General features: G+C 43.5%; 84 protein-coding genes, 1 rRNA gene, 2 pseudogenes and 2 riboswitches. Of the genes and pseudogenes, 43 read left to right on the top strand and 44 right to left on the bottom strand.

Features of this window, described 5'->3' with window-relative positions:
- Positions 1-315: 315 nt before the first annotated feature.
- From I2I13_RS16605 to I2I13_RS16630, 6 genes are all read right to left on the bottom strand, one after another.
- Positions 316-1,098, bottom strand: a complete 783-nt coding sequence (locus tag I2I13_RS16605) for a porin family protein (RefSeq protein ID WP_195650025.1) — start codon at positions 1,096-1,098, stop codon at positions 316-318.
- Positions 1,099-1,120: 22 nt separating this feature from the next.
- Positions 1,121-2,287: a PCMD domain-containing protein gene (locus I2I13_RS16610; RefSeq protein ID WP_195650026.1), complete on the bottom strand. Its 1,167-nt coding sequence runs from the start codon at positions 2,285-2,287 to the stop codon at positions 1,121-1,123.
- Between the two features lie 172 nt (positions 2,288-2,459).
- Positions 2,460-3,920, bottom strand: coding sequence for a catalase (locus I2I13_RS16615; RefSeq protein WP_074707835.1), 1,461 nt, complete (start codon positions 3,918-3,920; stop codon positions 2,460-2,462).
- A gap of 262 nt (positions 3,921-4,182) precedes the next feature.
- Positions 4,183-5,517, bottom strand: coding sequence for an NADP-specific glutamate dehydrogenase (locus tag I2I13_RS16620; RefSeq protein WP_074707838.1), 1,335 nt, complete (start codon positions 5,515-5,517; stop codon positions 4,183-4,185).
- A gap of 247 nt (positions 5,518-5,764) precedes the next feature.
- The gene (locus I2I13_RS16625; protein ID WP_004297674.1) at positions 5,765-5,941 is read right to left on the bottom strand and encodes a hypothetical protein; all 177 of its coding nucleotides are present in this window, start codon (positions 5,939-5,941) and stop codon (positions 5,765-5,767) included.
- Positions 5,938-8,229 carry an NADP-dependent malic enzyme gene (locus tag I2I13_RS16630; RefSeq protein ID WP_074707841.1) on the bottom strand — a complete coding sequence of 764 codons (2,292 nt, stop codon included), beginning with the start codon at positions 8,227-8,229 and terminating at the stop codon, positions 5,938-5,940. Before I2I13_RS16630 ends, I2I13_RS16625 begins: the two co-directional genes overlap by 4 nt.
- Before the next feature lie 269 nt (positions 8,230-8,498).
- Between I2I13_RS16630 and I2I13_RS16635 the strand changes: the two genes are divergently transcribed.
- From I2I13_RS16635 to I2I13_RS16680, 10 genes are all read left to right on the top strand, one after another.
- On the top strand, positions 8,499-9,065 hold the full coding sequence (locus I2I13_RS16635; RefSeq protein WP_074707844.1) for an RNA polymerase sigma factor: 567 nt from the start codon (positions 8,499-8,501) through the stop codon (positions 9,063-9,065).
- A 97-nt stretch (positions 9,066-9,162) separates the two neighbouring features.
- On the top strand, positions 9,163-10,158 hold the full coding sequence (locus I2I13_RS16640; protein ID WP_195650027.1) for a FecR family protein: 996 nt from the start codon (positions 9,163-9,165) through the stop codon (positions 10,156-10,158).
- Between the two features lie 225 nt (positions 10,159-10,383).
- Positions 10,384-13,626 (top strand): TonB-dependent receptor, encoded by a 3,243-nt coding sequence (locus I2I13_RS16645; protein ID WP_195650028.1) that lies wholly within the window; start codon positions 10,384-10,386, stop codon positions 13,624-13,626.
- An 11-nt stretch (positions 13,627-13,637) separates the two neighbouring features.
- Positions 13,638-15,113, top strand: coding sequence for a RagB/SusD family nutrient uptake outer membrane protein (locus tag I2I13_RS16650; RefSeq protein ID WP_195650029.1), 1,476 nt, complete (start codon positions 13,638-13,640; stop codon positions 15,111-15,113).
- A gap of 33 nt (positions 15,114-15,146) precedes the next feature.
- Positions 15,147-16,529 carry a DUF5016 domain-containing protein gene (locus tag I2I13_RS16655; protein ID WP_195650030.1) on the top strand — a complete coding sequence of 461 codons (1,383 nt, stop codon included), beginning with the start codon at positions 15,147-15,149 and terminating at the stop codon, positions 16,527-16,529.
- Positions 16,530-16,566: 37 nt separating this feature from the next.
- Entirely contained in the window at positions 16,567-19,077 is a 2,511-nt protein-coding gene (locus I2I13_RS16660) for a family 20 glycosylhydrolase (RefSeq protein WP_195650031.1), read from the top strand.
- Positions 19,078-19,097: 20 nt separating this feature from the next.
- Positions 19,098-20,726, top strand: coding sequence for a beta-N-acetylhexosaminidase (locus I2I13_RS16665; protein ID WP_195650032.1), 1,629 nt, complete (start codon positions 19,098-19,100; stop codon positions 20,724-20,726).
- 21 nt (positions 20,727-20,747) lie between these two features.
- A complete protein-coding gene (locus tag I2I13_RS16670; RefSeq protein WP_148365086.1) occupies positions 20,748-21,863 on the top strand; it encodes an acyltransferase family protein in 1,116 nt (371 codons plus the stop codon).
- Between the two features lie 574 nt (positions 21,864-22,437).
- A complete protein-coding gene (locus I2I13_RS16675; protein WP_195650033.1) occupies positions 22,438-23,217 on the top strand; it encodes a hypothetical protein in 780 nt (259 codons plus the stop codon).
- Between the two features lie 103 nt (positions 23,218-23,320).
- Complete coding sequence (locus tag I2I13_RS16680; protein WP_195650034.1) at positions 23,321-24,529, top strand: multidrug effflux MFS transporter; 1,209 nt, start codon at positions 23,321-23,323, stop codon at positions 24,527-24,529.
- Between the two features lie 121 nt (positions 24,530-24,650).
- On the opposite strand, the gene I2I13_RS16685 is transcribed toward I2I13_RS16680, so the two are convergent.
- The 5 genes and pseudogenes from I2I13_RS16685 to I2I13_RS16705 all read right to left on the bottom strand — a co-directional run bounded on the left by I2I13_RS16685 (position 24,651) and on the right by I2I13_RS16705 (position 29,902).
- A complete protein-coding gene (locus I2I13_RS16685) occupies positions 24,651-26,087 on the bottom strand; it encodes a calcineurin-like phosphoesterase family protein (RefSeq protein WP_195650035.1) in 1,437 nt (478 codons plus the stop codon).
- A 3-nt stretch (positions 26,088-26,090) separates the two neighbouring features.
- Positions 26,091-26,273 (bottom strand): annotated as a pseudogene (locus tag I2I13_RS16690) (hypothetical protein); the annotation flags it as partial.
- 157 nt (positions 26,274-26,430) lie between these two features.
- Positions 26,431-28,143, bottom strand: coding sequence for a hypothetical protein (locus I2I13_RS16695; protein WP_195650036.1), 1,713 nt, complete (start codon positions 28,141-28,143; stop codon positions 26,431-26,433).
- A gap of 28 nt (positions 28,144-28,171) precedes the next feature.
- Positions 28,172-28,861: pseudogene (locus tag I2I13_RS16700) on the bottom strand (carboxypeptidase-like regulatory domain-containing protein); the annotation flags it as partial.
- Between the two features lie 192 nt (positions 28,862-29,053).
- A complete protein-coding gene (locus I2I13_RS16705) occupies positions 29,054-29,902 on the bottom strand; it encodes an AraC family transcriptional regulator (RefSeq protein WP_148365078.1) in 849 nt (282 codons plus the stop codon).
- Positions 29,903-30,059: 157 nt separating this feature from the next.
- Here I2I13_RS16705 and I2I13_RS16710 point away from each other — a divergent pair, with 157 nt between their 5' ends.
- From I2I13_RS16710 to I2I13_RS16725, 4 genes are all read left to right on the top strand, one after another.
- Positions 30,060-31,268 (top strand): efflux RND transporter periplasmic adaptor subunit, encoded by a 1,209-nt coding sequence (locus I2I13_RS16710; RefSeq protein WP_195650037.1) that lies wholly within the window; start codon positions 30,060-30,062, stop codon positions 31,266-31,268.
- Positions 31,269-31,286: 18 nt separating this feature from the next.
- Positions 31,287-34,484, top strand: a complete 3,198-nt coding sequence (locus tag I2I13_RS16715) for an efflux RND transporter permease subunit (RefSeq protein ID WP_195650038.1) — start codon at positions 31,287-31,289, stop codon at positions 34,482-34,484.
- A 173-nt stretch (positions 34,485-34,657) separates the two neighbouring features.
- Positions 34,658-36,022, top strand: coding sequence for a TolC family protein (locus I2I13_RS16720; protein WP_148365075.1), 1,365 nt, complete (start codon positions 34,658-34,660; stop codon positions 36,020-36,022).
- Between the two features lie 10 nt (positions 36,023-36,032).
- Positions 36,033-36,641, top strand: coding sequence for a TetR/AcrR family transcriptional regulator (locus tag I2I13_RS16725; RefSeq protein ID WP_148365074.1), 609 nt, complete (start codon positions 36,033-36,035; stop codon positions 36,639-36,641).
- Positions 36,642-36,743: 102 nt separating this feature from the next.
- Here I2I13_RS16725 and I2I13_RS16730 read toward each other — a convergent pair whose 3' ends face one another.
- Together I2I13_RS16730 and I2I13_RS16735 are read right to left on the bottom strand one after the other, a co-directional pair.
- Positions 36,744-37,619, bottom strand: coding sequence for an Rpn family recombination-promoting nuclease/putative transposase (locus I2I13_RS16730; RefSeq protein ID WP_195650039.1), 876 nt, complete (start codon positions 37,617-37,619; stop codon positions 36,744-36,746).
- Positions 37,620-38,458: 839 nt separating this feature from the next.
- Positions 38,459-38,755: a DUF4248 domain-containing protein gene (locus I2I13_RS16735; protein ID WP_229128663.1), complete on the bottom strand. Its 297-nt coding sequence runs from the start codon at positions 38,753-38,755 to the stop codon at positions 38,459-38,461.
- Between the two features lie 203 nt (positions 38,756-38,958).
- Here I2I13_RS16735 and I2I13_RS16740 point away from each other — a divergent pair, with 203 nt between their 5' ends.
- The 3 genes from I2I13_RS16740 (at position 38,959) to I2I13_RS16750 (ending at position 43,233) form a co-directional block, all read left to right on the top strand.
- On the top strand, positions 38,959-39,903 hold the full coding sequence (locus I2I13_RS16740; protein WP_195650040.1) for a site-specific integrase: 945 nt from the start codon (positions 38,959-38,961) through the stop codon (positions 39,901-39,903).
- Positions 39,904-40,252: 349 nt separating this feature from the next.
- Positions 40,253-42,376, top strand: a complete 2,124-nt coding sequence (locus I2I13_RS16745) for an Ig-like domain-containing protein (RefSeq protein WP_195650041.1) — start codon at positions 40,253-40,255, stop codon at positions 42,374-42,376.
- Positions 42,377-42,576: 200 nt separating this feature from the next.
- Positions 42,577-43,233: a hypothetical protein gene (locus tag I2I13_RS16750; RefSeq protein WP_195650042.1), complete on the top strand. Its 657-nt coding sequence runs from the start codon at positions 42,577-42,579 to the stop codon at positions 43,231-43,233.
- A 24-nt stretch (positions 43,234-43,257) separates the two neighbouring features.
- Here the strand turns inward: I2I13_RS16750 and I2I13_RS16755 are convergent, their stop codons facing one another.
- Positions 43,258-43,521, bottom strand: a complete 264-nt coding sequence (locus I2I13_RS16755; protein ID WP_195650043.1) for a hypothetical protein — start codon at positions 43,519-43,521, stop codon at positions 43,258-43,260.
- Positions 43,522-43,710: 189 nt separating this feature from the next.
- Positions 43,711-43,905: riboswitch (cobalamin riboswitch) on the top strand.
- Between the two features lie 42 nt (positions 43,906-43,947).
- Here I2I13_RS16755 and I2I13_RS16760 point away from each other — a divergent pair.
- The 3 genes from I2I13_RS16760 to I2I13_RS16770 all read left to right on the top strand — a co-directional run bounded on the left by I2I13_RS16760 (position 43,948) and on the right by I2I13_RS16770 (position 48,395).
- The gene (locus I2I13_RS16760) at positions 43,948-46,341 is read left to right on the top strand and encodes an anaerobic ribonucleoside triphosphate reductase (RefSeq protein WP_148365064.1); all 2,394 of its coding nucleotides are present in this window, start codon (positions 43,948-43,950) and stop codon (positions 46,339-46,341) included.
- Positions 46,342-46,418: 77 nt separating this feature from the next.
- The gene (gene nrdG / locus I2I13_RS16765) at positions 46,419-46,877 is read left to right on the top strand and encodes an anaerobic ribonucleoside-triphosphate reductase activating protein (RefSeq protein WP_148365063.1); all 459 of its coding nucleotides are present in this window, start codon (positions 46,419-46,421) and stop codon (positions 46,875-46,877) included.
- Positions 46,878-46,991: 114 nt separating this feature from the next.
- Positions 46,992-48,395 (top strand): MFS transporter, encoded by a 1,404-nt coding sequence (locus tag I2I13_RS16770; protein WP_148365062.1) that lies wholly within the window; start codon positions 46,992-46,994, stop codon positions 48,393-48,395.
- Between the two features lie 101 nt (positions 48,396-48,496).
- Here the strand turns inward: I2I13_RS16770 and I2I13_RS16775 are convergent, their stop codons facing one another.
- The 3 genes from I2I13_RS16775 to I2I13_RS16785 all read right to left on the bottom strand — a co-directional run bounded on the left by I2I13_RS16775 (position 48,497) and on the right by I2I13_RS16785 (position 51,818).
- Positions 48,497-49,585, bottom strand: a complete 1,089-nt coding sequence (locus tag I2I13_RS16775; protein WP_148365061.1) for a 2-aminoethylphosphonate--pyruvate transaminase — start codon at positions 49,583-49,585, stop codon at positions 48,497-48,499.
- 72 nt (positions 49,586-49,657) lie between these two features.
- Positions 49,658-50,443, bottom strand: a complete 786-nt coding sequence (phnX, locus tag I2I13_RS16780) for a phosphonoacetaldehyde hydrolase (RefSeq protein ID WP_195650044.1) — start codon at positions 50,441-50,443, stop codon at positions 49,658-49,660.
- A 37-nt stretch (positions 50,444-50,480) separates the two neighbouring features.
- Complete coding sequence (locus tag I2I13_RS16785; RefSeq protein WP_195650045.1) at positions 50,481-51,818, bottom strand: DUF5690 family protein; 1,338 nt, start codon at positions 51,816-51,818, stop codon at positions 50,481-50,483.
- 188 nt (positions 51,819-52,006) lie between these two features.
- Here I2I13_RS16785 and I2I13_RS16790 point away from each other — a divergent pair, with 188 nt between their 5' ends.
- Entirely contained in the window at positions 52,007-52,888 is an 882-nt protein-coding gene (locus I2I13_RS16790) for a hypothetical protein (RefSeq protein WP_148365058.1), read from the top strand.
- A gap of 171 nt (positions 52,889-53,059) precedes the next feature.
- Here the strand turns inward: I2I13_RS16790 and rseP are convergent, their stop codons facing one another.
- The 7 genes from rseP to tsaB all read right to left on the bottom strand — a co-directional run bounded on the left by rseP (position 53,060) and on the right by tsaB (position 59,970).
- Positions 53,060-54,415: an RIP metalloprotease RseP gene (gene rseP, locus I2I13_RS16795; protein ID WP_148365057.1), complete on the bottom strand. Its 1,356-nt coding sequence runs from the start codon at positions 54,413-54,415 to the stop codon at positions 53,060-53,062.
- 129 nt (positions 54,416-54,544) lie between these two features.
- A complete protein-coding gene (locus I2I13_RS16800; RefSeq protein WP_148365056.1) occupies positions 54,545-55,714 on the bottom strand; it encodes a 1-deoxy-D-xylulose-5-phosphate reductoisomerase in 1,170 nt (389 codons plus the stop codon).
- A gap of 14 nt (positions 55,715-55,728) precedes the next feature.
- Positions 55,729-56,589, bottom strand: a complete 861-nt coding sequence (locus I2I13_RS16805; RefSeq protein WP_004317001.1) for a M23 family metallopeptidase — start codon at positions 56,587-56,589, stop codon at positions 55,729-55,731.
- Positions 56,590-56,664: 75 nt separating this feature from the next.
- Positions 56,665-57,207 (bottom strand): ribosome maturation factor RimM, encoded by a 543-nt coding sequence (gene rimM / locus I2I13_RS16810; protein ID WP_122136998.1) that lies wholly within the window; start codon positions 57,205-57,207, stop codon positions 56,665-56,667.
- Positions 57,204-58,508 carry a UDP-N-acetylglucosamine 1-carboxyvinyltransferase gene (gene murA, locus I2I13_RS16815; protein WP_004306881.1) on the bottom strand — a complete coding sequence of 435 codons (1,305 nt, stop codon included), beginning with the start codon at positions 58,506-58,508 and terminating at the stop codon, positions 57,204-57,206. The genes rimM and murA overlap by 4 nt, the downstream gene beginning before the upstream one ends.
- Before the next feature lie 124 nt (positions 58,509-58,632).
- Positions 58,633-59,244: a DUF4290 domain-containing protein gene (locus I2I13_RS16820; RefSeq protein ID WP_148365055.1), complete on the bottom strand. Its 612-nt coding sequence runs from the start codon at positions 59,242-59,244 to the stop codon at positions 58,633-58,635.
- Positions 59,245-59,280: 36 nt separating this feature from the next.
- On the bottom strand, positions 59,281-59,970 hold the full coding sequence (gene tsaB / locus I2I13_RS16825) for a tRNA (adenosine(37)-N6)-threonylcarbamoyltransferase complex dimerization subunit type 1 TsaB (protein ID WP_148365054.1): 690 nt from the start codon (positions 59,968-59,970) through the stop codon (positions 59,281-59,283).
- An 89-nt stretch (positions 59,971-60,059) separates the two neighbouring features.
- Here tsaB and I2I13_RS16830 point away from each other — a divergent pair, with 89 nt between their 5' ends.
- The 3 genes from I2I13_RS16830 to nadD are packed head-to-tail and all read left to right on the top strand — an operon-like array spanning position 60,060 to position 62,205.
- Positions 60,060-60,941 (top strand): YicC/YloC family endoribonuclease, encoded by an 882-nt coding sequence (locus tag I2I13_RS16830; RefSeq protein ID WP_148365053.1) that lies wholly within the window; start codon positions 60,060-60,062, stop codon positions 60,939-60,941.
- 43 nt (positions 60,942-60,984) lie between these two features.
- Positions 60,985-61,551 (top strand): guanylate kinase, encoded by a 567-nt coding sequence (gene gmk, locus I2I13_RS16835; RefSeq protein ID WP_148365052.1) that lies wholly within the window; start codon positions 60,985-60,987, stop codon positions 61,549-61,551.
- Between the two features lie 27 nt (positions 61,552-61,578).
- Positions 61,579-62,205, top strand: coding sequence for a nicotinate (nicotinamide) nucleotide adenylyltransferase (gene nadD / locus I2I13_RS16840; RefSeq protein WP_195650046.1), 627 nt, complete (start codon positions 61,579-61,581; stop codon positions 62,203-62,205).
- Here the strand turns inward: nadD and I2I13_RS16845 are convergent.
- The gene (locus I2I13_RS16845; protein WP_148365050.1) at positions 62,140-63,201 is read right to left on the bottom strand and encodes a metallophosphoesterase; all 1,062 of its coding nucleotides are present in this window, start codon (positions 63,199-63,201) and stop codon (positions 62,140-62,142) included. The genes nadD and I2I13_RS16845 overlap by 66 nt on opposite strands.
- Before the next feature lie 88 nt (positions 63,202-63,289).
- Here I2I13_RS16845 and I2I13_RS16850 point away from each other — a divergent pair, with 88 nt between their 5' ends.
- Positions 63,290-64,183, top strand: coding sequence for a 1,4-dihydroxy-2-naphthoate polyprenyltransferase (locus tag I2I13_RS16850; protein WP_195650047.1), 894 nt, complete (start codon positions 63,290-63,292; stop codon positions 64,181-64,183).
- Between the two features lie 90 nt (positions 64,184-64,273).
- On the opposite strand, the gene rfbB is transcribed toward I2I13_RS16850, so the two are convergent.
- The 3 genes from rfbB to I2I13_RS16865 form a co-directional block, all read right to left on the bottom strand.
- The gene (rfbB, locus tag I2I13_RS16855) at positions 64,274-65,413 is read right to left on the bottom strand and encodes a dTDP-glucose 4,6-dehydratase (protein ID WP_148365049.1); all 1,140 of its coding nucleotides are present in this window, start codon (positions 65,411-65,413) and stop codon (positions 64,274-64,276) included.
- 21 nt (positions 65,414-65,434) lie between these two features.
- Positions 65,435-66,304, bottom strand: a complete 870-nt coding sequence (gene rfbA, locus I2I13_RS16860) for a glucose-1-phosphate thymidylyltransferase RfbA (protein ID WP_074559082.1) — start codon at positions 66,302-66,304, stop codon at positions 65,435-65,437.
- Positions 66,305-66,456: 152 nt separating this feature from the next.
- Positions 66,457-66,954 (bottom strand): metallophosphoesterase, encoded by a 498-nt coding sequence (locus I2I13_RS16865; protein ID WP_148365048.1) that lies wholly within the window; start codon positions 66,952-66,954, stop codon positions 66,457-66,459.
- 55 nt (positions 66,955-67,009) lie between these two features.
- On the opposite strand from I2I13_RS16865, the gene ppk1 reads away from it, so the two are divergent.
- The 3 genes from ppk1 (at position 67,010) to imm9 (ending at position 72,537) form a co-directional block, all read left to right on the top strand.
- On the top strand, positions 67,010-69,187 hold the full coding sequence (gene ppk1 / locus I2I13_RS16870; RefSeq protein WP_195650048.1) for a polyphosphate kinase 1: 2,178 nt from the start codon (positions 67,010-67,012) through the stop codon (positions 69,185-69,187).
- A gap of 358 nt (positions 69,188-69,545) precedes the next feature.
- A complete protein-coding gene (locus tag I2I13_RS16875) occupies positions 69,546-71,795 on the top strand; it encodes an inorganic phosphate transporter (RefSeq protein ID WP_148365046.1) in 2,250 nt (749 codons plus the stop codon).
- A gap of 235 nt (positions 71,796-72,030) precedes the next feature.
- The gene (imm9, locus tag I2I13_RS16880; RefSeq protein ID WP_148365045.1) at positions 72,031-72,537 is read left to right on the top strand and encodes an Imm9 family immunity protein; all 507 of its coding nucleotides are present in this window, start codon (positions 72,031-72,033) and stop codon (positions 72,535-72,537) included.
- Between the two features lie 123 nt (positions 72,538-72,660).
- On the opposite strand, the gene I2I13_RS16885 is transcribed toward imm9, so the two are convergent.
- Entirely contained in the window at positions 72,661-74,136 is a 1,476-nt protein-coding gene (locus I2I13_RS16885) for a beta-glycosidase (RefSeq protein ID WP_195650049.1), read from the bottom strand.
- 89 nt (positions 74,137-74,225) lie between these two features.
- Positions 74,226-76,679, bottom strand: coding sequence for a glycoside hydrolase family 2 TIM barrel-domain containing protein (locus I2I13_RS16890; protein ID WP_195650050.1), 2,454 nt, complete (start codon positions 76,677-76,679; stop codon positions 74,226-74,228).
- A gap of 356 nt (positions 76,680-77,035) precedes the next feature.
- Here I2I13_RS16890 and I2I13_RS16895 point away from each other — a divergent pair, with 356 nt between their 5' ends.
- From I2I13_RS16895 to I2I13_RS16915, 5 genes are all read left to right on the top strand, one after another.
- A complete protein-coding gene (locus tag I2I13_RS16895; protein WP_148365042.1) occupies positions 77,036-77,662 on the top strand; it encodes an HU family DNA-binding protein in 627 nt (208 codons plus the stop codon).
- A 116-nt stretch (positions 77,663-77,778) separates the two neighbouring features.
- The gene (locus I2I13_RS16900; RefSeq protein ID WP_148365041.1) at positions 77,779-78,717 is read left to right on the top strand and encodes a site-specific integrase; all 939 of its coding nucleotides are present in this window, start codon (positions 77,779-77,781) and stop codon (positions 78,715-78,717) included.
- 403 nt (positions 78,718-79,120) lie between these two features.
- Positions 79,121-81,691 carry a hypothetical protein gene (locus tag I2I13_RS16905; protein ID WP_195650051.1) on the top strand — a complete coding sequence of 857 codons (2,571 nt, stop codon included), beginning with the start codon at positions 79,121-79,123 and terminating at the stop codon, positions 81,689-81,691.
- Between the two features lie 26 nt (positions 81,692-81,717).
- Positions 81,718-82,584 carry a BT1926 family outer membrane beta-barrel protein gene (locus I2I13_RS16910; RefSeq protein WP_148365039.1) on the top strand — a complete coding sequence of 289 codons (867 nt, stop codon included), beginning with the start codon at positions 81,718-81,720 and terminating at the stop codon, positions 82,582-82,584.
- A gap of 84 nt (positions 82,585-82,668) precedes the next feature.
- A complete protein-coding gene (locus tag I2I13_RS16915; protein ID WP_148365038.1) occupies positions 82,669-83,211 on the top strand; it encodes a DUF4369 domain-containing protein in 543 nt (180 codons plus the stop codon).
- 211 nt (positions 83,212-83,422) lie between these two features.
- On the opposite strand, the gene I2I13_RS16920 is transcribed toward I2I13_RS16915, so the two are convergent.
- Positions 83,423-87,349 carry a response regulator gene (locus I2I13_RS16920; RefSeq protein ID WP_229128665.1) on the bottom strand — a complete coding sequence of 1,309 codons (3,927 nt, stop codon included), beginning with the start codon at positions 87,347-87,349 and terminating at the stop codon, positions 83,423-83,425.
- Positions 87,350-87,441: 92 nt separating this feature from the next.
- Between I2I13_RS16920 and I2I13_RS16925 the strand changes: the two genes are divergently transcribed.
- On the top strand, positions 87,442-88,362 hold the full coding sequence (locus I2I13_RS16925; protein ID WP_195650053.1) for a hypothetical protein: 921 nt from the start codon (positions 87,442-87,444) through the stop codon (positions 88,360-88,362).
- 110 nt (positions 88,363-88,472) lie between these two features.
- On the opposite strand, the gene I2I13_RS16930 is transcribed toward I2I13_RS16925, so the two are convergent.
- Positions 88,473-89,753, bottom strand: coding sequence for an O-acetylhomoserine aminocarboxypropyltransferase/cysteine synthase family protein (locus tag I2I13_RS16930; RefSeq protein ID WP_004306892.1), 1,281 nt, complete (start codon positions 89,751-89,753; stop codon positions 88,473-88,475).
- A 129-nt stretch (positions 89,754-89,882) separates the two neighbouring features.
- Here I2I13_RS16930 and I2I13_RS16935 point away from each other — a divergent pair, with 129 nt between their 5' ends.
- Positions 89,883-90,923 (top strand): N-acetylmuramoyl-L-alanine amidase, encoded by a 1,041-nt coding sequence (locus tag I2I13_RS16935; RefSeq protein WP_195650054.1) that lies wholly within the window; start codon positions 89,883-89,885, stop codon positions 90,921-90,923.
- A 612-nt stretch (positions 90,924-91,535) separates the two neighbouring features.
- On the opposite strand, the gene I2I13_RS16940 is transcribed toward I2I13_RS16935, so the two are convergent.
- The 3 genes from I2I13_RS16940 to accC are packed head-to-tail and all read right to left on the bottom strand — an operon-like array spanning position 91,536 to position 95,137.
- On the bottom strand, positions 91,536-93,071 hold the full coding sequence (locus I2I13_RS16940; protein ID WP_195650055.1) for an acyl-CoA carboxylase subunit beta: 1,536 nt from the start codon (positions 93,069-93,071) through the stop codon (positions 91,536-91,538).
- Positions 93,072-93,090: 19 nt separating this feature from the next.
- Complete coding sequence (locus I2I13_RS16945) at positions 93,091-93,600, bottom strand: acetyl-CoA carboxylase biotin carboxyl carrier protein subunit (RefSeq protein ID WP_008650400.1); 510 nt, start codon at positions 93,598-93,600, stop codon at positions 93,091-93,093.
- 22 nt (positions 93,601-93,622) lie between these two features.
- Positions 93,623-95,137 (bottom strand): acetyl-CoA carboxylase biotin carboxylase subunit, encoded by a 1,515-nt coding sequence (gene accC, locus I2I13_RS16950; RefSeq protein ID WP_148365031.1) that lies wholly within the window; start codon positions 95,135-95,137, stop codon positions 93,623-93,625.
- A 131-nt stretch (positions 95,138-95,268) separates the two neighbouring features.
- Positions 95,269-95,473, bottom strand: a riboswitch (cobalamin riboswitch).
- Between the two features lie 169 nt (positions 95,474-95,642).
- Between accC and I2I13_RS16955 the strand changes: the two genes are divergently transcribed.
- The 3 genes from I2I13_RS16955 (at position 95,643) to I2I13_RS16965 (ending at position 96,855) form a co-directional block, all read left to right on the top strand.
- Positions 95,643-95,966 carry a co-chaperone YbbN gene (locus I2I13_RS16955; RefSeq protein WP_148365030.1) on the top strand — a complete coding sequence of 108 codons (324 nt, stop codon included), beginning with the start codon at positions 95,643-95,645 and terminating at the stop codon, positions 95,964-95,966.
- Positions 95,967-96,215: 249 nt separating this feature from the next.
- Positions 96,216-96,533 (top strand): type II toxin-antitoxin system RelE/ParE family toxin, encoded by a 318-nt coding sequence (locus I2I13_RS16960; protein WP_007766544.1) that lies wholly within the window; start codon positions 96,216-96,218, stop codon positions 96,531-96,533.
- Between the two features lie 7 nt (positions 96,534-96,540).
- Positions 96,541-96,855 (top strand): HigA family addiction module antitoxin, encoded by a 315-nt coding sequence (locus I2I13_RS16965; RefSeq protein WP_148365029.1) that lies wholly within the window; start codon positions 96,541-96,543, stop codon positions 96,853-96,855.
- Between the two features lies 1 nt (position 96,856).
- Here the strand turns inward: I2I13_RS16965 and pncB are convergent, their stop codons facing one another.
- From pncB to I2I13_RS17000, 7 genes are all read right to left on the bottom strand, one after another.
- Complete coding sequence (pncB, locus tag I2I13_RS16970; protein ID WP_195650056.1) at positions 96,857-98,023, bottom strand: nicotinate phosphoribosyltransferase; 1,167 nt, start codon at positions 98,021-98,023, stop codon at positions 96,857-96,859.
- Between the two features lie 169 nt (positions 98,024-98,192).
- Entirely contained in the window at positions 98,193-98,723 is a 531-nt protein-coding gene (locus I2I13_RS16975) for a hypothetical protein (RefSeq protein ID WP_004306897.1), read from the bottom strand.
- Positions 98,724-98,767: 44 nt separating this feature from the next.
- Positions 98,768-99,493, bottom strand: a complete 726-nt coding sequence (locus tag I2I13_RS16980) for a hypothetical protein (protein WP_195650057.1) — start codon at positions 99,491-99,493, stop codon at positions 98,768-98,770.
- 4 nt (positions 99,494-99,497) lie between these two features.
- The gene (locus I2I13_RS16985) at positions 99,498-100,103 is read right to left on the bottom strand and encodes a TetR/AcrR family transcriptional regulator (protein WP_195650058.1); all 606 of its coding nucleotides are present in this window, start codon (positions 100,101-100,103) and stop codon (positions 99,498-99,500) included.
- Between the two features lie 136 nt (positions 100,104-100,239).
- Positions 100,240-101,019, bottom strand: coding sequence for an SDR family NAD(P)-dependent oxidoreductase (locus tag I2I13_RS16990; protein ID WP_195650059.1), 780 nt, complete (start codon positions 101,017-101,019; stop codon positions 100,240-100,242).
- A gap of 372 nt (positions 101,020-101,391) precedes the next feature.
- Entirely contained in the window at positions 101,392-102,330 is a 939-nt protein-coding gene (locus tag I2I13_RS16995) for a DUF1848 domain-containing protein (protein WP_074559087.1), read from the bottom strand.
- Between the two features lie 311 nt (positions 102,331-102,641).
- Positions 102,642-102,968 carry a cupin domain-containing protein gene (locus tag I2I13_RS17000; protein WP_195650060.1) on the bottom strand — a complete coding sequence of 109 codons (327 nt, stop codon included), beginning with the start codon at positions 102,966-102,968 and terminating at the stop codon, positions 102,642-102,644.
- Positions 102,969-103,090: 122 nt separating this feature from the next.
- On the opposite strand from I2I13_RS17000, the gene I2I13_RS17005 reads away from it, so the two are divergent.
- The 3 genes from I2I13_RS17005 to I2I13_RS17015 all read left to right on the top strand — a co-directional run bounded on the left by I2I13_RS17005 (position 103,091) and on the right by I2I13_RS17015 (position 105,384).
- Positions 103,091-103,960, top strand: a complete 870-nt coding sequence (locus I2I13_RS17005) for a hypothetical protein (protein ID WP_148365024.1) — start codon at positions 103,091-103,093, stop codon at positions 103,958-103,960.
- A gap of 154 nt (positions 103,961-104,114) precedes the next feature.
- Positions 104,115-104,918 carry a helix-turn-helix domain-containing protein gene (locus I2I13_RS17010; RefSeq protein WP_195650061.1) on the top strand — a complete coding sequence of 268 codons (804 nt, stop codon included), beginning with the start codon at positions 104,115-104,117 and terminating at the stop codon, positions 104,916-104,918.
- A gap of 94 nt (positions 104,919-105,012) precedes the next feature.
- Positions 105,013-105,384 (top strand): VOC family protein, encoded by a 372-nt coding sequence (locus tag I2I13_RS17015; RefSeq protein WP_004296844.1) that lies wholly within the window; start codon positions 105,013-105,015, stop codon positions 105,382-105,384.
- Between the two features lie 64 nt (positions 105,385-105,448).
- Here the strand turns inward: I2I13_RS17015 and I2I13_RS17020 are convergent, their stop codons facing one another.
- On the bottom strand, positions 105,449-106,306 hold the full coding sequence (locus I2I13_RS17020; RefSeq protein WP_148365022.1) for a GyrI-like domain-containing protein: 858 nt from the start codon (positions 106,304-106,306) through the stop codon (positions 105,449-105,451).
- Between the two features lie 311 nt (positions 106,307-106,617).
- On the opposite strand from I2I13_RS17020, the gene I2I13_RS17025 reads away from it, so the two are divergent.
- Positions 106,618-106,842 (top strand): winged helix-turn-helix domain-containing protein, encoded by a 225-nt coding sequence (locus I2I13_RS17025; RefSeq protein ID WP_004296847.1) that lies wholly within the window; start codon positions 106,618-106,620, stop codon positions 106,840-106,842.
- Between the two features lie 262 nt (positions 106,843-107,104).
- Here the strand turns inward: I2I13_RS17025 and I2I13_RS17030 are convergent, their stop codons facing one another.
- Positions 107,105-108,214, bottom strand: coding sequence for an AAA family ATPase (locus I2I13_RS17030; RefSeq protein ID WP_195650062.1), 1,110 nt, complete (start codon positions 108,212-108,214; stop codon positions 107,105-107,107).
- A gap of 1,776 nt (positions 108,215-109,990) precedes the next feature.
- On the opposite strand from I2I13_RS17030, the gene I2I13_RS17035 reads away from it, so the two are divergent.
- Positions 109,991-110,055: ribosomal RNA gene (locus I2I13_RS17035) — 16S ribosomal RNA — on the top strand; the annotation flags it as partial.

Consider the following 110,055-nt stretch of genomic DNA (forward strand, 5'->3'; position numbering starts at 1 on the left):
AGATACAACGATAGATGGCTGCTTACCAGGAAAGGAGATACAGCCATTTTTTATAGTGTACTTTATCGGATGCTTACAGATAAAAACATTATTGGTTATAAATAACTGACAGTATATAGCAATAATTCTCTTATTATTCTGGGAATATATCTGTCTGTATATTAATCAGGTCTTAATTTGTAGTATATGTCAATGATGATTTCTTTTATTTGAATTTGTAAAGTTATGATTGACTATAAAATAAAGAAATAAGGATTATCTCTTTCTTGATATTGAAAGTGATAATCCTTATTTCTTTATAGATGATCTATTTCATTAGAACGAATATCCAAATCCCACATTTAAATAGATGGGGTACATAGCAAATGAGATTGTTTTAAAGTCTCTATTAAAAATATCATTTAATCCCCATGTTAAATCTGCATGTACATTTAAATGTTTGTAAGCCTTCCATTCTCCTCCTACCTGTAGTCCCCATTGGAACTTGCGTAAATCATTAGAGAAGTCATAAGTTGCGATATTATCCCCTGTAAAGTTTACTCGATCGCCTGTTGCATCCGGAGAACGAAGATGCCCTTCATAAACATGTCCTGAAAAATCTCCTTCCATCATGTATGACAGATAAGGGCCTGCAACCAGTTTCCAACGATCGCAAATTCTATAGTTAGCTAAGATGGGTACTGTCAAAAGGGACATTTTTACTTTAGTTTTAACTCCTCCTGTCCAAAGCCCTTCTACTTTTCCACCTATGTCATTGAATATTTCCATCCCATAATTTTTTACTAAAGCTTCGGTAGTCATATTTTTATTATCAAGGCGTATTCCTAAACTAATTCCCCATTTCTTTTGGATATCTATCCATTTAGTAACGTTACCTTCAAGAGTAATAGCTAGTCCGGGAGAATAGCTCTCAATACTTCTAATTTCTTTGGGAAGAGGTAGGGGAGAAGTTCCACCAATGTTTATTCCTGCCTTGAATTTATAGTCTAATCCATGTAGTGAGGACCATATCAAGGCTTTATGCTCGGATGATTGTGCATTGATTTGGCTGATACTACAAATGATCATAACAATACTAGCCAATATATGTTTTTTCATATATAAATTACTTTTTGAGTTATTATTTATTATTTTCTTCACATTGAATAGTCACTTCGTCTACCCACAAAGTGCTTCCTACTGAACCTTTGAACTCCGCTCCATTTATACTGGAAGAGAATACAATTGCTAATTTATACTTCCCTTCTGTAAGGGATGATTCGTTTATTGTTTTTTTGTATTCAAAAGGTAAATCGAACTGTTTCCATTCACTAGTTGTTTCTGTTGACGGAATTCTTGCAATAGCTGTTATTTTATTAGAAGTTAAGGAATTGTAGCCGTCTAAGAAATCCTCGTCATTGTCTGCTTCATATAAAACTGCATATATATCACCTTTATCTTTTCCTTTCATCGATTCGTCTATTATAGGTTGTCGATCTTTATCAGTTCCCGAAATATAAACAGTTCCAGGTGTATATTTATAATGTCCTTTTAATGATATTGGACGTTTGAAGAAGGGAAATCCAAATTTAGTAGCAGCTTTTGCATCACTGAGTGCATCCTTTACTATGAAGGTACCAATAAAAAGGTTACCTGCTGCGATTGGCATTTTAGCTGTTGCTCCGAAGTTACCTGTGCTTTTCGTTTCTAGTTTTACCCCTTTACCTCTGTATCCTTCTGTTTGTAAAGTAGGATAGTCAAGAGGGGATTTTGCCATACCAGTAAGTTTGAAGCCTGGATTTCCGCTTGCCCATTGAAGCATTTCCGCTTGCTGTAAATTGAATTCATAGAATTCATGATAGTAAGAGCTTCCTTCCACTAAACTTTCGAAGTGATACTCCGTAGGAAGCTCTGATTTGATTGCAGTAATAGCATAAATTGCTTCTGTTGTACCACTTTCAGAGGTAACTTTGAATTTACGTTGGTATTGTTCTAATGTTTGTTCGGAAGTAATGGGAATCTGTGACGTAGAAAAGTCATATTTTGGCGGAGCATCGTTTATCATTGCATCGATAGATTCTATACTAGCTCCATCTGGTAATGTGAAATTGATTTCTAGCGCAGATAAATCTGTGGATTTAGATACGTAGATAGAAACAGTTTTACTATTAGGATTAATAGAGGCTAATTGGATATTGCTGCCGCTGCATCCGTCTATAGCTGCTTCAACATTTAGAGCTTCATCCTGAATGCAGGAAGCAACTGCCAGACATAATATCGTTCCGGCGAATAATTTTTTTAGTTTCATCAGTCTGTTATAAATATTAATGGGTTATACAGGGGACAAAGATAGTTAAAAGAGTTGAATGGCTATTTCAGAAGAATGTTAAAAGAAAATTCGAGATTGACGGCAATACTATACAAAAGAGACTGTCTTAAAAATATAAGACAGTCTCTTTATCAGTAAAATATCTTTTTCTTTATTCTTTCAAAGCCTCTTGCAAATCAATTCCCAGCGCTTTGGCAACACCTGTTCCGTATGCAGGATCAGCCTTATAACAGTTGCGCACATGACGTTGTTTGATAAACAATTCGGAGTCTCCCATGGCACGAGCTGTGTTTTCGAACAATAATTGTTGTTCTTCAGCCGGCATCAATCGGAATAAGTCACCCGGTTGGCTATAATAATCATCGTCATATTCCCGTTCGTTGTAGTTGTAAACTTCACCGGTAACTTTGAGTGGCGGTTCTTTCATGTCAGGAGAATCCTGCCATTCACCGTAACTGTTCGGTTCATATCCTTTGGTAGCACCGTAATTACCATCTACGCGCATAGCACCGTCACGATGATAGGCGTGGAAAGGACAACGAGGTTTGTTGACCGGAATTTGTTCTGCATTCACTCCTAGACGATAACGCTGTGCGTCGCCATAAGAGAATAAACGACCTTGTAACATTTTGTCGGGAGACAGACCAATACCGTCTACAATATTCATCGGGTTGAAGGCAGCTTGTTCCACTTCAGCAAAATAATTTTCAGGGTTACGGTTCAGTTCAAGGATGCCGACATCTTGTAGGGGGAAATCTTTGTGAGGCCACACTTTAGTCAGGTCAAACGGGTTGATGCGGTAGTTGTCCGCTTCTTCCTCCGTCATTAACTGAATTTGGAATAGCCATTTTGGATAATCCCCTTTCTCGATACTCTCGAAAAGGTCGCGTTGATGAGATTCACGGTCTTTGGCAACAATTGCTTCTGCTTCCTGATCTGTTAGGTTCTTGATGCCTTGCAAAGTACGAAGATGGAATTTAACCCAGATACGTTGATTTTCTGCATTGATAAAACTATAGGTGTGACTGCCGAAACCGTGCATGTGGCGATATGAATAAGGAATACCGCGAGGACTCATAGTAATGGTAACCTGATGCAGAGCTTCAGGCAAAAGTGTCCAGAAATCCCAGTTGCTGTTCGGGCTACGCATATTCGTTTTCGGATCCCGTTTGATGGCATGGTTCAGATCCGGAAACTTAAGCGGATCACGTAAGAAGAATACAGGAGTGTTGTTGCCCACCAAATCCCAGTTACCTTCTTCCGTATAAAATTTCATGGCGAAACCTCGGATGTCACGTTCTGCATCAGCAGCTCCACGCTCTCCGGCTACAGTAGAGAAGCGGACAAAACATTCTGTTTGCTTTCCGACTTTACTGAAAATTGCTGCACGGGTATATTGGGTAATGTCATGAGTAACGGTAAAAGTACCGTAAGCTCCCGAACCTTTAGCGTGCATACGTCTTTCCGGAATAACTTCACGATCAAAATGGGCAAGCTTTTCAATAAGCCAGGGGTCTTGTAACATTACAGGTCCGCGTTGACCTGCAGTTTGCGAATTCTGATTGTCGGCGATGGGACGCCCGTTCGCTGCAGTAAGTTTTTTCTTTTCCATAAAATAGATTCTTTTTAGTCGGAAGTAAAGTATAAACAAACCGTAGTTTTTCATTCTTTTATTCCGGAGTTTATAATATATAACAAAGATAGGCTTCTTTTGCTCGCTTGTCAAACAGATAATTTCTATCTAAAGATAGAGAATAACTATGAATTGTGTACGTATTGCCTGTTATTTATTTTTCTACATAAAAAAACTCCCGCACTTCCTTTCGGAAGACGGGAGTTTTTAAATAAACTATAGCTTATATCTCTTTTGCTGATTATACGATACCTTGTGCCATCATTGCTTTAGCAACCTTCATGAATCCGGCTACGTTAGCACCCTTCACATAGTTTACGTATCCGTCAGCTTCTGTACCGTACTGAACGCAAGCTTCGTGGATATTCTTCATGATACTCTTCAGTTTTTCGTCTACTTCTTCAGCACTCCAACTTAATTTGATAGAGTTTTGAGTCATCTCAAGACCTGATACTGATACACCACCGGCGTTAGCAGCTTTACCCGGAGCATAAAGGATTTTTGCATCCTGGAATACTTTGATAGCTTCCGGAGTAGAAGGCATGTTGGCACCTTCAGATACTGCGATACAGCCGTTTGCTACCAACTGACGGGCGTGGTCACCGTTCAATTCATTTTGAGTAGCAGAAGGAAGAGCAATATCACATTTCTCACCCCAAGGTTTAGCTCCTTCTACATATTTACAACCATATTTTTCTGCATATTCACGGATACGGCCACGATACAGATTCTTCAGTTCCATGATGTAATCCAGTTTTTCACGGTCGATACCGTCCGGGTCGTAGATATAACCGTCAGAGTCAGAGCAAGTAACTACTTTGCCACCTAGTTCGATTACTTTTTCGATTGTATATTGAGCAACGTTACCAGAACCAGAAACCAGACAAACTTTACCTTTCAAGTCAGTGCCTTTTCTCTTTAGCATTTCCATCAGGAAGTAGATATTACCATAACCGGTAGCTTCCGGACGAATCAGTGAACCGCCGAATTCGCGGCCTTTACCTGTGAATGTTCCGGTAAATTCATGAGCCAGTTTCTTATACATACCGAACATGAAACCTACTTCGCGGCCACCAACACCGATATCACCGGCAGGAACGTCAGTTTCAGGACCGATGTGACGCCACAGTTCCAGCATGAATGCCTGTACGAAACGCATTACTTCGGCATTTGACTTTCCACGAGGAGAGAAGTCGGAACCACCTTTACCACCACCCATTGGCAGAGTAGTCAGCGAGTTTTTGAATGTTTGTTCAAAGGCAAGGAATTTCAAGATAGAAAGGTTCACAGATGCGTGGAAACGGATACCGCCTTTGTAAGGGCCGATTGCGTTGTTATGCTGAACACGGTAACCCATATTGGTTTGAATATTACCTTTATCGTCCATCCAAGTCACGCGGAACTGGAATACTCTATCAGGAATACACAAACGTTCGATCAAGTTTACTTTATCAAACTCCGGATGTTTGTTGTATTCTTCTTCAATCGTAGAAAGTACTTCTTCTACTGCTTGATGATATTCCGGTTCATTGGGAAATCTTCTTTTCAGATCGTCTAATACCTTTGCTGCATTCATAATCTTTTTTTTCTTTAATTGGTTGATATAAATAAAGTGCTAATTTGACAATTTGCTAATATACCGTTTGACTATGTGCTTTTGTGCTATATAGCAGATTTGCACATCTGCATATGGGTACATCGGATATTTATTTTCGGTTGCAAAAGTAAAGATAAAAATTGAACTGGCAAACATTTTATAAAGAAAAATGCGATAAAACATCAAATTTGATATTTTATCGCATTAAAAGTAGGAAAAAAGATATTTATTTGTTCTTTTTGATCGACTTATAGACAGGAATAAATACTAATGCTGCCGAAATGCCAAGCATTACTACTGTCATCCCGTCAATTCGTTCGGCTTTTGTCAGAACTAGATAGCAAAGCGCCAACCAAAGCAGGCTGATGCAAACTATTTGTGATTTGGATAACGGACGTTTCATTTACCTGCTCTTTTCTTTTTGTCAACGATGGCGTCGATCACGGCTACAGCTGTGATATTGACAATGTCGCGGACGGAGCTTTCGAAATCGGTGAAATGAATAGGTTTGTTCAATCCCATCTGGATAGGGCCGATGAATTCCGTATCCGGATCCATTGCTTGCAATAGCTTGTAACCGGCGTTTGCTGAACTCAAATTCGGGAAAATCAATGTATTTACATCTTTGCCTTTCAGGCGGGTAAACGGATATTTGGTATCACGCAATTCGCGGTTCATGGCAAAGTTAACCTGCATTTCACCGTCGATAGCCAGTTCCGGATATTCTTCCTGCATATGGGCAACAGCTTCGTGCACTTTTACAGGGCTACCTGCGGTATCAGCACCGAAGTTGGAGTATGACAACATGGAAATAACCGGCGTGTGATTGAAGAAACGAACTGTTTTATCAGACAGTTTAGCGATGTCAATCAATGTTTCCGTATCCGGGTGGCGGTTAATCAGTGTGTCTGCCAGGAAGTAAGTACCTTTCTTGGAGTTCAGGATATGCATTGTTCCGAAGTGTTTGAAGCCCGGTTGGATGCCGATTACTTCTTTGGCCACTTTGATCGTATTGCTATATCTTGTATAAAGTCCGGTGATGAAAGCATCCGCATCTCCGGTTTCCACCATCATCATACCGAAGTAGTTGCGTTCGAACATCTTATCGTTGGCTTCTTCATAGGTAAAGCCTTCGCGTGCACGTTTTTCTGCAAGAATACGTGAGTAACGTTCGCGGCGTTCCGATTCGTCCGGGTGACGGAGATTGACGATTTCAATACCTTCCAGACTAAGATCCATTTCTTCTGCCAGTTTTCCGATAGCTTCGTCGTTTCCTAATAAGATAGGATGGCAGATACCTTCGGCTTTCGCTTCAACGGCAGCTTTCAGCATATTCGGATGGATACCTTCGGCAAATACGACACGTTGCGGTGAACGACGGGCTGTATCATATAGTTGGCGAGTCAGTTTGGACTCATAACCCATCAATTCGCGCAGATGAACACAATAAGCATCCCAGTCTTTGATTTCAGTGCGAGCCACTCCGCTTTCCATAGCAGCTTTTGCCACTGCACAGGAAACTTCAGTGATGAGGCGTGGATCTACCGGTTTCGGGATAAAGTATTCCGCACCGAAAGAGAGGTTGTTCACGTGGTATGCCGCATTGACTACATCGGGTACCGGCTGTTTTGCCAGGTTAGCGATAGCGTGTACGGCTGCAATCTTCATTTCTTCGTTGATAGCTTTAGCGTGAGTATCCAAAGCGCCGCGGAAGATATACGGGAAACCGATTACATTATTAATCTGGTTCGGATAGTCGGAACGTCCGGTAGCCATCAGTACGTCAGGACGTGCTGCCATGGCGTCTTCGTAAGAGATTTCCGGTGTCGGGTTAGCCAATGCGAACACGATCGGCATCGGAGCCATGCTGCGCACCATATCCTGGCTTAACACGTTTCCTTTCGACAGGCCGAGGAATACATCTGCACCTTTGATGGCTTCTTCCAGCGTGTGAATATCCGTGCGGTCGGTTGCAAAAAATCTTTTCTGTTCGTTCAGATCCGTGCGCGCTTTGCTGATAACACCTTTACTATCCAGCATGACGATGTTTTCGAGACGTGCTCCCAGTGACACATACAATTTAGTACAAGATACGGCAGATGCACCTGCACCGTTCACAACGATTTTTACATCTTCGATTTTCTTTCCGGCCACTTGCAGGGCATTCACCAAACCGGCACTGGAGATAATAGCAGTACCATGCTGGTCGTCGTGCATGACAGGAATATCCAGTTCTTCTTTCAGGCGACGTTCGATTTCAAAACATTCAGGAGCTTTGATGTCTTCCAGGTTGATACCTCCGAAAGTAGGAGCAATAGCTTTTACTGCAGCAATGAATTTCTCCGGATCTTTTTCATCCACTTCGATGTCGAAAACGTCGATACCCGCGTAAATTTTGAAAAGCAGACCTTTACCTTCCATTACAGGTTTACCGCTCAATGCACCTATATCACCCAGTCCGAGTACGGCTGTACCGTTGGAAATAACAGCCACCAGATTACCTTTAGCCGTATATTTATACGCATCCTGCGGATTCTTCTCTATTTCGAGACAAGGTTCTGCTACACCGGGAGAATATGCGAGTGATAAGTCGGTTTGTGTACTGTAAGGTTTGGTAGGCACTACCTCAATCTTACCGGGTTTGCCCTGTGAATGATAGAGCAAAGCGGCTTCTTTCGTTATTTTAGCCATGGTATTTATGAAATTTGTTAATAAGTTATCATTTGACCGCAAATGTAGGAATAAAAGTTCGAAATTGTAGCTGTTGATTAATAATTTCTATTAATTTTATAGCAAAATGGCTGAATTTATGATATGATATGTCAAGGATGTGTTTTTGTATTCTATTCCCTTTTAAATGCTATGATATTGATTTATTGAAATTTTAACAAGTGCTTTGGTTGTCGGTTTTAGTTATTTCGCTATTTTTGAATCGATATATGATTTAACCTTATTTTATAATGATTACCACCCAGCAACTCCAATTGTTGAAAGAAGGAAATAAAAATGCTTTTGAAGCATTGTATCGTGGATACAGTGCTCGCATTTACAATTTTGTCCTTTCTATGGTGAGCAATGCCGGGGTGGCGAAAGATATCACACAAGATATTTTTCTCCATATCTGGGAGAAGCGGCTTAATATCAATCTGGAAGGTAACTTTGACGGCTATCTTTTTAAAATATCCCAAAATATGGTATATCATTATGTGAGACGCGAACTTCTGCTTCAAAATTATGTAGACAAGCTTTCGGATGAGTCATCTGACGAATCCGTAGAGATAGACGAAGAACTGGATTATTTGTTTTTGGAAGAATATATCCTGAAACTTTTAGAAGAATTGCCTCCAGCACGCCGGGAAGTTTTTATGCTTTACTGGAAATCAGGGTTGAACTATCGTGAGATAGCCGACCAGTTGAATATCTCGGAAAAGACTGTTGCCACACAGGTGCACCGTTCTTTGGATTTCTTGCGTGACAAATTGGGAATAATTGCTTTTTCAGTCTCTCTCTTCTTACACGATATCTAATGTGAAAGCTTTAATAAAAGTTAATATCCGAATTATTTCGATTTCTCTGTAGTCCTTTTCTGTCTCTCAAGACTAGTATAAATAGAACAGGAAAATTATGGAGCAACACGATTACATAGTACTATTGGAAAAATTCTTCAAGAAGGAGGCCTCTTCTGAAGAAAGAAGGATACTTATTGAATGGATTCGTAAACCGGGAATTCGTGATGAGTTTAATCTGCTTTGCGAGCAAATGTGGAAAGAAGCAGCCGTCGAAATCGATAGGACAGTGGAAGAAGAAATGTGGAACCATCTGCAGAGGAATTTGGATGAATCCAAGATACTGTCTCCGAAGAAACGGCGCTGGCAACCTATTATATATAAGGTGGCAGCCACCATCTTATTACCGGTTTGTTTAGGACTGGCCGCTTACTTTGGGGTAGAACATATGAATAAGGTGTCACAGGACCCTTTCATGGTGGCAGTCGATTATGGACAGAAAGCGAATCTGACTTTGCCTGATGGAACGAAAGTCTGGTTAAATTCGGCCACTCATCTTTCTTATGATGCGGAGTACAACAAATCCGACCGGAAAATCTATTTGGATGGAGAAGCCTATTTCGAAGTGGCGAAAAACAAAGAAAAACGTTTTATCGTCTGCTGCAATGATCTGGAGATAGAAGCGTTGGGAACTACCTTTGATGTGAAAGGTTATCGTGACGATCATTCTGTCACGACACTGCTGGCAGAAGGAAGCGTCAAGGTTTCTAATAAAACGGATGCTACCTTGTTGAAACCCGGAGAAAAGGTAGAATACCATAAGAACAAGCAGACATTTACTAAATCGGCAATCTCGGATATGCGTGAAATCGACTTTTGGCGGAACAATATGTTGATTTTTAATTCATCATCTTTAGCGGAGATCGCGACTACGCTGGAGCGGATGTACGGAGTGAAAGTCGTGTTTGACTCCGAAAAACTGAAGAACGTGCCATTTTCCGGAACCATCCGGAATAGCAGCTTGCATAATGTATTTTATATTATAAGCCTTACTTATCCTTTAACCTATGAGTTAGAAGGAGATACGGTGAGAATAGGAAGTAGTATTAACTAAAAAAGACGATTTATGGAAGACACCTCATAAAAAACAAAGAGGGTAGAATTATGTAGCAGCATAATTCCACCCCGAAATCAAATACGGTTTATACATGATAGTAAAAAAGAGTTTTTCCTTATACGGATAAGGGAAAGGGAATCCTTTTTGCTTCACGATTTTACAAAGATAATAAAAAGTCTAATTTTCAGACTTATATTTTAAAGAATTTAAAGCTAATTACTAATGAGAAAACAATTACATATCATATTCAGGCTTGTTATGTTTAGTTGTATCTTGCTGTTTGTGTCTCAAGAGGTAAGTGCGCAGATCACTTTCTCTGTGAAGAATCAGACGATACGTCAGACGATACGAGTGATTGAAAAGAAGGCCGATTACAGCTTCTTTTATACAGATAAGCTTCCCGGATTGGACCGAAAAATTTCATTGACAGTGAGCAATGAAAGTATTGATACGGTTTTAGAAAAAGTTTTCAAAGGATCATCTATTAGTTATAAAATAGAATCGGGTAAGCAAGTGGTGCTTACTCTGAAGAGTGAACAGAACGCCCCTCAGAAAGGCGATAAGAAAACAATCACAGGTGTTGTTGCCGACCGGAGGGGAGAACCTTTGATTGGTGTCACGGTGAGAGTGGAAGGAGAGAATATTGGAACTGCTACCGATATAGACGGTCGTTTTTCTTTGGAAGCTCCTGTGGGGGCAAAGGTCAATTTCTCCTATATCGGTTATGTTTCCCAGTCTCATACGGTCAATAAGCAGAATGTATATAATGTGTCATTGAGTGAAGATTCGCAGGTACTGGAAGAGGTAGTCGTGGTGGGATATGGTTCTATGAGACGGAAAGATATCACTACTGCGGTATCTGTCGTTTCCACGGCAGACATTGAAGAACGTCCGATCATGACAGCTGCACAGGCTATTCAGGGAAAAGCGGCCGGCATTCAAGTCGTGCAGCCGTCGGGTATGCCGGGTTCCGGAGTAACGATCCGGGTGAGAGGAGCCACTTCGGTACAGGCGTCTAATGAACCGCTGTATGTGGTGGACGGTTTGCCGTCAGATGATATATCGAATATCAGTCCGAATGATATTGAAAGTATGCAAATTCTGAAAGATGCCTCATCGGCTGCTATTTACGGAGCACGTGCGGCAAACGGAGTAGTGTTGATTACGACTAAAAGAGGAAAGATCGGTGCACCACAAGTGAAAATGAGTGCTTATGTAGGTTTCTCTAAATTAGGAAAAAAAATAGATGCGTTGAATACGGAGCAATATAAAGACTTGATGAAAGACTTGAAAGCTGTTTCGGATGTTGCCCCCAACATCCCCGAAAGTGAAACGCGCTATGTGGACTGGACTGATTTATTCTTCGGTACGGGTGTCAATCAAAACTACCAGTTGTCTGTGGCAAATGGAACCGAGAAACTGCAATATTTTGTTTCCGGAGGTTATTCCGATGAACAGGGTATCGTGGAGAAAGCACACTTCAACCGGTATAATTTCCGTGCAAACTTGGATAGCGAGCAGACCAAATGGTTAAAAATGGCACTCAATTTTGCATATTCGCATACAGGCGGACAATGGGTGAACGAAAGCCGCAGTTCTTTGCGTGCCGGTTCCATCTTGTCCGTTGTGAATACTCCTCCGTTTATGCAGAAGTGGAATCCGTATGATCCGAACGAATATGACGAACAGGCTTACGGTGCACGCATCTTGAATCCGCTGGCTGCCAATGCGGCAGACAGTAACACGAATACAGATCATATAAATGGCTCACTCGGCTTCACGGTTGACATACTCAAAGGACTGAAGTTTAAAACGACTTTCGGCATTGAACTGACCAATGAACATTGGGACTACTATCTGGACCCGATTTCAACTTCGGACGGACGGGGTACAAAAGGACGTGTGGAAGAGAGTTTCTCACGAAACTTCGAATGGCTTTTTGAAAACTTACTGACTTATGATTGTTCATTCAACAAACATAACTTTTCCATTTTGGGAGGAGCTACTCAGCAGCGTGCACAATATAACGGTTCGTGGATGGCAGGTTTCGACCTGGCAGAGTCTTATCCCGATATTCATTCCATCAGTGCCGCCAACCAGTTGGATAAGGATGCTTGCGGTTCTTCTGCTTCCGCATGGACGCTGGCCTCTTTTCTGGGTCGTGTAGCCTACAATTACGACAGCCGTTATTTGCTGACGGTTAACTTCCGTGCAGACGGTTCTTCCCGTTTTGCTCCGGGACATCGTTGGGGTACTTTCCCTTCTGTTTCCGCAGGCTGGAGAATTTCAGGTGAAAAGTTCATGCAACCTTTACAGGACATTGTTACCGACCTGAAACTACGTGCCGGATGGGGTATGAACGGTAACCAGGGCGGTTTTGGAAACTACGCTTACATGGCTTCTATGAGCGTCAGTAAACTGCCCGTTTCGGAGGGAAACTTATATCCGGGGCTTGCCATTAAACCCGGTTCGGCAGCCAATAAAGAACTGACCTGGGAAAAAACAAGCCAATGGAATCTGGGACTTGACCTGACCATGTTTGATTCCCGCTTATCCTTCTCGGTAGATGCTTACTACAAGAAGACCACCGATTTGCTATTGACAGTCAGCCTGCCGGAGAATGTAGTGCCGAGCAGTGTGACAAGAAATGACGGTGAGATGGTGAATAAAGGTATGGAGTTCACTCTCTCTTCCCAGAATTTTAAAGGTAACTTCCAGTGGAATACCGATTTCAATATATCTTTCAACCGGAATAAGCTGACGAAGCTCGGCTTGAATAAAGTCTATTATTATGCTGAAATGTACGAATCCAAGGAGAAAGCCGTCATCCTGAAAGAAGGGCTTCCGTTGGGAACATTCTTTGGTTACATATCAGAAGGTGTTGATCCGGAAACCGGAGATATTATCTATCGTGACTTGAATGGTAACGGTTTTATCGATCCGGAAGATCGTACCACTTTGGGAAATGCCCAGCCTAAGTTTATTTACGGTATGACGAATACATTCTCGTATGCCGGTTTCGACCTGTCTATATTTTTGCAGGGAAGTCAGGGCAATAAGATTTTTAACGCGTCGCGTATTGATATGGAAGGCATGACAGACTTTAGAAACCAGTCGGTTCGTGTGTTGGATCGTTGGAAACGACCGGGTATGATTACCAATGTCCCCCGCGTTGGTAATACAGAGAATAATCATAACTCCTCCCGTTTTGTAGAAGATGGATCTTATCTGCGCCTGAAAACAGTCACTTTATCCTATAGTTTTCCTAAGAGATGGTTGAATAAGATACATCTGTCCAGATTGCAGGCTTACGTCACCGGACAGAATCTCTTCACACTGACAAAATACAAAGGATACGATCCTGAAGTAAATGCTTTTGGCGGAGACTCCGTTGCTCAAGGAGTGGACTATGGTACTTATCCTCAATCGAGGGCGGTAATTTTTGGTTTGAATGTTGAATTTTAATAGCTGCGAAAATGAAAAACATAATAAAGTTAGCGTATGTCGTACTCTGTACATTAGTCGTTTCATGCAGTAGTTTCTTGGATGAGAAACCGCAATCGGATTTTATGCAGGAAGGTACCGGAACGGAAGATCAGGAGTCTAAATATGGAAGTCTGGCAGATGCACAGGCCGAGTTGCAGGGTGCGTATGAGAGTTTTAAAGCAGATATATTCCAGTCGGAAAATTATACCATTGGAGATGTGCAGTCCGATAATTGTTATATCGGCGGAGACGGTGTGGCCGAACAGGAGTTTGATTTGTTGAAACTGACCTCTACCAATTATAAAGTAGAACTGGTCTGGTCGCAGTATTATTCGATGGCCGGTACCGCCACCAGTGTGATTGAAAATACGAAGATGATGGACCCTGCCTCTACCGTAGCAGAAGAACGTAATCGTGTCATTGCAGAAGCCAAGTTCTTGCGAGCATGGGCGTATTTTGATATTGTCCGTTTATGGGGTGATGCTCCGATGGTGCTGGATTTGATTCCAACCATTACAGCCGAAAATCTCGATAAATGGTATCCGGTGATGTATCCGGAACGTTCTGCTGCAGATAAGATATATGACCAGATTCTGGACGACCTGAATGAAGAAAATACCATTCGTTATCTGGTAAGCAAGAATAAAGGTATTTTCCAGGCAACCAAGGGAGCAGCCTATGCTTTACGTGCCAAAGTGCTCGCAACGAGAGGGGAGAAATCAACACGCGACTATACCAAAGTGGTTGAGGCTTGCGACAAAGTAATAGCAGAAGGCTATACGCTGGTCGGCAATTTTGACGAGTTGTGGCAACCCGACAAGAAATTTTCTTCAGAAAGCATCTTCGAAGTCTATTACACCTCCGATGCTCCGAATTGGGCTTACTGGGTATTGCTGAAAGAAGATGACGGATCAGTAACCTGGCGACGTTATTGTACGCCTACTCATGATCTGGTTGCTAAATTCGACAAAGAGAAAGATACCCGTTATGCATCCAGTATTCTTTGGAAATCGGTGCCTTATGATACCTATTGGTCAGCAGACAGTTACCCGTTGTCTTATAAAATTCGCGAGAAGACTTCCAATATCATTTTGATGCGGTTGGCAGACATACTGCTGTTGAAAGCCGAAGCATTGGTAGAGTTGGACCGCACCCCGGAAGCCATCCGGATTGTGAACAGCATTAGAGAACGTGCCGGTTTTGCTCCTTCTTCTTTAGATGAAAATATGGGGCAGGCCAGAGGACGCCTGGCGGTAGAGAACGAACGCCAATTAGAACTGTATATGGAAGGTCAGCGCTGGTTCGACTTGGTGCGTAATAATCGTTTGTTGGAAGTGATGCAGAAACATAAAGACAAAGACGGCAGATTGCTGTTTGCAGGTTTGCAGGCTTTCCGGCAGTTGTGGCCGATTCCTCAAGGAGAGAAAGATAAGAACACCAATCTGACTCAAAATGAAGGTTATTAATGAAAAGAGGAACGTAAAACTTTAAAAGAAAAAATGATGAAACACAATAATCTGTTTTTATGGCTGCTGGGGCTGACTGTTTGTTGGCTGGCTTCATGCAGCGAAGAAGAGGGCCGGGTGACGTATCCATATTCGTGTCCCGAAATATCGGAATTGCAATTCTCGACTACCGATCAGACACCTGCTGCCGATTCCCTTTACTTTTCTGTGAAGATTCACGACCCGCAGACTCCTTTGTCTACGCTGGAAGTGAAATTAATGACAGGTGAGATTTTGGTCAGTTCGCAGTCGATCCGTACGAAAGGCACTGATGTCTCGATTGTTGAAAAAGGGATTTATATCCCGTTTGAAGCCGGGCTTGAAGAGAATCAGGAAGCGAAGGTGATCTTGACAGCCATCAATGTGGAAGGTAGTGAAGTCACTCAAACATTTGATTTCCATATAACCCGTCCGCAGATTCCCGAAGTGCTTTATCTTCACTATAACGGCGAGGTGGTAGAAATGAACCGAAGTGAGGACAATCCTTACCTGTACCTCACGGAAGTTTCCGGTTCGGAGGAGGGTTATCCGATGGAACTATCCGGAAAGATCTCTACCGCAGCGTCATTGGATGATGCAAAACTGATTTGGGGAGCTGCCGAAGCAAGCAATACAGCAGTCCTTATTGAAGCGTCGGGACCTAGCTTTGCTTTTGATTACCGGGATTGGTTTGTCGAACAGATCACTTTCAATGTGATGACTTTTGAACTGGGAGTAGTCGGCTACCAAAAGAACCTGAAAATTAAAGAAACCGAGTTGATAGCCAGTGAGGGATTTTTCCGTGCACAGATTAGCTTTACGCAAGGTGAAGAGTTTGAAATGAGCGGGTTTGAAGATGTGGAACACGCTTACAACCGCGACTTCTTTAGTTATAATCCGGACAATGGCAAGTTTACCTTCCTGCGCAAATCGGGAACTTGGGAGATCTATTATTCTTCTAAATACAATTATATCTGGGTGGCACGGATGGGTGATACGGCTCCCACTTGCTTCTGGCTGGTAGGACACGGATTTACTTGTGCACCTGTCTGGAATGAGGCATATAATAGTGGCGGCTGGAATTTGGAAGATATATCACAGTTAGGATATATTGTGCCAATCGGTGAACAGAAGTACCAGACCACCGTGTATTTGAGTAACACTCATGAATGGGAATCCTTCGAAATCGAAATTTACAGCGATTTGCAATGGAATAAAAATCAAGGTATGCTGCTGCAAGAAGGTTCTTTGTCCGGTGACACGGATGGAATCGAACTGTCTGCTTCCAATGGAATAACAAGTGGAAACGGTTTCGTTCCCGGTTATTATCGCCTGACTTTCGACGTCTCGCAGGGAGTAGGCAAAGAAACTTTGTACATCGAACGATTGAGTGATTAATGCCTAAAAGAATGATATATAGAAAACAGGAAAGCCTATGAGAAATATGCTATATGCAATATGGGGAAGTCTGTGCCTTCTGCTGGTCATTTCCGGCTGTAAATTGACTGACGCGATGAAAGCCCCCGTGTCATTGACCTGGGAGATGGGAGCTGCCGAAGTGCAGCCCGGCTACTATGAGAATTCATTTGTCCTGAAGAACATATCGGATGCTCCTTTAGGAAAGGATTGGATCATCTATTATTCGCAGCTACCTCGTGAGATTCTGCAGGAAGAGTCTGCTTCGGTCAAAGTGGAAGTGGTGAATGCGAACTTCTTCCGGATGTATCCGGCAGAAAATTTCCAACCATTGGCTCCGGGAGATTCGCTGACCGTGACATTCTGTTGTACCAACGGATTGAAAAAGCTGTCACATGCTCCTGAAGGCACTTACTGGGTGAGCCAGTCAGGCGGCAAGCAAGGTACTCCCTTGCCTGTCGGACTGACCATCCGACCGCTGCAAGGAATGGAGACAGAAGACTGGTATCCCGCGCCGGATAAGGTATACGCTTCGAATTTGGCGTTGGAGACTACAGCCCAGTTGCAGCAAACTGATATTTTCCCGTCAGTGAAAGAAGCGTTTCCGGCTACCGGCAAAGAGGGTTTTATTATAGAAAATAAAGTAAAACTGACTTTCCATCCCGATTTTGCCAACGAAGCAGGATTATTGAAAGAAAAGCTGGCAACCATCCACGGTCTGGAAGTCGTTTCCGAAGCACCGGTAACGGTTCATCTGGATTATTTGCCGGAACGGGGAACAGCAGTGAACGATGAATATTATCGGATTGATACGGGAAACGGGCTGATAAATATTTCAGCTTCCACTTCACATGGCATTTTCAATGGGACGCAAACCTTGCTCTCCCTGTTGAAAGGTCAGGAAAAGCCGTTTCGTTTGGAAGCTCTCTCCATCCGTGATTATCCCGACTTGCCGTATCGCGGGCAAATGCTGGATATTGCCAGGAACTTTACGACTGTTGAACATCTGAAAAAGCTGGTAGATGTAATATCTTCTTATAAACTGAACGTACTGCATTTCCATTTTTCGGATGACGAAGGCTGGCGTCTGGAGATTCCCGGCCTGGAAGAATTGACCTCGGTCGGCGCACGCCGGGGACATACCACGGATGAACTGGAATGTTTATATCCGGGCTACGATGGCAACTATGATCCGTCTGCAGCTACCTCCGGCAACGGATATTACACCCGTGAAGAATTTATCGATTTACTGCGTTATGCAGCTCAAAGGCATGTACGTGTGATTCCGGAGATTGAGTCTCCGGGTCATGCCCGTGCAGCAATCGTGTCCATGAAAGCGCGCTATCATAAATTTATGAATACTGCCCCCGAAAAGGCCGACGAATATTTATTAAGTGACGTACAAGACACTTCCCGCTATGTTTCCGCGCAGTCTTATACGGATAATGTCATGAATGTAGCATTGCCTTCTACATACCGGTTTATGGAAAAAGTGATTCGTGAGTTGATAGCCATGTATGAGGAAGCGGAGGTACCTTTGACTACGATTCATTTAGGTGGTGATGAAGTACCCGAAGGAGCCTGGATGGGTTCTCCTGTCTGCCGGGCATTTATGGATGAACACGGGATGACAAGTGCCCACGAACTGTCTGAATACTATATTACGAAGATGGCAGACTATCTGCAACAACATCATTTGCAATTTAGCGGCTGGCAGGAAGTAGCGTTGGGACATCCGGAAACAACCGATCGGCATTTGAATCAACTTGCAGCAGGAGTGTATTGTTGGAATACGGTTCCTGAATGGGAAGCGGATGAAATACCTTACCAGATAGCCAACAAAGGATATCCGGTGATTCTCTGCAACGTGAACAATTTCTATCTGGATTTGGCCTATGACGCTCATCCTGACGAAAGAGGTCTCTCGTGGGCGGGATATGTCGACGAGTCCAAAGGTTTCTCCATGCTTCCATATAGCATTTATCGTTCTTCACGTACCGATATGGCAGGCAATCCGGTCGATCCGGACATCGCGGGAAAGGGAAAAACGACTTTGACCGCTTTCGGAAAGGAACATATCCAGGGAGTGCAGGCACAATTATTTGCTGAAACCATCCGTGATTTTGAAGGGGTGGAATATTACACCTTCCCTAAAATCCTCGGATTGGTGGAACGCGGTTGGAACGCTTTTCCCGCCTGGAGCACTTTGGCAGGAGAGAAAGAACGTCAGGCTTACAATAAAGAACTGGGCCTGTTCTACTCCAAAGTGAGTGAGAAAGAAATGCCTCACTGGGCGTCCCGAAGTATCAATTTCCGTTTACCTCATCCCGGACTTTGCATCAAAGAAGGGCAACTCCACGCCAGTACCCCTATCCGGGGAGGCGAAATACGCTATACGACCGATGGCACGGAACCGACCCTTCATTCGGAACTTTGGAAAGCTCCCGTAGCCTGTGATGCTTCCGTTGTGAAAGCGAAACTGTTTTATTTAAATAAAGAGAGTGTGACAAGCACTCTCAAAGTAGATTAATCCACAAAAGTAGATAAGTTATGAACTATGATAAAATAAAAAGAACCGGAATATTATTCTTGTTGGGAATAGGTGCGATCACATCGTTGTCGTGCAATGATAATGATAACGGCGGCTATCCGGAGCGAGTGCCCACCCGCCTGTCAGTGATGCCTTTGCCGGAAAGAGTCGATTATAAAGAATCGGTTGTCTCTCTTCCGCAGAATGTGACTGTCAGCCAGAACATTCCGGCTTCCACGTCGCAACTGCTGAAATCCACCCTGGAAGAGAAACTTTCTCTTTCCGTCAGTGATGCCTCCAACGATCGTGCCTTTATCCGTGTGAAACAGGAATCGGATCTGGCAAAAGAGGCTTACCGGCTCACTGTTACCAAAGAGGGAGCCTGCATTTATTATTCAACGGAAACCGGACTTCTCTGGGGAATCCAGACATTGAGACAGGCGCTCGAACAAGCAAACTTCTTCACTTCCGGAAGTGCTAAATATCTTCCGATGGTCGATATAAAAGATGCTCCCAAATATGATTGGCGCGGATTTCATATCGATGTAGTCCGCCACATGTTTACGGTTGATTATCTGAAAAAGGTGATAGACTGTTTGTCGTTCTACAAGATAAACAAGCTCCACTTGCATCTGACAGACGATCAGGGCTGGCGCATTGAAGTGAAAAAATACCCGTTGCTGACGCAGGAAGGCAGCTGGCGCGACTTCGACGAATATGACAAGAGATGCGTAGAACTTTCCCAACAGGATTATAACTATGAGATAGATCCCCGTTTCGTGAGAAATGGTTCTCAATATGGTGGTCATTATACGCAGGAAGAGATGAAAGGTTTGGTAAGTTATGCGTTGGAAAGAGGTATCGATATTGTCCCTGAAATTGACATGCCAGGTCATTTCTCGGCGGCTATCAAAGTCTATCCCGAGTTGTCGTGCACGGGAGAAGCCGGATGGGGAGAAGAATTCTCTTATCCTATCTGTCCCTCTCGTCTGGAGAACTATCAGTTTGTGCAGTCCATCATTGATGAGATGGTCGAGATTTTCCCTTCGGAATATTTCCATATCGGAGCAGATGAAGTGGAGAAAGATAACTGGGAACAGTGTGAAGTCTGTCAGCGATTGATGCAGCAGGAAGGTTATCAGAAAGTGGATGAACTGCAAAACCGTTTTGTGAAGATCATGACGAGCTATGTGAAGGGTAAAGGCAAGAAAGTGATGGGATGGGACGATGCTTTTCTTGAAAAAGAACCGCAGGATTTGATTTATACGTATTGGCGTGACTGGCTGCCCGATCAGCCGGGAAAGATTACCCAGAAAGGTTATCCGATTATATTCATGGAATGGTCCCGTTTCTATTTGAGCGCAACGCCTTCGGACGAAGGATTAAGCTCTTTGTATAACTTCGAGTTCGAACCCCAGTTTCCCGGCATCGTGAAGCAAAATGTATTAGGCTTCCAAGCTTGTGTATGGACGGAGATGATTCCTAATGAGCGGAAGTTTGGTCAGCACGTGTTTCCCTCTCTTCAAGCATTTTCGGAGTTGGCGTGGGGAAGTAGCCGTAATTGGATTGACTTTACCAATCGCCTGAAATGGCATGTTAAATGGTTGAATGCAAATGGATTCTATTTCACCAAACCGGGATTTCTTTAATCCCGGTACATTAAGAACAATATGAAATCAGAACGTTTACTTTCATTAGATGTACTTCGGGGAATCACCATTGTCGGAATGATTTTGGTAAACAACCCCGGAACATGGGAATCCATTTACGTACCCTTGCGACATGCCGAATGGAACGGACTGACTCCGACAGATTTGGTTTTCCCGTTCTTCATGTTTATAATGGGCGTTTCCATGAGCTTTGCCTTATCCCGATTCGATCATCATTTCAGCCGTAGTTTCATCACCAAACTGGTACGGCGCACGGTGATCTTGTTTTTGTTGGGGCTTTTTCTGTCCTGGTTCTCGTTGGTGTGCGCAGGGGTAGAACAACCTTTTTCGCACATACGTATTCTGGGAGTGTTGCAGCGGTTGGCATTGGCTTATTTCTTTGGTTCCTTGCTGATTGTGGGTGTTCGGCGTCCGGCAAATCTGGCATGGATCTCCGGGATCATTCTGGCAGGCTATTCCATCTTGCTGGCTTTGGGACACGGATTTGAACTTTCCGAACAGAATATTATTGCCGTTACAGACCGCACCTTATTCGGAGAAGCCCATTTGTATCGGGAGTGGTTGCCGAACGGCGGGCGTATCTTTTTTGATCCGGAAGGCCTGTTGAGTACCTTGCCGTGCATTGCGCAAGTGATTATCGGTTATTTCTGCGGAAATATTTTGCGGGACAAGACTGAAATCCATCACCGGCTGTTGCAGATCTCCATACTGGGTATTGCTCTTTTGTTTGCAGGATGGTTGTTGAGTTACGGCTGCCCGTTGAATAAGAAAGTATGGAGTCCGACTTTTGTTCTGGTGACTTGTGGCTTTGCCTCTTTGTTTCTTGTGTTTCTCACTTGGCTGATTGATATTCGTAAAAAGCAGAAATGGGGATATCCTTTCCATGTTTTTGGTACGAATCCATTGTTTATTTATATAGTGGCCGGTGTGTTAGCTACTTTGTTGGAGGTAATTACGGTTGGGGAGAGTAGCTTGCAGGAGAAGATTTACACTTTCATTTGGAGCGTTCTTCCCGATGCTCATCTGGCCTCTCTGATTTACGGCCTTCTGTTTATCGGATTCAATTATCTAATTGTATGGGTGCTGTACAAAAAGCAAATTTTTATAAAGATATAAGAGGTCGGTGACAGGTTTGAAAAAGTAGAGTTTATGCCGGATAGCTACGACAGTTTGTTTTCGTAGCCGGATGGCATAAACTCTATTGATATCTTTTTGCTCATAAAGTGAAAAGAAATTTAATTAATAGTAGAAGTTAGAATTTTCTGTAGTGAAAATAGGATTATCAACTTTGCACTGCTACACCCCAACTATGGAAATCATCCATTTTGTTCTTGTAACAAATGTCCTTTTGATAATATCTTGGTTTCATCTTGATACCTGTTTTCTATTCGAATAAGGGCAATGATGTACTCGGATTGTCGGAAATATGTACAATATTCAGGTCGGAGATGTACTTGTTATGATGAATTCAACCGAAGCTTTTAATGGATAAAATGGAAGTACATAATAGTCTCTTTTTAGCTAGGTATTTCTTTCTTTTTTAAAATTTAACTTTTTGTTATTTGCTTGCATTTCAATGTTTTAGTGCTTGTATGTACACTTGCTTATAACCAATATCCCCCTTGCCTGAATCATCGTTTTTTTGTATATTTATTGCCGGATTAATACGTAAACAATAAATGTATTGTATATGGAGAATATAAAAAAAATGGTACATGCACTGCTGGAAACAACCGGTAGTCATGCTCCCTTGTTGCAGCAGATTAATGAGGCGTTATTAAAGGATTATCAACTCAACATCAGTAGTGGGTTGCAGATTCTGCCCAAAGAAGTTGAAATCTACTATGTGAACCGGAAAGCAAAGCATCCTTATGTTGATTCGAATATGCACTGCATGCTTGATCCGAAAACAGATGCGGAAATATGGCAGATGCAATCCGGACGTTTCGGACAACTCTATTTTCATCGGAAAGGGTTGGGAGGAGTAGATGTGTGCTTGTCGGATAGCGATCATTTTGCTTTGTGTTGTACCATTAAAGCCGCTGAAATCAATGGCGAAGAGTGTTGGAGTCCGTTGAAAGTGCGTAATGTCATTCTTGAAAAAATCTGTGCGGAAGAAGGAATGTTGCCGGATGTACAGAACAAACAGAAGATAATGGACCGGATGAATGAGAAGAGGTCACTTTCCGTCCTTGCACCCCGCGAATATCCGATTACGGGGTATGTATATCATTTGCACCGCAGAGGACTGCGCCGGAGAGACCGGAACGTGTTGTTGCCTTTGCGCTCATTTGTCGATCTGTGGAATAAAAAACTGCTTATGGGTAATGTACAGAAACTAAATCTCTATATGAACGCTCATCCGCAGGCGAATATTCTGGAAGTGTTGCGTGAACACAACTTCCGTTATATTCCATTTGAAGTAAAGATACGGTATAACATGGATCGTAAGGTGAAGCTATACGACTAAATAAGAAAAATTGTTCTGAAAAGTTCCTTTTTTGTTCTGATTAAGCCTATAAGTAAATAAAAGAAAACCGATACCTTTGCAGTCGAATTTTAATCAATAGTGTATGACTGCAATAATAAATAAGGAGAACTCAAAGGTGTTTTTGCTGATTTTACTCGGTATGTTGTCAGCGTTCGGACCTTTTGTAACGGATATGTATTTGCCTAGTCTGCCAGCAATGGCAGACTATTTTTCTACCCACTCGTCGATGGTGCAACTGGGGCTTACCACCAGCATGATAGGGCTGGCATTGGGACAAATCTTTTTCGGACCATTGAGTGATAAATATGGCAGGCGTCCGTTGTTGCTCGTCTCGATGATACTGTTCATCGTGTCTACGGTATTCTGTCTTTTTGCGCCGGACATTTATTCGTTTATCACATTGAGGTTGATACAGGGAATCGGAGGGGCAGGAGGTATTGTCATATCCCGTTCGGTGGCTACGGATAAGTTTTCGGGGAAGGAACTGGCCAAGATGCTGGCCGTGATCGGTGCGATTAATGGAGTGGCTCCCGTGGCAGCTCCGGTAGTCGGAGGGCTGGTGACCGGTACGATCGGGTGGAAAGGGATTTTTGTGATATTGCTGTTTATTGGCGTACTGCTGTGGATAGGCTGCATCCGTTTTAAAGAATCACTTCCCGTAGAGAAACGCTCGAAGACGGGAATCGTTTCTACTTTCCGTAACTTCGGTGCAATCGTTCATAACCCCCGTTACATGCTCTATGTTCTGCAACTGGCGTTTGCACAAGGCATCCTCTTTGCTTACATAGCTTCCTCACCTTTTATTGTGCAACAACATTACGGATTTTCCCCCTTTGCATTTAGTATCTGCTTCGCGGTGAATGCGGTAGCTATCGGGGTGGCAGCAGCTATCTCCGTGAAATTCCGCCAACCTGAAACTGGGACGCTGACCGGATGCATCGGTATGTTGTGCCTGTCCGTCTGTGTGATGATTGCCTTGTATAACGGATGCGGCTTCTGGACCTATGAACTGCTGATGTTTGCATTACTTTTCACAATGGGACTGACCTTTACTTCCTCCACTACCTTGGCGATGGATAGCGAACGCCGTTACGCCGGAGCAGCTTCCGCCCTGTTGGGAGCACTCTGTTTTGCTTCCGGAGGTATTGTTTCTCCGTTGGTCGGCTTGGGAAATATCCTTGTATCTACCGGAGTTACATTTGTGGTCTGCGCCATCTGTTCCCTGCTTTGTGCACTATGGGCGATGAGGAAAGTACCGATGAAAGTAGCAATGTACCGGATTTTCCGTTAAAGTGAGATTGTTTCAAAAATAAAAGTCATGAGGAAGTTAAAGCTTAAACTCCCTCATGACTTTTATAATTTACTACCAGTATAATTATAATTACTACCAGTATAAACAGACCGTAATAAAACTAGAGTTTTATCTCTTCTGTAAATATTTCCCCGAAACGGTTCTTAACTACCACCTTGACAGATTTTGCATCTTTGGAAGGCTGTGCACGGAAAAGATGGCGTGTGTGATAACCCGTTTTCTTTCCCTTTACCATATTGATATAATCCTGATCCTCATCGTCAAAAGCTTGCATTGCACCTTTCAACACTCCATCCTCGTACCAGTTTACCGTATACGTCCAGTCCCAATCCCAGATATTGGCTACCACGTAGTCTTTCTGGCTTTCAAACTCTCCCGGTTGGTAAAGCCGGAACTGATAGTCGGGAGAACACCCCGTTGCTTTGTAACGCCATTTCACATCATCACCTTTCACTTGTACCACCAGATAACCGTTCGGTGCTCCGCAACGATTCACGTGTCCTGCCCACCATGCGCCGCAGGCGGCTCCGATATTATGTTCGTAAATGGTAGGGGCGGGCAACTGATTTTCATAAAAGTGCGTGTGTCCGGAGAAAATATGTACTTGGTAAGGCCTCAACAGTTGGAAAAGCGCATTGGCGTTGCGCGCATTTCCCCCCGCAGATACCGTGTTATTAGCTACCGGAGCGTGAACGTTCAGGAACACGATATTTCCTTTGGGCACATAACTTAAATCCTTTCTCAACCAGTCCAAATCTTCCGGCGTGAAGCGTTCCGTGTATTTCTTGTTGCCGTCGTAGTCAATATCTTTCATTGCTATCACATGAACTTTACCGATATTGAATGAATAGTTGGCCGGGCCGAATGACTGATAATAATTCTGTTCCCCATAACCATCTGCCGGATGATCCGTCTGCGTCATGGATTTGTAGAGCAGGTTGAAGTCGTGGTTTCCCATCAGTTGGAACATCGTCATTCCCAAATTGGATACCGCTTGACGGTAAGGAGTGTACAGGTTCATGGCATCCCACACCAGATCCCCCAGTCCCATGCCGATGATTTCGAAGTTCTTTAGTGAGTCGGCAGTCTGTTTCAGGTCGGGCACTGTTTCCGTGCGGAAGCGGTCCAGTTGCTTTTCGTTTCTCACTTGCGGGTCGGAAATGGCGATGTAGACAAATTCATCCACCGGCTTCTGTCGTTTAGTTAGTACGAAGTCACATTGGTTCTCGCTTTTCCCGGCATCCAGATATTGATAGAAACCATCGGCTACCCCCTCTTTGGAAGGAAGCTCATACGCTGCCGGAGTGGAGATATAAACCATCGGATAACGTGCCGGGTCAGTGTTCAGAACATAATTTCCTTGCGCATCAGTCGTTTTGAAATGTGCTCCGTCCGTCACCACTACACCGCTGACGGGTTTACCTGTATTATCTTTCACACTACCTTTCACCACAGTCTGACCAAAGGCGGCAACAGTGTTCAGCTGGAAAAGCAAGACCGCTGCAAACAGCGTATTTCTAAAATTGATCTTTTTCATTGCTTATAACTTTCTTAAAGTAACCTGATTGAATAATGCGATAATTTCTTCCGGTTCATTTGCCGACTTGAGAGCCTCTTCAAAAGACTTGCTGTTATCATCGAAACACATCACATTGGCGCAATCCAGGATATGACCCATATTGAATGTAGCAACTTCCCGGCTCACCTCTTCTTTCTTCAATGCTGATGTGGTCGTTGAAGTATTCTTTGATAACCATTGGGTAGATCGATGTGATTTTTTGTTCCATTGTGTAGGGTGACTTGCAACATATCACTGGGAGGCAAGGCGTGTTCCATCCTTTCAGTAAGTAGGCAAAGAACTCGGAATTTATTTCATGTTTTTATTTTTTAGGCTTTAAAATTAGATGGTAATCTTTTTCTAAATTATAGTCGTTATAATTAGGCTTTAAATCATTAGGCATTGACTCTAACTCTTTAGAAGTGCGATTTTCCTTTAATTTGAATGTTTTTATTATATGAGAAACTGGCGCACCATTTTTAGGCTGTATTTTGATGAAAAAACGTACACAAACATCTCCGGCATATTTGTTAAAATTAGCCCAATCTGTATTCCAGTGGTCAGTATAAACTCCCTCTTCCCAATAAGTGTATTTTTCATTATTATACGATGTCTTTAAAGATCTACATAAGGTCTCTTTATTGTAATATAAAACAATTTCTTGATTTATTACATGTATATCTGCAATCGCCTTTACTTCTGGATTAAATTCTAAGTAAGGTGAATAATCTTTACTTGTATCAAAGACAATGCGATGAACTTCATTAATATAATCACCATATTCTGGATCAAGTCCTTGATATTCATAGTATTGTTCGTAAGATTTTATTTCTGGTTTTCCTTTAAAATTCACGACTCCTAGTATTTTATTATATAATGGAACATAACCTGTTGCATTTATAACATTTTCTGTTCCTGGTAACCAAAATGAAATTGGCATTGAAGGAAATGCTCCGCTATTTGTGCTTGTACCTGACAAGGAAATTGTAGTCATCAATTGATAATTTACCGGAGGATTTATTTCTTTATTGCTGCTTCCACCCACAATTCCACTAACAAATCCAACAATAAGTCCTGGTAGACCAGACGTAGATCCCTTTAATGCAGAACTCACTCCATTATATAACGCATTAAAGATCCCATTTTTTAGCCCTAACTTATTATTTGATTGTCCCTCTTTGGCATCTGATATTTTGTTCCTCTCTAAAGAATTTAGTCCAATTCCAGCCAAAACTCCAGTTCCTATTGATTTTAATTCATCAGATTGTAATATATTTCCCATTTTATTTGAATGATCTACAGCTCCTTGACCTAGAATAGCATCAAGCTTTCCTTCCATTTTTCCATCTAAGTATATTTTAGAAACACTATAGTAGTTCAAAAACCAATTAAATCGTATTTCATTATAAGGAATAGAAGAAAGATTTTGATCATAAGCCAATTCATATTCCATCATATACCATCTGTTAGTAGCTAATGGCATTGAACCATCAATAGGGGCGGGCTGTAGTTGTACATAGCTTTTTTGATTTTTTGCCACTGCATCTAGTACTGGCTGTCCTAAAAAGTTTAAAATAGATGTTTCCCTGGCAGAAACAACAGAGATACCATTTTGTATGTAAGAAGAAGTTGCAACGAAAGGTGTTGTTATATATAAATATATTCTCATTGTACCTCGATACTTATTATACAATACAAAGAAAGGATTATTCACTACACTAGAAGTCTCTGAACTAAAAGCATTATAAAGCATCTCCCATCCATCAAAAGATTTATAATCATTAAGTATATCTGTTTCATAGAATGAAGATAAACTCCCTGCTCCAATCCAAGGAACTGGTATTCGTGCATATCCTGCAGGAGTCGGCATCCAATCGGCTTTTTCCCAATCGAAATCGGGCGTTACCACTGAACGAGTAGTCGACGAAGGTGTAAGATTCCAGTCAGTTTTACTGTCATCAGAACATGAAGTCATCGTCAGGCAATATCCTATTATTAAAAATAACAATCGAAATAATCTTTTTTTTGCGTTCATAATTTAAACATTTTAATTATACATATGATACTTGGATGCTTTCGATATCATCCGGATTGATGTCGGAGAATCCGTTACCATAGTCCACGGAAAGTTCGCTGTTTGAACCTGCACCGTAGGCAACACCCGGATTGGTCATCGGACTACTCATCGGTACACCGTCCACTACCACCAATGCGTCATTTCCGTTCTGGTTCAGCGAGACGTCCCCCCGCAGCGAGATACGGCTCGAATTGAGCGGGCCACCGGAAGAGATAACACTCAATCCGGCTACCTTCCCGTTCAGTGCCGTCGACCAGTTGGTGGGCAGGGCGCTCGTAATCATATCCCCTTTCACGGTTTCCGTGGCATATCCCAATCCTTTTTCTTCACGTTTAATCCCCAAGGCAGTCACCACCACATCATTCAGTTGTTGCGACTCTTCTGCCAGTTTAACATTCATCGTGTTGCCTGCATAGTTCTTCTGTAGCGTTTTATATCCTACATAACTGAATACAAGCAAATCCTTTTGAGTCAATGTTTTTTTAGTCTTCAGGGAGTAGTTTCCATCAATGTCGGTCACCGTGCCGTCTGTCGAATTTTTCACAGCTACGGTAGCCCCGATTAACGGTTCTCCATCTTCACTCGTTATTTTTCCTTTCACTGTTGTCTGTGCGTATACAGAGCCACAGCACAAGAGCCCAATCGACAGAGAAAGCAGCCATTTGTTTCTTTTCATAATCTTTTACCTTGCTTCTTTAAATTTATTAAATGCAATAAAGTTATTCACACCAGTGTTTTGTTTCACGGTGCAAAGGAATACAAGGCAGATTAAGATAGTATTACAGATCTGTTAACAATCTGTGTTGTGTCGTAAACACTAATTAAAGAATCCGAGTTTGATGATATAAGAGGATGTTGCGGGAGATTATTACATGGAATACTTACTCTGATATTCCTTCGGCGACATCCCCTCGTGCCGCTTGAAGTACCTCCCCAAATACGACTGGTCGGGAAAACCAAGTTGGTCGGCTATCTCCTGAATGGTCAGTTCGGTGGATTGGAGCAATACTTTGATTTCGAGGATGGCAAAGTCGTCAATAATCTTTTTGGCGGAGTCGCGCGTCACGCTTTTGCAGATACCTGTCAGGTATTTGGTGGAGATGCACAGTTTGTTGGCATAGAAAGTCACTTCTCGTTGAGAAATGCAGTTTTCGTGTACCAGTGCGATGAAATTCTTGAAGATTTCATCCTGCCGGCTTCCTCCTTCAATTTCCTGACGGTCGAAGTGGCGGTAGCACTTATCATAGATATTCAGCATAAACGATTGGAGGTGATTTTTGGCAATCTGGTTACGGAAGCGGTTTTCACGGTCGTTGTATATGACCATTGCGGCATGTATCAAGCTGTTGATGGCTCCGGTATTTTCTTCCGGTAGTTTATAGCATGGTTTTTCTTTCATGAACCGGAAGAAAATCGGTTCGAACCGCAGGCAGGCTTCGCGAAACATTTCTTTGGGAAATCCGAAGAAAGAAGCAGTGAAATCGCTGCTGCTGCCGTTGATACGGATAATCGTTCCCGGCAAAAGCACGATTTGAGTATTTTCTACTATTTCATAGTCCTTCAAGTCGATCGTGACATGGGCCCACCCGCTTCTGCAAAAATAGATGGCACCCCCTTCCAGTTTCCACAGGCGATGCATAATTGGCGACAGGTTTTCGTCCATTCCGGCAACGAACGGTTCACGGAGGATGGCTAGGTTAGAGTTTTTTTGTTCCATTGTTCTTCTTATTTTGGGTACAAAAATAGGACTTTTTCACTAAATATCGGTTTTAATGTTCCAAAAATGAACAAAACTGAATACACTATGTCCAGTTTTCAATGAAGAAAACAGTCTACCTTTGCCGCGTTCAAAAATATTTAATAGGTAACAGAAAATGAGTAAAAAGGTATGTAAAGTGAAGCAAGGGCTATTGTTGCTCTGCTGTGTGGTAGTTGCTACGGGCTGTAAACAAGCTCCTCCGGCACAAATGGAAACAGAATACGAAGTGATGACCGTTTCTCCGGTCGACCGGATGATTTCGAGCACCTACTCGGCGACCATCCGCGGACGTCAGGATATTGATATTTATCCCCAGGTAAGTGGTACGCTGACTAAAGTCTGCGTGACGGAAGGCCAGCGCGTAAAGAACGGACAGACATTGTTCATCATCGACCAAGTGCCGTATGAAGCTGCTTTGCAGACGGCAGTGGCAAACGTTGAATCAGCCAAAGCCTCTCTGGCTACGGCGCAACTGACGTATGACAGTAAAGAGGAACTGTATAAAGAGAATGTAGTTTCCTCTTTCGATTTGAGTACGGCAAAAAACTCCCTGTTGGCTGCCAAAGCACAGTTGGCACAGGCCAAGGCGCAGGAAGTGAGCGCCCGCAATAATCTTTCTTATACGGTTGTGAAAAGTCCGGCCGACGGAGTGGTAGGCACGTTGCCTTACCGTGTAGGAGCTTTGGTAAGTTCCGCTCTTGCCCAGCCGTTGACTACCGTTTCCGACAATTCGGATATGTACGTCTACTTCTCCATGACGGAAAACCAATTACTGGGACTGATCCGTCAATATGGTTCTAAAGAGGAAGCACTGAAAAATATGCCTGCTATCGACCTGCAACTGAATGATAAATCAGCCTATTCCGAACGGGGACAGATTGAATCTATCAGTGGAGTGATCGACCGTTCGACGGGTACGGTCAGCCTACGTGCAGTTTTCCCGAACAAGGAAGGGTTATTGCATAGCGGTGGTGCGGGGAACGTGATTGTTCCTGTTCAAAAAACAGGTGCACTGACCATTCCACAGGCTGCCACTTTCGAAATACAAGATAAGAGATATGTGTATAAAGTAGTGGACGGCAAGGCGCAATCGAGTCAGGTACAAGTGACCCGCATCAATGGCGGCCGTGAATTTATTGTAGATGAAGGGTTGGCGCCGGGAGATGTGATTGTAGCAGAAGGAGTAGGTTTACTTCGTGAAGGCACTCCTATCAAGGCAAAGACGGCATCATCAGCTTCGGCAGCACAAGCAGATGCAGCACAGGCAGATGCAGCACAAGCAGACCAGGCTTCATCATCTCCGGTAACTACTACTGAAAATTAAACCAAGGAGGAATCATTCATGAATTTAAGAACCTTTATTGAACGCCCCGTATTATCGGCAGTCATCTCTATCACGATTGTCGTAGTGGGTATCATCGGGCTGTTCACTCTGCCCGTTGAGCAGTATCCTGATATTGCTCCGCCTACCATTATGGTGAGTACCACCTATTATGGCGCCAGTGCGGAAACATTGCAGAAGAGTGTTATTGCGCCTTTGGAAGAGGCGATCAACGGAGTGGAAGACATGACCTACATGACTTCTTCCGCCACCAATGCCGGTTCGGTGAGCATCACCGTCTATTTTAAGCAGGGCACAGACCCCGATATGGCGGCTGTCAATGTGCAGAACCGTGTATCGCGCGCTACGGGGCAGCTTCCGGCGGAGGTAACCCAAGTCGGTGTGACCACTTCCAAGCGTCAGACGAGTATTTTGCAGATGTTCTCCCTGTCCAGTCCGGACGAGAGTTACGACGAGAACTTCCTGTCCAACTATATCAGCATCAACCTGAAACCTCAAATCCTTCGTATCTCCGGTGTGGGCGATATGATGATTATGGGCGGTGAATATAGTATGCGTGTTTGGATGAAGCCGGATGTGATGGCGCAGTATAAACTGATTCCGTCTGATATTACCGGTGTGCTTGCCGAGCAGAATATCGAATCGGCTACCGGTTCGTTCGGTGAGAACTCCAATGAAACGTATCAGTATACGATGAAATACAAGGGACGTTTGATTACTCCTGAAGAATTCGGGGATATCGTTATCCGTTCTACCGATAATGGTGAGGTTTTGAAACTGAAGGATATTGCCGATATACAACTGGGACAGGACAGCTATGCTTACCATGGTGGTATGGATGGTCATCCGGGTATATCCTGCATGGTGTTCCAGACTGCGGGTTCCAATGCGACCGAAGTAAACCGGAACATTGACAAATTTCTCGACGAGGCGCGCAAGGAGCTTCCGAAAGGAGTGGAACTGACGCAGATGATGAGCTCCAACGACTTCCTGTTCGCTTCCATTCATGAGGTAGTGAAGACATTGATTGAGGCTATCATATTGGTTATCCTTGTGGTGTACGTCTTTTTGCAGGACTTTCGTTCTACGTTGATTCCGCTGGTTGGAATTGTAGTTTCGCTGGTGGGCACGTTTGCTTTCATGGCGATAGCCGGATTCAGTATCAACCTATTGACTTTGTTTGCGTTGGTGCTCGTTATCGGTACGGTGGTGGATGATGCCATTATTGTCGTCGAGGCGGTGCAGGCGCGGTTCGATGTGGGCTATAGGTCATCGTATATGGCAAGTATCGACGCTATGAAAGGAATCAGTAATGCCGTTGTCACCTCTTCGCTGGTGTTTATGGCGGTGTTTATTCCGGTGTCCTTCATGGGCGGCACTTCCGGTACGTTTTATACGCAGTTCGGTCTGACGATGGCGGTTGCGGTGGGTATTTCCGCAGTCAATGCGTTGACTTTGAGTCCGGCTTTGTGTGCACTGCTGCTGAAACCTTATATTAATGAAGACGGAACGCAGAAGAACAACTTTGCGGCACGTTTCCGTAAGGCTTTCAATTCGGCTTTCGATGTGATGGTGGATAAATATAAGACGATTGTATTGTTCTTTATCAAGCGCAGATGGCTGACATGGTCTTTGCTGGCTTGTTCCGTAGTGTTGCTTGTGTTCCTGATGAATACCACAAAGACCAGTCTGGTACCCGACGAGGATCAAGGGGTTGTTTTTGTTAATGTGAGTACGGCGGCAGGCAGTTCGCTGGCAACAACGAATGAAGTGATGGGGCGTATTGAAAAACGCTTGATGGAAATACCTCAACTGAAACACGTGCAGAAAGTGGCGGGTTACGGATTGCTGGCAGGACAGGGTAGTTCGTTCGGTATGTTGATTCTCAAATTGAAACCGTGGGACGAACGTCCGGAGGATGAGGACAATGTGCAGTCGGTGATCGGTCAGGTATATGCGCGTACGGCTGATATAAAGGATGCCAGTGTGTTCGCCATCTCTCCGGGTATGATTCCGGGATACGGTATGGGTAATGCACTCGAACTTCATATGCAGGATAAGATGGGCGGTGATGTGAAAGAGTTCTTCACCACTACCCAACAATATTTGGGAGCCTTGAATCAGCGGCCTGAAATCTCGATGGCTTATTCGACATTCGACGTGCGCTATCCGCAGTGGACGGTAGAGGTGGATGCAGCTAAATGTAAGCGTGCAGGCATCACGCCCGATGCTGTGTTGAGTACGCTGTCCGGTTATTACGGTGGGCAGTATGTGTCCAATTTCAACCGCTTCTCTAAAGTGTACCGTGTCATGATTCAGGCCGATCCGGTGTTCCGTTTGGACGAAACTTCGCTCGATAATGCTTTTGTGCGTATGTCGAATGGAGAGATGGCACCGTTGAGCCAGTTCGTTACGCTGACCCGTAGCTACGGTGCGGAATCGTTGAGCCGTTTCAATATGTACAACTCCATTGCGGTAAATGCGATGCCGGCCGACGGATATAGTACGGGAGACGCCATCAAGGCTGTGCAGGAAACTGCCGAACAGTCTCTTCCGAAAGGTTACGGCTATGATTACGGAGGTATCACCCGTGAGGAAAACCAGCAGAGCGGTACGACGATCATTATTTTCGGTATCTGCTTCCTGATGATTTACCTTATTTTGAGTGCGCTCTACGAGAGCTTCATTATTCCGTTCGCTGTTCTTTTGAGTGTGCCTTGCGGATTGATGGGTAGCTTCCTTTTCGCCCGGATGTTCGGACTGGAGAATAATATTTATCTGCAGACAGGTTTGATTATGTTGATCGGTCTGCTGGCGAAGACGGCTATTTTGCTGACGGAATATGCTGCTGAACGTCGTAAAGCAGGCATGGGGCTGATTGCTTCTGCGGTCAGTGCGGCTAAAGCCCGTCTGCGTCCGATTTTGATGACGGCGTTGACGATGATTTTCGGTCTGTTCCCGCTGATGATGTCAAGTGGAGTAGGAGCCAACGGTAACCGTTCATTGGGTACGGGTGTAGTAGGCGGTATGACCATCGGTACACTGGCGTTGCTCTTCATCGTGCCTACTTTGTTTATCGCTTTCCAGTGGTTGCAGGAACGTTTGCGTCCCGTGCAGAGCAGGCCGACGCATGACTGGCAGATTGAAGAAGAAATCAAAGTGAGCGAGGAAGAAAAATCTAAAGCTGGAAAAGGATAACTAATAATTAAAGGCTTTAGGCACGGATTACACGGATTACACAGTTTTGGCTGCGCAATCTTTTAAAACCGTGTAATCCGCGTAATCCGTGCCTAATTAAAATAAGAACGCATTATCCGTGCCTAATTAAAATAAAACCGAAATAATCCGTTCCTGAATTAAAATAAGAACCAATGAGAAAAATAATCATTCTGTCCGCAGCAACGCTTATATTGAGCAGTTGCGGTATCTACAATAAATACAAACCGGTATCGGAAGTTCCCGAAGGACTTTACGGCAGCGGGTCCGTTGCTGCCGCCGATACGGCAAACTTCGGCAACCTCTCGTGGCGGGAGGTCTTTACCGACCCTTATCTGCAGAATTTGGTGGACTCGGCACTCTTGCGCAACACCGATATGCAGACTGCCCATTTGCGTGTGAAAGAAGCGGAAGCCACGCTGCTGACGTCCAAACTGTCTTATCTGCCTTCTTTGTTTCTTTCGCCGGAAGGAGCTGCCAGCAGCTTCGACCGTGGAAAGGCTACACAAACTTATTCGCTGCCCGTGACTGCTTCGTGGGAACTGGATATTTTTGGAAAGGTGACAACAGCGAAGCGTCGCGCGAAAGCTGCCTACGAACAGAGCAAGGAATATGAACAGGCTGTCAAGACGCAGTTGGTAGCATCTGTTGCCAACACGTATTACACGTTGTTGATGCTCGATTCGCAGTATGAGATAGCTGTGGCTACCGAAGCTGCCTGGAAAGAAAGTGTGAATGCCACCCGTGCCATGAAAAAGGCCGGGATGGTGAATGAAGCGGGACTGGCGCAGACGGAGGCTACCTACTTCAATATATGTACCACCGTGCTCGACCTGAAAGAGCAAATCAATCAGGCGGAAAACTCACTGGCACTTTTACTGGCAGAAACTCCCCACAAAATACAGCGCGGCAAACTGGGAAATCAGCAGTTGCCGGAAAACTTCTCCGTGGGTGTTCCCTTGCAGATGCTTGCCAACCGTCCTGATGTGCGTAGCGCAGAATTTTCGTTGGCACAGGCTTTCTATACAACGAATGCCGCCCGTGCCGCTTTCTATCCTTCCATCACGTTGAGCGGCAGTGCAGGATGGACCAACAGTGGCGGGAGCATGATTGTCAACCCGGGTAAGTTTCTGGCCTCTGCCGTGGCTTCCCTGACGCAGCCTTTGTTTAATAAAGGAGTGAATATCGCCCAACTGAAAATAGCGAAAGCCCAACAGGAGGAAGCCCGCCTTAGTTTCGAACAGGCCTTGCTGAATGCCGGCGTGGAAGTGAACGAGGCACTGGTGCAGTACCAGACTGCCCGCGAGAAAGCCGACTACTACAACAAACAGGTGGCTTCCCTGCAAACGGCAGCCAAGAGCACAAGCCTCTTGATGAAACATGGCAACACCACTTATCTGGAAGTACTGACCGCCCAACAGACATTGCTCAATGCACAACTGTCGCAAGTGGCGAACCGCTTTACCGAAATCCAGGGCGTGATCACTTTGTATCAGGCATTGGGTGGCGGCCGTATGTAGGGAGGTATGTATGAATCCAGAAACACTGCGTTGCCGGATACTCGACTACACCAAACGGGAAATGTACCTGCATGGTGCCGACGGGTTGACGATGGATGATATAGCCAGGGGAATGAAGATGTCGAAGCGGACGCTTTACAAGCTCTTTCCCAGCAAAACGAGTCTGTTCCGTATCTGTCTTTCTGATTTTGCCAAAGGAATCAGAAGCCGGATCGAGCAACAACAGATACGGATGGACAGCTCGTGTATGGAGGCGCTTTTCATCACAGTGGACGGCTATCTCACCCTGCTTCATTCGTTGGGGAAAAAGTTGTTGCTCGATATTGCCGCCGACAGGGAATACCGTGCTGCTTTCGAGCGGGAGGAGGCTTTCTGGTTGCAGCAGTTGATTGATGTCTTGACGCATTGCAGGATTTGCGGTTATCTGCTTCCCGGAGTCGATCCCGACCGCTTTGCACCGGATTTGCAGGAGGTCATCTACCAGAGCAGTTTGCAAGGTACTCCGTACCTGGTGCAGCGTATGTTGAACTATACGCTTCTGCGGGGGCTTTTTAAGATGGACGGCATCCGTTATATTGACGAACACCTGAAACCTGATAATTTGAATGTTTGTGTATGAAGAGAAAGAGGTGGGCTACCCTGTAAAGGGAGCTCACCTCTTTTATTTTCTTCGTTCGTAAACGGTTGGTTGGTAAATAGTGCCTTTATGAATCCGATTACTTTATAATCCTTCGATTATGCTTAAAGGTAAATCGGTACATTCGGCGATAGATTGGTTGTCTATCCCTTTGGCTTTCATGTTCCGGGCTATTTTCAACTGGGTTTCTTGTGCACCTTTTTGTTCAGCTGCATCCATTGTCACCAAATAATCTCGGTACACTTTGACGCTATTGTCGTATCGCTCCCTGTCTTCCGGAGACATAGAAGCCACATCAGCGATATCTTCCAATTTCTCGAAGACAGCTTTTCGTGCCTTGAACGGCATGCGTTTTAAAGTTTCCATATTATTTAATATATAAATCCAACGTTCAAAATTCGTTTCGCATTCCTCTTCGTTTTTGTTGAAGAGAGGGAGGGCGATAAAGATTTCCCGGAATTTATCCGAGAAGAGTTCTCCTGTTTCCCTGTCACTTAGAATAACATCCGTGCGGAGTTTTATGTTCTTGTCGATAATGAAATTCATCAAGAAAACTCCGTATACGGCTTTTATTTCAAACTTCCATTCATTGCCTACCCTTCCTTGATTGACGATGGCACGCGATAAATAATAAATCGAGCGTTCTTTGAAGTTGCTTTGCATACGGTTCTGCATTTCAACGATGATTTTTTCGCCTGTGTCCGTGGTGCAATATACATCATAGATAATACCTCGTCCTTCCGGATAGAGCGGCAATTGCTCATTATTCAAAAACTGTAAGTCCGTTATCACTCGTTCACCTTCGAGCAGGTCGTTCAGAAATTCGATTAGTAAATCCTTAGACACTTCTCTGCCGAATATTAGTTTGAATCCGTAGTCGGTGAACGGATTGATAAATTTACTCATTGTTTTGGGTCGCTTCTTTTTATGTTTTGCAAAGAGACGTTTCTCTTTATACATAAAAAAGAGGCTTTTTCTTCGTACTACAAAGGTACGATAATTCTTGGTTTTCCATCCCTTTTGCAGTAAAAATAAAAAGGTTCCCCATTTTTTTATTTGTTACTCCTGTTCTTCGTTTAGTGTTTTTCTGCGCTGATAGCGTTCCACTAAAACGTTCATAATTGAAAAAGATTAAGATTTGAACAATCATGTTTTCTGTTCTTATGACATCATGAATCTGTAAAGTGTGAAAGATAGAGTTTGACTTTTTCTTATTTGTGTATATGATAAATTGAAATAAAAACAGAAAAATATTCAAGATATTATTATCATGAAATATTGTGAAAACGTATGTCGAAGTTTGTCTATAATCGTTTCCGATCATTTGTTGTGGATTTACATTTTGCATATTTGTTCCTTTTTGAAATTTTCAACAAAAATACTCCATGAACCGGAAGTTTCCCAAACTATCGATTCTTTTCGGTCGAGTTTGGTTCTAAACAGTCACGTAAGTACATTAATAACTTTTTTGGGGAGTGTCTGGATAAGCAGAAAGAATTAGAGACAGAAAGAAACAAAAATAAAAAACAGAGGCTCCGTTTGCTTGAAACGGAGCCTCTGAATGTATCAAACGGAGGCTCTTCCGCACGGGTTTAGAGCCTCCATTTAGAGGATAAAAAAGCGTCTTTTTCCTGAACGCATTGCGAAACACTTTTGAGAAGCAGATAACTCGCTATGTGGTAGATGGTTACACCCACTTTGAAAAGACCCCTTGAAACACTATCCTGAATTATTATAAATATATAAATAATAAACTATATATATTAAAATATATAGTTCGATTTTCCTATTTTTGAAGATTAATGTTTCATTTCTTCGGGTCCGTTCGGATAGACGATTGCCATCACAATTTTGGGAGGCCCCCAACACTGAACGATGATCTCCTGCATCTTCGGAGTCAGGTAGGTGGTGTGTTCGGTGTAGCCGGCAGCTTGCAGCTCGGCAGTGAGTGACAGATTCTGGTCAATCTTTTCACGCATTCTTCTTCTGGACGCGGTAACGCCCGAAGGACACGGAAAGTACTCCATCGCAAATTGCGAGAATGGCTTGAAACCATTGATGATGTAGATTTCCGTAACTGTTTTGTCTTCTTTCATTATAAAAAAATTAAATTGTATATCAAACCTGTTTTGTCGGTTTAATTTCCCGCAAAAGTATGAAAAGGAATTGATTTACAACTATAAAATAAATTGATTTTTTAGGACGTAAATTATGCGTGTCAAAATCTATTTGTAGTTTTGTTTTATCGAATAAATTCGACTGTTCAAACAGTAAATAATAATTATTAAAAAAAAAGTTGATGAAGAAAGAAGATTTGGTTTCGTTTATGAAAGAAATCGCTGCCGAGTTGCAGCGAAGGGGGAATTTAGGGACTGCCCATGTGTACCGGAGCAGCTTGAATGCAATCCGCACCTTTCTGGGTTCGGACAAAATGCAGTTCCGGCAACTGACGCCCGAATGGTTGAAGCGTTTCGAAAACAGTCTGCGGGAACGTGGATGCAGTTGGAACACGGTGTCTACTTATCTGCGCACCTTGCGGGCGGTCTATAATCGTGCGGTCAGCCAACGGAAAGCGGCATATGTGCCTCATTTGTTCCGTTCGGTTTACACGGGTACGCGGGCGGATCGTCAGCGGGCATTGGATAATGAGGACATGAAGAAAGTGTTCACCCGTTTGGCGACACAATCGGCTGCAACTACCGCCATGCGCACCGCACAGGATTGGTTTATCCTGATGTTCCTGCTCCGCGGATTGCCGTTCGTCGATCTGGCTTATCTACGCAAGAGTGATTTGAAGGAGAATGTTATCACGTATCGACGCAGAAAGACAGGCCGCACATTGTCCGTGACACTGACAACGGAAGCGATGTTTCTGTTGCAGCGGTATATGAATCGGGATGTCGCTTCTCCCTATCTGTTTCCCATCCTGCGGAGTGGTGAGGGAACGGAAGAGGCATACTGGGAATATCAGTTGGCATTGCGGGGATTCAATCACCAGTTGGCTTTATTGGGTGAACTGTTGGGAATCAAAGGCAGGCTAAGTTCTTACGCTGCACGCCATACGTGGGCTACGACTGCTTATTATTGCGAAATCCATCCGGGAGTGATCTCCGAAGCGATGGGACATTCGTCTATCACGGTAACAGAAACCTACCTGAAGCCATTCCACAGCAAGAAGATAGATGATGCGAACAGGAGGATTATTGATTTCGTAGAGCAGTCGATAGGGAAAGCAATTGCTTGACAAATAGGACGTTACTTTGTAGGTAACGGGATTTTGAATATGCAGCAAAAGTATGCATATTTATTAAAATACGCAAACAGAAACAAACATTATTTCTAATAAATAGTTTCAAAAGGGAAATAACACAAGCAAAACATATCACTTCTTTGCATTAGAGCTTCATCGACATCTAAAATTTGCAAAAGACATTCTCCCCCTACCATTCTCCTGAAAAGCAGGGGCGGAGAGTTTGATTACTATTTTTTATTTTCCATGTATCATTAACCTTTCAACAGGCGTAAACAAAGGTTTTTCCGTTACCTACAAAGTAACGGGACATACTCAAATTATTAACTAAAGCAACAAAACAATGAAGAAATTCAGACATTACGCCTTACTGCTGGTTACGGCAATGACAGTATTTGGTTGTTCAAAAGACTATGACGACACCGAATTAAAGCAGGACATTAGCGATCTTCAGTCAAGAGTGGAAAAGTTGGAAACATGGTGCACCACCGTCAACTCGCAAATCAGCGCTTTGCAAGGATTGGTCACCGCGTTGGAGGCGAAAGACTATGTGACAGGCGTTTCACCCGTGATCAATGGTTACACTATCACTTTCTCCAAGAGCGACGCTATCACCATCTACAACGGCAAGGACGGAGCCAAAGGAGCGGACGGTGTGACTCCTGTGATCGGAGTAGACCAATTCGAAGGAGAGTATTACTGGACGGTAAAGATAGGTACCGCTGCCGCCACTTGGATGCTCGACGCCGATGGCAAGAAGATTCGCACCACTGGCGATAAAGGTGCGGACGGAAGCGCAGGTATAAACGGTCAGTCTCCCGTATTGAGCGTAGCTACCGACACCGACGGCAAAGTTTATTGGAAAGTAAACGGAGAATGGTTGCTGAACAGCGGAAAGAAAGTACAAGCCACAGGTGATAAAGGCGACAAGGGTGAAACAGGTTCAGCAGGTGCTGCCGGAGCAGACGGTGCACAAGGCGATGCCGTATTTGCCGCAGACGGTGTAACGGTAGACAAAACCAAAGGCACGGTAACCTTTACCCTTGCAGGTGAAGACGGTGAAACATTTACCCTGCCAATGGCAAGCGAAATGAAGATATTTAAAGAGTTTACTGACTGTATGGTGCGCCCAGCGATGAAGACTCTAACACTTGATTTGAACTTGAAACAGGACGAATACACAGCTATTAAAGCTGAACTCACCAGCAGTAAAGGCATGACGACAGCTATCGTAAAAGCCACTCGTGCCGCAGCCGGTAGTCCGTGGGGTGTAACACTCAAAGAGCCAACATTCAATGCTGATAAGTCGATTAAAGAGAACGCCGTAGTTACCTTCGACTTCCCTGCCGATGTAGCCGAAGACGAATTTGCCCTACTGAAAGTAGCAGTAATTGATACCAAAGGGCAGGAGCATGCTGCTACACGTATCATCGTATATAGTACGAAAGTAGCTGTGGAAAGTGTAACACTTAATCAGGTCACAATTGATGTCAATGTAGGTGACGAAGCGAATTTAATAGCTACCGTCACACCTGCTGACGCTACTACTCAAACTCTAAAGTGGGAAAGTAGTGATGATGAGATTGTAACCGTAGATGCAGCTGGAAAAGTGACAGGGGTTAAGGCTGGTTCTGCAACTATCACTGTTACTTCTACAGCCGATGCTACTAAGACTGCTACTTGCGCCGTGACCGTGAAGAGCGTTGCCGTGACAGGTGTTACGCTTGAGGGAGACAAAACCATAGCCATAGGTGAAACGCTAAAGCTCACTGCTACTATTGCCCCTGCCAATGCTACGAACAAAAAAATCACATGGAACAGCAGTAACCCGGAGATTGCTTCTGTTGGCACTGATGGTACAATAGAAGGTAAAGCCGCAGGTGAAACAACCGTTACTGTAACTACCGAAGATGGAAGTAAAACTGCTACTTGCAAAGTGGAAGTAACGAGCATACCTTTAAAGGCTTATAATGTCGGAGATTATTATCCTGATGCGGACGATTCAAGCACAGCTATAGGTGTAGTATTTCAAACTACTAATGGAGGCGTTCATGGTAAAGTCATATCATTGGATGAGACTACCGCACAGTGGAGTACGGTGAATCACTATTTCACAGCAAATAATTATAATGATGGTGCTGCAAATACCAAGATAATAATGGAACAAGCAGAGGCTGCTACGAAATATCCTGCCGCTGCATGGTGTGTAGCCAAAGGTACAGGATGGTATTTGCCCGCTGAAGGTGAATTGAGGGAATTTGGTAAAATTTGGGATGCGAATGCAACAACTTATAATACGAAATTTACCAATGCAGGTGGAACAGCCATAAATTTAAATTCGTTTGAGAATTACTATTGGACTTCCAGTACTAATTCTGGCAGAGATTCAGCTGTTACTTTCAAAGGTGGAAGTATGGCAACTTCTGAAAAAGAGAATTACAAAGTGCGTGCTTGCTATGCTTATTAACTTTTATTCAGTCAATAGCGCCAACAAGTTAAGTAAAATATAATATCCAGCAAGCTGAAACCTAATTGAGTTTCAGCTTGCTTTGTTTAAAACCTTTATAACTTTAGTAAATGAAGCATCAGAAACAATTAATCCGGATAATCAGCCTAAATCCAATTAGAATATCCTACTTTTGTACACTGAACTAAATAAGGAATAAAATGAGGACAAAAGACTGGAAAGCAATAAATAATGCCAAAGTGCTGGTAGTGGGTGAAGACTCTAATTTACAATGGTCGGAGAGTGTGCCTGAATATGTAATGTTTGCCGATTACTACTTCCGTGGCTTTCCCGAAGATCATGGTGAACGCAGCCGTAATGTAGAGGCGCGCAACCTTTTTAATTATATCACCAAACTAACGGGTAACCAGATGACTCCCGAAGATTTCTATATCACCAATCTGTGCAATGATAACTTGGAACCTGCCCCCAAAGGAAAGAGGGTTTTCATACCCGAAGATAAAGCTCTGAAAGGAATTGAACACATCGAATGGATTTTATCACAGAATCCCACCATCGAATATGTGTTTGCCATGTCGCTGCAAACCAATTACTGGCTTCAGAAAGGCGGATTCTACGAAGGCAGTGCCGAGTTTCTATCAGCTGCCGAACCCCGGCGCACAGGAACCGAAAACTATCAGCCCTTTTACCAACCGGTAGACGGCAAGGCATTTATCCAAGTCTGTGGCAATTGCTACGATGCCAAAAACTTTCCGGTGAAAGTGATTCCCATCCTTCCTGCTAAAGATTTTCCTTTATCCGAGCAGAACATGGAGCGATACGGGGAAGCTTGCAAAAAGGTGAGTGGTTATTTTTAATAAAGGAGGAGACGGGAATACATATTATAAATAAGGTGTTCTCTTCTTCTTTCCATATTCAGCTTTTTTGTCTCTTATTTTCCTTTCCTCTCTTTCCTTTTTCCTCTCTTTCCCCTTTTTTCTATTCTCTCTCTCTTTTCTATTTTGTTCCTGTTTACCTTTTCTTTTTTTCGTATTCCGAAAATCCTTTTCCGGAAACATAGTGAAAAAGAAAAAATCAGTAGTAATTTTTAAAAGGCAGAAATATTTCTTTGATTTTGTATAGAACAAAAGAAAATAATTTCCCACTTTTGTAGCTGCAATAGGGGATAGGTGTCCTGTGAGATGTCTGTTTTCCGGAAAAAAGATGAATGAAAACAGAATACTTCTTGCGTTAAAATCAGAAAAAAGTTTTCCGTTTTGGAAAACTTTCTATATCAGCGAGAAAGAAAAGTTTCCCAAAATTTAATGTTAAAAGCTAACCAAGCTATTAGATAATCTTCTATCTTTGTATCCGGTTTCGGAGCTAAAAGAGGTTTAGTCAATGAGGGAACGCTGTGTAAATCGGCGACAGTACCCGCTGCTGTAATTCTCTAAGAATCCGCACAATATGCCACTGCATCGACATCGGTGTGGGAAGGTGTTGCGAGGGAGAGATAAGTCAGAAGACCTGCCGGAATTTTTTAATTTTCAATTTTCAATTTTTAATTTAATAAGCTTTCGGGAGTTAAAGTTATGAACTACGCGGAAATTTGTATCATCAAACGTGATGGTAAAAGAGAAGATTTCTCTATCAGTAAGATTAAGAATGCAATCAGTAAGGCATTCAGTGCAACCGGTTTTCAGGATGAGCAGCAGTTGGTGGCTGACATCACTATGAACGTAATCAGTCAGTTTACAACTCCTACTATTACCGTAGAAGAGATTCAGGATTTAGTAGAAAAGTCGTTGATGAAAGTACGCCCGGAAGTAGCGAAGAAATATATTATTTATCGCGAATGGCGGAATACGGAGCGCGATAAGAAAACCCAGATGAAGCAAGTGATGGACGGCATCGTTGCTATCGACAAGAACGATGTCAACTTGAGCAATGCCAACATGAGCAGTCACACGCCTGCCGGCCAGATGATGACGTTCGCTTCCGAAGTAACCAAAGATTATACGTATAAATACTTGTTGCCGAAACGTTTTGCCGAAGCACACCAGTTGGGAGATATTCACATCCACGACTTGGACTATTATCCGACAAAGACGACAACCTGTATCCAATATGATATGGACGACCTCTTTGAACGCGGTTTCCGCACAAAGAACGGCAGTATCCGTACCCCGCAAAGCATCCAGAGTTATGCTACGCTGGCTACCATTATCTTCCAGACGAACCAGAATGAGCAACACGGCGGACAGGCAATTCCTGCTTTCGATTTCTTCATGGCAAAAGGTGTGGCCAAATCTTTCCGCAAGCATCTGGCATCGTTCATCAATTTCTATGTCGCCATGGAAAACGGACATCAGGCCGATGAGAAATCCATTCGCACATTGATTAAAGAATATCTTCCGTCTATCAAGTCCACCGAAGCCGAACGCGAAACATTGCGCATCGCTTTAGTGGCTTTACAAATCATTATAGACAAGGAACACCTTGCCCGTATCGTTGAGAAAGCTTATCAGCAGACCCGCAAAGATACCCATCAGGCAATGGAAGGATTTATCCACAACCTCAACACGATGCATTCACGTGGCGGTAATCAGGTGGTATTCAGCTCCATCAACTACGGTACGGACACTTCTGCCGAAGGTCGCATGGTGATCGAAGAATTGCTGAAAGCTACCATTGAAGGATTGGGCACAAGAGGCGAAGTGCCTGTATTTCCGATCCAGATTTTCAAGGTGAAAGACGGAGTTTCTTACTCGGAGAAAGACTTTGAGAAAGCAATGAAAGCGGAAAACATCGAAGAGGCAATGACCGACCGTTACGAAGCTCCCAACTTCGACTTGCTGTTGAAGGCTTGCCAGACTACGGCGAAAGCGCTGTTCCCTAACTTCATGTTCCTCGACGCACCTTTCAACCAAAACGAGAAATGGAAAGCGGACGATCCGAAACGTTACATCTACGAATTGGCGACGATGGGTTGCCGTACCCGTGTTTTTGAAAACGTGGCAGGAGAAAAATCTTCTTTAGGCCGTGGCAATCTTTCATTCACTACGCTGAATATGCCGAGACTGGCTATCGAAGCCCGCATCAAGGCGGAAAACCTGATAGAGGATGAACGCAACAAGGATGCCATTGAACAGAAGGCAAAAGAAATTTTCATCGAATCCGTACATACTATGTCGGTTCTTGTAGCCGATCAGCTTTACGAGCGTTATCAGTATCAGCGTACGGCCCTGGCACGTCAGTTCCCGTTCATGATGGGAAATAATGTGTGGAAAGGCGGCGGGGATTTGAACCCGAACGAACAGGTGGGTGACGCATTGCGCAGCGGTACGCTGGGGATCGGATTTATCGGCGGACACAATGCGATGGTGGCTCTCTACGGCCAAGGTCACGGACACAACCAGAAAGCATGGGACACGTTGTATGAAGCTGTGATGGAAATGAATAAAGTGGTAAACGAATATAAAGAGAAATATAACCTGAACTACTCCGTTCTGGCTACTCCTGCCGAAGGACTTTCGGGACGCTTCACTAAAATGGATCGTCGGAAATATGGAAAAATCCCCGGAGTGACAGACCGCGACTATTATGTCAACTCTTTCCACGTAGACGTGAAAGAACCGATCAGCATCGTTGAGAAAATCAAGTGTGAAGCTCCGTTCCACGCCATTACGCGCGGCGGACATATCACGTATGTAGAGCTGGACGGTGAAGCACAGAAGAATGTACGTGCCATCGCCAAGATTGTGAAAGTGATGCACGACGAGGGGATCGGCTACGGCTCTATCAACCACCCGGTAGATACTTGCCATAACTGTGGTTACAAGGGGGTTATCTTCGATAAATGTCCGGTGTGCCAGAGTGAAAGCATCCTTCGTATGCGCCGTATAACCGGTTACCTGACAGGCGATTTAAGTTCTTGGAACTCTGCCAAGCGGGCAGAAGAACAAGACCGCGTAAAACACCTGTAAGGAGTTGAAAATGGCCTCACTAATAGGCTTCTATCTTTAATTTTTTAATTTTCAACTTTCAATTTTCAATTTAAGAAGTGAATTTATTAGGAACTTATCCTGAAACGATTGTTGATGGTGAAGGCATCCGGTACTCTATTTATCTTGCCGGATGTTCCCATCACTGTCCCGGTTGCCACAACCCGGAGAGCTGGAATCCGGGGGCGGGGGAAGAACTGACGGAAGAAAAAATACAGTCCATCATCCGTGAAATCAAGGCAAATCCTTTGCTGGACGGTGTTACTTTTTCCGGTGGCGATCCGTTCTTCCGTCCGGAGGAGTTTCTGCCTTTACTGAAACGGGTGAAAGAGGAGACGGGGATGAATGTGTGGTGCTATACAGGATATAGCTACGAAGAAATCAAGGCACACCCCCGCTTGAGCGCTGCCCTTGATTATATAGACGTATTGGTGGACGGACGCTTCGAGCAGGCTCTTTTCTCTCCGTATCTGGAATTCAGGGGAAGCAGCAATCAACGGATCTTGAAACTGAAATAAACTGCACTAAAAAAACTTATTTTTCAAAGGAAACAAAAACACCTCTGTCATTGTTTTGTTTACCTTTACAAATCCCTCCGGGAGGAACGACTACACTTACAAGAATAAGTTTTTATGGTACAATCAATAAATCCAACTCAAAAAATAGAGGAAACCGACGGATTGCCGATGCCTAAACGGATTTGGGCAGTGGTGTCCGTCGGATTCGCTCTTTGTATGTCGGTATTGGATATTAACATCGTCAATATCGTACTACCCACGCTTTCGCATGATTTTGGGACTTCTCCCGCAGTAACAACCTGGATTATCAACGGCTATCAGTTGGCCATCGTCATATCGCTATTGTCTTTTTCCGCTTTAGGTGAAATCATCGGTTACCGGAAAGTCTTTCTTTCGGGTATCGGGCTGTTTTGCATCACTTCATTGATCTGTGCCTTGTCCGATTCGTTTTGGACGCTAACCGTCGCCCGTATTTTTCAGGGGTTCAGTGCTTCTGCCATCACCAGCGTGAATACGGCACAGCTACGTTATATCTATCCGAAGAGCCAGATTGGGCGGGGAATGGGGATTAATGCGATGGTTGTTGCCATATCGGCTGCCGCCGGACCTTCTGTGGCGAGCGGTATTCTTTCTATTGCCAGCTGGCACTGGTTATTTGCTATTAATGTTCCGTTGGGACTTACCGCATTGTTTCTCGGCATCAAACATCTGCCAAGGCAGGAGGAACGTTCGAAACGCAAGTTTGATTATATCAGCGCCATAGCGAATGCGGTAACCTTCGGTCTGCTTATATATACGCTGGACGGATTCGCCCATCACGAGGAAATGGATTTTCTTTTCATCCAACTGGTTGTATTGGCAGTAGTCGGCACGTACTATGTGCGCCGACAACTGGCGCAGACTACCCCGTTACTACCACTCGACCTGTTACGGATTCCGATTTTCCGGTTGTCCATCCTGACTTCCATTTGTTCCTTTATCGCTCAAATGTCGGCAATGGTTTCCCTGCCCTTTTTCCTGCAGAACACTTTAGGACACAGTGAGGTGATGACCGGACTTTTGCTTACTCCGTGGCCGTTGGCTACGTTGGTCACGGCTCCATTGGCAGGGTATCTCGTGGAGCGTATTCACCCCGGTATCTTGGGAAGTATCGGGATGGCTCTGTTTGCCATCGGACTTTTCTCGCTTTCCAGCCTGACTGCCGAATCATCTGATATAAGTATTATCCTGCGTTTGATGTTATGCGGTGCGGGCTTCGGATTGTTTCAGACGCCGAACAATAGCACGATTATCTCTTCCGCTCCTACGCAGCGTTCGGGAGGGGCCAGTGGGATGCTGGGAATGGCCCGCCTGTTGGGGCAGACCACCGGAACAACATTGGTTGCATTGCTTTTCAGCTTTGTCACTCATAGCCGGAGCACAGCTGTTTGCCTGATGGTGGGGAGTGGATTTGCCGTTGTGGCAGCCATCGTCAGTAGCTTGAGGCTATCGCAGCCTTCCACCCTGAAAAGAAAATAATGAAGTCCTGAAAGAGGATTAAGTCTTTCAGAACTTCGCAGGAACATCATACAACATATTAGTAAGTAATCATTCAAGATGAACTTGAAAGATTTGACTTTCTAGTATTTCGTTTCCCGTATGACTTCTACCAGACGGCGGAAGTCTTCCGGATGCACATCACCGATGTTGCCGATACGGAAGGTATCTGCTTTTGAAATCTTTCCCGGGTAAATCACGAATCCTTTATTTTTCAGTGCATAATAGAATGTTTTGAAGTCGAATCCTTCATGCGGATAAAGGAAAGAAGTGATGATAGGCGACTGGATGTCATCTTCGAGTAATGTTGTGAATCCGAGTGCACGCATACCTTCCACCAAAATACGGTGATTTTCGCAGTAACGTTGGTAACGTGCTTCTACGCCTCCTTCTTCAATCAATTCCGTCAGGGCTTGTTTGAAAGCACGGACAACATGTGTCGGTGAAGTGAAGCGCCATTTTCCGTGTCCCTTTTCCATTGTTTCCCATTGGTCGTAGATGTCCAGAGAAAGAGAGCGTGCCACTCCTTTGCAATGGTTTAATTCCGAACGGCGGGCGATGATGAATCCGAATCCCGGTACACCCTGAATACACTTGTTGGAACTGCTGATCAGGAAGTCGATACCGAGTTCGTTTACATCTAAGGGGATACCTCCGAAGCTGCTCATACAGTCTACAATCAGCTTTTTACCGTGCATCTTGACGATGTGGGATAGTTCTTTGATCGGATTCAGGATACCGGTCGTTGTTTCGCAATGAACGAAAGCGACATGTGTGATATCGGAATTATTGCTAAGATAATCATCTACATATTCAACTGATACCTGCTCTGTTTCTTCAAAAGCCAGCATGTCGTAGTCGAGGTGGTAATATTCTGCAATGTTGCCCATACGGTCGCCATAGGCTCCGTTGCTACAAATCAGGAGTTTGTCTTTCGGGGTGATGGTGGCGCCCAAAACGGCTTCCACGCAATAGGTTCCGCTTCCCTGTAAAAGGATGGAGGTGTATTCTTCCGGTTTTTTAGTGGCGATGTTAACCAGGTCTTTGCGGAGTTCCTGAACGATGCCGAGGTTGTAGTCTTCGTCCCACGTACACCAGTCGGTCATCATGGCTTCTTTTACTGTTTCAGAGGTGGTTAGAGGTCCGGGAGTTAATAACAAATATGGTTTCATAATGATGTTTTCTTTAGAAATGAATAAATAAATGATTTTGATCTTTCTGATTGTTGGATGCGGGCGTGAATGTTAGTTGCCGGCGTTGATCGTTTCAATCAGTGCGGGAAGTTCTTCGATAGTGCGTATCATGTAAGAAGCTCCTGCGGCAAGCATGCGCTCTTTGACGTCTGCGATGCGGGCTTCGAGTTCGGAGGCAGGCATTGATTTTGTCTCTGCTTCGGTAAGTGCCATCTCATTGCTGCCGAGAATCACGCCTACACTATACACTTTCGCGTTCACTCCTTCGCGGATATCGGCAATCGTGTCGCCTACTTTTATAACGGTGTCGAGGCTGGGAACTGCTAATTTCGTCAGGTTCTCAAAAATCATGTAAGGAGCGGGACGTCCGGCGGGAAGCAGGTTGGGAGTGGCGCAATAATCCACGTGGTATCCTTTTGCCTGTGCGGCGGGGAGGACTACATCCATCATTTCGCGGGTATAGCCGGTGGTCGATCCTATTTTAATACCTGCGGCACGTAACTTCTCCAAAGTCGGGATTACTCCCGGAATAGGGTCTGTGTAGTTTTCGAGAGAGGCGAAGAGATGCTTCTCGAAAAGGCGGTTCAGTTCTACCACGTCTTCTTCCGTCCAGGCGCGTTGGTAACGGGCGGTAAACTGTTCGTTCACGTCAGACATGGAAAGTAGTTCGCGGATGTGTTGAATCTTGGGTAGTCCCATTGGTTTGCGGGTCTGTACAACATCGATCACCAGTCCTTTTTCGGCGAATGCTTCGATAAAAGCAGCTACGGGGGCAAAACATCCATAGTCAACGGCTGTACCAGCCCAGTCCATAATAATACATTCAATCTTTTTCATTCTTGTTTCTATATAATATTGGTTTATTCGTCGGAAATTAATAAGAAGCGAGGGAGGGGACGGGGCAGGATTCGTTCCCGCGTATTTCACCCTGTTTCCCTTTTCTGTATTTTTGTGTCAGATAAATCATTGCTAAGGTAAATGCGAAGGTGCAGACGATTCCTACTGTCCCTGCCATTGTATTGTAGAACTCCAGCCAGTTCAAATCCGGGTTGAAACATTCTTTCACTACCAATACCACCACTGTGCCTGTGTAGCCGATAGAGTCGACCATCGCTATGAAGAAACCTACATTTCCCTTGATGCGGAAACAGGCGATGAAGCGGTCGAAGAAAATGGTTTGAAAGCTCAAGTAGGAAAAATAGAGGCAGAGGCTCTGGATAAATAACCAAACGAGCGGAGAAAGTTGCAGGGTGTGATAGTTGAATGCTACAGTACTAAGTGTGATTGCTCCGGCAATGACAAGGGTTAATAGGACGGAAAGTACTTTGATATGGCTTTTTATTACTGCCAGAGTGGCGAAAATGGCCAGGATAATCAGTGTGACCACGCCGTCCACTTTGGCGAATACCCACGGGGAAAGTCCGGCGGCATTGACGTCTATGATTTTCACCAGAAAGTCTTCCTTGACATCTTGTAAAACGGTGAGAAAGAGGTTGGCGAAGAAAAGTAGTGTCAATACGGGAGCAAAGCTGCGGAACAGGTTCCAACGTTGTTGCTTGTCGAGGGTGACACGTTCCACACGCAGCGCTTTGTCTTCGGCAGTCGGTTTGGGCAGGTGATCGAGGATATAGCCCAGTCCTGCCAGCAGGGGCAATGCTACCGCACCGATCAGTGCAGGCATCCAGAACTCACTGACGTGCAGGGTGTCGACAACGAAAAGTCCGATGGATTTGGCTGTGCCGCTACTGACTGCGATACTGAGTCCGAAGAGGGAAGCGAGCAGATCCGTCACCCGGCGTCCTTCGAGGAAACTGAAGATGACTCCCCACATACAGCCAAGTGACAGTCCGTTGAAGAACAACGCCAACACATTGAACGGGCGGGGCAGGCATCCGAAAAGAACCAAAGAGAGTTCGGCCACTAAAATAGAAACAAGAATGAATTTCAGGCGGCCTTCTCTCTTCAGTTCGGAAATAAGTTTGATCCCGATAAACTTGGATACCATATATCCGAATATCTGGATGATGCTGGTGGCTATCTTATAGTCCATTCCAAATAGTTCCATGCCGTCGAATGTGGCGGCGGTGAACGGTTTGCGTAGTGCGTAGACTAATGAATAGGACAGCAGTGCCGCTCCTCCCGCATAAAGGATAAAGAGTAAATCGGAAAGTTTCTTTTGGGCCGAAGGCGACAGTTTTTCTTTGAAATTCATAATGCTATTTTTTTTGTTTCCGGTGCAAAAGTAGGGTGCCGGAACGAGTGAAAAAATGAATTTCAATGAATCATATTGTATATATGTGCCTTTCTGTGTACTGAAATATTAATGTAATATTCATGCAATACAAACATAATACTTTAGTCATTCCTTTGCAACGGAATCAATTAACAGACCGAAAAATCATGGACGAACTTACGGATATTTATAAAAGAATAGAGTACCTGCGCAACAACGGGGTGAAGATGAAAGAAATTGCCGACCGGGTGGATATGGCTCCGAGTGTGTTGTCTGCTTTGTATTCGAGTGTGCTTCCCGCTTATATCGACTTATTGAAAACACGTACACCGGACGAGGCGCTGGATGAGGCTTTGGCGCTGGTGAATAATGTTTCCAAGAAACGCTTATTAAATAATGTGGGATCGGTGAGGCTGTTGCTTCAGGAGATGGAACCGGACGTGCAGAGCGAGGCGGAGAGTGGCAACTCTTTTATCAAGTTGCTGGGGAAGGAGGCGAAGGAGTCTGTGCAGGAGGTGTATAATTATAGCGGTATGTATCTTAGTTACAGTTTGTCGTCTTCTACGGATAGCCTGAAGATCGAGCCGTACATGATTGGTGCTTCCGAGAATAATGAGTATGTGAAAGTGGGGATGATTAATGCGTATAAGTCGGTGCATTGGGGGAGCGGGATTATCAGTAATCATCAGAACTCTTACCTGATGTTCAACGAAAGGGATTTGCCACAGTTTGCGCTGGTGACTATTTACCTGCAACTTCCGCATTATGAGTTTCCGAATATGCTGAAAGGGCTTTATCTCTGTCTGGACTACAATCATAATCCGATTGCGCGTCGTATTGTGTTGGTGAAACAGTCGGATAGTACGGATGTTAATCAGTTTCTGGAGATGGAAGGGTGTCTGGTTCCGCGGGCGGAATTGACTCCGGAATTGGAGGTGTACTATAATTATACGTGTCAGGAGGGGGATTATATCAAAACGTGCACGGTACCTTCACCTAAGTTGGATGAGACGGATTTGGAGAGAGAGAAGAAGATGTTGAAGATTTAAAGACAAACAACAATAAAAAAAGAGCTGTCAAAACATCTGCATTGATATAATTTAGGCACGGATTACACAGATTTCGCGGTCTTTTTTAAACTAAAACCGTGTAATCTGTGTAATCCGTGCCTAAATTATATTCCTCTTATTCTTTGTGTATACTTTCTATTGTTGCGCTCACTAGAAGAAGAATCGCAAAATATCATTGAAGTTAGCCCATATCAACAGACCGAAGAGTAGAATCATACCGGTCATCTGGGCGTATTCCATAAACTTGTCGCTCGGTTTGCGGCGTGCTATCATCTCGTAGAAGAGGAAGAGCACGTGTCCACCGTCTAATGCGGGGATAGGGAGGATGTTCATGAAAGCCAGAATGATGGAAAGGAAGGCCGTCATATACCAGAACTGATGCCAGTCCCAGGTAGCGGGGAAGATGCTGCCGATCGTTCCGAAGCCGCCCAACTGTTTGGCTCCTTCTTTCGAGAAGAGGTATTTCATGTTTCCTACATAGCCTTTCAGGGTTTTCACACCGAGGGAGACACCTGCGGGGAAGGATTCAAAGAAAGCATATTCTTTTTTTACCATAGGGAGCAGACGGTCTGTGACGAGACAGGCGGTTACACCCATCAGGTAGGCGGAGTCTACACGCATACTTAGTGTGTCTGTTGCGCCGTTACGCACATAAGTCAGCGTGATTAGGCGCGGATCTATGCTGTCTTTGAGCAGGGTTGCTTCGTTTTTCTTACGTTCTGCCATCGCTTCTTTAAAGTCGGAGAAAGAGATGGGGGTTCCGTTCAGGGCGATGATGCTGTCACCTGCCTGGATTCCTGCTTGTGCGGCAGGAGAGTTCACCATTACGCTGTCTATAACGTACGGGAAACGGTAAGAGGCGAAACGGACGCTGTCTGCCAGAAGGCGTTGCATCAGGTCTTCCGGGATATAGACGGAGGCTTTTGCTCCGTTACGGATGACGCTTACTTCGCGTGCATCGGCAATCTGGCTCAACATGTCGCCGTCATAACGTTCGAAAGGAACACCGTCGGCAGAAAGGAGGATATCACCGTCCTGGAAACCTACCGCTTTGGCGGTCTCGTTGAATTCCATACCCAGAGGAGCTTCCTGTACCTTTATATACTGGTCGCCCCATGCAAAAAGAATCATGGAGTAGATGAACAGTGCCAACAGGAAGTTGAACAGTACGCCACCCACCATGATTAGCAGACGTTGCCACGCCGGCTTGGAGCGGAACTCCCACGGTTGTTCGGGTTGTTTCATCTGCTCGGTATCCATCGACTCATCAATCATACCGGCTATCTTGACATAACCGCCCAATGGCAACCAACCTACTGCATACTCTGTGTCACTTTTCTTGGGTTTGAACTTAAAAAGGGTGAACCAAGGGTCAAAAAATAGGCAGAATTTTTCTACACGCACCTTAAACAAACGGGCAAAAAGAAAATGCCCGCCTTCATGAATGATAACGAGCAAGGATAAGCTCATAATCAATTGCAGGGCACGAATCAAAAATGTTTCCATATAGTCTATTTACAGTTTAAAGCCTTCAACGAATTCTCTACCGAAGAGAGGATATAAAGGCTATTTTCAATTTATATTAATACTAATCAATTTCTTTATTTTCTTTGTTCATCAATGGGATGAAGCGGATTATATCAGACTGGCTGCTATTTTCCTTGCTTCCGCATCCGTAGCTACATAATCATCGTATGTCGGATTGGCGATGAAGGTAGCCCGTTCCATTGTTTTCTCTATCACGTCGCTCATGCCGAGGAAGCTGATGCCGTCTTTCAGGAAAGAGGCTACCACTACTTCATTGGCAGCATTGACGATACAGGGCATATTCCCTCCGCGATACATCGCTTCGTAGGCGAGTGCCAGGTTGCGGAACCGTTTCGTATCGGGTTGCTCAAACGTCAGGTTCGTGCATTGGGAGAAATCGAGCCTGTCGAAAGAAGAGCTGATACGGTCGGGGTAAGAGAATGCGTACTGGATGGGCAGGCGCATATCTGGCATCCCAAGTTGTGCCTTGACAGCTCCGTCTTCAAACTGCACCATCGAGTGAATGACTGATTGCGGATGTACCACCACTTCGATCTGGCTGGGCTGCACACCGAACAACCATTTAGCTTCGATCACTTCAAAACCTTTATTCATCATGGAAGCGGAGTCGATTGTTATTTTTGCTCCCATTTCCCAGTTGGGGTGTTTCAAGGCTTGCGTCTTTGTGACGGATTTCAGCTGTTCCAAGGTGCAAGTGCGGAACGGACCTCCGGAGGCTGTCAATATCACTTTCTCAATCGGGTTGCCCACTTCTCCTGCTAAACACTGAAAAACAGCAGAGTGTTCAGAGTCTACCGGCAGAATCGGAGTGCGATATTGTTGTGCCAACTGATTAATCAGTTCACCCGCTACTACCAATGTTTCTTTATTGGCCAACGCAATCGCTTTCTTGGCGCGGATGGCGTTGATGGTTGGTTTTAGTCCGGCATAACCGACCATGGCTGTCAACACCATGTCGATGGGACCTGCTTCTACAATCTGACAGATAGCGTCTGTGCCTGCGTACACTTTGATAGGCAGGTCGCTCAATGCTTCTTTCAGTTCGGAATACTTTTCTTCGTTGGCTATCACTACCACTTCCGGCTGGAACTTCCGTGCCTGGGCAATCAGTAGTTCCACGCGGTTGTTGGCTGTCAGCGCATAGGCTTCGTACAGGTCGGGATGTTCCTCGATGACTTGCAGAGCCTGTGTCCCGATGGAGCCTGTTGAACCTAGGATAGCTATTTGTTTTTTCTTTTTGTTAGTCTCTATATTCATTTTTCTATTATCACTTAAAATACGATGTATTTTTCGGGATTTACCGGATGACCTTTATACCAAAGTTCGAAATGGAGGTGCGGCCCTGTACTAAGTGTGCCGCTGTTTCCTACCAGAGCGATGGCTTCGCCTCCTTTCACGCGTTCACCTTCCTTTTTCAGGAGGGAGCCGCAGTGTTTATAGATTGAAATTAAATCCTGGTTATGTTGTACGCCAATCAGGTAACCCGTTTCGGCGGTGTATGTGCTTAGGATGACGGTTCCGTCCATGGTTGCCAGTACGCTTTCGTTGGGATTGGCGGCGATGTCGGTGCCGTAATGTTTCTTCTCGGCATTGAAGTGGTCGGACACCATGCCTCGTGTCGGACGGTATAAAATGAGTCCGGTCACGTCCGGTTGGGAAGTGATGGAGGTCAGGTTATATTTTTCATTCTCTTCATACTGACGGCGGAATTCTTCTTCACGTTTGGTACGTTCCATCAGTGTGTCTTCGCGGGCAGCGGTCAGCGAATCGAGAGTCTGCACGCTGTCGATGGGTACTTTTCCACTGAAGATATCCTGAATGTTCATGATGTAAAGATTCTGCTTGTTGAGCACTTGTTGCAAAGAGTCTACACGCAGGGCATTGTCCACGATTTGTGTACGGACTTCACTGTTCATGTATCCGGGGAGGTAGTTGCGCAGCGGGGTGAAGGTGATGATGCAGGAAGCAATCAGGAAAAGCACTGCCAGCACGCAAAGTAATACGGAAAGTCCATTGAGCTTGGATACACGAAGTCCGACAATTTCTTCAAGTGTATTTTCATTAACGATCGTTAGTTTATACTTGAACTTGAAATTTTTCCAGAAAGCTTTACTTCGTCTTCTCTTTGGCATCTCGGGTATTTACTGTTTTTACTATTTACTATTTACTATTTTCAGTGGATGAGCGGCTCATCGTTTGATTCGTTCTCACCGGTCATCTTCCAATTCCTCCAGATTGAGCAACCCTTCGGGAAGTTCCACCGTGATGAGTTTCTGTTTCTGGTCTATTCCTACGATAAATTCCTCCTGGGCGGGAACGAGCAGTTCCTCTTCTTCCGCTCCTTCAACTACGAAAAGGGTGTTTACCGTAGTGGTATCTACGTCTATTACTTCTCCCAGAAGTCCGTGATGGATGTCTTCCATCCGGAAACCGATGAAGAAGTTCCAGGACAGTTCGCCGTCTTCCGCTTCTTCTGCGTGTTTCACAGGGAAGTAGACTTCAATGTTGGTGAACATTCGGGCACGTTCGGCACTGTCGACTCCTTCCAGTTTTACCAAGGCGGTGGAGTCTGAACGGAAACGGTATTCTTCGATGAAGAAAGGCACGAAGATGCCATCGAGCAGGCATATCAGGTAATCACAGTCGACACGGTCGAAAATGTCGTCCGTGAAGGTAAACTGCAATTCGCCGTGAATGCCGTGCGGTTTATTGAACAATCCTATCTTGTATACTTCTTCTTTCTTTATCATATCCGGGTGATTCTGGCTCCGATAGCGTTCAGACGTCCTTCGATGTTCTGATAACCACGGTCTATCTGTTCGATGTTACTAATGGTACTGGTTCCTTCGGCGCTCATGGCAGCAATCAGAAGGGCGATACCGGCACGTATATCCGGTGAGGTCAGGCGGGTACCGCGCAGCTTGAAGCCGTGGTTGTGTCCGATGACTACGGCGCGGTGAGGGTCGCAGAGAATGATCTGTGCACCCATGTCGATCAGCTTGTCCACAAAGAACAGGCGGCTTTCGAACATTTTCTGATGAATCAGTACGCTGCCTTTGGCTTGTGTGGCTACAACGAGCATTACACTTAGCAAGTCGGGAGTCAGTCCCGGCCAGGTAGCGTCGGCTATCGTCATGATGGAGCCGTCGATAAATGATTCTATCTGGTATGTTTCCTGTGCGGGAACGTAAATATCGTCTCCTCTCTGTTCGAGCTTGATGCCCAGGCGGCGGAAGCTCTCGGGGATGATTCCAAGATTCTCGTAAGAAACATTCTTGATGGTAATTTCGCTTTTCGTCATTGCCGCCATGCCGATGAAGCTGCCCACTTCAATCATGTCAGGCAGTACGGTGTGTTGCGTGCCGTGCAGCTCTTCCACACCTTCGATGGTGAGCAGGTTGGATGCGATACCGCTGATTTTGGCTCCCATCCGGTTGAGTAACCGGCAGAGTTGTTGCACGTAAGGTTCGCAAGCGGCATTATAAATAGTGGTAGTACCTTTAGCAAGCACGGCAGCCATGACGATGTTGGCTGTTCCGGTGACAGATGCTTCGTCCAGTAACATATAGCTTCCCTGAAGTCTGTCGGCCGTTATTTCGTAGATACCCCGCCCTTCATCGTAGCGGAAGTCCGCCCCTAAATTCTGAATACCTACAAAGTGAGTGTCCAAACGGCGGCGACCGATTTTATCTCCTCCCGGCTTGGAAATCAATGCCTTGCCGAAACGTGCCACCATGGGACCTATAAGCATCACAGAGCCTCGCAGACTGGAACATTTCTTCAGGAATTCATCGCTTTCCAGATAAGCCAGGTCTACATTTTCTGCTTTAAAACTATAAGAATCAATGCCTTTCTTTGCAACCGTTACTCCCATCTCCCGCAAGAGCTGAATCAGGTTGTTGACATCAAGAATGTCAGGTATATTGTTCACCGTTACTTCCTCTGCAGTCAGCAACGTGGCACAGATTATCTGCAAAACTTCGTTTTTAGCTCCTTGCGGATGAATTTCTCCGCAAAGCCGATGTCCTCCCTCAATCACAAATGAAGCCATTAATTTTAAGTATTAAGTATCAAGTATTAAACACCAATTATCAATTTTAAGTATCAAGTATTAAGTATCAAGTCTCAAACGCCAATAAGCAACCTCGATTAATACTTAATACCTAATACTTATTTTAATATCTTCTCTTATTGTTCTGACGATTGTTGGTATAGTTCGTCTTCGGACGGTAGTTCTGGTTCAGGCGTTCTGCCATCAGCCGGACGATATCGTCGGTCATTTGGAGTTCCCCGTTGGACAGTTCGTACAGGTCTTCGGCAATTTTTTTGTCGTCCACTGTATCTTTGTTCCATGCCAGGTAATCCTTCTTCATGTGGTTGCAGATAAGGGCGATCAGGTTTCTCTTTTCGTTTCCTTCGGGGAATTCGATCGCTTTCTTTATCAGTATTTCCAGCGTATGTCCGTAGTGACGGTAACGCATACGGGCAGTGGAGTAGGGGATATGGTCCGGGCGGGTCACCAGATTGTCCTTGCGGATGATTTCATACGGGTAGTCAATATCCAGCTCAAAACCGGACATGATAGCCAAGTGGTCCCAAAGCTTGTGCTTGAAATCGGGTACATCACGCAAATGGGGGAACATATTTCCCATAATGTTGATGATGGTGTTGGCACAACGCTGACGTTCTGCACGATCCTGAATGGTCAACGCATAATCTACCATGTTCTGGATGCTACGTCCGTATTCGGGAAGCGGCATTCTTTTCTGTTGAGTATTGTATTGCATTTATTAAATAAAAATTGAGAATTAAAAATTAAAAAATTAAAGAAGTTTTTTCGGCATGGAGGCAACGAATTCTTTCAGGTAGAAAGGTTCGAAGTAAGCCACGTCTTTATAGTCTTCATCGGCCACTGCTTTTTCTGCCAGTGGGAACATCATTTTAGCCAACGGATGGATATTGTCGATAAAATGTGCGTTCGGATGCGTAATCTGTCCGCGGCATTTGTCGGCTCCGTTTCCAAAGAAATAAACCGGTTGTTCGTTCAAGTACTCCAGATAAGAGTTCTCATCTACGATGTCGGCGGCAACTGCACGTTTCACTTGTAGACGACGGTCATAAACGGCTGCATATACTTCCATGCGGCGGGCGTCGATCATCGGACAAAGCAAAGCATTTTCGGGCAAGTCGTGATACAACAGCACCGGAACACTCAATACTTCCAGCGTCGGGATACCGATTAAGGGGATATTGCGCCCGTAACAAACTCCTTTCGCCATAGAAACCCCGATTCGGAGCCCGGTGTACGAACCCGGTCCGCAGCTCACTGCAACGGCATCCAAAGGGATGGCATGACTGTCTATGAACGACAATGCTTCATCTACAAAAACTCCTAAAGACACGGCGTGTGAAGGGCCTTTCAAGTCTTCTTTCACAAAAATCGTCTGTCCGTCTTGACTGGCCGCTACCGAGCAAACAGAGGTAGAGGTTTCAATATTCAGTATACACGACATAAAAATCAGCTTATTAAATTGTCGCAAATTTACATGATTATTTCCAATTCTTAAAATATTCGTGTACTTTTGCACAAAACTTTAAGGTTATGATACAGTCTATGACAGGATACGGTAAAGCTACGGCCGAACTTCCTGATAAAAAAATAAATGTAGAAATCAAGTCGCTCAACAGCAAGGCAATGGATTTGTCCACTCGCATCGCTCCGGCGTATCGTGAAAAAGAGATTGAAATCCGTAATGAGATTTCTAAAGTTCTGGAACGTGGAAAAGCTGACTTCAGCCTGTGGATAGAGAAGAAGGAGGGTGCGGATGCTGCTCCCATCAATAAGGAGCTGCTGAAAAGTTATTATAGCCAGTTGGATTCGATAAGCCGCGAACTGGGGATTCCTTGTCCCGCACCGGAAGACTGGCTCCAACTATTACTCCGCATGCCGGACGTGATGACGAAAACGGAAATTCAGGAACTGACGGATGAGGAATGGAGCGTGGTGCACGCTACCATACTTGAAGCCATCAGTCATTTGGTAGATTTCCGCAAACAGGAGGGGGCTGCATTGGAGAAGAAGTTCCGTGAGAAGATTGCCAACATCAACAGCTTGCTCGAACAGATTGCTCCTTACGAGAAAGAACGTGTAGAGAAAGTGAAGGAACGCATCACTGATGCTCTCGAAAAGACGTTAAGCGTAGACTATGACAAGAATCGTCTGGAACAGGAGTTGATTTACTACATCGAAAAGCTGGATGTCAACGAAGAAAAACAACGCCTTAGCAACCATCTGAAATATTTCATCAGTACGATGGAAGGGGGTAGCGGACAAGGTAAAAAGCTTGGTTTTATCGCCCAGGAAATGGGTCGGGAGATCAATACGTTAGGCAGCAAGTCCAATCATGCTGAAATGCAGAAGATCGTAGTTCAGATGAAGGATGAACTGGAACAGATTAAGGAACAGGTGCTGAACGTGATGTAAAACAGTATCTATCATTTTTAATTCTTAATTCTTCATTAAACTTATGACCGGTAAGCTAATTATTTTCTCTGCTCCGTCGGGTTCGGGCAAATCTACTATTATCAATTATCTGCTGACGCAGAACTTGAATTTAGCGTTTTCAATTTCTGCTACCAGCCGTCCTCCGCGTGGAACGGAGCAGCATGGGGTTGAATATTTCTTCCTTACACCGGAAGAATTTCGCCAACGCATTGAGAACAACGAATTTCTGGAGTATGAGGAGGTGTATAAGGACCGTTATTACGGAACGCTGAAAGCGCAGGTAGAAAGGCAATTGGAAGCGGGTCAGAATGTGGTGTTTGACGTAGATGTGGTTGGCGGATGCAATATCAAGAAGTTTTATGGTGATCGTGCGTTGTCGGTGTTTATCCAGCCGCCTTCGGTGGAAGAATTACGCTGTCGGTTGGAAGGACGCGGAACGGATGCGCCGGAAGTGATTGAAAGTCGCATCGCTAAAGCGGAATATGAATTGGGTTTTGCTCCGCAATTCGATTGTGTGATTGTCAATGACGATTTGGAGGCTGCTAAAGCGGAAGCTTTGAAAGTAATCAAAGAGTTTCTGAATTTGTAGGAGAACTACTAGGGCGGGATGATACAAATGAAAAAACAGAAAACCGGAATCTTCAGCGGATCATTCAATCCGATTCACATCGGGCATCTTGCTTTAGCCAATTATCTTTGCGAGTGTGAAGGGTTGGATGAGATCTGGTTTATGGTGAGTCCGCAGAGCCCTTTGAAAGCACAGGAGAAGTTATGGAATGATGAATTACGTCTCGAACTGGTAAAGTTGAGCATCAGTGGCTATCCTCGTTTTCAGGCTTCAGATTTTGAGTTTCATTTGCCTCGTCCCTCATATAGCGTATATACGTTGGAGAAACTGCGCGAGACATTTCCCGACCGCGAGTTTTATTTCATTATCGGTTCCGATAATTGGGAACGTTTTGGATATTGGTATCAGTCCGAACGTATCATAAAAGAGAATCAGATTCTTATTTACCCCCGTCCCGGTTTTCCCGTCAAAGAAGAGGAATTGCCGGAAACGGTGCGTCTCGTTCATTCCCCTGTATTTGAAATCAGTTCTACTTTTATTCGAGAAGCACTGGATGCAGGGAAAGATGTTCGATACTTTGTGCATCCAAAGGTCTGGGAGACTATCAGTTTACTCTGTCAATCGATGAAGAGTAATAACGATGATTTCTGCCGGAGCGCCGACGCGAATCGGTAATTTGGAGGTTCCTATTCCGTTTGTTATAATCAAAGGTATTTTTGCAGAATTATATGCCAGTCCCGTGATGAAACGATTGCCATAGTGTGAGTTAAGTGCCGGGGCAACTCCGAATACACGGACTTGTCCGCCGTGGGTGTGTCCTGCCAGGGCAAGGTCGGTGTTAGCTACTGAAACGTCTTCGATATAATCCGGGGTGTGAACCAGTAAGATGACAAAATCTTTGGGAGAGAGTGCCAGAGTAGGCGATACTCCGTTGCGCCCCAGATCAAAAGGATTGCGCACTCCGGCGATAATGATTTGCTGCCCGTCTTTACGAAGCGTATCTACTTCATGTTCTAACGGACGCATTCCGTAGTGTTTCATTGTATTCACAATATCATCGTGGCAACGTTCGTAGTCGTTATTGCCCATTACTCCATAAGTTCCCATCGGTGTTTTTACGCGTGCCAGCGCAGAAAACAAAGGTTCCACATATTCACAACCTTCCTGATAGTCACCACCCATCAGAAGCACATCAGCCTTTTGAGCAATCAACAGGCGGACAAGGTCGTTCAGCCCTTTCTCTTTCAGCAGACTTTTGTAGTGTAAGTCGGAAATGAAAGCGATACGGAAACCTTCAAAGGCTTCGGGAACATCGCGGTGGGTAAAGTCATATTTTACTACACGATCCACTCCTGTATAGACAGAAGATACATTTACGTTGGAAGAAGTGATTTTTGTTCCCCGCAGTACCAGGTCTGACGATTCGTGTGTATCGGTAGAAGTCTTTTTCTTTGTATTCTGCTTTTTGTTTTTAGAAATATTCAGCTCTTTGAGTTGTGAGTGGTCGGGGGAGAATACCCCGGCTATGGCATTAGCCGTATCCGGATAAATAGAATCTGAATTTAAAACAGGGCGTGGCAAGGTAGCCACCATATTCTTTTTCGACTTACAGGAAACCAACAAAAGTAATGTCAACAGGATAACAGGGTAGATTGTTTTTATTTTCTTCATCTTCTCTTAGTTTGAAGTTTTTCGGGGTGCAAAGATACGAAAAATCATGTATCTTTGTCCGTCAAAACTATTTATAATATATTAAAGTATGGAAGAAGTAAAGCGTAACTCGCTACAAGCATGGATATTAGCTGCACGTCCCAAAACGCTGACAGGGGCCATAACCCCGGTTATGATCGGTACTGCTCTTGCTGCAATGGACGGACGTTTTCATTGGTTGCCTGCACTGATCTGCTGTCTGTTTGCAAGTCTGATGCAGATTGCCGCTAATTTCATCAATGACCTTTTCGACTTCCTCAAAGGGACAGACCGGGAAGACCGGTTAGGACCCGAACGTGCTTGTGCGCAGGGATGGATTTCTCCGCAAGCGATGAAAACCGGGATTATTATTACGGTTGCTCTTGCCTGCCTTATTGGCTGTACGTTACTCTTTTTTGCCGGGTGGGAATTGATGATCGTAGGAGTGCTTTGTGTGTTATTTGCCTTTCTTTATACCACCGGTCCTTATCCTCTTTCTTACAACGGTTGGGGCGATGTATTGGTGATTGTCTTCTTCGGCTTTGTACCCGTAGGCGGAACATATTACGTACAGGCGCTAACTTGGACACCGGATGTCACTATTGCCTCTTTAATCTGCGGACTGCTTATCGATACCTTGTTGGTAGTCAATAATTATCGTGACCGCGAAGCGGATGCACGCAGTGGAAAAAGGACAGTGATCGTTCGTTTCGGCGAGAAATTCGGTCGCTATTTTTATTTGATGTTGGGGATTACTGCTTCTCTTCTCTGTCTGTGTTTCCTCCGTGAAGGTCATTTCTACGCCGCTTTTCTTCCACAACTTTATCTGATCCCTCATTTCCTTACCTGGAAACGGATGGTGAAAATATACAGCGGTAAAAAATTAAACAGCATATTAGGCGAGACTTCGCGTAATATGCTGCTTATGGGTGTTCTTATTGCAATAGGAATGTTGATAAATTGAGAATTGAGAATTAAAAATTGAGAAATGGCTGCGCTTATAATGCTGTGCAATAGTATTATTTTTCAATTCTCAATTTTTAATTCTTAATTCTTAATTTTTCCCGTACATCTTTTCGTAGTAACCTTGATAATCTCCACTGGTAACTTCTTCCACCCAAGCTTGGTTGGCTAAATACCATTCGATTGTCTTTACGATGCCGACTTCGAATTTAGTTTCGGGATACCATCCTAAGGCATTTGTTATCTTGGTAGGGTCGATAGCATAACGTTGGTCGTGTCCCAGACGGTCTTTGACGAAAGTAATCAGATCTTCGTTGATCCAGTCGATTGAAATATCGCCGTTTTCGTCTTTCACTTTCTTTTTGAGAACCTGACGATATTCGGGATTTTCTGCCATCAGACGGTGGATAGTCGAAATTGTCAGTTTCACGATTTCGAGGTTTGTCTTCTCGTTGTGTCCGCCAACGTTGTACACTTCTCCGTCTTGACCTTCACGCACAACGAGGTCGATTGCTTTGCAGTGGTCTTCCACATAAAGCCAGTCGCGCACATTGCTACCGTCACCGTAAACGGGAAGATGCTTTCCTTCGAGGATATTCTTGATAATCAACGGAATCAATTTTTCCGGGAAGTGGTACGGACCATAGTTGTTGGAGCAACGGGTAATCGTCACCGGCATTTTATAAGTGTCGTGGTAAGCCATTACCACCATGTCTGCACTTGTCTTAGAAGCACTGTACGGGCTGTGAGGGCAAAGCGGAGTTGTTTCTGTGAAATATCCTTCGGCTCCCAATGAACCATACACCTCATCGGTAGATACTTGATGATAGCGTACACCTTTTCTCCAAGTCGGATATCCTTGTTCGTCTTTCCCCATTACCCATGCACGGCGTGCACAATCCAGTAAGTTCTGTGTTCCGAGAATGTTGGTAATCAGAAACAGCTGCGGATTTTCAATGCTGCGGTCCACGTGGCTCTCGGCAGCGAAATTCACTACATAATCAAAACGATACTCAGCAAAAAGACCGTCTACCACATCGCGGTTGCAAATGTCTCCTTTGATAAAGACACAGCGTTCGTTGTCGATGTCTTTGGCAATCGTTCCTAAGTTACCTGCATACGTCAAAGCGTCCAATATCACGACTTTGATGTCGTTATGTTTGGCTAAGATGTACTTGATGTAATTTGCCCCGATAAATCCTGCGGCACCGGTCACTAGATAAGTTTTCATATTTTATTCTTTATGTTGATTTTAGGATTGTTTAGCCAATTCGATAAGGTACTTCCCATACTCGGTTTTTTCGAGTTTTTGACCCAGTAGAAGCAACTGTTCCGTCGGAATCCATCCCTGACGCCAGGCAATTTCTTCAATGCAGCTGACGTAGAAACCTTGCCGGTTCTGAATAGTGGCCACGAAGTTGGAAGCTTCCAGCAGACTGTCACAGTTACCCGTGTCGAGCCATGCAAATCCGCGTCCGAAAAGTTCCACTTTCAATGTACCTTCTTCCAGATACAGACGGTTCAGGTCTGTTATCTCATATTCTCCACGTGCTGAAGGACGAAGAGCCGCTGCTTTTTCTGTCACACTGGCATCGTAGAAATAAAGTCCCGGAACGGCATAATTGCTTTTCGGTACTTCCGGCTTTTCTTCCAGTGAAATCACTTTTCCCTGTTCGTCAAATTCCACTACACCATAAGCGCGTGGGTCTTTCACGTAGTAACCGAAGATACAGGCGCCCTTTTCTATATTGGCAGCCCGGCGGAGCATGGCGGAGAAGCCCTGTCCGTAAAACATATTATCCCCAAGAATCAGACAGCCCGGTTCGCCGTTCAGGAAATCGGCTCCCAATACGAAAGCCTGTGCCAGTCCGTTAGGTTGTTCCTGAATTTTATAGGAGAAAGACATACCCAGTTCCTCACCCGTTCCCAACAAGTCGCGGAACATCGGCAAATCGCGTGGAGTCGAAATAATCAACACTTCGCGTATTCCTGCCAACATAAGTGTTGACAACGGATAATAAATCATCGGCTTGTCATACACAGGCATGATTTGTTTGGAAATCGCTTTGGAGAGCGGATAAAGTCGGGTGGCACTACCACCGGCTAGAATAATTCCTTTCATGTTCGTCTGAGTTATTCATTAACAGTGTGCAAAGGTCGGAAAGAAATCTGAAAGGACAAAAATAATTTGCTAATATTTCAATATGGTAATGTGTCAATTAAGTGATAACTCAGCAAATTGGCACATTATCACATTATCATATTGGCACAGTATTACAACTTGTCCGCCAACTCGATGACTTCCAAGTCCTGAAAGGCCCCCTGATTGATAACAAAACGTACCAAAGTTCGCACCTTGTGGAAACCGGACATGCCGGCAGCTCCGGGATTAATATGTAGCATATCCAGCGTTTTATCATATTTCACCTTTAATATATGAGAATGTCCGCTGATAAAAAGTTTGGGCGGACGTGTCATCAGACTGCCGATGATGGAAGGGTCGTATTTCCCCGGATAACCGCCGATATGTTTAATCAGTACTTCTGCACCATCCACCGTGAAACGGTTTATTTGCGGATACAGCTTTCTGATTTCCTGCCCGTCAATGTTTCCATATACCGCCCGGAATGGACGGAAGGCGGCTAGCCTTTCCGCTACCTCCGGCGAACCGATGTCTCCGGCATGCCAAATTTCGTCACATGGTTCAAAATATTCCAGATATTTCTCGTCCCAGTAAGCGTGAGTATCAGATAATAATCCAATTCTTGTCATAAATTTCTTTGTTTAATCCCACAAAGATACTATATTTGGAAAAATCTTAAAGCACATGGAAAGCAAATATAATTATTTCAAGCGAGATATCAGTTGGCTCTCATTCAATTATCGCGTATTGTTGGAGGCTCTGGACGAGCGTCTGCCGCTCTACGAACGTATCAACTTCATCTCTATCTACTCTTCCAACCTCGAAGAATTCTACAAAATCCGGGTAGCCGATCATAAAGCAGTTGCCTCCGGTGCTACGGAAAGCGATGAAGAAACCGTACAATCCGCCCGTGAACTGGTAGAAGAAATCAATAAAGAAGTCACTCGCCAGTTGGATGACCGTGTACGCATTTATGAAGAGAAACTATTACCTGCCCTGCGCAAAAACCACATTATTTTTTATCAGGACAGCCATGTCGAACCGTTCCACCAGCAGTTTATTAAAGACTTTTTCCGGGAAGAAATCTTTCCCTACCTGCAACCTGTGCCTGTATCCAAAGATAAAATAGTCTCCTTCCTACGAGATAACCGACTTTATCTGGCGATACGAGTCTATCCGAAGAAAGAAGCAAAAGACGAAAGGAAAGAAGATAAAGAAAAAACAGAAGAATCTATTAACAAAGAAAAATATACAGAAGAACGCATAACTCGAAGAAAAAGTGATGGAGCAGATACAAATGTAACAGAATATCGGCAGCCCCTTTACTTCGTAATGAAGCAGCCCTACGCCAAAGTACCCCGCTTCATCGAACTTCCATCCCGCGAGAAAAATCATTACCTGATGTTTACCGAAGATATAATCAAGGCAAACCTCAACCTGATTTTCCCCGGTTACGACGTTGATTCCAGCTACTGCATCAAAATCTCCCGTGACGCTGACATATTGATTGACGACACCGCCAGCAGTGCCGACCTCGTTGCCCAACTCAAGAAGAAAGTGAAGAAACGCAAGATCGGTGACGTCTGCCGTTTCGTCTACGACCGTGGTATGCCTCATGACTTTCTGGACTTTCTGGTAGACGCCTTCCATATTCAGCGCGATGAACTTGTCCCCGGCGACAAGCACCTGAATCTTGAAGACCTGCGTCATCTTCCCAACCCGAACAAATCTCTTCACAGCCTCGAAAAACCGAAGCCAATGAAGCTGACTATCCTTGACGAAAAAGAATCCATCTTCAACCACGTCGCCAAGAAGGACCTGTTATTATATTACCCTTATCACTCTTTCGAGCACTTCATCCATTTCTTATATGAAGCCGTGCACAACCCGGAAACCCGTGAAATCATGGTAACCCAATACCGCGTAGCCGAAAACTCCGCCGTCATCAACACCCTGATAGCCGCCGCCCAAAACGGCAAGAAAGTCACTGTATTTGTGGAACTGAAAGCCCGTTTCGACGAAGAAAACAACCTTGCTACGGCCGAAATGATGCAAGCCGCCGGCATTAAAATAATATACAGCATACCCGGTCTGAAAGTACACGCCAAAGTAGCTCTTATCCGCCGCCGCGGACCGAATGGTGAAAAAATACCCAGCTACGCCTATATCAGCACCGGTAACTTTAATGAAAAGACCGCCACTCTCTACGCCGACTGTGGCCTTTTCACCTGCCGTCCGAAGATAGTGGCCGACCTCTATAACCTCTTCCGCACCCTGCAAGGCAAAGAAGACCCGAAGTTCACCACCCTTCTCGTCGCCCGCTTCAACCTCATCCCGGAGCTGAACCGCCTCATCGACCGTGAAATAGCCCTCGCCGATCAAGGCAAGCAAGGACGCATCATCCTCAAAATGAACGCCCTTCAAGACCCCACCATGATCGACCGCCTCTACGAAGCATCCGAACACGGCGTGCAAATCGACCTCATCGTTCGTGGAATCTGTTGCCTCATCCCCGGACAGTCATACAGTCGTAACATCCGTGTCACCCGTATTGTAGACAGTTTCCTCGAACACGCCCGTATCTGGTACTTCGGTAACGACGGCAAACCCAAAGTATTCATGGGCTCCCCCGACTGGATGCGTCGTAACCTCTACCGTCGCATCGAAGCCGTCACCCCCATTCTTTCCCCCGACCTGCGTGACGGCCTCATCGAAATGCTCAACATCCAGCTCTCCGACAACCAAAAAGCCTGCTGGGTAGACAACAACCTGCGAAACATCTTCAAAAAAAGAACGCCCGGCACTCCCGCTGTACGAGCCCAATACACCTTCTATGACTGGCTAAACAAAACAAATAACTAACCCCCCAACCAACTAACTGACTAACTAACTAACATAAGAATCCCATACCCGTGCCCCAAGCCCGGCAACCTGCAGCCCCCCGCACGCCTCTCCGGCCTACTTTTTTCTCCGTCAAGCGAGCTCCCGTAGCGGAGCGTCAAAAAGGGCAGACTGTTTGAGCGTAGCGAGTTTCTGCCCTTTAGCGCAGTGCAGGGAGCGAGTAGGAGAAAAAAGTCAGCCTTGAATTTTTCTTTGCTTCTTTCTTTTGTTTCAAGACAAAAGAAAGACGATTGTAATATAAATGTAACATATATGACACCTCCCTGCAACGTCAAATCCCGTCCTTTGCAGCCGGAAACAACATACACATATATTTATTATGGAGACTATTTATTTATGCATTATCATCTTCCTCTTTGTACTAGCTGTTTTCGATCTGATAGTCGGAGTCAGTAACGATGCAGTCAACTTTTTGAACTCGGCGGTAGGCGCCAAGGCCGCTTCGTTCAAAACCATCCTGTTCATAGCCGGCATCGGCATTTTCATCGGCGCCTCCCTGTCCAACGGAATGATGGACATCGCTCGTCACGGCATCTACCAACCAGAGCACTTCTACTTTGCCGAAATCATGTGCATTCTGCTAGCCGTCATGCTGACCGACGTAGTACTGTTGGACGTCTTTAACTCTATGGGGATGCCCACCTCCACCACCGTATCATTAGTCTTTGAGCTACTCGGAGGAACGTTCGCCCTTTCCCTCATCAAAGTACACAATAGCGACACCCTTGCTTTGGGAGACCTTATCAACACCGACAAAGCCCTCTCCGTCATTATGGCGATCTTCGTCTCCGTCGCTATCGCCTTCTTCTTCGGAATGCTTGTACAGTGGCTTGCCCGTGTGATCTTCACCTTCAACTATACGAAAAAGATGAAATACAGCATCGCCCTCTTTGGAGGAGTAGCCACTACTGCCATCATCTACTTCATGCTCATCAAAGGACTGAAAGACAGCTCCTTCATGACTCCCGAAAACAAACACTGGATACAAGACAACACCCTGATGCTAATCACCGTTTTCTTTGTATTCTCCACCGTACTGATGCAAATCCTTCACTGGATGAAAATCAATGTTTTCAAAGTCGTCGTACTGATGGGAACCTTCGCCCTTGCCCTTGCTTTTGCCGGTAACGACCTTGTCAACTTTATCGGTGTTCCCCTCGCAGGTTTCTCCTCTTTTATGGACTATACCGCCAATGGAGCAGGAAATCCGAACGGCTTCCTGATGACCTCTTTGCTGGGCCCCGCTAAAACCCCGTGGTATTTTCTTATCGGAGCCGGAGCCGTCATGGTCTACGCCCTTTGCACCTCTAAAAAAGCACACGCCGTAATAAAAACATCTGTCGACCTTTCCCGTCAAGATGAAGGAGAAGAAGCATTCGGAAGCACCCCGATCGCCCGCACAGTAGTCCGCATCAGTATGACACTTGCCAACGGAATCTCCCGAATAATGCCGGACGGCAGCAAAAAATGGTTTGACTCCCGCTTCCGCAAAGACGAAGCAATCATAGCCGACGGAGCCGCTTTCGACCTTGTCCGCGCTTCTGTCAACCTGGTATTGGCCGGCCTGCTCATCGCCTTGGGAACCTCCCTGAAACTTCCCCTTTCCACCACTTACGTAACCTTTATGGTAGCTATGGGTACTTCCCTGGCCGACCGCGCCTGGGGGCGTGATTCAGCCGTTTACCGTATCACCGGCGTATTAAGCGTCATCGGAGGCTGGTTCATCACTGCCGGAGCCGCCTTCACCATCTGTTTCTTCGTAGCTCTCGTACTCCATTATGGAGGCAACATCTCAATCATCGCCCTCATCGGTATAGCTGTATTCATCTTGATCCGTAGTCAGGTGATGTACAAGAAACGCAAAGCGAAAGAACAAGGTAACGAAACGCTGAAACAACTGATGCAAGCCACAGACAGTACAGAAGCCCTGCAACTGATGCGTAAGCACACCCGCGAAGAACTTTCCAAAGTATTGGAATACGCAGAAACAAATTTCGAACTGACTGTCACTTCATTCCTTCATGAAAATCTGCGAGGATTACGTCGCGCCATGGGGTCCACTAAATTTGAGAAACAGCTCATCAAACAGATGAAACGTTCGGGCACCGTCGCTATGTGCCGTCTCGATAATAACACCGTACTCGAAAAAGGACTTTATTACTATCAAGGCAACGACTTCGCCAGCGAATTGGTCTACAGTATTTCCCGCCTCTGTGAACCTTGCCTCGAACATACCGACAACAATTTCAACCCATTGGATGCCATTCAGAAAGGCGAATTCAGCGATGTGACCGAAGATATCACCTATCTGATTCAGCAGTGTCGTAAGAAAATGGAAAACAACGAGTACAATGACCTCGAAGAAGAAATCCGTCGTGCCAACGACCTCAACGGACAACTTTCAGTATTGAAACGTAAGGAACTGCAACGTATTCAAAGCCAATCAGGAAGCATCCGGGTGAGCATGGTGTATCTCACGATGGTTCAGGAAGCACAGAACGTAGTCACTTACACCATCAATTTGATGAAAGTAAGCCGTAAATTCCAGATGGAAACAGAAATGCCGTAAGGACAAAAAAAACAAGGATTGTCCACTGAAAAATGGACGAATCATAATCTGCAAGGAAAGGACTGTTTGATAAACCCTGTTTACATAAGTAAGGGGTGTCAAACAGTCCTTTCTTTTTCAGAAATAGGTTTAAAAAAAGCTCTACTCTTTAGTATTTGATCTGGTAAAATTGTATATTTATAGTCGATAAGATAATTGAGACGATTTTAGATGCAATGATATAAAAACGAAATGAATGAAATATCAGTTAGAAATAACCACTTTACTGGTTCCTGTCAATGTGCATCAACTGTTTGAGAAATGTGAATGGCCTGAACTAAACTGTTTTGACAGAGAAATGGTTGAAGGCTATTTCTCTGATTTGGTGAATGGCATTCAAACCGATGAGGCTTTGGACGATTGGACGCTGACCGTTGTCCTTTATATCGGCACTTATTTGGGAGCCAGCCATATCAGTATCTGGAAACATGGAATCACCGATACGGCAACTAAAGAAAAAGTGTTAACGATAGGTATACCTCTTCCTTGTAGTAAAACCGTCCGTTGGGGGGTGAAGAAGAAAGAACGTTTTACCGGTAAAACACCGGATGAAAGTTATAGGAGGAATAACAGGCTGCTTCCCGTCTACTTTGCAAAATATGATAATATGGAAACCTATATAGAAGATAATATTCGGATAGCCCTTTTGAACCTGTTTGAAGTCGGTTTTACCCTGAAAGGATATAAAGTAAAGAAGCGGTAATAGTAGCCAAATCGTAAAATAGAATCAATTTTAGTGGCATAGACAAGGGACTAACATAGCTATGTGCTACCGTAAAGAGTCGTCGATTATTGAATTTAGACTCTTTGCGGCAGCTCTGTTTTTCTACTTTTCTATGAAAGTGTTCAAAGAATGAGGTTGCAAGGTTACATTCAAATAGCGAGTACCTAATTTCACAGTAAGCTCTTTGGCTTCTTCGTTGAAATTACCGGCTATCACCACCTGTTTCTTTTGTGGAGTCATGACGATCATTACCGGCATCTTATCTCCTCTATCTTTATATGCCAGCACTTTCGAGCCGGGTGTTACATAATGGCTGTAATGTTTTACCGCATAATATTCGGGAGTGTAGGTCGCAGTCCCTGTCTTTGAATCCACATGAATCAAAGCATTCTGTTTCCATCCCCATCCGCTGAAACCTCCGTCGTACAAAATAGCATTCCAGAAAGTATATTCTTCACAACCATTACCCAGATAATGATTCACTAGTCCGAAAGTGTGTTCGGCTGCTTTCCAGTCGAAAGAGCCCCAACCACATTCGCTTTCCGTTTGCACGTACTTGTATTGCGGATATTTGGCGCGGAGTTTGGGTAAAATCTGTCCGCCTTCCCATTGGAAGCCGACCCCTTCTATTGTTTCCGGCATTCGTGGGTCGGAAAGCACCTGATCGATCACCTCATAACGGTTGGTGTTGATTGTTCCTAAATATAACTTTACTTCCGGATGCTGCTTTTTCAGAGTAGGAGCGAGGTACTCTGTATTGAAGCGGATAATACCTTCTGCCGTCCAGGCACAACCCGGATAGTTGGTGTAGCTCCATGACTCATTTTGGAACATAATCATGGAGATGGGGATGCCTTGTTCCTTGTAAGCATCGATGAATTTACAGAAATAGTTTGCATAGGTTTGCAGATAACGTGGATCCTGAATAAAGTAATCATTTACAGCCAACTGCTGTGGAAATACCTGTGTGTTCTTTTCTTTACTATCCTCATAAAGTGCTACATCAGACAGAGGCGACATCTGATTTTGATTACGGTCACTGCGAACTGAATAGTAGTGATTGATTTTCATCCAGGAGGGAGGCGACCATGGCGACATCCAGAAAGTCATATCCGGATTATACTGTTGTGCAGCTTTGATAAAAGGTATCAACGTTGTTTTATCCCGATTGATATTGAAATGCTTCAATTGGAAGTCACCGGATACTTCATCGCAACTGTACCAGTCGCGGGCGTAGTCGTTGGCATTCATGGAGAAGCGTCCCATGGTAAACTTCAGATCTCCTCCGGGAGCAAACAACTGTTGAAGAACAATCTCCTGTTGCTTCCGTGGAAGCATGTTGAGTGCATCCCATCCGAGTTCATTAAAGCATGTTCCCCAAGCTTTGAAGACAGTTCCATTCTCCGAACCGTTGACCTCGAGTAGGGGAGTGCGCCCGGTATTTGTCTGCAACTTGACTTTAGACTGTTGCCATGTGTTATTTTCCGTACTGCTAATCCATTCATAGGATTGCGCACTCATAGTCCCCATTGACAGCACAATGGATAAACTACTTAATAAGGTGGTTTTCTTAATCATGTTTCTCCTGTTCTTATATTTTTTATATTACTGTTTAAACAATCTCATGCAGTACATTCAACTGTGTATCCTTAATCAAGATTGATTTATTAATAAGTCTCTATGACAATAGCCGCTTCCGGCAATCCTTTTGCTGAAACAGTAAGAGTGATCGTCCCTTTTTCTGCATTTGGCTGAACGATAGCAATTGCTTTTCCCCGAAACGTTTTCGGCTTTAAGGAACGAAAGCTTTTCATATCATCCGCACTTCCATTACCTGCGGCAATGACGGACCCTTTTCCGGTAGATTTAATTTCCAAAGGAATGGAACAGTCAGGTATTAACTTTTCATCTTTATCCAATATTTCAACCTTTATATATGAAAGGTCATTTTTATCTGCCTTTATTTTCATACGATCGGCTGTCAAATGTATCATTGCCGGAATTCCGGTTGTGTAAAGTTCAGTCGATGTCGTTTCTTTCTTTCCCTTCAAGTTGACAGCCTTCAGTTGTCCCGGTTCATAGGGAACCTCGAAAGAAGCCGTATAGGTATCGGGATTGACTTCTTTTTCTCCCAATAACCTGTCATTCAAATAAAGTCTTACTTTAGGGGAACGACTATACACATGTACTGCCATCGTTTTGCCTTCGTATCCTTTCCAGTTCCAACTAAGGAATTCGTTTTTCCATCCCCAGTAGTTGATATCTTCTCTTTTCCCTTTGGCTACGGGAGGTTGTACTGCTAATGAAATATCACGTCTTTTCCAAAGAATGTCGCGATAATAAGATTGCGGTTTCTTGTCTCCGCAGAAGTCAATGTCACCACACCATGCATTATACCACGGCCATCCCATAAACTGCGGACTGTGTTCTCCCGGAGCAAGTTCGAGAGTATGTGCCAGACCGGCTTCACCCAGATAGTCGAGGGCAGTCCAGACAAAATCTCCAATCAGATAGGAATTCTTGTCGATCAGGTTCCAGTTCTGTGCTGCTTCTTTGGGCACCGATTCACTGCCGTACATAATCCGTTGCGGGAATCGTGCGTGATCTTTTTCATATTCCTTCCATTGATAATTGTAACCGGAGATATCCAGGTTCCGGAAAGCCCTTTCCGAATCCTTCTCCCAACTGAAATCTCTTCTGTCCCAAAACGAGTTAACAGCGGCGGTAGTGGCGCGGCTTGTATCATATCGGTGAATGGTTGCAATTAGTTTCCGGGCTATGATCTCTCCAGTGGGTTCGTCGGCGCGTTCAGCTATTTCATTGCCAATACTCCACATGATAATAGAAGGATGGTTTCTGTCTCTGCGCACCATGGTAGCTATATCGTGTTCACTCCATTCATCGAAGAATTGGTGATAATCTTGCGGGCGTTTTGCTTGTTGCCATTGATCGAATACTTCATCAATCACTAGCAATCCCAGTCGGTCACATGCCTGTAGAAAATATTCCGACGGTAAGTTGTGCGAGCATCTGACTGCATTGAAACCATTTGCTTTCATTAGCTCTACTTTGCGTTCTTCTGCCCTGTTGATAGCTACGGCACCTAATAAACCATTGTCATGATGCAAACAACCACCTTTTAATTTCAGCGGTTTCCCATTTAATAGAAATCCTTTTTCTGCGGAGAATTCGACGGTTCGTATTCCGAAAGGAACGGTTATTTCATCAGATAGCTTCTTAGATTTCAAGGATAGATGTGCGGTATATAAACTAGGAGTATCTACCGACCATAATTCCGGCTTTTTTATATCAAAAGTGAGGGAAATGGGGATATTGGTTTCACCGGATATATTGACTGGTTGAGTAGTGGAATAAACCTCTTCCCCTTGTGGAGAAAATATCTGAATCTTCAGATGGGCGGTCACTTTTTCTTTGCCGGAGTTATGTAGAATGGAGTGAAGATCAACCGTCGCTTTTTTACCTTCTACTTTGGAAGCATCTATAAAAGTGTCCCATTCGTCCAAATGTACTTTGTCCGTTTTCATTAGCCATACGTGCCGGTAAATGCCGGAACCGGCATACCACCGACTGTTCAGACCTTCATTCACCACTTTGACGGCTATTATATTCCGAATGCCGGGAGCGTTGCAGTATGGATGGATGTCGATTTTGAAAGGGATATATCCATAAGGATTAAAACAGGCTTTCTGCCCGTTTATCCAGACTTCTGTTTGGTTATAAGCTCCTTCAAAATAAAGGGAAATAATCTTATTGGCATCTTCCGTCTGTATGGTGAATTCTTTTCTATACCATCCTTCACCTCCTACGGTTTGTCCGGTATCTGCCCCGCCTACGCTCATGCGTGAAAAAGGACCGATTGTTATACCTTCTCTTTGTACGGGCACAGGATCCATGCTCCAGTCATGAGGTAAATCGAGTATCCTCCATTGAGCGTCCTTGAAAGATGTCTGTTCGGCATTGGCAATGCAACCCCGGTAAAACTTCCAGTTCTCATTTATGCTGACTTTACGTTCCGATGCGGAACTTTCAGCAATAAAGCAGGGTATTAACACTAAAAGAGCGAGTAGCCTTACAGAAGATTCGAAGTAGTTATTCATCATTTCCTATTCTTTGTTTAATAATGGGCAAAGATAGGAGCGTGACAGGTGATGTGAGGAATAGAAATGTAACAAGATGCTGCAACAAATGTATCAAACTTCCTTTTCATAGGGATTAAACTTGCTTGTTCCGGCAGGAAAACGTATCTTTGTTAGTAAGAAAACTATAACCGCAAGTTCTGATTATAAAACCGGAACTTTTGATTATGTAATCAGAAGTTTCAGTTATAAAACCGGAACTTGCGGTTTTAGTTTGCCCTAAGGGAAAAATAACTTTTCCTTTAGGGGAGAACAAGTTTTCTACCTATAGCGAGTAAGTTTTCTATTAGTAATCAATATTTCAAATAAACTTTAGTATTATGGCAATGTATATAATGGAAGAAATGCCCGATATTCATGGAACGGGCGAACAGGTACTTTATCCGCGGTTTGCAATGATGGAACAGGTATCTACCGAGGATTTGATACGTCAGATAGCATCCAGCAGTGGTTTTAACGTCGGAGATGTGGAAGGCGTAATTACACAGATAGGTATTGAGATGGCACATCAGATGGCAGAAGGCAAGTCTGTGAAGCTGGATGGCATCGGAACATTCTCTCCTTCGTTGGCGTTATGCAAAGATAAAGAACGCGAAAAGGCCGGAGAGGGTGAAACCCATCGTAACGCACGAAGCATTGTGGTGGGAAACGTGAACTTTCGTGTAGACAGGAAGATGATGAGGCGTATCAATGGAAGATGTCTGCTGGAAAGGGCTCCGTGGAAGTCGCAACGTTCTTCACAGAAGTATACACCGGAGCAACGACTTGCATTGGCTGTTAGATATCTGGAGGAACATCCTTTTCTGACGGTCTACGAATACCGGAAACTGACAGGTTTGCTGCGTACAGCGGCTACCAATGAATTACGCCAGTGGGCGTATACACCCGGTTCCGGCATCGGGATTGATGGCAGAGGAACACATCGGGTGTATATAAAGAAAACATAATTCATTATATTTGTATGATGATATGTTGAGATTTGGAATAAAGAGCATTGGGGGGAATTGCGGTGAGGGCGCTTTTCTTCAGGGACATGCTTGAGTGATAACTAAAATTAATAAAAATGGGGAATTTGATTTCATTTATGAAGGAAGTAGCTGAAGGGCTTCGAAAAAGTGGGAACTATGGAACTGCTCATGTTTACAGGAGTAGCATGAATGCTATCATTGCATTTAACGGGAGCAGGAATCTGCCATTCAAGAAAGTGAATCAGGAGTTTCTTAAAAGTTTTGAAACGTATTTGCGGGAAAAGGAGTGTAGCTGGAACACGGTTTCAACCTATATGCGTACGTTGAGAGCGGTATACAACCGTGCGGTCGACCGTCGGATGGCGTCTTATATACCGCATCATTTCCGGTATGTCTATACAGGGACGCGTGCCGATAGGAAGCGTGCACTGGAAAAGGAGGATATGGAACGGCTGATGAAAGAGCTTCCCAAACAAATTCATCAGGGAAGAGGAGAATTGCAACGTACGCGCGCGTACTTTTTCTTAATGTTCATGCTTCGTGGTATGCCGTTCGTAGATCTTGCGTATCTTAAAAAGCAGGATATAGTGGGGAATGTACTCACTTATCGTCGTAGAAAAACCGGAAGGCTTCTGACCGTGACGCTTCTGCCGGAAACTATGAAACTGATGAAAAAGTATATGAACACCGATTCTGCTTCTCCTTATCTTTTTCCCATACTGACTGGCAGAGAGAGTACGGAAGCTACCTACAGGGAATATCAGATAGCTTTGCGTAATTTTAACTATCAACTTCTGTTGCTGAAACAAGTACTTGCATTGACTTCTGATTTAAGCTCGTATACGGCTCGGCATACCTGGGCTACAATGGCATATTATTGCGAGATACATCCAGGCATTATTTCAGAGGCGATGGGGCATTCATCCATTATTGTCACAGAGACTTATCTAAAACCTTTTAAGAATAAGAAAATAGATGAAGCGAATGTGACGATTCTGTCTTCGCTGAAAAGGATCTATGCTTGTGGCAAGTAGCTGATTTTTAGTGCTGTTACTTTGTAGGTAACGGGAAGAAAAGACGCTGCAAATATGAGCATATTTCTTAAAACATCCAAACAAAATCGTACATTTTTTCTAATAAACTACTCAAAATAGGAATAAACACAGAAGAACACGTGGATTCTTTGTCTTAGAACTTTGTTAACGTCTAAATTTTGCAATAGATTTCCCGCCCCTCTACTTTTTCTCATAAGCAGGGGTAAGAAGGTTCGTCATATATCGTATTATTTTCTAGTATAGACTACTCCAAAAGAGCAGGCACAAGGGTTTTCCCGTTACCTACAAAGTAACGGGAAGAGGGGGAGTGAAGCGAAATAAATCATGAATTAGTACAAACAAATTTTTTATTTATTAATTGTATAACATTTAATTTACTTTTATGAGAAAATGGACGTATTTAGTCGCAACCTTGCTCATGGCAGGTACGACGGCGACATTCACGGGATGTATTGATACCGATGAACCGGAAGGCATTGCAGAACTTAGGGGAGCAAAGTCTGAATTTATCAAAGCTCAAGCTGCAGTTGAGCTTGTAGAGGCTGAATTGAGAAAAGCACAGGTTGCAGAGCAAGAATTAGTTAATGCAGGTTTGGCACTTCAGAATAAGTCTGCAGAAATTGATTTGCAGTTGCATGAACTGGACATTCAAGTAAAGAAACTTTTGATTGAAAAGGAAGAAGCTGCTACTGCACAAGCAAAAGCTGAAGCGGAAGCTGCCATTGCAAAAGCTGAAGCTGACAAAACTAAGTGGGAAAATGAAAAGGCATTGATTGTTGAGCAGTATAAGGAAAAAATGCTTCTTGCCGAAACAGCCACTGCTAAAGCACAGGAAGCTTACAAACAAGCTATGGAACAGATTGAAGCTTCCAAGTTATTGCTGACAGATGAAGAACAAGCTCGTTTGAATGGTGTACAAGCGCAAGTTGCCTATGCAAAACAGGCAATGGACAAGGCAATGTATGGATATTCAACAACTGTTATCACTAGAATTCTATCATCGGTAGTTGCGAATTCCACTACTACTACAAATCCGGATGAAAGCACGGAGACTAATTCTTCTAAGACTAAGTATTATGTTTATCTTATTACTGAAGATCCTACCCAGTCTGTGGGTGGCTATAAAGCCGGTAGCTTGAAAAAACTTCAGGAACAATTAGCTAACTATTCTGATATAGTAGCTGATAATAATTTAGAAGCGGTCTTGGATAATGCACTGAAAAATGCAGAATTTGCTTTAGAGATGACGCAGGAGTATGCTGATAACTTGAAAGCTATCTTGGATAATGAGTATACTACTGTTGCAGATTGGGAAGCTGAAGTCAAGAAGCTGGAAGAAGAAATTGCTGCTGCAAAAGTTAAGGAACAACAGTATAATATTGAAAAAGGCAAGCTAGAAGTTGCTAATCCTAAACTGATATCTGACTTGGAAGCTACTAGCGATAAGTTGGAAACTGCTAAAAATAAACAGAACTCTGACAAGAACAAAGCTAAAACAGCTGCAGCTTATTCTAAGAAAGTAGAGGCTGAAGTAAAGAAGGGATTGAATGATGTAATACCTAGTGGAACAACTGTTGCTGGTTATATTTCTAGTACTGGTACTTTTGCCTATAATAAAGGTATACAAATTACTGAAGCACAAAGTCAGATTGATGGTTGGATTAAGCTGATTGATAAGGCTACTAAAGGTGTTGATTTGGAAAATATAGAATGGGCCAAACCACAATTGGCTACAGCTCTTGCAGCACAAAAAGAGGCAGAAGAGAACTATGCTACAGATTATAAAGCATGGGAAGATGCAATGGCAGCTTATGATGAAAGTCTGAAAATAGATTTGGAGAAATCAGAGGCAGCCGCTAATGCTGCAATAAAGAAATATAATGGACTTAAACCAGAAGATAGAAAAAAAGAAGCTAATATTGATGCTGTAGCTACGGCTTTAGTTGCATATTATAAGGATGCATTGGCTAAAGAAGCACAAGTAACTAAGGTAAGTGTAACAAAAGGAAATGACACGAAAAAAATCTCTGATTGGCTGATAGCAGACGCTGATAACTTTAAGAAAGTTGTTGGAGTAGATTTAGGCTTTATCACTTGGGATGCTGGTGACATTACTACTGCAAATGAAATTAGTAAAGAAAATATTGGAAAATTAATAGATGTAGAGCAAGATTCCAGTGTAAAGACTCCATTGGAAAAGTGGAAATCTGCTTCTTCTGCTGTATTTAGCGATAATTTCAATTCAGGTAATAATCCAAGAAGATTGCCTGTATCTAAGGACGAAGTAATAGCTGCCGCTGGTGGTAATCATGTAGATGCCTTGGAGAATGGTAATTATGGTTCTCTTGGTAAGATGATTTGGGCAACAGCAGAAACGGCTAGTCTACAAGCTATAATTGATCAGGTAGAAACTTATAAAGCTTTGAAAGAAGCATTTACTGCTCAAAAAGCTGTAGAACAGACTGTTCAAGATAAAGCAAATGCTGCTTTGGCGGATGCTGTAGATAAAGCTAAGAAAGCTAACGACGAAGCCCAGGCTGCTTATGATAAAGTCTTTAAAGAAGTAAATGATAATATTGTAACAGTACAAAAAGAATACGGCAATAATGAAATTATCAAAGGTAAGATTGAAACGGAAATCACTGTTTATTTGAATAATAACTTTACTAATGGTGATTTAGGTTCTTTGGAAGCTATCAAAAACTTGGTTAAGGAAGAACATATGATTGCTCTGGCAGATGTTACTGCCGCTAAGGCCGATGTTGCTAAAGCTAAGAGAAATATAGAGAAATTAGCAGCAGGTACTTATACTGATACAGATTATATTACTGAATCATTTGCAAATATTCAGGAAAATATCAAAGTAAAACAGGCTGAATATGATGCTGCCAAGGCAGATTATGATACTGCAAGCGCTCAGTTGAAAGCACTTCTTGCTATCTTCTTGAAATAATTTCCTAACTACGTAAAAGTAACAAGATGATAAAAAAACTATGCACATTACTTTTGCTGACCTGTATGACAGCTGCGCCTTCAATGGCGCAGCGTTACAGCAGCAGTGATGATGCGTCGTTTGCCCCGAAGAAAGGACAGTGGCAGGTTTCAGTCCTGCTTGGTAGCGGAAAGTTCTTTAACGAGAACACTTCTTATCTGCTTCCCAAGTTCTCCAATGACGGAGGAGTAGTCGGACTTCCCAATGGAGGAACGGATAACTCCGGCGATCTGAACCGCTATCTGAACATCGGGAGTCTGAATAATAATAGTCTGGTCAATATAGCTGGAATTGAAGGTAAGTATTTCGTGTCTGACAATTGGGATGTAAATTTCCAGTTCAGCATGAACGTCAGCCTCACTCCAAAGAAAGACTATGTAGAAGGAGACAACAGTGTACCCGACATGATTATCCCTGCGCAAAGTTATATCAATGCGCAGATGACCAACAACTGGTATGTATCTGTCGGTTCCAACTACTATTTCAAGACTCGCAACGAACGTATTCATCCGTATCTCGGAGGCGCACTCGGCTTCCAGATGGCACGCATTGAAACGACCGAACCATACACTGGAGACACCTATAAGGATAGTGACGACTCGGAAGAACTTCCGTCACAGGTCTATGTTTCCGGAAGTAAAGCCGGTCAGATGTACGGTTTCAAAGTAGCTGCCGTAGCAGGTATCGAGTATAGCATTGCCAAAGGTTTCGTTTTCGGTTTCGAAATGCACCCTCTGGCTTACCGCTATGACCTGATACAGATTTGCCCGAAAGGATTTGATAAATATAATGTCAGTCACCACAACATCAAGATATTTGAAATGCCTATGGTGAAACTGGGATTCAGATTCTAAGGATGAATGATTATACAAATGTATGAATGAAAAGAGAAAGCCGTTCAGCTGATAGTGCGGGCGGCTTTTCTTTTTTAAAGAAGAATGAAGAGCTTAATGAATAGATATGTGAAACTTTTATCTTTTCTTTCGGGAGTATGCTTGATAGCGGCTTGCACCGGGCATCAGATAAAAGGTTACGAGATTAACGGCAGTGCACCTTTGCCCGAATTCGAAGGAAAAATGGTTTATATGAAAGATGCTTCGAGCGGGCAGCCGGTAGATAGTGCAGAAATAATCCACGGAAAGTTTGCTTTTGCCGATACGGTGACTATTGTGTCGCCCGTAGTAAAAGTGCTTTCTATTCGTGCCAGCAAATCGGGACTGGAATACCGCCTCCCTGTCGTCATAGAAAATGGCAGTATCCAAGCCGATATTTCCGATGTGGTTTGTACGGGAGGAACAATGCTAAATGAACGGATGCAGGATTTTCTCATGGCTGTTGATGAATATTCCACAGCCTGCGAGAACAAACAAACGGAACAGATAAAATCCGGTTTTGCGGATTTATTGAAAAAATACATAGAAATCAATGATGACAATGCGGTAGGAGAATATATCCGGACTGCCTATCGTTCATCACTTTGATGCAATCAGATTGCTTTTAAGACTATAAACTAAATTTCCCACATAATAATATCCTCTCCAGATATTTCCTCCATATTTTTATAGAAGGGAGTGTTGCATAAGAGAGACAGAAATGTGCCCTTGTGAAAGTCCGTATTTCTGTATTGTTATGTTTTGAGGACGTTCCCGTATTTCCCATTCCCTTTTTCCCCCGGGGACGTCCTTTTTTCCTTTAATCCTGCGAGTGATATTGGGTAGGCAATATTCCGAACATCTCTTTAAAACATTTACTGAAATAACTCGGTGTAGCGAATCCCACTTTTTCCGATATTTCAATAACGGTCAGTTCCGTATGAGTCAGTAATCCGGCAGCTTTCTTCAAACGGATGCTTCGGATAAATTCTGTGGGTTTCTGTCCGGTGATAATTTGCAGTTTACGGTAAAGATTCATTCGGCTCATACACATGTCGTCACTGAAAGCTTCCACGCTATAATCACTGTTATCCAGATTCTTTTCGACCAGTTCGATTGCTTTTTCCAGAAATCGTTCGTCTACTTTGGAGGAAGTGAGATCTTCCGCATTAACCTCAATGCCTGACAAGAATATCTGTTTCCGTTTTTGCTGCAATGCCAGCAGATGCTGGATCCGGTTCTTTAAAATATCCATGTTGAAGGGTTTTGTCAGGTAGCAGTCTGCTCCCGACTGATATCCTGCCAGTTCGTTTTCGTCACCTGTGCGGGCAGTAAGCAGGATAATGAAGATGTGTGAAGTCTTCATATTCTCTTTCAGCCGGAGACATAATTCAAACCCGTCCATTCCCGGCATCATGACATCACTCACAATGATATCCACTTCTTTCTCATTGGCGATGGCTTCCGCTTCTTCTCCGTTGGAGGCTTCCCATACCTGATATTCTTGTGATAACTGCTGATACATGAATTGGCGGAATTCTTCATTGTCTTCTACAATCAAAATGGTCTTCCGGGCATCTGATGAGTTCGTTTCAGTTGCTCCGGATTCATCCGGTATATTCTCCTCTCTCGGTAGCAAACGTTTATCAACCAGATTGGTCGGAAGATAGACACAAAATTCAGTTCCTTCTTCTTTATTGCTTTCCACTTCTATAAAACCTTGATGCATGGCGACATATTCTTTCACAATATGCAGTCCGATGCCGCTTCCTGCTGTTGCCTGTCTGTGGGTGTTTGCCCCGATCTGATAATAGCGGTCGAATATATGGGGAAGTTCATCTGCTGCTATTTCCTGTCCGGTGTTCTGCACGATGATGCAGACGTATTGTATCCCTCCTCTGTTCTCCATTTTGAAAAACACATCGATTCTTCCTTCCGGAGGTGTAAATTTGAAAGCATTATTGAGTAAGTTGTAGAGAATCCTGTGTACTTTATCCCGGTCAAGATACATATAAAGCGTTTGTTTCAGTGGTATGACTGAAAAGCGAATCTGCTTGTTGTTCGCATACGACTTGAATGCTTCGCAAGTAGTTGTGACAAATTCACTGATATCTGCATTCGTCAGATTCAGTTTTTCTTCGCTCACTTCCAGTTTGCGGAAATCCAGTAATTGATTGACTAATTGCAGCAACTCTTCAGCATTGCGATAGATGGAAGATAACTGTTGCTTTAACTTGCCGTCCTGCATCTCCGAAAGCAGACTGCTCAGAGGAGTGATAATCAGCGTCAGTGGAGTGCGTAAGTCGTGGCTGACATTCGTAAAGAAACGGAATTTCATCTGTGTCAGTTGTTCTTCCAACTGTTCCTGTTGCTTCCGGTGCAGACGGTTGAAGTAGAACTTTATGACTCCTGCCGCTATCAGAATAAAAGAAAGCATATAAAGGGCGTATGCCCACCATGTCTCGTACCATGCCGGTAGACGATTGATTTGCAGGCAGGATATGGGCTGTGCCCAACAACCGTGAATGTCCGTCGCTTTAATTTCCAGTGTGTAGTTGCCTTTGGGAAGTTTGGTGAAATACGCAGTGTTTACTCCCGGAGGAAGTGACTTCCAGCTTGCATCCCATCCTTTCAGACGGTAGGCATAACTGATTTGTCCGGCGTGTAAGTGTTCTAGCGTAGAAAAGGATATTTCTACATTGATATTATCAGGATTCAATTCTATTTGCCGGGTATTTATACCTGTTATTTGTGTTTTTCCGTCTATTTTGATGGAGGATATAACGGGCTTTATATCGTTGGGAGATTGATCCAGCTCTGCAGATGGGGTAATCAGACAAAAAGCACCGATCCCTCCGAGGCAAATCGTTCCGTCTTTCATTTTGCGGATGGAAAGGAAATAATCCACTTGAATGAAGCGGTCGGAATTATACAGTATTCTAAATGAATGATTCGTAGGGTTGTACTCTTTTACGTATGGGTCTGCCAATATCCACAAATGTCCCAAGTTGTCTATCTCCATTCCTTTGATAGCATCTCCGTTTGTGTTGCAGGCATTCTCTTCCCGGGAGATAACTTTAGTTTGCGGATGATAGCTGTACACATTTCCTTCCAAAGTAGCTACCCACACTTTACCATCAGGAGCGATGAGGACAGATGAATAGTTTTCTCCTTTCCGAATCGTATGTCCTTCTCCTTCCGGGGAAAAATATTGGAACTCCAATGCTTCTGTAATGCAGAATATCGTTCCGTCCGGGGCAACTGCCAGGTCGTTTATCATATTCGCACTCCCCTGAAACTTTTTGAGTTCCCCTTTGGAAAGAGAATATTGATAGATGGCATTTTCTGTGCCTATCCATAAGTTTCCCTGATTGTCCTCGCTTAATACACGAATCTGTCGGGCATCCGGCAGTTGGATCTCTTTTGTCAGTTTCATCTTCATGCCTTCATGTTGCAGATACAATAGACACGCATTATCGGATGCAGCCCAGATTCCGGGTTGAGTATGACATTTCTCGATACATTTTATGATATTATACTTTCCTGTTTCTTCGGAAAAATCCGATGCAAAAGAAATCTGTTCGGAAGCAGGATGGTAGATGGATAATCCGGTTCTTCCCTGCCATATCCAATAATAGTCCCCTTCTTGAATCGTTCTGTCTGCCATCACCGGATAACCGGTAATAGCGGACATGGCAGAAGTAGGGTAACGTTTGATTTTGTTGGCGTCGAACGAGAGGATAAACGTATGGGGAGAATATCCTGGAACCCATACATTGCCGGCACGGTCTTCAATGATTCTATCCAATATCTTTTTGCCTTTAGGAAGAAAACTTTCCGTATCGACGGGGTGAAGTGCATTATCTACAATTCGGTAAGCATATAAATCGTCCATCGCTGAAACCCACAACACTTCCTGCCGGCTGTCTTTAAGTAATCCCAGTATTTGAGTTTTATGCGGTGTCTGTTCGTACCCTTCTAAGGTGACGGGTTGTAACTTACAGATTACTTCCTCCGATTGTGGATTGGAAGAAGGGATTAATTGTACAACTCCTTTTCCCCAAGTAGCCACCCAATAGCAATCATTTTGTACATCTTCAATCATTTGTATGGGCGATGCATCACATGTCCATTGATAAGGCGAGAAGCTGTCTGTTGACGGATGATATTGTAAAAGACCTCCCGATCCTTGCAGTACCCAAAGTTGATGTTTTCCATCTTCGTAAAAGTCAGTAACGTTTCGTCTTGTACCCTTCCATTCTGAAGGATAACTTCCAAGACATTTGCCTTCACTGGAAAAGTGGTAAATCATACCTTCGGCCGAAGTCCAGATAGTGCCGTCATGAATAGCCCGGACAGCATCGACTCTTTGCTTCTTGAGTTCCCCGTCTGTTATTTCGTTGATTTGATAATTAGCTTTATCTAATCTGTATAAACCACGTTTGGTGCCGAACCAGATATGATGTCCGTTGTCTTCTGTTATACAGGTAATGTCGTTGCTGGATAGCAGGTGAGGCGTATTTAAGTCCGAACGAAAGACATTAATCTGATAACCGTTGTCACGGCACAGGCCTCCGCCTTCTGTTGCATACCACATATAACCTTCGCTATCCTGAAGAATCCGGTGGATATGTGCTACCGGTAACAATCTTTGAGTAGGAAGCTCCGTGACAACGACTTGTTGAGACGAAATGGAAAGAGTAGTCATTAGACTGAGAATGAGACTATAATAGTGTTTTAAAGTCATGCTTTTTATTTGAATACAGATAGCTGTGTTTTTTCCATACAAAGATAGTCTTTTTTTTACAAATACTTTATATCTTTGCAAAACAATGGCATATGCCGCGATTTAACCATACCACTGAAAATATGAAAACAAAAACTTTATTAGGCTTCTTTCTTCTTTCTCTCATGGCTTTTTGTATATCAGCCTGTCAAGATGATGCAGAGATTATTTTATTTAGCGGTTCCGAATTAATCGACGAAACGGGAACCTGTACGAACACGATTTCTTCTACAGTCCTGTATCTTAATGGATGGGAAGCGGAGAATATCGGGATAGCTAATGGAAAAGGTGGTTACTCGGCACAAAGCTCCGATGAGACGATTGTGACGGCAACGGTCAACGATAACAGGTTATGGCTTAGCTCACACGGCAAAAAGGGGAAAGTGACGGTTACCGTTAGTGATAAAGACGGCAATTATGTCACGCTGCCTGTTACTGTTTCTTATGGTGTACTGACTTTTACATGTCTCGACCAACCTGAATTCCAAGTCTCCAGACCCAATGAAGGTATGTTGTTATTTGACGCAGAAGACGATTTGCAGGAGAAGGTGAATGCGGCAATGGTCTTTTATTCTTTTATTAATAAAGGAGATATCTGTGTGTTACGACCGGATGATGTGTATTGTTTGTCTGAAGAAGGAGAAGGAGGGAAATTTACCTATAAAACAAAGGATGAACAGGTGCTTGTTGAAGGGACATATCGGATAGAATGGGCTTCGCTGGCCGGAAAAAAGAAAAAAGCTTTTGTCTTTACATATACAGGTGAAAATGATGTAGAGAAACAACACACATTCTTTAATTTTAGTCCGTATTTAGGAACTCAAAGTCTTACAAGAGAAAGAGGTCCGATTACTACGGCATGGTTGGAAGATGTATCTGATTCGCCTTATCTCGAAGGTATTTTACCTGCGGATAGAACAGTTGTATACTGGGTGGATACAATGATCTCCAGTTTATCTGCGGAGGAAGTGTAATCCGTATCTCCTAATGATGAGGGTACAAGATTTTCTTTGTGTAAAATAAAAAGGCACAGGAACTTTTCATTCCCGTGCCTTCTTTTATGGGCTATACCTTTACAGCATCCTTATGCGTTCAATGCTTGTTCGATATCAGCAATAATATCATCTGCATTTTCGATACCTACCGATAGACGGATCAAGTCCGGGCGTACACCAGCTTCCATCAGTTGCTCATCTGTCAACTGGCGGTGAGTATGGCTCGCCGGATGGAGCACGCAACTACGTGCATCCGCCACATGAGTAACGATCGCAATGAATTCCAGTGAATCCATAAACTTGATAGATACGTCACGTCCGCCTTTCAGTCCGAAGGAGATGACTCCGCAGGAACCGTTCGGCATATATTTCTGTGCAAGGCTGTAATATTTATTGTCCGGCAGTCCGCAATAGTTTACCCAGGCAACTTTCTCATTTTTAGAAAGATATTCAGCTACTTTCTGCGCATTACGGCAGTGTTGAGGCATACGCAGGTGCAACGTTTCAAGTCCCAGATTCAATAAGAAAGAATTTTGCGGGCTTTGGATGCTGCCGAGGTCACGCATCAGTTGGGCAGTTGCTTTGGTGATATAAGCACCTTTGCCGAATGCTTTAGTATAAGTCAGTCCGTGGTATGACTCGTCCGGAGTACAAAGTCCCGGGAATTTTTCAGCATGAGCATCCCAGTCAAAATTACCGCTGTCTACGATACAGCCACCTACGCTTGTAGCGTGTCCGTCCATGTATTTGGTAGTAGAATGAACCACGATGTCAGCTCCCCATTCAAATGGGCGGCAGTTGATCGGAGTCGGGAAAGTATTGTCAACAATCAATGGAACCCCGTGACTGTGTGCGATACGTGCGAACTTTTCAATATCCAGTACTTCAAGAGAAGGGTTGGAAATCGTTTCACCGAATAACGCTTTTGTATTCGGTTTGAAAGCTGCAGAAATTTCTTCTTCGCTGGCATCCGGATTAACGAAAGTCACATCGATGCCTAGCTTCTTCATGGTCACGCCAAACAGGTTGAACGTACCTCCGTAAATAGCGGAGGAGCAAACAAAGTGATCTCCTGCCTGACAGATATTAAAAATAGCATAGAAGTTGGCGGCCTGACCGCTGGAAGTCAGCATAGCGGCTACACCACCTTCAAGAGCGGCTATTTTGGCGGCAACAGCATCATTCGTTGGATTTTGCAGACGGGTATAAAAGTAGCCACTGTCTTCCAGGTCGAACAGGCGGGCCATCTGCTCGCTGGTATCGTATTTGAAAGTTGTACTTTGATAGATGGGCAATACGCGTGGTTCGCCTTTTTTAGGCGTCCATCCTGCCTGTACACACAGGGTTTCCGGTTTGAATTGTTTTGCCATAATGTTATCGGGTTTTAATGTTTTATTTCAAAAAATGTTTTAATGCTGCAAAAGTAGGGAAAATAATTGTATTTTTGCCCTGTTTATGAGTGAAATGATACTCTTGCGAAGGAGATAGTTAATGTAGTTATGAAAAATAAACTCTATATTCTTTTATTCTTAGCTTTTCTTTTTTCGGGCACAACTCTTTGGGCACAGCAGAAGGCAACTCCGAAAGCGGGTGAAGGCATCTCTTCTTTTCTGTTGAGGCACAACCGCTCTCCGAAGAAGTATTACGACGACTTTATTGAGCTCAATAAACAGAAACTGGGAAAGAACAATGTGCTTAAAGTGGGCGTAACGTATGTTATTCCTCCCATCAAGAAATCAGCTTCCGAAAGTTCCGGAACAAAGCAACAATCTCCGAAAGCTAAATCAACAAAAATAGGAACCACCCTCAATGAGCCTCTGTTTGGAAAGCAACTGGCTGATGTGAAAGTCACTTCCAACCGTCTTGCCGGTGCTTGCTTCTATGTGGTCAGCGGACATGGAGGTCCTGATCCGGGTGCTATCGGGAAAGTTGGTAAATACGAATTGCACGAAGATGAATACGCTTATGATATTGCCCTCCGTCTGGCACGTAACCTGATGCAGGAAGGAGCCGAAGTCCGTATCATCATTCAAGATGCTAAAGATGGTATCCGTGATGATTCGTACCTGTCAAACAGTAAACGGGAGACTTGTATGGGCGATCCAATTCCTTTGAATCAGGTGCAACGCTTACAGCAACGCTGCGATAAAATAAACGCCCTTTACCGGAAAGACCGTAAGAACTATTCTTATTGCAGGGCAATTTTTATTCATATTGATAGCCGTAGTAAGGGAAAACAAACGGATGTCTTTTTCTATTATTCGAATAAAAAGGGAGAAAGCAAACGATTGGCGAATAATATGAAAAATACGTTTGAGTCAAAGTACGATAAGCATCAACCCAACCGGGGCTTTTCCGGCACAGTGAGCGGGCGTAACTTATACGTGCTTTCCCATACCACTCCCGCTTCCGTTTTTGTGGAGTTGGGTAATATCCAGAATACGTTCGATCAGCGTCGGCTGGTGATGAATTCCAATCGTCAGGCACTCGCCAAATGGCTGATGGAAGGCTTCCTGAAAGACTACAAGGAGAAAAAATAACATTTTTACTTCTCCTTTCGTGAACAAAATAAAAATCTGAATGTTTTATATATGCAAATCGCCTGATGGCTACTTGTAGGTATGCGAATATATATAGGCTAGTGAATATGCCTCCCCGGCATAACAGGAAGATTGCATAGTAGTTTTGTCGTGTTTTATTTTGTGTTTGTGTTGTGACGGTGCTGCGATGTGAATCGGGGTGCCGTTTTTTTCGTTTCTCTTGAATTCGTTAAAGAGCGCGTTATTTCATTTTCTTATCATATTATTGAATAAAATCTTATCAATCCTGTGAACAAAATCCGGAAATGTATGTTATTTATTGTGCAAATCGCCTGATAAAGCTTCTTATGCGTATGCGAATATAGATAAGTCAAGCAAGATATGCCTCCCCGGCATGACAGGAAGATTGCATAGTAGTTTTGTCGTGTTTTATTTTGTGTTTGTGTTGTGACGGTGCTGCGATGTGAATCGAGGTGCCGTTTTTTTTTGTTACATATAAAAGAAACGGCAGGCTTACAAATAAGAAACGAGCTTACAAATCTTCTAAAGCATATCATAGAATCTCTGCAAGCTCGTTTTATGAGTGGTGCTTTTGCGCACCTTATCTAGTTGTTATAAAGGCATATTACCATGCTTCTTGGGCGGGTTTGTCTGCATCTTGTTTTCCGTCATTTCCAGTGCCTGAATCAGACGTTTGCGAGTCTGTCTCGGATAAATGATTTCGTCAATATATCCCAGTTCGGCAGCCTGATACGGAGTAGCAAACTTTTCTTTGTAAGCTTCCAGTTCCTTGGTCTTTGTTGCTTCGTCAGCTTTGCGGAACAGGATATTGATGGCGCCGTCCGCACCCATTACTGCAATTTCTGCACTTGGGTAAGCGAAGTTCACGTCAGCTCCGGTCTGCTTGGAGTTCATTACGATATAAGCACCACCGTAAGCTTTGCGGGTAATCACTGTCAGTTTGGGAACAGTAGCTTCTGCAAACGCATAAACTATTTTTGCACCGTGACGGATGATACCATTGTTTTCCTGTGTATATCCCGGAAGGAATCCCGGAACATCTTCAAAGGTAATCAATGGGATATTGAAACAATCGCAGAAACGGATAAAACGGCTTGCTTTGTCACTGGCATCAATATCGAGAACACCGGCAAGATAAGCCGGCTGGTTCGCTACGATACCTACCGAACGACCTGCCATACGGGCAAAGCCGATAATGATATTCTTTGCAAAGTTCGGCATCACTTCGAAGAAATAACCATTGTCTATAACGCGTTCGATAATGTCTTTCATGTCATACGGTACGTTCGGATCTACCGGAACGATCGTATCCAGAGAAGCATCTTCGCGGTTTGTTTCGTCGGTGCAAGGCTGTTTCTTGGCTTCATCCATATTATTCTGCGGTAAGAAAGAAAGCAGTTCACGGATGCTCATCAGCAATTCTTCTTCGGAATTGCACATAAAATGAGTCACACCACTCTTGCTGCTATGTGTCATTGCGCCACCCAGCTCTTCTTTACTTACTTCCTCATGAATCACTGCTTTTACTACATCCGGACCAGTCACAAACATATGACTCTTATCTTTCACCATGAAGATGAAATCGGTCAGGGCAGGAGAGTAGCAGGCACCTCCGGCGCAAGGACCGAGGATGGCTGAAATCTGTGGAATCACACCGCTGGCCATTGTATTCTGATAAAAAATATCAGCATAACCGGAAAGGCTCTCGATTCCCTCCTGAATACGTGCACCGCCCGAATCATTCAAAGCGATAATCGGGGCACCGTTCTTCAATGCAAGTTGTTGTACTTTCACAATCTTTTTAGCATTGGAAGCTGACAGTGAGCCGCCATATACCGTAAAGTCATAAGCGTAAACAAACACCTGGCGACCGTCTACCTTTCCGTAACCGGACACGATACCATCTCCCGGAATTTTGTTCTTATCCATACCGTAGTTCGTACAGCGGTGAACCATCAACTTATCCAGTTCAACGAAAGTACCCTTGTCGAGCAACATCTCGATACGTTCGCGGGCAGTCATTTTACCGCTTTCGTGTTGCTTCTCTATTTTATCAACGCCTCCGCCAAGAGAAGCGATGCGGTCACGTTCCTCGAACGTGGCGTATGCTTTATTTATTTCTTCCATAATGCAATCCGTTCTTATATTATGCAATCGGTTCTAATGTTATTAATGTCTGTTCGCCGGTTATGCTATCACCTTCTTGAACCAGAATTTCTTTAATGCGGCAATCCGAAGTCACTTTGTAGTTGCTCTGCATCTTCATTGCTTCGATAACGATGGCAGTATCTCCCGCTTTCATTTCCTGACCGGCTACAACAGGTATTTTCACTACCTTGCCCGGCATCGGAGAAATGATGCAGTCGTTCTGTTCCTCTTCCCCTTTCTTGCGCATCCGCAGATATTTCGCCTGGCTGTCCACAATTTCTACATTGAAACTGCTATAATGCGTATTCACTTTATAGCTTTTCCCGTTATCACGGCGAATCAGTTGTGCGTTCGAACTGCGTCCGTCCATCAAGATGTTGCAAGTGCCGTTTTCCGCCATCACTACATCTGCTTCAAACGGTTTTCCGTCAATGGTGAGTACTACCTTGTTGTCTTCCTTGCTGACCAACTCTACTTCGGCCACACGGTTTCCTATATGAATTTCCATAATTGAATTCTCTTTGTTAAAATTAGATTCTCAACACTCCCTTGTGCAGTCCGAACTCTTTCCATTTGCTGATAGGACGATTGTCGGTAGCCATGCCGCTGTTGTTCTCTTCGAGGTTCATCAGGTAGTCCATATAAGCGGCAATCAGGGCAATATTTTCGGAATGTTCACTGGTGTGCGTGATGCGTTGTTGCAGATATTCACCGTTCTTGGCGATGAATCCTGTGTCATAGTGACCTTCCACGAAATCGGGAGTGTCCATGATGGCACGCAGATAGCTGATGTTGTTTTTCACACCGGTCAACTTATATTCGTGGAGCACACGGCGCATCCGCTCGATAGCGTATTCGCGGTTGGTAGCCCACACAATCAGTTTACCGATCATCGGGTCGTAGTAGATCGGAATTTCATATCCCTCGTACACATAACTGTCGATACGTACCCCGATACTGTTCGGCTCTGTAATCTGTTTGATGATACCGGGGCTCGGCATAAAATTCATTTCTGTATCTTCGGCACAAATACGGCATTCAATGGCATGTCCGCGTTGCTGGATATTTTCCTGCTTGAGTTGAAGCACTTGTCCGTCGGCAACTTTAATCTGCTCTTTCACCAAATCTACTCCAATCACTTCTTCCGTAATCGGATGCTCCACCTGTAAACGGGTGTTCATCTCAAGGAAATAATAGTTGCGGTGTTTGTCAACAAGAAATTCGATAGTACCCGCACCGATGTAGTTCACCGCTTTAGCCGCAGCTACCGCCTTTTCACCCATATCTTTCCGCAGTTCGGGAGTGACGAAAACCGAAGGAGTCTCCTCTACGATTTTCTGGTTACGGCGTTGCACGGAACATTCGCGTTCGCACAGGTGAATGACGTTTCCATGCTTGTCACCAAGAATCTGGAACTCGATGTGATGAGGCTCTTCAACGAACTTCTCCAGATAAACCGTGTCGTCGCCAAAGGAAGACAACGATTCGCTCTTGGCAGTGGTATAAGCTTCTTCCACTTCTTCGGCACTGTGGATGAGGCGCATACCCTTTCCACCGCCGCCCATAGAAGCTTTCAGCATCACCGGATATCCGATCTTATTGCAAAGCTCTATGGCTTCTTCCACACTTTTCAAATTGTCTTGTGTGCCGGGAACAACGGGTACTCCCGCCTCGATCATTTTGATACGGGCAGCAATTTTATCCCCCATGGCTTCCATTGTTTCCGGATTAGGTCCGATAAAGATGATTCCTTCTTCCTGACATCGACGGGCGAAGGTAGCATTCTCGGACAAGAAGCCGTAACCCGGATGGATGGCGTCCGCATGAGCTGCTTTCGCCACTTCGATGATTTTTTCTATATTCAGATAACTCTCTTTGGATGCTGCCGGCCCTACGCAATAAGCTTCGTCTGCGTAAAGCACGTGCTTCGCGGTCCGGTCTGCTTCGGAAAAGATAGCGATACTCGTTATCTCCATCTCCCGGCAGGAGCGCATCACCCTTACGGCAATTTCACCGCGATTGGCTACTAAGATTTTTTTTATCATACTTTTCTCAATTAAGTACATACTTATTAATGTCTTCCCGTCTAATGGACATACTCCACCCGACGAAAAACAGTATTTTTTTGATTTGGGGCTTAACAAGTGATACTCTTTCTCCTAACCCACGAGGAGGGGAGCGTCTTACACAAAATGGCAGGTCTTCTGACTGACTCTTGTCTTATTTGCCTTCCCGATTAACATCAGTGGCGTTAAATTAGTTCAATTATAAGACATTGAACAGAGCTTCACAGCAGCGGGACTGTCCGGGATTTGCACCCGATTCCCTATTAATCGTCGTCCGTTGGATACGGATTCTGAACCATTTCGGGGGGCAAAGATAAATAAATATTGAATAGGATGTTTCTTTTTTGCACGAAAGTTGCAATTTTGTGCAATGCTTATCTTTAAAACGGATTCTTTAATTAGTGTGTAACCTTGCTATTTTTCTAAACTATATTTCTCCTGATATTGTTAGGGTGATAGTAATTAATTAAAAGGAGATATTCATATGAAAGAAAAGAAAATAGCTCGTGAAGAAAGAAATCAGGAGAAACTGGCTAACGGTGATTGGGTAATGGCAGAGTTTTATGCAACGTGGTGTCCTCATTGCCAACGTATGAAACCGGTTGTTGACGAATTTAAGAAACTGATGGAAGGAACATTGGAAGTGGTATTAGTAGACATCGATCAGGAACCTGCCCTTACAGATTTCTATACAGTTGAGTCGACTCCTACCTTTATTCTTTTTAGAAAAGGAGAACAGCTCTGGAGACAATCCGGTGAATTACCTCTGGAAAGACTGGAAAGAGCAGTGAAAGGATTCAAATCCTAAAAAGTTTTGGGCTGATTGCTATAGCTTTTATTACTATAGTCACAGATAGTATAGAATAAGAACATACCTGCAGCGTTTTTTTATTAATACTGCTATGAATAGAGTTGTGTTGATTAAGGTGATAGCAAGTTTTATCTACTAGCTTTCGGACTTTGGCCAAGTTTGATAGAATTGCTATCATTATATCCACTTTTTTAGTGTATTCTGAAAAAAAACTGCTATCTTTGTACTGTCGTAATAAGTAGAGAAATGGTTATTGAGTTTGAAAAGGAATATCTTTCAGAACTTTATTATGAAGGTAAATGTAGCGATAAGAAGCATCGTTTTCAACCTCAAGTAATAAGGAATTATGTGAAGCGAATTGTCATTTTGGCTGAAGCGTTGAATGTAGAAGCACTTTATCCTTTGAATTCGTTGAATTATGAAGTCTTGACGGGAGTTAAAAAAGGTATTTCATCTATTCGGATCGATAAACAATATCGACTGGAATTTAAAATATCGACTACGGATTCCGAACCCATCATAACTATTTGTTCTATAATCGACATAACGAATCATTATAAATAAGAATAGTATGTCTAATTTAGGGTATTCTTTTGTTTCAGTACATCCGGGAGAGATTATAAAAGAAGAATTACAATCTCGTGGAATATCGCAGAAACGATTTGCAGAGGTGGTAGGAGTGTCGTATACGATGCTGAATGATATATTGAATGGGCGTCGTCCTGTATCTACTGATTTTGCTTTGTTGATTGAAGCTGCTACCAATATAAATGCGGAGTTGTTGGTGAATATGCAGACAAGATATAATATGCAAATTGCCCGAAAGGATAAGAATGTTATGGCGCATTTGGAGAACTTACGGAAAATATGTGCAACATTGTTATAATTTAGTTGAGTCGTAACTCATACAGGCAAGCCTGTACCTCTTCAAGGCTGCCGGTATGTTTTCCTTCATCATCAGATAGTTTGATACATTCTCTCCATTCCTGATTGACATTCATCTTACATTGTGTCAGTTTCATCACGATGTTCGAAGGCTCGAATCCGGTATCATTGGTAAGGTTGGTACCGATTCCGAAAGAGCAGCGTATTTTGTTCTGGCAGTATTCCTGAATATCCAATGCCTTGGTAAAGTCGAGGGCATTGCTGAAAACGATGGTTTTGGTTGTCGCATCAATTCCCAACTCTTTGTAACGGGCAACCAGTTTGTCGATAAACTCAAACTCATTACCGGAATCGCAACGCACTCCGTCAAAAAGTTTGGCCTGTTTGCGGCTAAGGTTACTAAGGAAGATACCGGAAGTATATGTATCGGAAAGTGCGATACCCAAATCCCCGTCATAAACATTCACCCAGTTTTCGAGTGCCATATAGTTGGCATGTTTATATCCGAACTGCGCTCCATGAAACATAAACCATTCATGTGGATGAGTCCCCATCATTTTCATTCCATATTTCATTGCAAAGTTACAGTTGGAAGTTCCGGTGCAATAATGTGCCGTCTCGTTCAGCTTCTTGATAACTGTTTCCTGCACATCAATGGAGAATCTTCTCCGTGTGCCGAATTCGGAAAAGCGGAGCTGATGTTGATTCGATAATTCTATTTTCTCCGACAGCTTGCAAAGAATCTCGTTCATGTCTGCTACATTGCCAAAGAAACGGTTTTTGATTTCGGAGACAATCGCGAGCAAAGGCACTTCATATAACGTCACTTTATAGAGCAAGTCAGTCACCTCCATGTGAAGATGACAGGCTTCATCCAGATGAATATCAATCTTATTAGGGTCGAAACGAAAAGAAGATAACCACTCCCAGTAGACCCTCGGAAGGAATCTGCAGTTTTTCGTCATATATTCCAGTTCCTTTTCCGTAAACCTCAACTGACTAAGATTCTTAATCTCTGTCTTGAGTGCTTTCAGGAAATCTTCGGTATATTGGGTTTCATTCCGGTCGTTGAAACTAAACGTGCCCATTGCATAGGGAAACAGTTTGATATAAGCATACGATGTGGTAAACTTATAAAGATCGGTATCTAGTAATGTCTTAACAATCATTTCGTTCGCTCTTTATATTTTATAACGTCGTAAAGTTAGTATTTGTTGAATGATATAACGACTTAATCATTAATAATTATACCTTTTTTTATTCGAGGGGAATAAAGCCAGGATCTGAATATATATTCTGTTCGCAATGGCAAATTCCTTATCTCTTATTATAGTTACCTCAATAAGTCAAGCCGATTTTCAGCGTAATGGAATGGTGCGACAATTCTTCCTTAAACGTTGTATGGAAATACGGATCTTCCTGTTTCTTTGTCCGTTCCAGTTTCTGGAGTTCATAACCTGCCATCAAATTCAGTTTAAATTTCCGGTTGACCTTAAATTGTGCACCGATGGAAGGAGAGAGGTAAAAACCTCCGTTTGCTTCTCTGTCTGTGGCAAAAGACCCACCGATATGACATTCCAGATAAGGAGTCAGTCTCCTGGGCTTCGTTATATAAAATTGCGCACTGGCATAAAGCGGAATAAGCAACTTCTCGTAAACAGAAAGTCCGCTGCCCGCACCGATGGCAAACCGTTGACTGATGTGGTAATGACTGACGATTTGCCAGTTGAAAGGCGTGTAAGAAGGCTGATTCATAGAAAAACCTGTCCCGATATATGTAGTGTAAGAGAGACGTCTGCTGTCTGTTTGTCCGTCGGCACATATAGTGATGAAAGATAGCAGCGCAAAGATGAATATAAATTTCTTCATAATGATGCAAGGATAGAGTCTGATAATACGATGGTTAGCTGCTGCTATTGCACATACACGGTTATGCTCTTAACGATATGCAATGCAGTTGTGAGTGAAGAAGTATCTCTGGTAAGATCTCCATTACTTCCATCCGGGCTGCTGTGTCCGATCAGTTTGGCTGTAAATTCTTTCTTGCCGGAAGTCAAATCCACTTCTGCTGCGTAGACAATGGCAGGCTGTCCGCTTCCTTCTTTTCCACCGGAGTAATTGGCGTCTCCTTCTTTGACCGATTTCGGATATGCATCATTGAAATCTGTAGAATGATTGATCTCAATTTTGACTATAAACTTCTTCTCTTTTCCGGTTGGCGACATCTTTACATTAAAACTACCTTTCGGAGTAGCTCCGCTGATACCGTCCGTCAACGGTTCTTTTTTAGTCGGGAGATATAACCCGTCTTCATATTGGATTCCCCGCTGATAACACCAATGCGGCAGCGCTTCCTTTCGGCGGTTACCACGGGAGGCTTGCCAGGATTGAGTGGCTATTTTGTGGGTCACATACACGGTGGACAGATAATTTCCTTCCATGTCTTCAGTCCAGATTGCAATCTGGGGCGGATTTTTGATGTTGATGCCTAGAAACAAAGGAAAATTATGCAACCACTCTTCCCCTTTTTCAATAGATATTTTAAGATCGTTACTGTCGTATTCTACTAACCCCCGGTTGCATCCACTATTTATCAATAGAGAAAGAACCCATATTCCCATTATTGTCATTTTATTCATTTGATTAGAGTTGTTTTTGTAACCAGAGGTCTACTAATAGATTGATGCCTTCTTCCAATTCCTCCCAGCCGCTTTCCTGCTGAATTTTGAGGCCGTTGTAGACCGGGCAGTTTTCTTCGAGCAATGCCAGATAACTGATGGCTGCGGTGATGATGGAAGCCATAGCGGCAATCTCTTTTTTCGGATGTTTTGAAAGTTTGCTGACTGCCTCTACCAGCCAGATCCCTTTCTCTTCCCGTTTGTTGCGCAACTCTTTCACAAACTTATTGTCGGTTGTCAGTTCCCAGCGATACAGGCGTTTCAATGTATAATTCTCCCGTAACCACATGATTTGTCTTTTGAATATCTGCTTGATAAATGCGGCTAAATGAGTCTGATCCGGTAACTTTTCATCGAAGTTAATCCAATAGTCGTTCTGTTGAATGTAGGCTGCTATCAGTCCATTCAGCGAATTGAAATAACGGTAGATAAGCATTTTTGAAACTTTGGCCTTGGCTGCTACCGCATTGATCCCCAACCCTTCGAAACCGCTTTCTTCGATGATATCGTTGACGGCTTTAATCAGGGTCATTTCCGTAGCCTGTCTGTTTTTAGTAATCTCTTTTTCCATACTTTGATACTTTTGTTACTGACTGGTCACAAAGATATGTTTCCTATCGGTAACATCAAGGAAAAAGAGATTATTTTTGTAATGGTTGCCGGTTAATAACCTATCATCTTTACCGATAATACGTTATCCGGTCGTTTTATGATAACGCTACTGTCGGATTATGAACGGTCAGTCCGCCATCCACCACAATTGTTTGTCCGGTGATGTATCTGGCATCGTTCGAAGCCAGAAAAGCGATGGTAGCTGCAACATCCTCCGGTTCTCCCAGATAAGGAGTGGCACATTGACCGAGGAAGATATTACGTACATCCTCATTCAGGTTGTCCAATGCAGCGGGAGTAAGTACCAGTCCCGGAGCTACGGCGTTGCAACGGATGTTTTTCTTTCCCATTTGAGTAGCGATATATTTCGTCAGGTTGATGACACCCGCTTTGCTGGCGCCGTATAAAGTGCCGTTGGCATCAGCCGTAAGTCCGCTTATGGAAGCTACGTTGACAATGTTTCCGCCGCCATTGGCAGTCATGATAGGAATGACCTGTTGGGAAAGGTACATCGTGCAGCAGAGATTCAGATGGAATGCTTCATCAAAGTAGTTGATGTCCAGCTTTTCGATGCTAAGGTCACGTTTGGGATCAGTTCCTCCTACATTATTAATCAGTACATCTATTCTTTGATATTCATTCATGGAAAAATCAATCAACTCTTTGCAACTCTGGAGTTCGGTGGCGGAGAAATAGACATGGCGCACGTCAGCCCCTGCGTGCATGAGTTCGTTGGCAAGCTGTTCCGCTCTTTTCTCGGAATGGTCAGCGATGACTACTTTGCCTCCTTCGGAGACAATGCGGCGTGTGGTTGCTTCGCCGATACCACCGGCGGCACCGGTGATGACAACTACTTTATTTTCGAATCTGTTCATATAATGGGAATTTGATGGTTACCTTCTATTAGAAACAGCTGGCAGAGGAATTTGTTAGCCCTCATAAACTCTCTTTAATAAGATAAGGTGTTCGATTCGAAAACTTTTGCATCTTTTCCAGTTTTACGCCTTGATTCTTTAAGAAAACTGTTAAATGTTAATGGCCGGCCACTCATTTGTTAATGCGGTTCTGATTCTATTAAACCATGTTATAAGATACGTTGCTTTGACCTCAAAATTTGGAGATAACCGAAAAGTCCGTATCTTTGTACTGTGTTTTTCATAGTATTAGATTTAAGGTTAACAAAAGATTGGCTGTCTGGGATAGATAGCCTTTTTTTATGCCTGTAAGCCAACTGCAGACCGAAGAGATTAAAACAACGAATATTGGTTATCCCGCAGGCTTTTCATCTCCCGTTCCTTTACGATATCCTCTTCGGATAAATGACCGATAAGTAGCGGTGAGTTTTTATCATGTTTCCTCCTATTATATACTGCCGTGTTATAATTGCCTTTGATGGCATAACAATAAATACATCCGTTCAGACAACTTTCATAAGTTCCGATATCAATGCTTTCAATGCAGTTGCAGATGTTACGCTGGTTTTTATCCTTTTGGGCGAGGATGGAATAACCGATGATCTTTTCTATCAGATTCTTATCGATACACAGGCCGCTCGGAATACCCAAATGTCTTAAATCCACCTTCACAGTACAAGTATCCAACTGTATGTCGGGATAAGCGTCTATTGTTTTTTTAAAAGAGACAGCCATTTCTTCTATTTCCTCTTGAGTCAGCGGATAGATGTTGAATGACCGTACAGAGTTCCGGATATGCTGGTAATGATCTATGAATCCTAGCATACATTTGGCAGTGTGGTCTTTGAGTCCGTCGGCAATCCGGGCAAATGCTTCCTGATGGAAAGAAACATTGTATTCCTCGTTCGTCAGTATCGGATCGTATCTCCAGATCACCCTTTCCCTGCCGATTTTATCAGCCAGCTTTTTAAAGGTATCCATTCGTTTATCGATGGAGGGCAAATGATTTTCCAGCTTTTCTCCGTAAGGGTTAAGTGTAAATTGGAAGTAATAGTTGTAATCCTGCAATTTCTCCAGTTGGTTGAGCATAGGTGCCGGGTTCTTGGTCCAGAAAACAAAACAATCTACTACAGCAGGAGATAAAGAGATCTTGCTAATCATTTTCGGATGATATGGATTGGGCACTAATACATATCTTTCTTTAATCCGGTTAAAAAACCACTGGGAATAGAATGCCGGAATATCTGTCCGGCGGCTGGCACTGATTATCATAGTTCAAAGTTACAAAAAAAAAGCCGATGTTGTTTCAATGATGTCCCTTTTTTGTATTCTTACTTACCCAAGAAGTAACTTGTGTGAATGAATATGTTAAATGTTAACGTGTGAAGTCTGAAATGTTAATACGCTTCCCAGAGTATTAAACCCTGTTATAATATGGGCTGTTTAGGCTCTGAAATTTGCTATTTACCTGAAATATGGTACCTTTGTACAGTGTTTTTTTCATAAGTATTAGATTTAAGGTTAACAAAAGATTGGTTGCTCGTGATGAGTAGCCATTTTTTGTTTTTATACACTATGGTTGTTTATTCCTTAATCATAGTCAACAGCATCTTAAATCTCTCCACTGCTGTAAGGGCATGCGGCGCATTCGCCGGAAATACGATACTTTCTCCTGCTTTTACGGTGAACAGATTTCCGTTTACAGTAATATTCGCTACCCCTTCCAATACCTGCACGAGCGCATCAAACGGAGCACGATGTTCGCTTAACCCTTCTCCTTTGTCGAAAGAAAATAAAGTGATATTTCCTGCCGGACTTTTGATTAACTGTTTGCTGATGACGCCTCCTTCAGTATATTCAATGAGGGAAGCCAAATGGAGCACAACTCCTTTTTGAAATGATTGTTCCATATTTGTTTTATTTTTAAGTTAATATCATGTATAGAACACTTATCAAATATGCATTGTTTGTCTATAACAAAAAACGATTTTTATTGTTATAGTACGAAAGTCTCAATAAACTAACCATTATTATGAAGAAGAATATCTTATTGTTTGGAGCACTGATAGGTGCTTTCTTATTGGTTTCCTGTTCGGGAGGAAACAAGAAACAGGCTGCGTCCTCCGTCACTCCGGAGGAATTGGATAATGCCAGTAAAGTGATAAACTATTATCATACATCGCTCATCGTGTTGAGGCATGTAGCTAATGCAAAAGACGTAAATGCGGTCTTGGGATATATGGAACAGACAGGAAAAGTTCCTGAAGTATCTCCGATAGCACCGCCTGAAGTATCTGCCAGAGACACTGCGGAATTGATGGATCCGGGAGATTACTTTAATATAGAAGTCCGTCAGAATCTGAAGCAGAGTTATAGAGGACTTTTTAGTGCACGGACGCAATTCTATGATAATTTTAATAAGTTTCTCTCTTACAAGCAGGCCAAAGAGACAGCCAAGGCTGGCAAGCTCTTGGATGAAAACTACCGGCTAAGTGTAGAAATGTCCGAATATAAACAAGTGATTTTTGATATTCTAAGCCCGCTCACGGAACAGGCTGAAAAAGAACTTCTTGCCGACGAACCGTTGAAAGATCAGATCATGGCTATGCGTAAGATGTCCGGCACTGTGCAAAGCATCATGAATCTTTATTCCCGCAAACATGCGCTGGACGGTATGCGTATTGACATGAAGATGGCGGAACTGAAGAAGGAACTCGAAGCTGCAAAGAAGCTTCCTGCTGTGACAGGCTATGATGAAGAACAGAAAAACTATTCTAGTTTCCTGTCTTCTGTAGAATCGTTTATGAAAGATATGCAGAAAGCAAGGGATAAAGGCGCATATTCCGACGCAGATTACAATGCGATGTCGGAAGCCTACGAATATGGACTTTCCGTTATCTAAAGAATTCTTCCTCTGTTTGGATGTGAGCTGTAATCATGCTTCTTCAAGCAGAGGATGCTTTTTTTAATTAAGTAAAGAAGTCCTTTTTTTACTATCCCCTTTTAAACAGGAGTTTTACTTTTGCATTTGGATTAAGAAATAATATCTTTGTTATATGCAATCATTTCAATTGATAAAACCCTGTTTTGCACTGGCTCCCTATATACGGCATTACTGGATATTGCAAGACGACTCAATAGCCCCTGTTTCCGAACGGACTCTGCCTATTGGCTGCATGCAACTGGTATTCCATAAAGGGAAACAACTTCTTTTGTCGGGCGAGTCGGAGCTGCAACCCCAATCCTTTATTTCCGGACAATCGGTCGGTTTCTCGGATGTGATGTCTACAGGCAGGATAGAGATGATTACTGTTGTTTTCCAACCTTATGCGGTAAAAGCATTGTTTCACATACCCAGTCATCTGTTCCGCGGACAGAATGTAGACACCGGTGCGATGGAAGATGCAGAACTGTCGGACTTAGTAAAACAGGTCACGGATACTTCTGATAATGCAGTTTGTATTCGGTTGATAGAGCAGTTTTTTCTTCGTCGTTTATGCACTCTTCCCGAGTATAATCTCAAGCGCATGTCTGCTGTTTTCCATGAAATAAATCTCCGGCCGCAAATCAACATTTCTCATTTGTCGGAGACAGCCTGTTTGAGCAGCAAGCAATTCGGGCGTATCTTCACCGATTATGTCGGTACTACTCCCAAAGAATTTATTCGTATTATCCGTATGCAACGGGCGTTATTCATGCTGCAACAGGATGCTACTGTTCCTTTCGTACAAGTGGCTTATGAATGTGGCTTTTCCGATCAGTCTCACATGATAAAGGAATTCAAACTCTTTTCCGGTTATACCCCTGCGGAGTATCTTTCTGTATGTGCCCCTTATTCCGATTATTTCTCTAAACTCTGAAGATGTCTCTTTTTTCCTATCGGGCTTCCTCGTGTTACCCTACTTTTGCAATGTCTTTGCAAAGGCTTAGTAGTAACCATAAAAAAGAAACGAAATGAAAAAATTAATTGCATTTTTTGAGATTCCTGCTACCGATTTCCGTCGGGCTGTCGATTTTTACGAAACTGTGTTGGGTGTGCAACTTCCGACTTTTGAATGTGAAACAGAGAAAATGGCTTGTTTCACGGAAGAAGGTGAAACCGTCGGTGCAATATCTTATGCTTCAAACTTCGACTTTCTTCCTTCAACGCATGGCGTACTTATCCATTTCAACTGTGAGGATATTGAACAAACGTTGGAAAAAGTGCTTCTGAAAGGAGGGAAAGTGGTCATTCCCAAAACAAAGATTGAGGCAGACGATAAAGGATGGTTTGCCGTATTCACGGATAGTGAAGGAAACAGGATTGGCGTCTATGCTGAAAAATAGCAGGTAGGGAAGAGGGAACAGCCTGTCTGGAAGTGACTGCTGCTCCTTCATCCTCTTATCCGGATTATTCTACCGGAATATAGATCTCCGTCAGCAACTCTTCGGGAGGAGTGTCACATGGATTGTTCAGATAGCGCTCGGCACTGGCTTCATCACGCAGTGTACATTCCATTTCGGGCAGATACTTTCCGTAAATCGTATCGTATACAGCTTGCAGATTGTCATACGGTCCTTTGTAAAGGAAGATGGCATAACGTCCGGCTGGGATAACCTTGAATCCCACATCACTTTTGGGAGCAACTTTTACAGGCATCACCATGCATACGTCTGTACGCAGTTTCTCGGCTGGCGTCACTTTCGGATCATCGTGGTAAATGCAAAGCGGACTGAAATCTCCCATCGGCAGTTTTTGTTCTTTGATGAATTGGAATAAACGTCCCCAAGTGCCGCCGTAATCATTTAGTTTGTAGTCCCCTGTAAGGCGGATATAAATCACATTCCGTTCGGAGACATTTCTGATCTCTTTTTTTAGTTCCAGGTCTGGTCTGATAATCGCTGGTTTCATAATTACAAAGTTTTTATTGTTTCTATATTCTAAAGGTGAAATGCCATAAAATTGCTTGAACACTTTCGACAACGAAGAAGGAGATGAGTAGCCAATCCGGTAGGCGATGTCGGCAATCGGAATATCCGAGTAGCGGAGTAGGCGTGCGGCAGCTTCTGTCCGCGTCCGGACAATAAACGTACCAATCGGTTCACCGAGAAAAGCTTTCATGATCCGGTGAAAGTAAAAAGGAGAAAAGTTTGAAATTCTGGCCAGAGATTTTAAATCAATATCTTCTCCTAAATGTTGGATGATGTATTCCACTACCACATTTACGCACTTTTGATATTCTTCTTTCGTTGTTTTTTTCTGTTGCATAACTAATTTTGGTATTTCACTTCGCAAAGGTATTGGTAAAAAAGCGAAATGACTTGTCCGATATTGCGGAAATGTCAACTTTCTATTTTCTTTCTATGGTTTCCCTATACCTGTTTTGAGAATTTATTTTGATATATAATGTGCCTTCCAGTAGTGTTATGGTATGAACTATGACCGAGTTTTTAACCGTTAATTGCGAAATTGATTTTCTTGTTTTAAATAATGTCAAAAACTAAAATAAAAAATCTGGTTTTGTTGTAAACTATTGTTGAAATGACTATATTGTAACCGAATTATTAATAAAAATAGCCATGGATAAAACGATTGTAGGGAACAATGCCGGAAAGGTCTGGTATGCCCTGAAAGAAATTGGTGAAATTTCAATACCTGAATTGGCGAGAAGATTAAACCTAAGCGTAGAAAGTACAGCATTGGCCGCCGGTTGGTTGGCACGGGAGAACAAAATTTGTATCCAACGGAAAAATGGATTAATTGCTTTATCTGATGAAAGCGCTTTTCCCTTCAGCTTTGGATAATAGCAGGTTTTGTGAGTGAATATCTTAGAAGTTCCGTTAACTTATAAGTAAGAATATGTCCGTATAAGGTATCACAAGTTTAGTTTGAACTTAAGAAGTTTTATATTTAAAAGAGTTGCCCTATTATTGGGCAACTCTTTTAACGTATAATAAACGTATAAAAATGTCGAATCGTGTCCGGCTGCAGATAAAATTTATATACTTATATTTCATAATAATAATTGCCTGTTTTTTCTCTGGCAATTCTATTCCGGAGAATATTTTAGAATCCTACCCGTTTTCTTCCCAAGGAGAAATCCATTCCTTCGTAATTATAGATTTCAGCCAGTGTCATGGGATGTGTTTGTTCGGGAATATCCAGACTTTCTTCCTTAATCAGTTGGTTAACCTTATCAGTGGTCAGGTCTTTAAATTCATATCGGGCAGCCAAGCGTCCCTTTCTAAGCAATGCTTCGTCGATATCTTTTAGTGGAGCATTAAAGGTGCAGATAAATTTGATACACAATTCATCGCTCAACAGTCCGTCGCTGATATTCAGTATGTTGACTAATCCGGCATTCATACGGTTGCCTCCGTTGCGGCTTGATAATAGTTCTTCGCAATCTTCTACGATGAAGATAGAGTTCTTTTGTTGGCGGATAAAAGTGATAAAGCTCGGATCCGAAAGTTTATCTACCAGATCCCCACTCATATAAATCATTCTTTTTTTACCAAGATTAATGAGATGGCGGATATAAGTAGTTTTTCCTGTACCTTGTTTCCCATGCAAAATGATTAATCCGCTTTTGTTGTCCTCTAGCAGGAAGTGTTCGATTTCGGCAGCTACGGGAACAAAATCATCGTTATAGTGACGATCAATCTGAATAGCAGGTTCATTGACTTGCGATTGTTTCAGGCTGAAGTAGTTATGAGAGTATGTTACTATAAATAGATTGTTAAGTTTCTCATTTTCCTTCTTGTGATTTTCGCAAATCTGATTGAGATGATTGATTTCCTCTTCGTCGATATTGGAATAGACAATCTTTACGCAATTATCAAAATAGCCGATCATTAAATTCTTTTTGCAGATAACGATACAGTCGTATAACTCTTTTGTACCTGTATTGTCTTCTTCTTCTTCCTCCTCTTCTTCTTTTTCATTTTCAAAATGATTGCAGTACACATGCTCGAATATATCGAACGCGTCATCTTGCTGATAAAGTTCCTTGATTTCTTTCAGAAAATCCTGGTTTACTTTATATTTCACCATTTTCATGGAAGGGAATCGTTTGAATATCTGATAGAATAGACTACAAATGCTACTGTCGCTGAACCATCCTGTGGAGTAATCAAAAATATCTGTGAAATCTGCGAGTGTGTATTCTTTACTCATTTTTTCTTTTTATATAAATCGAGTGGCAAAGGTACGAAATAAATCCATGATATGAACTGATCCGATTTATCATTTTCTCGAAAAACATAGGTGTGGATAGTTTCTTGTATTTATATCAAAGAGAAATCCTGCCTTCTGCAAGTGTTTTTTCATATTCATTTCTCATGTTCTCATAGGTGATATGATAACGGCTTGTAAATCAATAATATAATACTATGAGAAATAAAAGATAAAGTGGTATTTCTCATAGTATTTCCCTCATTTCTCCTTAAAAATGATGCATTTCTCATAGGTTTCCAATCATTTCTCCTCTTATTCTCATGCTGCTTTTATCTGTTTAGCTCATTTCTCATGCATGATGGCTGTGGCTTTTTCCGGACTCTCTCCGGATTTATGATTATTCCTTTCCTTATGCCGTTTATTAATCAACTTCCTATTGTTTACTGCTTTTCTGTGTATCATTCTCCTTGTATCTTCATGTTTTTCCTTAATCATAGCCGTTTTTTCCTGCTACTATCTGTATCGTTGCACTCCAGTGAACAAATCATTCCACTCTAGTGAACGGTTCTTTCCACTTTAGTGCACAGACCTGTTCACTGTAGTGCAACGATACAGATGCCGGTAGGAAAATATGCTAATGTCTGCTCTATATACTTCCAACAAGCACTGATAATATATTGTAAAGCGGTGTGTAGTCTGGTATTCAACTTGATCTTTAGCCCGGAATCCAGCTTGAGAATTTATAGGATAAATAGTCAAAATACTATGAGAAATGCCTTGATAAGTTATGAGAAACAGGTTGTTTTATGTACAAAATGCGTGTCATACTATGAGAAATGCCGTTTTGTATTTAATTTCTCATAGTATTATATTATTGATTTACAAAAGATTATTGTGCATGTTATGAGAATATGAGAAATGAAAAAGAAAAATCCTTTTCAGTAAGATCGAAGATTCTACGCATCATTCTCATACAAGTATCATATTAATGAATCAAACTTAGAAACGGAACTCGCTATAAAACCACTATCTCTTATATCTATCTTTCTTTCCTCTTATATTTATGACCTGATTCTTTAATTGCCCCCTAACGCAAATTGATCCCCGGTGCACTTACGCGCCCGCGTGTGATATAATAATGTGTAGCTCTCCGGTTGTTTCCGCACACACCCCACCCATATTTAAAAAATATGTTCTACAACATCGTTCTTCCTCAGCACTTTAGCAAATGTATTCAAAAATAATTAGAAAAAATCGTTTGATATATTTGGATTGTATACCAAAAGGGGCTACTTTTGCACCCGCTTTCCAAGAGAAGAAAGCCTTGAAAAATTGACTTAGTGAAAAAGCGGAATCCCCCTTAAAGAAAAGAACAAAAAACTTCCGAAAAAGTTTGGATTATACTGAATAAAGTTCTTATCTTTGCAGTCCGATTCGCAAAGAAAACCGGCGAGTTCTTCTTTCATACATTCTTTCCCTTTCGCATAGAGAGCCAGAGAAATCGAGTAAAAAGAAAAACTGAAAAAAAACTTCCGAAAAAGTTTGGTAGTTAAAAATAAAGCCCTTACCTTTGCACCCGCTTTTAAAACGAAAGCAACAAGTTCTTTGAAATATTGATAAACAATACAAGTAGTACAAGTAAAAATAGAACCGTCAATACTTGTCTTATTCAGTAGCGATACAGTTAAGACTAATAGGTATTTGAATAAGGTCAATAAAATTACGGCGTCCTGAACAGAGCAAAAAGTCATCTTAACTGATGATAAAAATACTTTTACAATGAAGAGTTTGATCCTGGCTCAGGATGAACGCTAGCTACAGGCTTAACACATGCAAGTCGA

It is taken from the genome of Bacteroides sp. D55t1_190419_B8, from assembly GCF_015558905.1.
Lineage (GTDB): Bacteria > Bacteroidota > Bacteroidia > Bacteroidales > Bacteroidaceae > Bacteroides > Bacteroides vicugnae.

Bases quoted from the DNA above. Each gene is read 5' to 3' on its own strand.
- I2I13_RS16605 (WP_195650025.1), bottom strand. From the start codon at position 1,098: ATGAAAAAACATATATTGGCTAGTATTGTTATGATCATTTGTAGTATC.
- I2I13_RS16610 (WP_195650026.1), bottom strand. From the start codon at position 2,287: ATGAAACTAAAAAAATTATTCGCCGGAACGATATTATGTCTGGCAGTT.
- I2I13_RS16615 (WP_074707835.1), bottom strand. From the start codon at position 3,920: ATGGAAAAGAAAAAACTTACTGCAGCGAACGGGCGTCCCATCGCCGAC.
- I2I13_RS16620 (WP_074707838.1), bottom strand. From the start codon at position 5,517: ATGAATGCAGCAAAGGTATTAGACGATCTGAAAAGAAGATTTCCCAAT.
- I2I13_RS16625 (WP_004297674.1), bottom strand. From the start codon at position 5,941: ATGAAACGTCCGTTATCCAAATCACAAATAGTTTGCATCAGCCTGCTT.
- I2I13_RS16630 (WP_074707841.1), bottom strand. From the start codon at position 8,229: ATGGCTAAAATAACGAAAGAAGCCGCTTTGCTCTATCATTCACAGGGC.
- I2I13_RS16635 (WP_074707844.1), top strand. From the start codon at position 8,499: ATGATTACCACCCAGCAACTCCAATTGTTGAAAGAAGGAAATAAAAAT.
- I2I13_RS16640 (WP_195650027.1), top strand. From the start codon at position 9,163: ATGGAGCAACACGATTACATAGTACTATTGGAAAAATTCTTCAAGAAG.
- I2I13_RS16645 (WP_195650028.1), top strand. From the start codon at position 10,384: ATGAGAAAACAATTACATATCATATTCAGGCTTGTTATGTTTAGTTGT.
- I2I13_RS16650 (WP_195650029.1), top strand. From the start codon at position 13,638: ATGAAAAACATAATAAAGTTAGCGTATGTCGTACTCTGTACATTAGTC.
- I2I13_RS16655 (WP_195650030.1), top strand. From the start codon at position 15,147: ATGATGAAACACAATAATCTGTTTTTATGGCTGCTGGGGCTGACTGTT.
- I2I13_RS16660 (WP_195650031.1), top strand. From the start codon at position 16,567: ATGAGAAATATGCTATATGCAATATGGGGAAGTCTGTGCCTTCTGCTG.
- I2I13_RS16665 (WP_195650032.1), top strand. From the start codon at position 19,098: ATGAACTATGATAAAATAAAAAGAACCGGAATATTATTCTTGTTGGGA.
- I2I13_RS16670 (WP_148365086.1), top strand. From the start codon at position 20,748: ATGAAATCAGAACGTTTACTTTCATTAGATGTACTTCGGGGAATCACC.
- I2I13_RS16675 (WP_195650033.1), top strand. From the start codon at position 22,438: ATGGAGAATATAAAAAAAATGGTACATGCACTGCTGGAAACAACCGGT.
- I2I13_RS16680 (WP_195650034.1), top strand. From the start codon at position 23,321: ATGACTGCAATAATAAATAAGGAGAACTCAAAGGTGTTTTTGCTGATT.
- I2I13_RS16685 (WP_195650035.1), bottom strand. From the start codon at position 26,087: ATGAAAAAGATCAATTTTAGAAATACGCTGTTTGCAGCGGTCTTGCTT.
- I2I13_RS16695 (WP_195650036.1), bottom strand. From the start codon at position 28,143: ATGAACGCAAAAAAAAGATTATTTCGATTGTTATTTTTAATAATAGGA.
- I2I13_RS16705 (WP_148365078.1), bottom strand. From the start codon at position 29,902: ATGGAACAAAAAAACTCTAACCTAGCCATCCTCCGTGAACCGTTCGTT.
- I2I13_RS16710 (WP_195650037.1), top strand. From the start codon at position 30,060: ATGAGTAAAAAGGTATGTAAAGTGAAGCAAGGGCTATTGTTGCTCTGC.
- I2I13_RS16715 (WP_195650038.1), top strand. From the start codon at position 31,287: ATGAATTTAAGAACCTTTATTGAACGCCCCGTATTATCGGCAGTCATC.
- I2I13_RS16720 (WP_148365075.1), top strand. From the start codon at position 34,658: ATGAGAAAAATAATCATTCTGTCCGCAGCAACGCTTATATTGAGCAGT.
- I2I13_RS16725 (WP_148365074.1), top strand. From the start codon at position 36,033: ATGAATCCAGAAACACTGCGTTGCCGGATACTCGACTACACCAAACGG.
- I2I13_RS16730 (WP_195650039.1), bottom strand. From the start codon at position 37,619: ATGTATAAAGAGAAACGTCTCTTTGCAAAACATAAAAAGAAGCGACCC.
- I2I13_RS16735 (WP_229128663.1), bottom strand. From the start codon at position 38,755: ATGAAAGAAGACAAAACAGTTACGGAAATCTACATCATCAATGGTTTC.
- I2I13_RS16740 (WP_195650040.1), top strand. From the start codon at position 38,959: ATGAAGAAAGAAGATTTGGTTTCGTTTATGAAAGAAATCGCTGCCGAG.
- I2I13_RS16745 (WP_195650041.1), top strand. From the start codon at position 40,253: ATGAAGAAATTCAGACATTACGCCTTACTGCTGGTTACGGCAATGACA.
- I2I13_RS16750 (WP_195650042.1), top strand. From the start codon at position 42,577: ATGAGGACAAAAGACTGGAAAGCAATAAATAATGCCAAAGTGCTGGTA.
- I2I13_RS16760 (WP_148365064.1), top strand. From the start codon at position 43,948: ATGAACTACGCGGAAATTTGTATCATCAAACGTGATGGTAAAAGAGAA.
- I2I13_RS16770 (WP_148365062.1), top strand. From the start codon at position 46,992: ATGGTACAATCAATAAATCCAACTCAAAAAATAGAGGAAACCGACGGA.
- I2I13_RS16775 (WP_148365061.1), bottom strand. From the start codon at position 49,585: ATGAAACCATATTTGTTATTAACTCCCGGACCTCTAACCACCTCTGAA.
- phnX (WP_195650044.1), bottom strand. From the start codon at position 50,443: ATGAAAAAGATTGAATGTATTATTATGGACTGGGCTGGTACAGCCGTT.
- I2I13_RS16785 (WP_195650045.1), bottom strand. From the start codon at position 51,818: ATGAATTTCAAAGAAAAACTGTCGCCTTCGGCCCAAAAGAAACTTTCC.
- I2I13_RS16790 (WP_148365058.1), top strand. From the start codon at position 52,007: ATGGACGAACTTACGGATATTTATAAAAGAATAGAGTACCTGCGCAAC.
- rseP (WP_148365057.1), bottom strand. From the start codon at position 54,415: ATGGAAACATTTTTGATTCGTGCCCTGCAATTGATTATGAGCTTATCC.
- I2I13_RS16800 (WP_148365056.1), bottom strand. From the start codon at position 55,714: ATGAATATAGAGACTAACAAAAAGAAAAAACAAATAGCTATCCTAGGT.
- I2I13_RS16805 (WP_004317001.1), bottom strand. From the start codon at position 56,589: ATGCCAAAGAGAAGACGAAGTAAAGCTTTCTGGAAAAATTTCAAGTTC.
- rimM (WP_122136998.1), bottom strand. From the start codon at position 57,207: ATGATAAAGAAAGAAGAAGTATACAAGATAGGATTGTTCAATAAACCG.
- murA (WP_004306881.1), bottom strand. From the start codon at position 58,508: ATGGCTTCATTTGTGATTGAGGGAGGACATCGGCTTTGCGGAGAAATT.
- I2I13_RS16820 (WP_148365055.1), bottom strand. From the start codon at position 59,244: ATGCAATACAATACTCAACAGAAAAGAATGCCGCTTCCCGAATACGGA.
- tsaB (WP_148365054.1), bottom strand. From the start codon at position 59,970: ATGTCGTGTATACTGAATATTGAAACCTCTACCTCTGTTTGCTCGGTA.
- I2I13_RS16830 (WP_148365053.1), top strand. From the start codon at position 60,060: ATGATACAGTCTATGACAGGATACGGTAAAGCTACGGCCGAACTTCCT.
- gmk (WP_148365052.1), top strand. From the start codon at position 60,985: ATGACCGGTAAGCTAATTATTTTCTCTGCTCCGTCGGGTTCGGGCAAA.
- nadD (WP_195650046.1), top strand. From the start codon at position 61,579: ATGAAAAAACAGAAAACCGGAATCTTCAGCGGATCATTCAATCCGATT.
- I2I13_RS16845 (WP_148365050.1), bottom strand. From the start codon at position 63,201: ATGAAGAAAATAAAAACAATCTACCCTGTTATCCTGTTGACATTACTT.
- I2I13_RS16850 (WP_195650047.1), top strand. From the start codon at position 63,290: ATGGAAGAAGTAAAGCGTAACTCGCTACAAGCATGGATATTAGCTGCA.
- rfbB (WP_148365049.1), bottom strand. From the start codon at position 65,413: ATGAAAACTTATCTAGTGACCGGTGCCGCAGGATTTATCGGGGCAAAT.
- rfbA (WP_074559082.1), bottom strand. From the start codon at position 66,304: ATGAAAGGAATTATTCTAGCCGGTGGTAGTGCCACCCGACTTTATCCG.
- I2I13_RS16865 (WP_148365048.1), bottom strand. From the start codon at position 66,954: ATGACAAGAATTGGATTATTATCTGATACTCACGCTTACTGGGACGAG.
- ppk1 (WP_195650048.1), top strand. From the start codon at position 67,010: ATGGAAAGCAAATATAATTATTTCAAGCGAGATATCAGTTGGCTCTCA.
- I2I13_RS16875 (WP_148365046.1), top strand. From the start codon at position 69,546: ATGGAGACTATTTATTTATGCATTATCATCTTCCTCTTTGTACTAGCT.
- imm9 (WP_148365045.1), top strand. From the start codon at position 72,031: ATGAAATATCAGTTAGAAATAACCACTTTACTGGTTCCTGTCAATGTG.
- I2I13_RS16885 (WP_195650049.1), bottom strand. From the start codon at position 74,136: ATGATTAAGAAAACCACCTTATTAAGTAGTTTATCCATTGTGCTGTCA.
- I2I13_RS16890 (WP_195650050.1), bottom strand. From the start codon at position 76,679: ATGATGAATAACTACTTCGAATCTTCTGTAAGGCTACTCGCTCTTTTA.
- I2I13_RS16895 (WP_148365042.1), top strand. From the start codon at position 77,036: ATGGCAATGTATATAATGGAAGAAATGCCCGATATTCATGGAACGGGC.
- I2I13_RS16900 (WP_148365041.1), top strand. From the start codon at position 77,779: ATGGGGAATTTGATTTCATTTATGAAGGAAGTAGCTGAAGGGCTTCGA.
- I2I13_RS16905 (WP_195650051.1), top strand. From the start codon at position 79,121: ATGAGAAAATGGACGTATTTAGTCGCAACCTTGCTCATGGCAGGTACG.
- I2I13_RS16910 (WP_148365039.1), top strand. From the start codon at position 81,718: ATGATAAAAAAACTATGCACATTACTTTTGCTGACCTGTATGACAGCT.
- I2I13_RS16915 (WP_148365038.1), top strand. From the start codon at position 82,669: ATGAAGAGCTTAATGAATAGATATGTGAAACTTTTATCTTTTCTTTCG.
- I2I13_RS16920 (WP_229128665.1), bottom strand. From the start codon at position 87,349: ATGACTTTAAAACACTATTATAGTCTCATTCTCAGTCTAATGACTACT.
- I2I13_RS16925 (WP_195650053.1), top strand. From the start codon at position 87,442: ATGCCGCGATTTAACCATACCACTGAAAATATGAAAACAAAAACTTTA.
- I2I13_RS16930 (WP_004306892.1), bottom strand. From the start codon at position 89,753: ATGGCAAAACAATTCAAACCGGAAACCCTGTGTGTACAGGCAGGATGG.
- I2I13_RS16935 (WP_195650054.1), top strand. From the start codon at position 89,883: ATGAAAAATAAACTCTATATTCTTTTATTCTTAGCTTTTCTTTTTTCG.
- I2I13_RS16940 (WP_195650055.1), bottom strand. From the start codon at position 93,071: ATGGAAGAAATAAATAAAGCATACGCCACGTTCGAGGAACGTGACCGC.
- I2I13_RS16945 (WP_008650400.1), bottom strand. From the start codon at position 93,600: ATGGAAATTCATATAGGAAACCGTGTGGCCGAAGTAGAGTTGGTCAGC.
- accC (WP_148365031.1), bottom strand. From the start codon at position 95,137: ATGATAAAAAAAATCTTAGTAGCCAATCGCGGTGAAATTGCCGTAAGG.
- I2I13_RS16955 (WP_148365030.1), top strand. From the start codon at position 95,643: ATGAAAGAAAAGAAAATAGCTCGTGAAGAAAGAAATCAGGAGAAACTG.
- I2I13_RS16960 (WP_007766544.1), top strand. From the start codon at position 96,216: ATGGTTATTGAGTTTGAAAAGGAATATCTTTCAGAACTTTATTATGAA.
- I2I13_RS16965 (WP_148365029.1), top strand. From the start codon at position 96,541: ATGTCTAATTTAGGGTATTCTTTTGTTTCAGTACATCCGGGAGAGATT.
- pncB (WP_195650056.1), bottom strand. From the start codon at position 98,023: ATGATTGTTAAGACATTACTAGATACCGATCTTTATAAGTTTACCACA.
- I2I13_RS16975 (WP_004306897.1), bottom strand. From the start codon at position 98,723: ATGAAGAAATTTATATTCATCTTTGCGCTGCTATCTTTCATCACTATA.
- I2I13_RS16980 (WP_195650057.1), bottom strand. From the start codon at position 99,493: ATGAATAAAATGACAATAATGGGAATATGGGTTCTTTCTCTATTGATA.
- I2I13_RS16985 (WP_195650058.1), bottom strand. From the start codon at position 100,103: ATGGAAAAAGAGATTACTAAAAACAGACAGGCTACGGAAATGACCCTG.
- I2I13_RS16990 (WP_195650059.1), bottom strand. From the start codon at position 101,019: ATGAACAGATTCGAAAATAAAGTAGTTGTCATCACCGGTGCCGCCGGT.
- I2I13_RS16995 (WP_074559087.1), bottom strand. From the start codon at position 102,330: ATGATAATCAGTGCCAGCCGCCGGACAGATATTCCGGCATTCTATTCC.
- I2I13_RS17000 (WP_195650060.1), bottom strand. From the start codon at position 102,968: ATGGAACAATCATTTCAAAAAGGAGTTGTGCTCCATTTGGCTTCCCTC.
- I2I13_RS17005 (WP_148365024.1), top strand. From the start codon at position 103,091: ATGAAGAAGAATATCTTATTGTTTGGAGCACTGATAGGTGCTTTCTTA.
- I2I13_RS17010 (WP_195650061.1), top strand. From the start codon at position 104,115: ATGCAATCATTTCAATTGATAAAACCCTGTTTTGCACTGGCTCCCTAT.
- I2I13_RS17015 (WP_004296844.1), top strand. From the start codon at position 105,013: ATGAAAAAATTAATTGCATTTTTTGAGATTCCTGCTACCGATTTCCGT.
- I2I13_RS17020 (WP_148365022.1), bottom strand. From the start codon at position 106,306: ATGCAACAGAAAAAAACAACGAAAGAAGAATATCAAAAGTGCGTAAAT.
- I2I13_RS17025 (WP_004296847.1), top strand. From the start codon at position 106,618: ATGGATAAAACGATTGTAGGGAACAATGCCGGAAAGGTCTGGTATGCC.
- I2I13_RS17030 (WP_195650062.1), bottom strand. From the start codon at position 108,214: ATGAGTAAAGAATACACACTCGCAGATTTCACAGATATTTTTGATTAC.